Source organism: Nocardia camponoti, assembly GCF_014646135.1.
Taxonomy (GTDB): Bacteria; Actinomycetota; Actinomycetes; order Mycobacteriales; family Mycobacteriaceae; genus Nocardia; species Nocardia camponoti.
The window spans coordinates 343,486-458,205 of record NZ_BMMW01000004.1; the positions used below are offsets into that span (position 1 = coordinate 343,486).

Consider the following 114,720-nt stretch of genomic DNA (forward strand, 5'->3'; position numbering starts at 1 on the left):
CCCTTCAGTGCACGCTCACCAAATCGTCGGCGTGAATTACTGGGCGCTGCATCGACTCCGGCAAGTCCGTTGTTGACCGGCCGAGCATCGTTGTGAGGTCCGTGCTGTCGTATTCGATGACGCCGCGCGCGATCACTTCCTTGTTCGGGGCGATCAAGTCGACTACGTCGCCGCCGAAAAAGCGGCCCTCTACGCCGACGATGCCTGCGGCCAGCAGGGAACGGCGGGCCGCTACTGCGGCGACCGCGCCCGCGTCCAGCAGTACCGAGCCGCGGCTTCCTGCGGCGTGGCGTACCCAAAATTTGCGGCCGGGGAGGCGGTCGGGGCTGGCGGCGAAAGCGGTGCCGACCTCGCCCTCGCCTAAGGCCTCGGTGGCCTGTTCGGCGGAAGCCAGCAGCACCGCGATGCCCGCGTCGGCGGCCAACCGGGCGGCTGACAGTTTTGATGCCATGCCGCCGGTGCCCAACGCACCGCCGCTGCCAGCGATAACGCCGTCAAGGTCGGCGCTGCCGCGCACTTCGGGGATGAAGTTGGCCGCGCCCTTGCGCGGGTCACCGTCGTACAATCCCGCGACGTCCGACAGCAAAAACAGCGCGTCCGCGCCGACAAGGTGGGCGACGAGCGCGGCGAGGCGGTCGTTGTCGCCGAAGCGGATTTCCTCGGTCGCGACGGTGTCGTTTTCGTTCACCACCGCGATCGCGCCGAGGGAACGCAGGCGGTCGAGGGTGCGCTGGGCGTTGCGGTGATGCTCGCGACGGGTGAAGTCATCAGCCGACAGCAACACCTGCCCAACGGTGCGACCGTAACGGGCGAATGACGTGCCCCACGCGTGCGCGAGCGCCAACTGACCAACGCTCGCCGCGGCCTGCTTGGTCGCCAAATCGGTCGGCCGCTTCGACAATCCGAGCGGCGCGATCCCAGCGCCGATGGCACCCGACGACACAACAACGACGTCCGAACCAGCCCGCATTCGCGCCTCAACCGCGTCGGCGAGGCGGTCGAGTCGATCGGTGTCGAGCCCGCCTTCCAAGCTGGTTAGCGCCGACGAACCGATCTTCACGACCACCGTGCGCGCCGACTTAATCGCCGCGCGCACCTGACTGTGTTCCCGAACCATTCCACACTCCCTGGCTGCGAAACCGCTCATCTACGGCGTAAGAACCGTCTCGCAGTATCGCAACCAACCACCTGCCACGTCACTTCTATTTTTCGTCGTCGTCGAGCAAACCACGCCGCGCCCGCGACGCGTGCTTGCGCTCAGCGGCACCAACACGGTCGTTGGTTTCCAGGCGCAAGTCGGTGCCACGACCAGTCGGCTGCATGTCGATACCAGCGGCGATCTGCGGTTCCCACTCGAACGTGACATCACCAATGGTGACCGGGCAGCCCGGCTGCGCACCCTGCTTGACCAGCTCAGCTTCGACGCCAAGCCGGGCGAGCCGGTCGGCGAGGTAGCCAACAGCCTCGTCGTTGGCGAACTGCGTCTGGGCGACCCAGCGTTCCGGTCGCGTACCACGCACGATGAACCCACCGGGCTCGTTCGGGTCGGCGATGACGCTGAAACCACTCTCGTCGGTGGCGATCGGGCGAATGATCGGCCGCTTGGGTGCCGCCTTCGGATGCGCTTCGCGATACTCGCGAACCATGTCGGCGAGGGCGAACGTGAGCGGACGCAGACCCGCCCGGCTCACCGCCGAGATCTCGAATACCGGCCAGCCACGCGACTCGAACTCCGCACGAACCATCTCGGCCAGTTCAGCCGCGTCCGGCACGTCGGTCTTGTTGAGGATCACCACGCGCGGGCGGGTTGCCAGGTCGCCAAGGCCTTCGTCGCCCGTGAGCGCGGGCTTGTAGGCGGCGAGTTCGGCCTCGAGCGCGTCGACGTCGGAAATCGGGTCGCGACCAGGCTCAAGCGTCGCGCAGTCGACAACGTGCGCGAGCACCGCGCAGCGTTCGAGGTGACGCAGGAAGTCGAGCCCGAGCCCACGGCCCTCGCTCGCGCCCGGAATGAGCCCGGGAACGTCGGCGACGGTGAACGTGGTGTCGCCACTGAGCACGACGCCCAGGTTCGGCACCAGCGTGGTGAACGGGTAGTCAGCGATCTTCGGCTTGGCCGCGGAAAGCACCGAGACCAGCGACGACTTGCCCGCCGACGGGAACCCAACGAGCCCGACATCGGCGACGGACTTCAGCTCAAGAACAACCTCAAGGTCTTCACCGTCTTCGCCAAGCAGCGCGAAACCGGGAGCCTTGCGCGCCTTCGACGCGAGCGACGCGTTACCGAGACCGCCACGACCACCGCGCGCGATGATGAACTGATTGCCAGCGCCGACCAGGTCGACGACGACCTTGCCCTTCTTGTCGACGACAACAGTGCCGTCGGGCACCTGCAAGATCAGGTCTTGGCCCTGCTTGCCGTCGCGGTTGCCGCCCTCGCCCGGCTTACCGTTGCCAGCCTTGGCGTTCGGGTGGAAGTGGAAATCGAGCAGCGTGTGCACATTGGGGTCGACCTCAAGGATCACATCCCCGCCGTTGCCGCCATTTCCGCCGTCGGGACCGCCAAGCGGCTTGAACTTCTCACGATGCACCGAGGCACAACCGTGTCCACCCCTACCGGCGTGAACACTGAGTACGACGCGGTCGATGAATTTGGACATAGTTCGATCTTCCTCCTCGATGCACCAAAAAGCGGATCAGGGTTTGGAAAACCCTGATCCGCTCTGTGTGTCTGTTGGAAGCGAGTTCCAGGCGATCAGGCCTGCACCGGCTCCGCGACAACGATGTTGATGGTCTTACGGCCACGCTTGGTGCCGAATTCGACCGCGCCCGCTTCGAGGGCGAACAGCGTGTCGTCGCCACCACGGCCGACGTTCACGCCCGGGTGGAAGTGGGTTCCACGCTGGCGGACCAGGATCTCGCCCGCGCTGACCTTCTGGCCGCCGAAACGCTTGACGCCGAGGCGCTGTGCGTTCGAATCGCGGCCGTTCCGGGAGCTAGATGCGCCCTTCTTATGTGCCATTGCTTCGTCTCCTCGGGAATTCTTACTTGATGCCGGTGACCTTGATGACCGTCAGCGGCTGACGGTGACCCTGGCGCTTGTGGTAGCCGGTCTTGTTCTTGAACTTGTGGATCCGGATCTTCGGGCCCTTGGTCTGATCGATGACCTCGGCGGCCACAGAGATCTTGGCCAGCTTGTCGGCATCGGTGGTGAGATCGGCGCCATCGACGACGAGAACCGGGGTCAGGGCCACGGCAGTGCCGGGCGCGCCCTCGATCTTCTCCACCTTCACCAGGTCACCGACCGCGACCTTGTACTGCTTTCCGCCGGTCTTGACGATTGCGTACGCTGCCATCGGTCGGCTTCCTCCACTCACGTTGGTCCTGCACATGTCCACGCCGCAGCTGCGACGCATTTCGGGGCTCATTCCCGCACAGTGGCGGGGAAAGAACGTTTTGCTGCCTGATGTGGCGACGAGTCCGTCCGCGCAATACGGCATGAACTCAATCGCTGGGCAGCGACTGAACTAGGCTACCAGACCCGAAAGCGCTGACCAATTCGCGGTCAGCGCTTCGAGCCCGAGTGCGCTAGTTCGCGTCGCTCGCGGGCGCGCCAGCGGGCCGGGCGGTGGCCCGACGACGCGGTTTGCGCTCAGGAATGACGACGGGTTCGGCGGTGAAGTCGACGATCGGCGTCGCGGGTGCCTGGTCAGCAGCCGAGAGCACGAACACCGCGCCAGCGCTGTCTGCGGCCGGTGCGGCCGTAGAACGGGCGACACGACGACGTCGGGGCGCACGCTCGGCAACCTGCTCCGCAGCGGGCTCAGCCACCGGCGCCGAATCAACGACAGCGGCCTCAGCAACGACAGGTTCAGCCGCCACCGGCTCGGCGACCGGAGCTGGCTCAGCAACCGGCGCAGGCTCAGCGACATCCTCAGCAACGGCAGCTTCGCTATCCCCAGCCGAAATCACGCCGGTCAGCGGGTTATCCGTCGCCGCGGCAGCCCGGTTCGACCGACGTGAACGCGACCGAGACCGCGAACGCGAAGGCGTGTCCGACTGCGTCGGCTCATCGAGCACAACCTCGATATCGGCCGAATCGTCAACGGCGGGAACCGGTTCGCCGTGCTCATCCTCGTGATGCGCGGCCATCGCCAACGCGACGGGATGCGCCCGACGGGCACGCAGCTCTTCCTCGGTCTCGCCGACGTGCGCGCCGTTGGTCGCGGCAGCGGCGACAACAGCGACCGGCTTCTCAACCGGCTTGTCCTTGCCACCACGACGGCGACGCGAGCCGCCTTCCTTGGCCGCGCGGTTGCCGGAATCGTCGCCGTTAGCGTTGGCGTCGACCGGGTAGTTGTGCACGACGAGCCCGCGACCGTGGCAATGCTCACACGTCGTGGAAAACGCCTCAACCAGGCCCGTTCCGAGCTTCTTACGCGTCATCTGCACGAGGCCAAGCGAGGTGACTTCCGACACCTGATGCCGCGTGCGGTCGCGCCCAAGCGCTTCGGTGAGGCGACGCAGCACCAGGTCGCGGTTGGATTCGAGGACCATGTCGATGAAGTCGACGACGATCATGCCGCCGATATCGCGCAGGCGCATCTGCCGCACGATTTCCTCGGCCGCTTCCAAGTTGTTCTTGGTGACGGTCTCTTCGAGGTTCGACGAGCCCGAGCCGGTGAACTTGCCGGTGTTGACGTCGACGACGGTCATCGCCTCAGTGCGGTCGATGACCAGCGTGCCGCCCGAAGGCAGCCACACCTTGCGATCGAGCGCCTTGGCGAGCTGTTCGTCGATGCGGAACGCGTCGAACACGTCGACGCCGTTGTTTTCGTGGCGGCTGACGCGCTCAAGCAGGTCAGGCGCGACAGTGCGGACGTAGTTCTCCACGGTCGACCACGCGCGGTCACCTTCGATGACAAGGCGCGCGAAATCCTCGTTGAACAGATCGCGAATGACCTTGACCAGCATGTCGGGCTCTTCGTAAAGGGCCTTCGGCGCGTTGGTTTCCTTGGCGGCCGACTCTTCGATCGTGCGCCACGTTGCCTGCAACCGTTCCACGTCGCGTGCCAACTCGGGCTCGCTCACGCCTTCGGAGGCAGTGCGAATGATCACGCCAGCGTCGGCGGGCACGATGTCGCGCAGGATTTCCTTGAGGCGCTTGCGCTCGGTGTCGGGCAGCTTGCGGCTAATGCCGGTCGACGTGCCGCCGGGCACGTAAACAAGGAAGCGGCCAGCCAGCGAAATCTGGGTGGTGAGACGCGCGCCCTTGTGCCCAACCGGGTCTTTCGACACCTGAACGAGCACCTGATCGCCGGGCTTGAGGGCCTGCTCGATCTTGCGCTCTTTACCGCCGAGACCAGCGGCTTCCCAGTTGACCTCGCCCGCGTACAGCACGCCGTTGCGCCCACGACCGATGTCGATGAACGCGGCTTCCATGCTCGGCAGCACGTTCTGCACCTTGCCGAGGTAGACGTTGCCGACCATCGACGCCTGGCCCGAGCTGGTGACGAAATGCTCGACGAGCACGTTGTCCTCAAGCACAGCGACCTGCGTGGTGATCTGGTGACCGGGGTTGTGGTCGGCGGTGTCGAACGCCTTCTCGCGCACGACCATCACCCGGTCGACCGACTCGCGACGCGCGAGGAATTCCGACTCGGTCAGGATCGGCGGACGACGACGACCGGCATCGCGCCCGTCCCGTCGACGCTGCCGCTTGGCTTCCAGGCGCGTTGACCCCGAAATGCCCTGGACCTCGTCGGGCGACTGGGCGGCGCGCCGCTTGTTGCGCGGTTCACGCTCGTGCACGACGGTGTTCGGCGGGTCGTCGTCGGCGGTCGCGTCGACGTCGGCGGATTCGCCACCGACCTTGCGGCGACGGCGACGGCGACGACGCCGGCTCGCGCTGTCGCCCGCTTCGTCGTCGGTGTCGTTTTCCGCGGTCTCAACTTCCGTCGACGAAGCAGTTTCGTCGACGGTCGAGTCAACAGACTCTTCGGTATCTTCTGACTCAGCATCAGCATCGCCATCGGAATCGTTGTCATCGCCGTCGTTGGCCTGTTCGCCACGACCACGGCCGCGACCACGGCGCCCACGGCGCCGACGACGCGGCTGGTCGTCGGAATCGTGCTCAGCGGAATTGTCGTCGGCATCGCCTTCAGCATCGACCTCGGCGGGTGCTTCAACCTCAACCGGCTCGGCTGCTTCTTGCTCACGCTTGGCCGCGCGATCAGCGCGACGACGCTTACGCGTCTCCTCGACGGCGGCGGCATCCGGCGCGACGAACAGCGGAACGGCAACGTCGGGCGCGGTGAACCCGACGGGTTCAGCCAACGGCGCGTCGAGGTGAGTGAACACCGCGGCGCTGGCCTTGTCGTCGTATGCCGAGAACGCGGGCGCGACGGGCTCAGCGTTAGCCGCCCGTTCAGGTTTCGCGACCGGTTCAGGCTTGGCAGCAGGGGTTGATGCGGCAGGCGCGGTGGAAGCGGCGGATTCAGCGGCATCAGCGGCTGCGATGGCGTCGCGCACCGTTTCGGCGACCGCACGGTCGACGTTGGACTGGACGCTGCGCGCCTCAGTTCCTAATTCGGCCAGTTTGGCCAAGATGCGCTTGCTGGTTACTCCCAACCGCTTGGCCAGTGCATGAACTCGAATTCGCTCCGGCAATTGATCGGCATCCTGTTGTGTAGTTGTGTCGAGCGGCTCTTTTTCGGCCACGAAAGTCTCCTCGGGCCCCCGGGCGCGTCCATCCCCGGTACGGGAGTGACGCGGCCGACGCGGGGGCAATCGTCCGTGCACCTCACACCCGATGTGGTGCGAGGGTCATCTGGTCTCGCCCCGCGAAACCGGTCTCACCTTATTGATGCTCTGGCGGGCCAACCGGTTTACACGGCGCCTGTCTGTACGGCGTGGCACCGGGGGTGAAGCGCTCATCCAGCGTGCCCGGCTGGGCAGCGATGATCGGCATCGGACCGCGGTGTCATCCGGTTATGTTCATCACGGCTCTCGCGTACCTGCGCGAAAGCTGTGTCGAACACATCCAAGTTCAGTATCCCACACCGGTCGCGACAAGATCGCCATCGGCGGGTTGCAGTAGTGGGTTTTAGGTGGGTTTTGGCGCTCGAGCTCGTCGCGCCACTTTGCCGACGCGACGAGCGAGGACAGCCGTTAGAGGGAGGCGGACTCGGGGAACCAGAGCGCGATCTCGCGCTTGGCCGACTCGGGCGAGTCGGAGCCGTGGACCAGGTTGAACTGGGTTTCCAGGCCGAAATCGCCACGGATGGTGCCGGGGGTCGCCTTCTCGACGGGGTCGGTGCCACCGGCGAGCTGACGGAACGCGGCGATCGCGCGCGGGCCTTCGAGCACGGCAGCGACGACCGGGCCAGAAGTAATGAATTCGATAAGCGAAGCGAAGAACGGACGCTCCGAGTGCTCGGCGTAGTGCTCGGCGGCGAGTTCAACCGACACGTTCTTCAGTTCCAGCGCCTTGATGGTGAGGCCCTTGCGCTCAATACGCGCGAGCACCTCGCCGACGAGGCCACGGGAGACACCGTCCGGCTTGATGAGTACCAACGTCTGCTCAGTCACGATGGCCACTCTAACCGGCGGCGACAACCGCGGCCGCACTCCGGTGCGTCAGGAAGACCGTTGCATCCGTTGACTTGGCAACAAACCCGCATCCATCCGGCGACGCACGTCGGCACGCAAAACCAGAATGAACGCCCACACCGCGATGAAAACAAGCGCGGTGACGCCGATCGCGATGTGGATAAACGTGCCAGCGAGCAGCAACACCTGTAGGCCAAGGTTGTACGGAATCGCCCACGGTTTCCGCTGCAAACCCGCGCCGAGCACCATCAGAATCGCGAGCACGACAAGGTAGGTGCCCGACAACCACGTGACACCGCCGCCGACGGCAGCGACCACCGGCAACGCGAGCAGCACGACGATCGCCTCAAGAATCAACGTGCCAGCCATGACACCGCGCAAACCCTTCCACGGATCAGTCGCGGGGGCGGGTACTTCGCTCACGATGGGCCCTTTCCAAACAGCGCGCGCGCCTCACCGGCGGTGACAACAGAACCGGTGATCACGACGCCCGCGCCCGAGATCATGTCGCTGTCGTCGCTTGCCTGTTCGGCGAGCGCGATCGCCGATTCGACCGCGTCGGGCAGTGAGTCGGCGGTGAGGACGCGTTCGTCACCGAAGCGTTGAACGGCGAGATCGGCGAGCGCGTCGACGTCCATCGCGCGCGGTGAGCCGTTGCTCGTGACGACGATTTCGTCGAAAACCGGCTCAAGCGCGTCGAGGATGCCGCCCGCGTCTTTATCGCCAAGTACCGAAACAACAGCGACCAGCTTGCGGAAGTCGAATTCGTCAGTGAGTGTGGCGGCGAGCGCTTTGGCGCCGTGCGGGTTGTGTGCGGCGTCGACGAAGATCGTTGGCGCGTTGCGCACGCGTTCCAACCGGCCGGGGCTCGCGACCTCGGCGAACGCGGCGCGCACGGCTTCGACGTCGAGTTGCCGTTCCGGGCCAGCGCCGAAAAACGCTTCGACCGCGGCGAGCGCGAGCGAGGCGTTGCGCGCCTGATGTTCGCCATGCAGGGGCAGGAAGATGTCGTCGTAAACGCCACCGAGGCCCTGCAACGTAAGCAACTGCCCGCCGACGGCGACGGCCCGCTCAAGCACCCGAAACTCCGCGCCTTCGCGCGCGACGGCGGCGTCTTCTTCAACCGCGCGCCGCAACAGCACGTCCATGACTTCAGGTTCCTGCTGCGCGATCACCGCGACGGTGTCGGTAGGAATCAACGACTCCGGCGCGCGCTTGATGATGCCCGCTTTTTCCTTGGCGATCGATTCCAAATCGGGACCGAGGTAGTCGGTGTGATCGAGCCCGATCGGCGTGATCACCGCGACCTGACTGGTGACGACATTCGTCGCGTCCCAGGTGCCGCCCATGCCAGTCTCGATCACCGCGACGTCGATCGGCGCTTCGGCGAACGCCGCGTACGCCATGCCGGTAAGCACTTCGAACTTGCTCATCGCCGGACCGCCAGCGGCCTCGGATTGCGCGTCGATCATCGCGACATACGGCTCTACCTCGCGATACGTGGCGACGTAGGTAGCCGGGCTGATCGGATGATTGTCGATGCTGATGCGCTCAGTCGCGAGTTGCAGATGCGGGCTGGTGATGCGACCCGTGCGGCGATGCAACGCGGTGAGCAGCGCGTCGATCATCCGCGACACCGACGTTTTGCCGTTGGTGCCCGCGATCTGAATCGACGGGTAGCTGTCTTGCGGGTTGCCGAGCAGATCGAGCAGCGTGCTGATGCGGGTCAGCGACGGTTCGATCTTGGTTTCGGGCCAGCGTTTGTCGAGTTCGGCCTCGACCAGCGCCATTTCGGCGAGGTCGACCGGGGATGGTCCAGCGGCGATCGGAGCCGCAGCAAGATCGTCACTGGAGTCGTCGTACTGCGGCTCATCGGTCATTTCGCGCTCAACTCCACAAGTCGGGCACCGATACGCGCGACCTCAGCGGTCGCCACATCGCGGCGCGCGGTGATCTTGTCGACGACCGGCTGCGGCGCCTTGGCGAGGAACGCCTCGTTGCCGAGCTTGGCGGTCGTTGTGTCGAGATCCTTCTGCGCGGCCGCCAGGTCCTTTTCGAGCCTACGGCGTTCCGCGTCGAGGTCGATAGCGCCCGAGGTGTCGAGCTGCACGGTGACCGTCGCGTTCGACAACCGCACTTGCACTTCGGCGGTAGTCGCGAAGTCGTCGCCCGGTTCGGCGAGGCGAGCCAGGTTAGCGACCGGGCCAGCGAACGCGCCGAGACCAGCCTCGTCGAGGCCGACGAGCACGGCCTTGACCTTCTGCTTGTCAGCGAGACCCTGGTCGCCACGGAAGCGACGGATCTCGGTGATGAGCCGCTGCACATCGGCGACACGCTGCGCGGCGACCTCGTCGGTGGGCGCGTCGCTGGCCTGCGGCCACTGCGCGACGACTAGCGACTCGCCGTCGGTGAGCGCCTTCCACAGCGTTTCGGTGACGAATGGAATGACCGGGTGCAGCAGGCGCAACACCGAATCGAGGACGTTGCCAAGCACGACCCGCGTGCTCTCGGCGCGCTCCTCCGACTCGGCGAACTGCACCTTCGACAGTTCCAGATACCAGTCGCACAGTTCGTCCCACGCGAAGTGGTACAGCGCCTCGCAGCCCTTGCCGAATTCGTAGGCGTCGAACGCGGTGTCGACTTCGGCGCGGACCGCGTCGAGGCGGTCGACGATCCAGCGGTCGGTGTCGGTGAGTTCTTCGCGCGGGGGCAGTTCGCCGGTGTGCGCGCCGTTCATCAGCGCGAACTTCGTCGCGTTGAACAGCTTGGTGACGAAGCTGCGCGACGCGAGCGCGTGCGCTTCACCGACCGAAAGGTCGCCGCCAGGCTGGGCACCGCGCGCGAGAGTGAAGCGCAGCGCGTCGGCGCCATAGGCGTTGATCCAGTCGAGCGGGTCGATGCCGTTGCCACGCGACTTCGACATCTTCTTGCCGTGCTGATCGCGGATGAGCCCATGCAGGAACACGTCCTGGAACGGGACCTGCGGCTGCGCGTTGTCGCCGAGCACGGCGTCGTCGCTGACGAACATGCCGAACATCATCATGCGCGCCACCCAGAAGAACAGGATGTCGTAGCCGGTGACAAGCACGCTCGTCGGATAGAACTTCGCCAGCTCAGGCGTGGCATCCGGCCAGCCCATCGTCGAAAACGGCCACAGCCCCGACGAGAACCAGGTGTCGAGCACGTCGGGATCTTGGACGTAGCCATCGGGAGCGGTTTCGTCGGGACCGACGCACACCACTTCGCCTTCGGGACCGTAGAAGATCGGGATGCGGTGACCCCACCACAGCTGACGCGAGATGCACCAGTCGTGCATGTTGTCGACCCAGTCGAACCAGCGCGGTTCCTGGCTTGCCGGGTGAATCTTGACGTCACCGCCGCGCACCGCGTCGCCCGCCGCCTTCGCGAGCACCTCGGCCTTGACCCACCACTGCATCGACAGGCGCGGCTCGATCGGCTCGCCGGAGCGCTCCGAATGCCCAACCTGGTGCTTGTAGGGGAACTTTCGACCGACGACGCGCCCTTCCTGCTCTAGACGCAGGCGAATCTTCTCGCGCGCTTCGAAGCGGTCCATGCCGTCAAACTCGGTGCCGCTGTTGGCAATTCGACCGGCTTTGTCCATGATCGTCGGCATCGGCAGGCCGTGCCGCAGGCCAAGCTCGAAGTCGTTCGGGTCGTGGGCAGGCGTGATTTTGACTGCGCCAGAACCGAATTCGGGGTCGACGTAGTCGTCGGCGACGATGGGGATCTGCCGGCCCGTGATGGGCTGGTAAATCGTGGTGCCGACGAGGTGGGCGTAACGCTCGTCGTCGGGGTGCACGGCAACGGCGGTGTCGCCGAGCATCGTCTCGACACGGGTGGTTGCCACGATCACGTGCGGTTCGTCGTCGTTGAGCGAGCCGTAGCGCAGGCTCACGAGTTCGCCATCGACCTCTTTGTGGTCGACCTCAAGGTCGGAAATACCGGTTTGCAGCACCGGCGACCAGTTGACGAGCCGCTCGGCGCGGTAGATCAGGCCGGCGTCGTAGAGCCGCTTGAAGATGGTCTGGACGGCACGGGAGAGACCCTCGTCCATCGTGAAGCGGTCGCGACTCCAGTCGACGCCGTCGCCGAGGCGACGCATCTGACCCTGGATCTGACCGCCGGATTGACGCTTCCAGTCCCACACCTTGTCGATGAACTGCTCGCGACCGAAGTCTTCTTTGGTCTTTCCGTCGGCGGCGAGCTGCTTTTCCACGACGGTCTGGGTCGCGATGCCCGCGTGGTCCATGCCGGGCAGCCACAGCACTTCGTAGCCCTGCATCCGCTTGCGCCGGGTGAGCAGGTCCATGAGTGTGTGGTCGAGCGCGTGGCCCATGTGCAGGGTGCCGGTGACGTTGGGCGGCGGCAGCACGATGGAGTACGGCGGCTTGTCCGACGACGCGTCGGCGGTGAAGTAGCCAGCGTTTACCCAGCCCTCGTACAGGTCGGCCTCTACCGCGCTGGGATCCCAGCTCTTGGGGAGGGCGTCGGCACGATTTCGCGAGTTCTCAGGGGTTGCGCTGGTCACTGGACAATCCTAAAGGGCCCGACCGACAGGTTTTACCGTGCCCCGGTGGGCAGAGTGCCAGGAGAAACAGAGAGACGGAGCCTTCGGTGGATGAGGGACACCGGAGACTCCGTCTACGAGACTGATCCTACCGGCGCGAAAGCCCACTCCCCCATATCCATAGGCAATTCTCAGCTTGCCTGCTCGCACTCGCGTTCAGGGTAATTCCCCATAGCCGTTTTGTCCGATTTAAGCGATGCTGGGTGAGGTGACACCGCCGGTAATTCCCGCCACATTGCTCGACGCTCGCGGCACCAGCATCTCCGCGTTGCAGTTCCCACCCGAATCCGTGCTCGTTTTCGCTGGCGTGCCCGGCGCGGGGAAATCGACTGCGCTGCATCGCCTTTTCGCCGCCGACCCCACCGCAACCGCGCCAGTGCTGAGCTCGTCCGGTGCGCTCGTGCTCGATTCGCACCAGTCGCGCAACCGCCTGCGACCCCGACTCGGCCGCGTCCCGTACGGCCTGTGGCGGCCCGTCGTCCACCTCGCGCACTACCGCGCGATCAACAACGCCATGCGAACCACCCGCAGCCCGGTCGCGATTCACGATTGCGCGACGTTCGGGTGGAGTCGGGCGGTGCTGGCGAAATGGGCACGCGACCACGACAGGCAACTACACCTAGTGCTGATCGACGTGCCCGCCGACGCCGCGCGACAGGGCCAGATCGTGCGCGGTCGACGGGTCAACAGCATCGCCTTCGCAGGTCATGTCCGCAGATGGGAACGGTTGATGCACCAACTCGGCGCACGCGAAGCCCCAGCCACGCAACCAAACCTGTTGCGCGACATCACCTCTGCCACGATCGTCGACCGAGAAACCTTGGCTGGCATCGCCAGCGTCACCTTCGCCAAGGCGAACTGACGTTACGGAACGACGACCGTCAACGCGCCCGGCATCGCTTGCAGCGTGATCGGCAGCGTGCCAGCGGCCTCGCCGTCGGCCGTCGCGTACCCGCCCGCGGCGCTGATCGTGATGCGACGGGCCCGGTAGCGCTTCGTCGCTGGATGGTCGATGCGCTTGCCTGCCGACAGCGCGGGCAGCAGCCGTGCCATCGCCACCCGCGACACCGCGCCGACGACGGTCACGTCGAGGTAGCCGTCATCAGGGGTCGCCTCAGGACACACCAGCATTCCGCCGCCATACGTGCGCGTGTTGCCGACCGGAGCCATCACCGCGTCGAGCGCGAGCACGGCGTGTGCTTCGGCCGGGTTGTCGAGCGCGCCCGGCGCGAGGCCGGACAGTTCGATGCGGAACGGCAGCGTGTAACTGCCGAGCAGGGCGAGCGCTGCGGCGGCGGTGTAGCGCAAAGGCCCACGGGGATAACGCATTTCGTTGGCGCGCATGGTGACTTGCGCGTCGAATCCGGTGCCGACGACCGTCGCGAACCACGACGGCGTCGCCGATTCGGATTCGATGTGGCCGAGGTCGAGCACGCGCGTGCGGCCACGCAGCACGATCTCCGTCGCGGCGACCGGGTCGTTAGTCGGGATGCCGAGCTCGCGCGCGAAGTCGTTGCCCGTCCCAGCGGGCACGAGCCCGAGCGGAACACCGGAGTGCGCCATCGCGGCGAGCAGCACGTTCATCAGCCCATCGCCGCCGATACAGACGACAACGTCGGGCCGACGACGCGGATCGGCGAGCGCTTCGGACACCTCACGCACCGACGCCGCCGCGCTTTCCGCCTCGACCCGCACAACTTCAACGCCGCTTTGCAGCAGTTTCGTCAACACCGTCGCAGCGACTCCGCCGCCGCGACCAACACCGGAATGGGGGTTGGTGACGGCGATGACGCGCCGCACCGATAACTCGCTCACGGCAACAGTTTTCCAGGGTTAAGGATTCCTGCCGGGTCCAGCTCCCGCTTCACGGCGGCGAGGACGCGAAGGCCCAGGTCACCCACTTCCGCGCCCATCCAGGCACGGTGATCGGCGCCGACGGCGTGGTGGTGGGTGATGGTGCCGCCGGCGACGACGATCGCGTCCGACGCTGCCGACTTCGCGGCGCGCCACTGGGTGATCGGGTCGGCGAGCTGCTTGGCGACGACGGTGAAATACAGCGACGCGCCGGTCGGGTAGGTGTGCGAGATGTGGCACATGACGACGCCGGGCGTGCCCTGCGAGTTGAGCGAATCCATCAGCGCCCCAGTGACTTTCACCTTGAGGTTCGCGAGATTGCGCCAGCTTGTCGCGGTTTCGAGGGTTTCGCACAGCACGCCAACGTCGAGCAGCGCGTCACGCAGGTACGGCGCGCCGAAACGGCCGTGCTCCCACTGTTGGGCGGGTGCGGCACCGAGTGCGGTTCCGCCTGCGGCAGAAAGCAATTCGAACGCTTCAGCGCTGCGCGCGGCGACGTGTGCCGCCGACCCTTCGAAGGTTGTGATCGCGAGACAGCCCTGCACCGGCGCGCCGCCGACGTCGGCGGAACGGGCAAGGTTGAGGCCGGTTTCCGCTTCGTCGGAAAGGCGAAGGACCGTCGGTGCGGCACCCGCCTGGACCACCGCGCGCAGTGCGTCGGCACCGGTCTGGAAGTCGGGGAACGACCACGCCTCATACGCCGTCGTCTCGGGAACCTGGTGCACGCGCACGGTGACCGACGTGATCACGCCGAGCGCGCCTTCCGAACCGACGAACAGTTCGCGCAGGTCGGGGCCAGCAGCTGAGGCGGGCGCGCGACCGAGATCAAGGGTGCCCTGCGGCGTCGCGACGACAACACGCGTGACCATGTCGTCGAAGCGGCCGTAGCCAGCCGATGCCTGCCCTGACGACCGCGTCGCGGCGAACCCACCGATGGTCGCGAATTCGAAGCTCTGCGGGAAATGTCCGAGAGAAAGGCCGTGTTCGCCAAGCAGTTGTTCAGCCTGCGGGCCGGTGAGGCCAGCGCCGAGCGTCGCGGTACCGCTTACCGGGTCGACGTCGCTGACGCTGGTCAGGCGGCTCAGGTCAAGGGCGAGCACGGTCGCGAACTGGCCGCGCACCGGGTCGACCCCGCCAACAACGCTGGTGCCGCCGCCGAACGGCACGACCGCGATGCCGTTGGCGCTCGCGTAAGCAAGAACAGCGAGCACCTGGGTGTGGTCGGCTGGTCGGATGATCACGTCGGGCGCGTTTTGCGGTGCGTCGTCGCGTCGCCGGAGTAAGTCGGGGGTCGATTTGCCGCCCGCGTGGCGTAGTCGGTCGATATCATCCGTCGAAACATGTTCTGCCCCAACGGCTTCCGTGAGCCACCGGTGGTCGAGATCGGTGAGCGCGCTCGGGACAAGCGCCACCTCAGTTTCGGTGCGACGCAGGGCTGATTCGCCGGAAATGCCGAAGACCTGCGCGAGCAAGGTGCGGACCTGTTCCGACAGCGGGGCGGCGGCGTCGGCGGTGCCCCATGCGTCCCAGACCATCGGCTGTCGCTGCGTCATTGAAGCGCCAAAAGTTTCCTGCGTCACGTCGACCATGCGTTACATAATGACATATAGTGTCAAGCAGTAATCACCGATCCCACTACGGAAACCCGACAGCGGGCTAACCCTCGATACCCTTGGGCGGCCAGCTCCACTGTCGACGCCTTTCGTGGCGTCACCGAACCAACCGGCGGTGCACCCTCATGACCCAGTTCGCGACTCCAACCCTCGAACAGCTTTCCCCAACTGACATCGCGATTCTCGATGCCACTCGGGCCTGTGTCGTGGATTTTGGGGTCCGCCGGACCACGCTCACCGAGGTCGCGCGTCGCGCTGGCGTCTCCCGGCCGACGGTCTACCGCCGTTGGCCCGACACCGGCTCGCTCATCGCCGAACTCCTCGTCCGTGAGCTCAAGGGCATCGTCGCGACGACAATGCCGCAAGAGGGATTAGGTCGCGTTCGGTTAGTCCACGGAATTGTCAACGGGGCGGCGGCCATTCGCGCCAACAGCGTGTTCGCCAAAATCTTCCGCACCGACACCGATCTGATGCTCACCTATGTGTTCGGCCGACTCGGCCGCAACCAGCGCACCCTCATCGACCTCTTCGCGGCGAACATCCGCGTCGGGCAGGCCGACGGGTCGGTACGCGCGGGCAACCCAACCCATTTGGCGACGATGCTGCTGCTGATGACGCAATCGGCGGTCCAGTCGGCGGGCACGGTTGAGCCGCTGCTCGCCGGTGCGGAGTTCGACGGTGAGTTGGCGACGGCGATCGAGGGTTACTTAGCTCCCGCATCCCCGCAACCCAAGGATTGACATGTCACCGGTCTCGCCCACGCTGAATGCCGCTCGCCGCGAACGTGATTTACGCGCGCTCGGCGACACCCCCGACGTTGATGTGGTGGTGATCGGCGGCGGCGTCACCGGCGTTGGCGTCGCGCTCGACGCGGCAGCGCGCGGCCTGTCGACGGTGCTCGTTGAGCGCGCCGACTTCGCGTTTGGGACGAGCCGGTGGAGTTCGAAACTCGTGCATGGCGGGTTGCGGTACCTCGCGAGCGGGCGGGTGGGTATCGCGCACGAAAGTGCCGTTGAGCGGGGGATTCTGTTCGGCAACGCGCCGCATTTGGTGCGTGCGTTGCCGCAGGTTGTTCCGCTTGTTCCCGAGGTTAATGGTGCCCAAGCCGCGCTGATTAGGGCTGGTTTCGCGGCGGGCGACGCGTTGCGGGTCGCGGCGCGCACGTCGTCGTCGACGTTGCCGAGATCGCGTCGGATCGCCCCCGCCGAGACGCTTCGGCTCGCACCAACCGTGCGTCGGGCTGGATTGCGTGGTGGTTTGCAGGCGTGGGACGGACAGCTTGTTGACGATGCTCGGCTGGTTGTCGCGTTGGCGCGGACCGCCGCTGGCGCGGGTGCGACCGTGCTCACACGCGTGGAAGCTGTTGCGGCCGATGGCAATTCGGTCCAGTTGCGCGACACGATGACCGGCGAAACGCTCAGCGTGGCCGCGCGCGCGGTGATCAATGCGACGGGCGTATGGGCGGGCGAGGTCGACGGCAGTATCGAATTGCGACCTAGCCGCGGCACGCATCTGGTGTTCGACGCGGCCGCGTTCGGCGGGCTCAACGCCTCGCTTACCGTGCCCGTCGCGGGCAGTATCGGCCGCTTCGTTTTCGCATTCCCGGCCGCGCACGGTCGCGTTTACCTGGGCCTCACCGACGAGGATGCGCCCGGCCCGATCCCCGACGAACCAATGCCGACCGAGTCGGAAATCGACTTCCTGCTCGACACCATCAACACCGTTCTACGAGAGCCGTTGACCCGCGCCGACATTCGGGGCCGCTTCGCTGGCCTGCGCCCGCTGTTGAAAACCGCCGACGATTCCACGGCAGACATCTCCCGCGAACACGCCATCCTCCGCTCCCCGAATGGCCTGTTGACCGTGGTTGGCGGCAAACTCACGACGTACCGCCGCATGGCTGAGGACGCGGTCGACGCGGCGGTCGCGGGCGCTGGCTTGGCCGCAGGCCCGTGCCGAACCGCCGCGCTGCCCCTGGTCGGCGCGGTGGCGGGCGCGGACCGCGACGCCATCGACGCCCCCGCCGTGCTCATCGACCGGTACGGCACCGACGCACGCGAGATCGTCGAGTTGTGGTCGACGGACCCATCGTCGCGCGAAGCTGTCGCGCCCGGAATCGACGTGACCGCCGCCGAATTCACCTTCGCGGTGACGAACGAACTGGCAACGACAGTGGACGACCTACTGGACCGCCGAACCCGAATCGGCTTGGTGCGGGAAGACCGCGAGGCAGCGGTTCCGGCAGCCGAAAAGGCGATCGCACGCCAGGACTAGCCGCCTTACCGACGTACGCCCTGCGCCGCCGAGGATCGGCTTGGCCTCTGAGGACCGCGAGGTAGCGGTTCCAGCAGCCGAAAAGGCAATCGCGGTAGACCTAAATCACCGCAACACCGGCGAACGCGCCGCGCATCCGAAGAAGCGCGTTGGCCCGATGTCTGTCGACGTGCGCGCCGACTGGGCCCACACGCGCCGGCGGGTTTAGTCGAACCTCCACGCCGCAACATGTGCGCCCATGCATTCGCGCGGCCACTGGTCGAGTCCGTGCTCGACCTCGGCCGCGCGAATCGCACGCAGTTGCGGGCCAGGGTTCGGCAGCGTACGAAAGCCGATCCGCGCGTAATACGGTCCGTTCCACGCGACTTCGGTGAACGTCGTGAGCGTCATTGTCGCGAATCCCTCGCCCGCCGCCCATCGCATCGCGTGGTCAATGAGCCGCTTTCCAATCCGCCGATGAGCGAACGCCGGGTCGACCGACACCTGTTCCAAGTGCGCGTTCCCATCAACGATGCCGACGACGACATAGGCGACAACAACCCCGTCGACCTCGCACACCCACGCGCGCCCAGCGTCAATGAACTCGCGCAGGACGTCGACAGTAGGCGGCGCATCCTGGGCGACGGCACCCATCCCCACCTCATCGAACGGCTCCCCCGCCCGATCCTCAATGCCCCGCATCACCTCGATGTCACTGGCAACAGCCGAACGCAGCACCCCGGTCACTGAATCGCTCATCGACCACCCTCCCCCACCGCCGCCGCCTATGCTGAGGTCACGCCACGATAACCCTCCCGTCCGAAATGGAGGCGTTGATGCACCAGTCCACCGTTGCTATCGTGCCGGGCACCGGCATTGTCGCCCGTTTTGGCGACGTCATCGTCTATTTGGCGGGCGAAACCCCGTCGACGGACCGCCTGCTCGGTGCCATCGAAACCGCCGCCGCGTCGGTCGAGTCCGCGCCCGGCGCCGCGCTCGCTCAGCGCCTCGCCCCCGTCGTTTTCGGTGGCGCGGCGAGCCCACCACCCTTCGGCGTCCTCGCGCCCACTGCCGACGGCACGCTGCTACTCCTGCGCGGCGCGGTCCTCGCCGAGATTTCCGGTGCGGAAGGCAACCGTCGTGTCGCTGGCGACCGCGCGTTCACCTGGGTCGACGAAATCATCCGCGAACCGGTTCGCCGCATCGCGATCGCCGCCGAAGCGTCGGACCCCACCGGCGCGAACCCGCGCACCGACCTGCGCGCAGGCATCGTCAACGGCAACGGTTTCGTACTCACGCTCGGCCGCCGCACCCGCGCCCCACGCCGCGTCTCCGGTATCGAAGAGCCGCCGGTCACCCAGGCGAGCGGTTTCGCGGTTTTGCGCCCGCCAACGCGTCCGGAGCCGGTCGTTCCGGCCCCGGCGGGCACTCAGGCACCAAGCCCCGCGCAGGCCCACGCAGCGCCCGTCGAGGGCGAAACCGTGAGCACCGGCCCACGTCATACGCCCGACACCGCGCCACCGCTCGCCTGGTCGCAAGCACTTGACCTCTCGCAACAGGTGGTTGACAAGTTCGCGGCGGTGAAGGCGGCCTATGCCGAGCAACCACACCGTCCACACGGGGCGCTCGTCACGACCGACGGTCTCAGCTACCCACTCGATCGGCCCTACGTGCTCGGTCGCAACCCGTCCGGCGACGAATCGGTGCGCGCATCGGCGGCAACCGCACTGCTTATCGAACGCGACCGGCAGGTTTCGCGGGTACACGCGTTCATCGCGCCCGAAGCGGGCAAAGTTTTCGTGCGAGAGGCACCGGCAACGTCAGGCACCTTTCTCGCCGCCCCCGACAGCGACCGCTGGTCGCGCGTAGGGACCATCCCCATCGAACTACAGCCCGGTTGGCGGCTGCGGATCAACGATTTCTTGCTCACGTACTGCGTCTGAGAAGTATCTCCCGACGCCCGCGCGATCACGGGCGTCGGACGATCGCGATCGACTCAGGCTTCCAGCGCGTCAAGCAACGCCGCGCGCTGCCGGGCACCAAGACCACCGATACGGCGATCTTCCGGGATCTCAGCCTGATCCATCAGCTTGGCGGCCTTCACCGGGCCAACGCCCGGGAGAGCCTTGATCACGGCCGCGACCTTGGTCTTCTTAACAAGGTCGTCGCTATCGGCCTTCTTGAGCAGATCGGCGACGGTGACCTTGCCTTCCTTCACCTTGCCGATCAGTTCCGAGCGCGCCTTGCGCACGGCAGCCGCTTTGGCCAACGCCTCGGTGCGCTGTTCGGCGGTCATCGTAGGCAGTGCCATGTCTCCTCCGCTTCCACTCGTCACTCGAACATCTCGAACACTTGAATTCGTGCGTGCCGAGTAAACAGCAACAGTTCGGCCGCAACAGCCCGACACACCGCGAGAATACGCCGATGAGTTTTGGGCGTTGACACCGTCTTAATGGTTAACCGTCGCAAATTACGGACGAAACCGACGAAAGGATCATCATCATGGAACTCTCGCTGACCGAATTTCTGACCATTGACGGCGTCTACCAAGCGCCCGGCGGCCCCGACGAAGACCTCACCGACGGCTTCACCCATGGTGGCTGGTCAGCCACTTATGGCGACGACGAGTTCGGCGAATACATCGACGCCATCTACGCCAAGACCGACGGTTTCCTACTCGGTCGCCGCACCTACGACATCTTCGCTGGCTACTGGCCCAAGGTCACCGATCCCGACAACCCGGTCGCGACGAAACTCAACACGCTGCCCAAATATGTCGCCACTGAGACACTGACGGAAAGCGATTGGGCCGGAACCACTTTCCTTAACGGCGACGTTGTCGAAGAAGTCAAAAAGCTGAAGGCGCAGCCCGGCGGCGAACTGCAAATGCACGGCTCCGGCGACCTCGCCCATACGCTCCTCGCGGCCGGCGTTGTCGACATTTTGCACCTCGCGATTTTCCCCGTCGTCGTAGGCACCGGAAAGAAATTGTTCACCGATACGGCCATGCCAACTAAGTTCCAGCTGGCGGAATCGCGAACAACTTCCAGCGGCATCATCCTCACCACTTACCGAGCCGACGGCGCACCGATCTACGGCACCATCGAAGACTGACGAGATTTTCGTAACACCCCAGCTCCGCCGAACGAAAAACTCAGCAGAAGCACATCGAAGCGACCACGATTCAATGGCGAATCGCAGAGGATCACCGACGCTCCTCGTCAAGGCCGCACGACGCGCGACTACTAGCTTCAAGTGCCACAGGGGATTTCAGGCCGCCGCGGGCAACGGTTTCGTCGCCCGCGGATGTGCTCACCGGCCGCCGATGCGCTAAGAATGACGCGACCTGAGCTATCCCTTTTATGCCAACTTGGAGCCGCGATGCGCGAGGAAACCACACTCGACACCCCGGTCGTTTCGCTGCCCGCACGGGTCGAACGCGCCCGTCAACGGATCGCCTATCAATCGGACCCGGCGCTCACCGACGCCCTTTCCGAAGACGAGCTGCGCGCCGAACGTGAACTGGCTGAACGCATTCGCACGTATGAGCGCGACCAGCGCTGGAAGCAGATCAAGTCCGCGTCCGCCCACGCCGACCGCCTGCGCGACACCACCGCCGAGCTTGAGCGCGCCGAAATGGCCGACATCATGCTCGCGCGCAAAGCCATCGCCGCGCAGCGTCGCGAGTCCGACCCACGCGCTCGGCTCGCGTCGCTTTACCGCCACCGCACGTGGTCGTTGCGCGCGCTCGCTGGCGTCGTGATCGCGGGCATGCTGTGGTCGGCGGTGAACGTGCAGCACAACATCGCGCCCGGTGGCCCCGGCGACCCGCTGTACTGGGCCAGCTTCGGTCTGGAAGCGATGATCAGCGTGTGCCTTGTCATCATCATGATCGGTACTAGCCGCGTCGCTGAGTGGGGCGTGATGGGCAACCGCACGCAGGTGATGTCGGCGGAAATCCTGCTGCTGACGCTCACGATCGCGCTCAACACGTACCCGCATCTCAAAGCAGGCGAGCTGTACGACGCGGCAGTGCATGGCGTCGCGCCCGTGATGATCGGCGTCGCACTGCTCATCCACAACGCCGCGAGCGCGCGCTACAGCACCGCGATCGTGCGGGCATCGGCGGAGATACCGCAAGACGACGATGCTGCGACGAGCTTGTCCGTAGCACCCGCGCGGTAATCACCCCAGAACGCGAAGTGGCCCGCTCCCTCAACCGAGGGAGCGGGCCGCTTTCGTTTGAACGACCTACGCTGACTTCTCGCGACGTTCCTGCCGCACCGCCTTGCGCGGCACGATCGTCGGCAGCACGTTCTCGGTGACCGTATCGGCGTTGACGACAACCTTCGCGACGTCGTCGCGACCCGGGATGTCGTACATCACCGGAAGCAGCACTTCTTCCATAATCGCGCGCAAACCACGTGCGCCGGTGCCACGCAGAATGGCCTGATCGGCGACCGCTTCCAGCGCGTCGGTGGTGAACTCCAAGTCGACGCCGTCCATCTCGAACAGGCGAACGTACTGCTTGACCAGCGCGTTCTTAGGCTCGGCCAAAATCTTGACGAGCGACTCTTTGTCGAGGTTGGTGACCGAGGCGACGACAGGCAGACGACCGATGAACTCGGGGATGAGCCCGAACTTGATCAGGTCTTCGGGCATGACCTCGGCGAAGTGGTCGTCGGTGTCGATGCTGGCCTTGCTGCGCACCTCAGCACCAAAGCCGATGCCACGGTGACCGGTGCGATCGGAAACGATCTTCTCCAGCCCAGCGAACGCACCAGCGACGATGAACAGCACGTTGGTGGTGTCGATCTGGATGAATTCCTGATGCGGGTGCTTGCGTCCACCCTGGGGCGGAACACTCGCCTGCGTTCCTTCGAGGATTTTCAGCAGCGCCTGCTGCACGCCCTCGCCGGAAACGTCGCGGGTGATCGACGGGTTCTCGCTCTTGCGGGCGATCTTATCGACCTCGTCGATGTAGATGATGCCGGTCTCGGCGCGCTTGACGTCGTAATCGGCGGCCTGGATGAGCTTGAGCAGGATGTTCTCGACATCCTCGCCCACATAGCCAGCTTCGGTGAGCGCGGTCGCGTCGGCGATCGCGAAGGGCACATTGAGCATCTTGGCCAGCGTCTGGGCGAGGTAGGTCTTGCCACAGCCGGTAGGCCCGAGCATCAAAATGTTCGACTTCGCCAGCTCGACGGTCTCGCCGCGACTATCGCGGCCCTTATCGCCAGCCTGGATGCGCTTGTAGTGGTTGTACACCGCGACAGCGAGCGTGCGCTTGGCCGTGTCTTGGCCGATCACATAGTTGTCGAGGAAGTCGCGAATCTCCGACGGCTTAGGCAGCTCGTCGAGCTTCACCTCACTCGACTCAGCGAGTTCCTCTTCGATGATCTCGTTGCACAGGTCAATGCACTCGTCGCAGATGTACACCCCGGGGCCCGCGATGAGCTTTTTGACCTGCTTTTGGCTCTTTCCGCAGAACGAGCATTTGAGCAGATCGCCGCCGTCTCCGATGCGCGCCATCTCGTAGGTCCCTACTTCCTTGTCCGAGTGCGACCGTTGCCGTCGAACGAACTAGCCGCCAAGTGGAATCTTCGGTAGCCGTCGATCAGAGCAATGGTCCCTGAGTCGACCGTACCTGTTGTGCGCGAGACAGGTCGACAACTCGCGCGAGTTCGTGTCGACCGCCACGAATAAAACCAGGCCCGTCACCGTATTCCGGTGACGGGCCCGGGCGTTTTCACTTCTGGGTGCTGAGCTTGCGGTAGTCGAAGACCTGGTCGACGATGCCGTATTCCTTGGCATCTTCTGCCGTCAGAATCTTGTCACGGTCGGTGTCTTTGCGAATTTGCTCAGGGCTCTTGCCAGTGTGGCGCGAGAGCGTCTCCTCCATCAAGCGACGCATGCGCTCGATCTCGGCGGCGGCGATTTCCAGATCGGAAACCTGACCCTGCACCCCACCCGACGACGGCTGGTGGATGAGCACACGCGCGTTCGGCAGCGCGGCACGCTTGCCGGGCGCACCGGCGGCGAGCAGCACCGCGGCGGCCGAAGCGGCCTGACCGAGGCACACCGTGACCACGTCGGGACGCACGTACTGCATCGTGTCGTAGATCGCCATCAGCGCGGTGAACGAACCACCGGGCGAGTTGATGTACATCGTGATGTCGCGATCCGGGTCCTGCGACTCAAGCACCAGCAGCTGGGCCATGATGTCGTTGGCCGAGACATCATCGACCTGAGCGCCGAGGAAGATGATGCGCTCCTCGAACAGCTTGTTGTACGGGTCGGAGGTCTTGACGCCGAAGGTGGTCTGCTCAGTGAACTGCGGCAGGATATAGCGCGCCTGCGGGCGTGGGTCGAACGTACTTGCCATCTTTTTCTCCAAGCTTCTGTCGAGTGGTTGGTGCGGCGCCGCGCTACTTCGCCTGGTTCGCGTGCGAGACCACGTGGTCGATGAAGCCGTATTCGAGGGCTTCGTTCGCCGTGAACCAGCGGTCGCGGTCGGCGTCCTCGGTCACTTGCTCGACGGACTTGCCGGTGTGCTGCGCCTGGAGCTGGTTGAGCTCACGCTTGGTGTGCGCGAACTGCTCGGCCATGATCGCGATGTCGGCCGCCGAACCACCGATGCCAGCCGATGGCTGGTGCATCATGATGCGCGTGTGCGGCAACGCGAAGCGCTTGCCCGGGGTGCCAGCGGTCAGCAGGAACTGGCCCATCGATGCGGCGAGGCCCATCGCGACGGTCTTGATGTCGGACTCAGCGAACTGCATGGTGTCGTAAATCGCCATGCCCGCGGTGACCGAACCACCCGGGGAGTTGATGTAGAGAGAGATGTCCTTGGTCGGATCCTCGGCGTCGAGCAGCAGAATCTGCGCGCACAGCTTGTTGGCGATGTCGTCATCGACCTGCGTGCCGAGGAAGATGATGCGCTCACGCAGCAACCGCTCGTACACCGAATCACTGAGGTTGAGACCAGCAGTAGCGGCTGTCATGACCCCTGCCTGGTTGATTGTCACGGATACCTGCCTTCTCTTCTCACCGATTGCTACGGCCCTACGTTTATCTGTCTCAAACCCTAACGAAGCAGGGCGGCACCGAACTCCCGGTACCGCCCTTTATCGCTTACAGCGCAATCTAAGCACGCCTCACTGACTTATTCAGCGGCTGCTTCAGAATCGTCGGAATCGACCGGCTCACCGAACAATTCGGCGGTGTCGACGACGTTGCCGTCGGAGTCGGTGACCTTGACCTGGGTCACCACGCCCGCGAGCGCCTTGCCGCGACGCACGTCGGCGAAGACCGCGCCGAGCTGGCCAGCCTGCTGAACCTGCTGGATGAACTGCTCGGGCGACATGCCGTAGCGCTGCGCCTGGAACAGGATGCGCTCGGTGAGCTCCTGCTGGCCAACCTGGGTGCCCTCGGCCTCGGCGATCGCGTCAAGCAGCAGCTGCGTTTTGACCGACTTCTCCGCGGCTTCCTGGGTGTCCTTGTCGAACTCTTCACGCGAAGAGCCCTGTGCCTCAAGGGCTTCGGCGAGCTTGGCCTCGTCGTGGTCGAAACCGTGGACGGCGTCGTGGATCACGGCGTCGACCTCAGCCTTGACGACGGCCTCGGGCAGCGGGACCTCGATGGTCTCAAGCAGGGTGTCGAGCACCTTGTCGCGGATCTGACCGGCCTGCTCGACCTTCTTGACGCGCTCAACGCGGGTCTTGAGGTCTTCCTTGAGCTCATCGATGGTGTCGAATTCGCTTGCGAGCTGGGCGAATTCGTCGTCGGCCTCAGGCAGCTCGCGCTCCTTGACCGAACCGACGGTCACGGTGATGACCGCGTCCTTGCCCGCGTGCTCGCCGGCGACCAGGGTGGAGGTGAAGTCCTTCGACTCGCCCGCCGACAGGCCGATGATGGCCTCATCAAGGCCCTCGATGAGCTGACCCGAACCAACCTCGTGCGACAGACCGGTGGTCGATGCCTCCGGCACGTCGACGCCATCGACGGTGGCCGACAGGTCGATCGAGACGAAGTCGCCGTCGGCAACCGCGCGCTCAACACCGGTGAGGGTGCCGAAGCGCTGACGCAGCGAGGTGAGCTGCTGCTCGATGTCGGCATCTTCGATGGTGAAGGCGTCGACAGCCACCTCAAGACCCGAGTAATCGGGCAGGGTGATCTCGGGACGCACGTCGACCTCGGCGGTGAAGGCGAGTTCGCTGCCGTCTTCGAGCTTGGTGATCTCGATCTCGGGCTGGCCGATGACCTTCACTTCGGCGGTCTGCACGGCTTCGGCGTACTTGTTCGGCAGCGCGTCGTTGACGACCTGCTCAAGCACGGCACCGCGACCAACGCGGGTCTCGATGAGCTTGGCCGGAGCCTTGCCGGGACGGAAGCCGGGGATCTTGACCTGGTTGGCAAGCGCCTTGTACGCCTTGTCGAATTCGGGCTTCAGCTCATCGAAGGGCACCTCGACGTTGATCCGGACCCGGGTCGGGCTCAGCTGCTCGACGGTGCTCTTCACGGACAATCTCCTTGGTCGGTGTAGCTGGCAACGCGCCCTGGCCGGGCGCGGTCTCACGATCTCGACCAGGTTAGTAGACCCGTTCGGGCGCCGTGCAAGCGGCGTGGCGGCTAGCGACCGACTTGCACCGCATCCGTGACGAACACGAGCGTTTCGTTAGGGGCGACACCGTTTCCGCCCGCGCCGTAACCAAGGTCCGGCGGCACGATGAGCAGTCGGCGCGTTCCTTGCTGAACGCCGAGAAGTCCCTGGTCCCAGCCCTGGATGACCTGACCGGACCCGAGCGTGAGGCCGAAAGGCTTGCCACGCTTGAACGAACTGTCAAGCACCTGCTTGTCCGACCACGTGACCAGTTCGTAATTCATCGTCAGTGGCTGACCGGCGGCGGCACCGATGCCGTTGCCGGGGATGAGGTCTTTGGAGATGAGCTTCTTAGGCGCGTCGCAATTGTCGGGAATCGTGATCGTTGGCGCGTTGCCGTATGCCCCTTCGACCTTGATGTCGTCGGCGGTGCATTCGCGGCCCTTGCTCGCGGTTGTCGTCTGGGTGGCGCTGCCACCAGCTTCGGTTGTCGACGAATCCGAACCGCAAGCCGAGAGGGTGAGCGCGGCGGTTGCCGCGATGCTGATGCCGACGATTTTGGCGAGAGAGTGCATTTCAGCAGGGTAATGGACTGTCGTGACCGAAACCTGTCGGCCCACGGCGGTAGGCTCGACGAGCGCGTTTGCTTTGCCGATTTCGTCCAAGCCGAGTGCGAGGAGAGTCCGCGATGACCCGTTCCGGGCACGCAAGCGATACTGCCGCCGACAACGTCGATGGCGGTGAGGGCAAGACCGTCGCCCCCAAACCGTATCGCCTGGTTGAAACGCCGGGGCCGTTGAGTTGGCCGGAGTTAGTCGCAGTCGATACGTGGTGGCGGGCTTCGAATTATCTGGCGGTCGGGCAGATCTATTTGATGCGTAATCCGCTGCTGCACACCCCGCTCGTCCCCGAAGACATCAAGCCGCGCCTGCTCGGCCATTTCGGCACGGTGCCCGGGCTCAATCTGGTGTGGGCGCACGCCAACCGGGTCATTCGGCAACGCAATCTCAACGCCGTTTACGTCGCTGGCCCGGGCCACGGTGGCCCAGGTCCGAACGCGTGCGCGTGGCTTGAAGGTGCCTACGCGGTGCTCGACAGCGACATTCCGCGCGACATCGCTGGCATGCAACGCTTCTTCCACCAGTTCTCGTTCCCTGGCGGTGTGCCAAGCCATTGCGCACCCGAGACGCCGGGCAGCTTCCACGAGGGCGGCGAACTCGGGTACTGCCTGTTGCATTCATTCGGCGCCGCGCTCGATAACCCTGATCTCGTTGTGTTTTGCGTGATCGGCGATGGCGAAGCTGAGACCGGGCCGCTTGCTGGCAGCTGGAACTTCAATAAGTTCCTCAACGCGTCGCGCGATGGTGCCGTGATCCCGATTCTCGCGCTCAACGAGTACAAGATCGCCAATCCCACGATTTCGGCGCGTATTCCACAATCTGAGCTGGTCGAGCTCATGCACGGCTATGGGTACGAGCCCATCATCGTTTCCGGCGACGACCCTTCGCTTGTTCATCAGCAGATGGCGGCGGCGATGGATACGTGCATGGACCAGATCGCCGAATTCCAGCGCAGGGCGCGCGTCGACGGCGACATGCGCCGCCCGCGCTGGCCGATGATCGTGATGCACACGCCGAAGGGCTGGACGTGTCCACCGTGGGTCGACGGCAAACGCATCGAAGGCACTTTCCGCGCGCATCAGGTGCCGCTCGCCGAAGCACGCACCAACCCGGTGCATCGCGAATGCCTTGACCTGTGGCTCAAGTCGTATTTGCCCGAAGAACTGTTTTCCGAAGATGGCGTGCCGTCGCCGGTGATTCTGGAACAGGTTCCCACGCTGCCGATGAGCCTCAACCCGGTCGCCAACGGCGGCTTGCTCATTAAGGACCTCGACCTCCCCGACTGGCGCGAATACGCGGCCGAAGTCAAAGAGCCGGGCCAGACAACCCACGAACCAACCCGCGTGCTCGGCTCGTGGTTCCGCGACGTCACCAAGAACAACCCGCACAACTTCATCACCGTCGCACCCGACGAACTGGTAAGCAACCGGCTCGGCGACATCCTTGAGGTCACCGGGCGCGACTGGCAATGCGAGGTTGGCAAGTGGGACGTCGACTTGAGCCCGCTCGGTCGCGTGATCGAGGTGCTCTCGGAAACCATGTGCGAAGGGATTCTTGAGGGCTATCTCCTCACCGGTAGGCACGGCGTTTACACCACCTATGAGGCGTTCATCCACATCTGCGACGCCATGTTCAACCAGCACGCGAAGTGGCTCGACGCCGCGCTCACGGTGCCGTGGCGTCGACGCATCGCGAGCCTGAATTACCTTCTGACGTCGCATGTTTGGCGTCAGGACCACAATGGGTTCACCCACCAGGACCCCGGCTTCCTCGACGTTGTCGCGAACAAGAGTCCCGACATCGTCCGCATCTACCTCCCGCCGGACGCCAACACGTTGCTGTCCACCTACGACCACTGCCTGCGCTCGCGGCATTACGCGAATGTTGTTGTCGCGGGCAAGAATCCGTCGCCCGACTGGCTCGACGTCAACGAGGCCGCAGTGCATTGCGCTCGCGGCGTTGGCATTTGGGATTGGGCGTGCCACAACGACACACCGGGCCACAAACCCGACGTCGTGCTCGCCTGCGCTGGCGACATCCCCACCCTCGAAACCCTCGCCGCGGCTGCCATCATTCGCGACCGGCTGCCCAACCTGCGCGTGCGCTTCGTCAACATCGTCGACCTGTTCCGCATGCTGCCCGCCGACGAGCACCCGCACGGGTTGTCGGACGCGGCGTTCGACGCGATCTTCACCACTGACCGCCCGGTGATCATCGCCTTCCACGGCTACCCGTGGCTCGTGCATCGGCTCACCTATCGACGTGCCAATCACGCGAATCTGCACGTGCACGGCTACCGCGAAAAGGGCACGACAACAACGCCTTTCGACATGGTCATGCTCAACGATCTCGACCGATTCCGCCTGGTCACCGACGTCATCGACCGGGTGCCCGGCCTCGGCGAGCAGGCTGCCGCATTACGCCAGGACATGGAGGACGCGCGCTTTATCGCCCGTCGCTACACCCGCGAACAGGGTGCCGACATGCCCGTCATCGCCAACTGGGTCTGGCCGGACGCGGCGTTCCCCACGCTGTAGACGCGGTTGCCGGGTCATCGACTCGTGAATGAGGATGGGTCGATGACCCCGCACGCACCGAACCCGCCCGCTGATTATCGTGAACTCACGGGCCCGTTCGACGTGATCGGCGACGTGCACGGGTGCCGTTCGGAGTTGGTCACTCTGCTCGGCGAACTGGGGTATGCGGTCGACTTCGACGAACAGGGTCGCGCGGTCGGGGCGGCGCATCCCGACGGTCGAACCGTGATTTTCGTCGGTGATCTGGTTGACCGTGGGCCCGATACCCCGGGTGTGTTGCGGCTGGCGATGGGGATGGTCGCGGCGGGCACGGCGCTGTGCGTCACCGGCAATCACGAGCACAAGCTGGTGCGCGCGCTCGATGGTCGCAATGTGCGGGTGGCGCATGGGTTGGCCCAGTCGCTCGACCAGCTCGCTGCCGAAGATCCCGCGTTTCAGGCGGCAGCGCTCGAATTCTGTCGGGGACTGCCGACGCACGCGTTGTTCGACGGTGGTCGCCTTGTCGTCGCGCACGCGGGGTTGGTCGAGGAATTGCATGGCAGCGGGTCGGGGCGGGCGCGGTCGTTCGCGATGTTCGGTGCGCCGACTGGCGAGGTCGACGAGAACGGCCTACCCATCCGCTACGACTGGGCACAGGACTATCGAGGCGAAGCGATGGTCCTGTACGGCCACACCCCGGTCCCCGACCTGACCTGGGTAAACAACACGCTTTGCCTCGACACGGGTGCCGTTTTCGGTGGCAGTTTGTCGGCGGTGCGCTACCCCGAACGGACCACCGTTTCGGTGCCCGCCGAGCAGGTCTGGTACCAGCGAGTTCCATAACCGTCAGTCGCGCACGGGGATTCGCGGATGGTCATGCGACCGCAATCCCATTGTCGCGGAATCGACTTAGCCGAAAGTCGGTGCGCCCGTGCGGAAATACGCCGTCGCGGGCCTACGATCAGCGCGGACGACCCGACTCAAGGCTGAGGAGAGGTTCATGCGCCGAACGATTTTCGCTTTTGTGCTCTGTCCGTTGGCAGCGATCGCGCTGGGGTTTGGTGCCGTCGCCGCAGGTGAACCGGTTACGTCCGTTTCGCCGACGTCGCCGGTCGCGCCAAGTTCACCCGTGACGCCAACCTCACCATCGAGCCCCGACGTGCCCGCTCTGCCTGAGGCACCGGTTCCGGGAGTTTCGACGCCGGGCGCGTCGGCAAGCCCATCTGCCAGCCCCGGCGCGTCGAGCACGTCAACTCCCCCGAGCACATCGCCCTCGCCTACCCCCGGCGCATCGACACAGCCCGCCAACGGCACCCTCGCCGTTCACGCCTTCACCGGCTCGGAGCCAATGCCGGTGAACCGCGCGGACATCACCGTAACTCAGTGCGGCACAACCAAATCCGTTGCTCACCTGATCAGCGGACGCGACGGTCAGGCACGCATCACACTGCCAATCGGCTGCTACGAGGCAACGGTCGCAACGGTTCCCGGCGGCTGCTCCCTCGGCGACCCGACCCCGGCCCGCGTCACGGTGACGGAAACGACGGAAGCCCGCGCCAGCTTCCGCTTCCACTGCGCATAACCAAGATCAGCACGCTCTCCTGGCGGCGTTCCCCGAGAGGAATTCGCCACCAGAACGTGTTGATCTTGAATACCCCGCCAAGAGACCAAGATCACCAGGCTCTGAGGTAAACAAACGTCGAGTGGGAAAATCCCTGAGCGCCTGGTGATCTTGAATCTGGCCGGGCATTCAGCGGAAAGGTCGACCAAATCACGTCCGGTCGGAGCGTCCGCGTGCTTCGTAAGCGGCGGCTCCGAAACGGTCAACGGGCGCCCGACGTTCGGGGGTCCGCGCGCGTAGTTAGCGGCAACCCACCAGTCTGTCGAGGGCAACCGCCTCCGCCATGCGCGCGTATCCCGCCGCGTTCGGGTGCAAATTGTCCGGGCCCGCGTACCGCGCGGCGAGGATGTCAGGGTTGGCCGGGTCGCGCAGGGCGGCGTCGAAGTCGACGACGGTATCCGACAGCCGCTGCTCACGAATCCACGCGTTCACCCGCTGACGGACCGGCGGCGAGTACGGCAGCGTGAGCATTCCGTCGGCGATCGCATTGCTCGCGGGCAGAATCGTGCCGAGGTGCACCGCGATGCCCGCACGATGCAGCCGGTCGATCAACGTCGTGAAGCCAGCGATGATCTCGTCGGCACTCGCGCCAATGGGAATGCCAAGGTCGTTAATGCCTTCGAGCACGATCACATCGGTGACGCCCGCCTTGTCGATCACGTCTGCCTGCAACCGGGCGTTAGCTGCTGGGCCGAATTGTGGGATAAACCCGTCGCGAGTCACGCGGTTTCCTGAAATGCCCGCGTTGAGCACGCTGAACGGCGCACCAGCCGCGTCGATGCGCCGTTGGAGGAAATCGGGGTAACGCACGTCGCGGTCAACGACGCTCGGCTCCTGCGGGGTGCCGAGGATCGTCGCGGAAACGTAGCCATCGGTAATCGAATCACCAAAGGCGACAACCGAACTCACGCCGACGGCATCAACGTCGAGTCCGGCGACAAGCGGAACCGCGGTGGTGCGCAACGGGAAGGCGTCACTGGTTGTCGCGCCGGTGTGGTCGCCGGCGAAGGGCAACGTCAGGTAACTGGTCGCGTTGCCGTTGAAGTGCTCGGTTGGCAACGCCGCGAGGCCGGGAACGTAAACGCTCACCGAAACGCGACCGAACGCGGTTGTCGTGAGGTCGACCGGGTCGCTGACGATGTCGCTCCACGGCGCGATCGTCGCGCTCGTACTGCCATGGAACGTCACCGTGCGAAGCGAATCCGCTTGCACCGCACCGTTTTCCGATGCGACGGCAACGGTCACCCGCCCGATCTCCATCGGCAGGGGCCGCGTCCGATTGGTGAGATGCAGCCGCACCGTCGAACCGCCGCGATGCGGGGTAACGACAACGCGGTAGGTCTGATTCGACACCGAAAGCTGCGGCACTAGCGCGGGATCGAGCACGCTCAGCGAGTCCGACGGCGCGGCCATCCAACTACCAACCCAGCCATCGCCGCACGCGGGCGCAGCAGAGCCGGGCGGACTCGCGGCAACCAGCCCCGCACAGGTCACGACCGCCATCGCGGCAAACTTAGCTAGGTGTCGCATATCACTAATTCGGCCCCTCACCGCCGTGAGGCTAACGAAACCGCAAGGGGCCGAACGCGAAAACGGCCAGATTCGCCGTTAACTAATCTTTCGGTCCGCCAGCAACGTAGATGACCTGACCGGATACGAAGCCTGCGCCGTCGGAGGCGAGGAACGACGCCGTGTTGGCGATGTCGGCGGGCGTTCCGACACGGTTGACGGGAATCTGGCTCGCGGCAGCGGCTTTGAACGCTTCGAAGTCGACCCCAACGCGCGCCGCGGTTGCCGCCGTCATCTCAGTTTCGATGAAGCCGGGCGCGATCGCGTTCGCGGTCACGCCGAACTTGCCGAGTTCGAAGGCGAGCGTCTTGGTGAAGCCCTGCATGCCCGCCTTGGCGGCCGAGTAGTTGGCCTGGCCCCGGTTGCCCAGCGCCGACGTGCTCGACAGGTTGACGATGCGCCCGAATCCGGCGTCGACCATGTACTTCTGCACCGCGCGCGTCATGAGGAACGCGCCGCGCAGGTGCACGTTCATGACGGTGTCCCAGTCGTCGACGCTCATCTTGAAAAGGAGGTTGTCGCGCAAGACGCCCGCGTTGTTGACGAGGATGGTGGGCGGCCCAAGCTCGGTGGCGATGCGCTCAACGGCGGCGGCGACGGCGTCTTCGTCCGACACGTCGGCCCCGACAGCGAGCGCGGTGCCGCCTGCAGCCTCGATGGCGGCGACGGTGTCGGCGGCTGCGGTTTCGTCGAGGTCAAGAACGGCGACGGCATTGCCATCAGCGGCGAGTTGTTGGGCGACAGCGGCCCCAATCCCCCGTGCCGCACCGGTGACAATAGCGACGCGTTTTCCAGTTTCGTGAGACATGCGCGCCACCATACCGGCGCGATGCCCCCACTAAGTCGGGGTGACAGGATTTGAACCTGCGACCCTCCGCTCCCAAAGCGGATGCGCTACCAAGCTGCGCTACACCCCGATTTCCGCTGGTCAAAGCCAGTGGCATTCATCTTTGAGCGGGTGACGGGAATCGAACCCGCACCATCAGCTTGGAAGGCTGAGGTTCTACCATTGAACTACACCCGCAGGCATACGACATCGATGGGATCGCCACGATGTCGTGTGCGTGATGACCATACCCAATCACGTACTCAGAACGCTAATCCGCCCCCTCTGTGGCGTCGATCGCGTCGGTGCGAGCGGCGGGCGAAGAGTCCCCTATCACCCAAATAGGGCCGAATGGCCCTAGTTCCGAAACCCCATCGGGGACACCATGGTTGAGGTGCGTCGTGCGGGGGCCTGACGTCACAAGCCGGGGGAATAAATAGGAGAATTTTCCTCAAAACTCTGGCATGTGGGCGATGGGTAGGCCACCATAAGTAAGCGCGCGAGGGCTCTCTCGCACCGCGGCCCGAAGCTGGAGGACACCGATGGCTACGCAACGACCACCACCGCAAAAGGTGGCCCGCGCTGCGACTTCGGCACCTTTTGAAAATTCTTCGGGAAGTTGTGTAACACCCGGGAATGCGCAGCGATGTCATAGCCGAATCGCCATTCGCAAGAGATCGTTGCTGTAGGTAACTACACGACTTTTCGGTCTCGGGTGGCTTGCTAGGATCCTTTTTGCCGGACGGGGGTATCTGGAAAGGGGGCGGTGAGCGTGTGCCGAACTCGGCGGACCCAACCGCATAGCAGTTACGACGATCGCCGGTGATGGCCGCGATGCAGAACAAGGTCGCAATCGAGCCACCCGTCGGCGTGATGGCCCGCGCATGGGCCAAAGCGGTATGCAGCGAACCGGGGTCGTCAACTTCTCCGGCCAAGCTAGAACCAGTTCTCATTGATATTGTCGAGCGCCTGCTCCACCTAGCCCGGACCGAACCGTTTCCGGTTCCCCAAGCGCGCGCACTTGGCGCGCGGCTGGCTGAGGCGCCATTTGAACGCACCCGAATGTTGGCCCACGCGAGTCGCTGGCTGCTCGGATTCCCTTCCGGCGTACCCGGTTCCCTCGTCGCGACCCGCTGGCCGCTCGTCGCCAGCCAGGCCATCGATAGCTATGCCCAAGCGTTGCAAGAGCGCGCGCTCGCCCAGCAAGAGGAAAACCTCTCCGCGAAAGTGTCGCTGCGCGTTCAGGAAATCGCCGCGCTGCAACATCGGCTTCAGCACGAAGCAACCCACGACGCGCTCACCGACCTCGCCAATCGCACACTGCTACAAGAACGGGTGCGCGCATTCGCCGCTGATCCCACTCGCGGCGTTGGCGTGCTCGTTGTCGACCTCGACCGGTTCAAGCAGATCAACGACGGATACGGCCACGCGATCGGCGACGAAGTGCTTGTCGAGCTCGCGCATCGGCTTCGCGAAGTCTGCCCGCCCGACACGGTGATTTGCCGTTACGGCGGAGACGAATTCGTTGTCGCGGCCAATCCGCGTCGCGACACGCTCAGCGAACTCGCGAATCTCGTTGTCGCCGCGTTGCGCGATCCGGTGTGGTCGAGCGCGGGTCCGGTGCCGGTGTCAGCGAGTGTTGGCACGGCGTTCTGCCCGCCGGGCGTGCCATGCGATTTCACCGACTTGCTTCGTCGCGCCGATCGGGCGATGTATTCGGCGAAGTCGGCGGGCGGGCGTCGGTTCGCGCTTGCCGATACGGGCGAGGCTGCCGCAGGCTAGCTCGGTTGACAGGTTGGGCACCAAAACACGTTGCGACCGTCAAGGGTGCCGGTGGCAATCGGTGTCGCGCACACGCGGCAGGGTTCGCCAGCGCGACGGTAGGTGTAGGTGCGCGGTCGGTCGGTGGCATACGACGGCGCGCCTAGGTCGTGTTCGGGGCGTACCACGTGCATGCGCCCGGTTTCGACCCCGATGGGCATGAGTTCGAGTAGGTCGGCCCAGATGGCGTTCCACTCATCGACGCTCAGTTGGTTGCCTGGGCGAAATGGGGAAATGCCGTGGCGGAAAAGCACTTCCGCGCGATAGACGTTGCCGACGCCCGCCACGATGGATTGGTCCATCAACAGCGCACCAATTGCCTTGCGCGACTTGCGAATTCGCTCGCCCGCCTTGTCGGGGTCGGCATCGGCCCGCAAGGGGTCGGCTCCCAGTCGCGCCATGAGCGCGTCGACTTGGCTTGGATCGAAGATTTCGCACGCGGTCGGCCCGCGCAGATCAGTGCCGAAGTTGTTGCCGGTCAGCCGCATTCGCACTTGCCCAACGGGTTCAGGCATCGGCAGGTCGACTTCGGAGAAGGTGCCGTAAAGCCCGAGGTGCACGTGGACGGTCACCCCGGACGGATAGTGATGAAACAGGTGCTTGCCGTACGCTTCGGCACTTTCGAGCACTTGCCCATCAATGAGGTTGGCCCCGTCCGCAAACCGCCCTTGCGGACTGGCCGCCCGCACGACCTGCCCACCGAGCCGCGTTTGATGCAGATCGGCAATCCGGTGCAGGGTATGCCCTTCGGGCACGGGAACCTCCAGCCACTAAGACGACACGCGAGATCTCGGAAACCCGCGATCTATGCGTATCGCACCACCCGCGCCGAGCCCGGCCAACACGCCGAATGACATGACAGCGCACGAGACCGCCCCAACGCAACCCACCACTCCCAAATGCGAACGGTCTGCAGTGGCGAGGGCCTACTTGGCACGATCGGGGTAACTCCCCAGCCACCCCAAAATAGGCCACGGCACCCAACCGCCGCCCCGACTACCAGGCCAGGACGGCACTCACGACACGCTGAGGCGCGGAGAGGCGGAACAGCGCGGGACTACTTTCGCCCGATCGGGGTAACTCCCCCGCCACCCCAAAATGGACCACGGCACCCAACCGCCGCCCCGACTACCAGGCCAGGACGGCACTCACGACACGCTGAGGCGCGGAGAGGCGGGTGGGCTCAGTACGCGGGGACCTCGGGGGCCTCGCCCGTCTTCTCATACTCCGCCAAAATGTCAATCCGACGCTGGTGCCGCTCTTCCTCCGACCACGCCGTCGCGATGAACGCGTCAACGATCGCCAACGCCTCTTCCGGGCTGTGCATCCGCCCGCCGATGGCGATCAGCTGCGCGTTGTTGTGTTCGCGCGCGAGCACGGCCGTTTCCACACTCCACGCCAGCGCACAACGGGCGCCGGGGACCTTGTTGGCGGCGATCTGTTCGCCGTTGCCGCTGCCACCGAAGACGATGCCGAGGCTGCCGGGGTGGGCGACTACCTGCGCGGCGGCTTCGATGCAGAAGGCCGGGTAGTCGTCGAGCGGGTCGTAGACGAGGGCTCCGCAGTCGATCACGTCGACGCCCTGCTCAAGCAGGTGAGCCTTAACGATGTTCTTCAGTTCGAAGCCGGCATGGTCGGCACCCAGGTAAACGCGCATGGCTGAATTATCACAGCGTGCGATTGGCGCTTGTTGGGCGGCTACCCGGTTGCCGGGTAGCCGCCCGGTGAGCTAGTTGATCAGTCGAAAACTGGCTCTTCGGTGCGGGTGCGCTTGAGTTCGAAGAAGTGCGGGTACGACGCGAGCGCGACGACGCCGTCCCATACGCGACCGGCTTCCTCGCCGCGCGGGATGCGCGAGAGCACGGGTCCGAAGAAGGCGACGCCGTTCACGTGGATGGTCGGGGTGCCCACATCCGGGCCAACCTTGTCCATGCCAGCGTGGTGGCTTTCACGCAGCGCGTCGTCGAGGTCGGTTGTCGCGGCGGCTTCGATCAGCGCGGGGTCGAGGTCGAGTTCGGCGAGGGCGTCAACGACGATCGCTTCGAACGTTTCCGCCGAGGTTTCCTTCTCAAATTCGGCGCGACGGTTGTGGAAGCGGGTGCCGAGCGCGGTGTAAAGCGGATCGAGAATCTCGTCGCCGTATTTCTGCTGCGCGGCGATCGCGACGCGCACCGGACCCCATCCCGCCGACATCAGCTCGACGTACTTTTCGGGCAGGTCGCGGCCCTCGTTCAGGACCGACAGGCTCATGACGTGCAGGTGCACGTCGATGTCGCGAACCTTCGCCACTTCCAGAATCCAGCGGGAGGTAATCCAGCACCACGGACACAGCGGGTCGAACCAAAAGTCGACGACGTCTTTAGTGCCTGACTGCTCACTCACAGAAGTTCTTCCTCTCGGATGCACTGTCTCGCCGGTCACATGTCCGGCTCTTTCGGTGCAACCGCGCCGAGGCGCGAATCGTTCCCCCCGATCGACACTGAACGCAACTAGGCTCGATAACGGTCGAGCCCGCGTCGCGTTTTGTGAAGAGAGGGAGTCCGCTTATGACAACCAACCCGCAGCATTTCGTCATCATCGGCGGCGGACTCGCCGGCGCTAAGCTCGCCGAGGGTTTGCGCGCCCACGATTTCCCCGGTCAGATCACGATTTTGGCTGCGGAAGACGAACTGCCGTACGAGCGGCCACCACTGTCGAAGAAACATCTTGCTGGTAAGGAACCGCTTGCCGACTTCACCGTTTTCAACGCCGATTGGTACCGCGACCACCGCGTTGACCTGCGGCTGGGGACCACCGCGAAGGCGTTCGATCCGGTTGCGAAAACCGTGACGCTGCCCGACGATTCGACGCTGTCTTACGACAAACTCGCCCTTGCGACCGGCTCGCGCAGCCGGGTGCTCAACGACATCGCTGGCGGCTCGGCACCGAACGTGTACACCTTGCGCACGATCGACGATTCCGATGAGATCGCCGCGATGCTTGAGGTAACGCCGCGTCTCGCGATTATCGGCGGCGGCTGGATCGGGCTTGAGGTGGCCGCGGTCGCGCGCCAGCGTGGGCTTGAGGTGACGATTCTGGAAGCGGGACCGCAGCCGGTTTCGGGGACGATTGGTCAGCAGATGGGCGCGGTGTTCGCCGCGTTGCAGCGCAATCATGGCGTTGATGTGCGCACGAACACCGAGGTTGCCGAGATTCTTACCGACAACGGGGTGGCGACCGGGGTGTTCCTCGCCGACGGGCAGGTAATTGCCGCCGACGCGGTGCTCGTCGCGGTTGGTGCGCTGCCGAACGTGGAGGCGGCGGTCGCGGCCGGACTGGTCGTCGACAACGGCATCCACGTCAACGAATCGCTGGCCAGTTCCAACCCCGACATCGTCGCGGTCGGCGACATCGCCGCCCAATACAACCCAACGCTCGGCAGGCGCGTCCGCGTCGAACATTGGGCGAACGCCCTCAACCAGCCCGCTGTCGCCGCGAAAACCATGCTCGGCATCCCCGCCGTCTACGACCGGTTGCCGTATTTCTTCACCGACCAATACGACCTCGGGATGGAATACACCGGCTACGTCGGCCGCGACGACGACGCGCGCCTTGTCGTGCGCGGCGACACCGACAGTTTCGAATTCATCGCGTTCTGGCTCGATCCGGCCAACAAGGTCCTTGCCGGAATGAACGTGAACGTGTGGGATGTGACGGATCGGATTAAAGAGCTGATCCTGTCGGGCAAGTCGGTTGATCCAGACGACTTGGCTGATGTGAACAAACCACTGTGAGCGGAGTCCGCCCGTGAAGTTCATGCTCATCAAGTCGTATACGGCAACGTCGAATTGTGCTGTGCCGATGACGGAGTGGAAACCCGAGGAGATCGCCGCGAACATCGCGTTTCAACGCGAACTCGGCGCGCAACTGGCGGCGTCGGGTGAGTTGGTCGCCGCCGAAGGCCTCGCGGGGCCAGACCAGGCGTTGATCGTCAGTTCCGATGGTCGCAACGCGCCGGTGGTCACCGACGGGCCGTTCCCTGAGACGAAGGAATTCCTCGCGGGCTACTACCTCGTCGATGTCGACTCGCGCGAACGTGCGATCGAGATCGCGGCCCAGGCGTCGGCGTCGCCTGGGCCGGGCGGGGTTCCGATCGGCGAATACATCGAGGTGCGTCAGGTGATGGGCGCTCCCCCACTCCCGTGAACATCGACAGTCTTCTTCGCGAGTTAGCTCCCCATGTCCTTCGCGCCCTGTTCGGGCGCTTCGGTGATTTCGACATGGCAGAGGACGCGGTGCAGGAGGCGTTGCTCGCGGCGGCAACTCAGTGGCCTGTCGATGGCGTGCCGACGAATCCGCGCGCGTGGCTGATTCAGGTGGCCCAGCGCAGGATGGCCGACGCGGTGCGTGTCGAGGTCGCGCGAAGATCAAGAGAGACAGCCGTTTTCGAGCGGGAGGTCCGCCAAGAAGCGGCCGCGCGCGACGACTCACTCGACCTCTATTTCCTGTGTTGTCACCCTGAACTGCCCGCGGCGAGTGCTGTCGCGCTCACGCTGCGCGCGGTTGGTGGGCTCACCACCGCCGAAATCGCGGCCGCGTTTCTCGTGCCGGAAGCCACAATGGCGCAACGTGTTTCGCGCGCGAAGAAACGGTTGTCGCAACTGTCGCGCCCGTTCGGATCAGGTGCCGACGACACCAAACGCATGGCAGCGGTGTTGCGCGTGCTGTATGTGATCTTCACCGAAGCACACACCAGCAGTTCCAGCCCCGAACTGCGTCGCGCGGATTTGGCCGCCGAAGCGATTCGACTCACGCGCGCGCTACACGAACTCGTCCCCACCGACCCCGAGGTCACGAGCCTGCTCGCGCTGATGCTGCTCACCGATTCGCGTCGCGCGGCACGCACCGGGCCACACGGCGAGTTGATCCCGCTTCCCGCCCAAGATCGCACGTTGTGGGACCGCGCGATGACCAGCGAAGGCTTGCGGTTGGTGACCGCGACAATGTCGGCTGGTCTGTCGGGGAGTTATCAACTGCAAGCGGCGATCGCGGGCGTGCACGCGCAGGCGACAACCGCCGATGCGACCGACTGGACGACGATTCTGGCCCTGTATTCGCGCCTTGAGCAGGTGGAACCGAGCGCGATCGTCACGCTCAATCGCGCGGTCGCGTTGGCCGCGGTGGAAGGACCATCTGCTGGGTTAGCGCTTGTCGATACCATCGCCGACGAGTTGAGCGGCAACCATCGCCTCGCCGCGGTGCGTGGTCATCTCACGGAAATGTCCGGCGACACCGCCGCCGCTGTCACCCACTACCACCAAGCGGCTACGCAAACGACTAGCGCGCCCGAGCGCGACTATCTGCTCCTGCGCGCGGCGCGTTTGCGAAACCCGGAAGAGGCACCCGATGACGAAAATATTTAGCGCGGGCATTGTGGTTTTCCGACGTGGCGATGACGGGCTCGAAGTTCTGCTCGGGCACATGGGCGGGCCATTTTGGGCGCGCAAAGACGAAGCGGCGTGGTCGATTCCGAAGGGCGAGTATCTGCCCGACGAGGAGCAACCGCAGGCAGCGGCGGCACGCGAATTCGTCGAGGAGCTTGGTCTTGCGGTCCCCGAAGGTGAGTGGCTCGCGTTAGGCGACGTGGTCTACGGCCGAGGCAAAACCCTCACCGCGTGGGCCGTCGAAGGCGACCCTGACCCGTCGACAATCGTCCCCGGGACGTTCGAAATGGAGTGGCCTCCGCGCTCCGGCCGAGTTGCCGTTTTCCCCGAAATCGACAGGGCGGCCTTCTTCGATATCGCAACCGCGACCGAGAAACTCGTGAAAGGTCAACGGCCTCTTCTCGCGCGGCTCGCCGAAGAACTCAACTGACCAGTCGCGATGCGCGGGTAGGTTCGAAAGTATGCCTTCAGATACGCAGCTCAAAATCATGAATGCCGTCCATCGAGGCTTGCTCAAGCTCTCCGGTGGTCGCATCGGGAACACGGCTTTCGGAATGCCGTCGCTGGAACTGACGACTATCGGCCGCAAGTCGGGCAGCCCGCGCAAAACGATGCTCACCGCGCCCATCGTCGACGGCGACACCATCGTCATCGTCGCCTCGCGCGGCGGCGACGACACCCACCCCGCCTGGTTTCTGAACCTGCGCGACAACCCGAATGTTGAAGTGTCGCTTCAACAAGGACCGACCAAGCCCTACACCGCCCACATCGCGACCCCGGAGGAACGCACGAAACTGTGGCCGCGCGTAGTCGCCGCGTACAAGGGCTACAGCGACTACCAGAAGAAGACCAGCCGCGAAATCCCGCTGGTCATCCTCACGCCCCGCGCCTAATTCAGAGTCCGATCAGCGCGCGGCGCAACGCACCATAGAGCGGCGTCGGGTTACCTGACTCGACGGCCGCTTTCTCGATGAGATCGAGTGCGCCCGCAGTGAATTCGTCGCTCTGCTCTTGCACGTAATCGGCGGGACTGTCGATGCCGGGCGCGTATGTCGCCAAATGCCGCGCCATCGCTTGCAGAAATGGTGTCATCATCGACGCCAATCGGGCTGCCGAACCGCCAGCGGTCGTGACCATCGCACCACCCTGCCGGAAGCCAGCGAACATCGCGTACATCGCGCCGAGGATTGACACGTCATACAGGGCTGCGGCGCCCAAATCCTCGCCGACGTATTCCGCGCCACCGAACAGCTCGAACACCGACTCGTACCGCGCGAACGCGTCACCGTCGCCGCTGTAGATCACGAAGGCGCCCGGTCCACCGATCATCGACGGGATCGCCATGATGCCGCCATCGAGAACGGCGACGTTGGCGGATTCGGTCCACTCGCCGATCGCGCGAGCCTGCTCGGGGGTCGTTGTGGTGAGGTTGACCAGGGTGCGGCCGTTCAGGTCGTTGAGTACCGGCGCGAGGCTGGCGCGCACGGTCTCGTCGTCGAGCAATGCGAGGATTACCAATTCCGCCGCGGCGACCGCATCGCCTGGTGTCGAAGCCACGTGAGCGCCCGCAATGGATTCGGCCTTCGCGCGAGTGCGATTCCACACCGTTACCCGATGCCCTGCGGCAACTAACGCCTCAGCGAGCGCGGCACCCATCGCGCCAGTTCCCATGATCGAAATAGTGAGCGGCACTGTCGAATTCATCTTGCGACTCCTGATTAGTTCGGCTGCGGTTGATCGGCTGATCTCGCTGACTACCAGGATCGTCGGCTACCATAGAATAGACAAGTACCGACTCCAAAGTGTGGTACCCACCAAAAAGTAAGTATGAGGCACATGAAGGCACGTGAACGGCCCTATTCGTGCGGGATTGACGCGGCGCTCGATGTGGTTGGCGGCAAATGGAAAGCCCTGATCCTCTGGGCACTTTCCACCGGCACACAGCGGTTCGGTGAGGTCAAACGCCTCGTTCCCGGGGTTACCGAGAAAATGCTGATTCAGCAGTTACGCGAGCTTGAGCACGACGGCATCGTGCATCGCGAGGTGTATCCCGAAGTGCCGCCGAAGGTGGAGTACTCACTCACCGAACTGGGCGTTTCGCTCAACTCGGCCTTGGTTGCGCTCGGCGAATGGGGTGCGGCGAACATGGACCACATTTGCGAGGTGAAAGGGGTGCTCGCGCCCATACATTGAGCGCGAGCACGTCGTTAAACGCCGGGCCAGGTGCGGCCGGTGATGCGTTCGTAGGCTTCCTCGTACTTGCGGCGGGTGCCTTCGACTACGTCGGCCGGGATTTCTGGGCCCGGGTATTCCTTGTTCCAGCCGGTCGAGGTTGACCAGTCGCGCACGAACTGCTTGTCGAAGGAGGCCTGGGGGCGGCCCGGCTCCCATTCGTCGGCGGGCCAGAAGCGCGACGAGTCCGACGTCAGCACTTCGTCGCCGAGCGTGAGAACGTCGCCGTCCCAACCGAATTCGACCTTCGTGTCGGCGACGATCACGCCCGCCTTGGCCGCGTGCTCGGCGCCGCGCGTGTAAATGTCGAGCGTGCGGTCGCGCACCTGTTCGGCGACGTCGCGACCAAGCAGGTCAACAACCTGGTCGAAGCTGATGGCCTCATCGTGGCCCTCGGCCGCCTTGGTCGACGGGGTGAAGATCGGCTCGGGCAACCGGTCGCCGTCGCGCAGCCCGGGCGGCAACTTGATCCCCGAAACCGTTCCGGTCTTTTCGTATTCCTTGAGCCCGCCGCCGGTGAGGTACCCGCGCGCGATGGCTTCGACCGGCAGCATCTTCAGCGGCTTCACCCGAATCCCGCGACCAGCGAATTCCGCAGGCACGTCGGTGGCCGAAACCACGTGGTTGGGGATGTCGCTGAAGTATTCGAACCACCAGTTCGACAGCTGGGTCAGCAGCGCGCCCTTGCCCGGAATCGGCGTGGGCAACACCACGTCATAGACCGAAACCCGGTCGGAGGCGACGAGCAGCAGGGTGTCGCCATCCTCGTAAAGGTCGCGAACTTTCCCGGCATGCACATGCTTCACCGTGGGCCTCCGAATCCTGGGGTCAAGAAAATGTCAGACCCTCACGATACCGTCGTTGCACACCTCGACCAGCAGCGCGTCATGGGCTGGAGTGGCATTCTTAGACGCGAGAACTACGTGCCATGTTCGTCGACGACGAAGGAGATCCAGCTGTGTCTGCCCCGAATCTCACCCGCGATCAAGCGGAGGAGCGCGCCGCCATCGTCAGCGTCGCGAACTATCGGATCGAACTAGACCTCACCGCTCCGCCTTCCGACGGCGATGGCACCTTCGGGTCGAAGACCACCGTCACCTTCGAATCCCTGCCTGGCGCAAACACTTACATCGATCTGGTTGCCAAACGGGTGAAGTCTGCGACGCTGAACGGGCAGCCCATCGATATCAGCGGGTATGACGAGTCGACCGGAATTCTGTTGACCGACTTGGCAATTGAGAACACGCTCGTTGTCGAAGCCGACTGCGAATACTCGCACACCGGCGAGGGACTGCACCGGTTCGTGGATCCAACCGACAACAAGGTGTACCTCTACTCGCAGTTCGAAACCGCCGATGCCAAGCGCATGTTCGCGTGCTTCGACCAGCCCGACCTTAAAGCCACCTTCGACGTGTCGGCCATCGCGCCCGCCGACTGGGAGGTCATCTCAAACGGTGCCGAGATCGAGCGCAAGGAGCTTGGTCCCGACGTCGCCGAGCATGTTTTCGCGACTACGCCGCGCATGAGCACCTACCTCGTCGCGATGATCGCAGGCCCCTACGCGAAATGGACCGACACGTTCACCGACGCCAACGGCGACATCCCGCTCGGCCTGTACTGCCGCGCTTCGCTCGCTGAACACATGGACGCCGAGCGTCTGTTTACCGAGACCAAACAGGGTTTCGAGTTCTACCACAACAACTTTGGTGTGCCGTACGCGTTCGGCAAGTACGACCAGCTTTTCGTGCCCGAGTTCAACGCGGGCGCGATGGAGAACGCGGGCGCGGTCACCTTCCTTGAGGACTACGTGTTCCGGTCCAAGGTCACGCGCGCGGCGTATGAGCGTCGTGCCGAGACTGTGCTCCACGAGATGGCGCACATGTGGTTCGGCGACCTTGTCACCATGAAGTGGTGGGACGACCTGTGGTTGAACGAGTCGTTCGCGACGTTCGCGTCGGTGCTGTGCCAGGCCGAGGCAACCGAATACGAAAGCGCGTGGACCACTTTCGCGAATGTCGAGAAGTCGTGGGCCTACCGCCAAGATCAGCTGCCTTCCACGCACCCGATCGCCGCCGATATCCCCGACCTGCACGCCGTTGAGGTGAACTTCGACGGCATCACCTATGCCAAGGGCGCTTCGGTGCTCAAGCAGCTCGTCGCCTACGTCGGTTTGCAGCCGTTCCTCGCTGGCCTGCGCGACTACTTCGCCGAACATGCTTACGGCAACGCCACTTTCGACGATCTGCTTGCCGCGTTGGAGAAGGCGTCGGGCCGCGACCTGTCCGGTTGGGGCGAGCAGTGGCTCAAGACGACGGGCCTGAACATCCTGCGCCCCGATTTCCTCGTGAGCCCCGACGGCACGTTCACCAGCTTCGCTGTCGTCCAGGAAGGCGCGCTGCCCGGCGCGGGCGAACACCGCGTGCATCGCATCGCGATCGGTATCTACGACGACGACCCCGAGACCGGCAAGCTCGTCCGCACCAACCGCGTTGAACTCGACCTCGATGCAACCGGACGCACGGAAGTGCCTGAGCTGACCGGGATTTCGCGCGGCAAGCTCGTTTTGGTCAACGACGACGACCTCACCTATTGCTCGCTGCGGCTCGATCCCGATTCGCTTGAGGTGGTTGTCGACCGCATTGGCGATATCGCCGACTCGCTGCCCCGCACGCTTGCCTGGTCGGCGGCATGGGAGATGACGCGTCAGGCCGAGCTCAAGGCTCGCGATTTCATTGCGCTTGTGCAACGCGGTATCGGCTCCGAGACCGAAATCGGTGTCGTGCAGCGACTTTTGATGCAGGCCGCAACCGCACTGTCGAGCTACGCCGACCCCGCATGGGCCGACGCCGAAGGCTGGCCCGCGTTCGCCGATCGTCTGCTCGAATTGGCGCGCGCGGCCGACGCCGGTTCCGACCACCAGCTCGCTTTCGTCAACGCGCTTACCGGAACGAAGCTGGGTTCGGCGCAGATCGAGGTGCTCGCGCAGTTGCTCGATGCCGATCCGGCGACAGTCGGGTTGGCGGGGTTGACCGTCGACACCGACCTGCGCTGGCGCATCATCACCGCCCTCGCGGCGGCCGGACAGATCGATGCCGACGGCCTCGACTCCCCGCGCATCGATGCCGAACTGCAGCGCGACCCCACCGCGGCGGGCAAGCGCCAAGCCGAGCAGGCGTCGACGGCGCGCCCGATTCGCGAGGTGAAGGAACGCGCGTGGGACACGGTGATGAACAACGACACGGTTCCCAACATCACCGCGCGCGCGATCGTCGGCGGGTTCGCGCCGGTCGGGCAAAGCGAGTTGCTCGCGCCGTTCGTTGACCGGTACTTCGCCGATGTGCCCGCGGTGTGGGATCGGCGCTCAAGCGAGGTGGCCCAGACCGTGGTCGTCGGGCTCTACCCGCACTGGGCGATCAGCGAGGAAGCCGTCGCGAAGGCAGACGAATTCCTCGCGGGCGACCTGCCGCCCGCGCTGTATCGACTGGTTTCGGAAGGTAAGGCTGGCATCGAGCGCTCGCTGCGTGCGCGCGAGTTCGACGCGAAGTAGGTACCGAACACAGATAGGTCCTGATCGCTGCTGCGATCAGGACCTATCGGATGGGCGTCGTTGGCGGACGGCGCCCACAACCACCACCACGCGCAAAAAGGGCGGCGGGCGTTACTGGACCTCGTGCAGGTCGACGATCGGGGAGATCGGCGCGTTGCGGCGAATGGACTCGATGCCGTTTTTCGCGCCTTCCAGCTCCTCATACGCCTGGCTCTGGGCGATGATTTCGCCATTTGCCGCCTTGAGACGGAAACGGTATTTGCCCTGAGTGTCGGTGAAGATTTCAAATTTTCCAGCAGCCATGATTGCCTCACTTTTTGCTCGCAGGGAGGAAATGCTGCCTTCACCATACCTTGCTGAATCCGGCGCGAAAGATATCTTTCTGCGACAAGAAGATGCCGGATTTATCAAATAACTCAGCCAGGTATTGACATCGCACCCGAGTGTTTGTTTGTCACTGTTTTTCGATTCGATCCAGGTACACGCGGCGCACTTCGTCGTCGACACCGTTGATCGCGGCGTCGTCGTGTGTCGCTTTGCGAATGGCACGCATGAGCTTTTCTGGCACGAAACCGGCCGCATTAGCGGCGAATCCGACGTAGCCGGGCACCGCTGTTTCGGCCGACCGTGTTTTGACCGACCGGACAACGGCTGCCGCAATGTCTTCCGGGTCGACGGCAGGCAAAATACCGTAATCGATGCCGGAACTGAGTTCGGTGCGCACCGCTGACGGAAGTACCGCGCTCACACTCACGCCGGTGCCGTCCATTTCGAGCCGTGTTGCCGCGGTGAGACCGACGACGGCATATTTGCTCGCGTTGTACACCGCAAGCCCCTTGAGCGGGAATTTGCCTGCGAGAGAAGCGACATTCACGACGTGGCCGCGACCGCGTTCAACCATGCCGGGCAGCGCGAGGCGCATGCCGTTGATGACGCCGTAGACGTTGACGTTGATCGTGAGTTCATCGATGTGGTCGGACTGTTCGAGGAACGGGCCGTTCGGCATCACGCCCGCATTGTTGACCAGCACGTCAAGCGGCTGACCGGCCCAATCCTCGGCGGCGGCAAGGAAATTCGCGTACGACGCCTTGTCGGTGACGTCGAGCGCGTGCCCGCTTGCCCGGTCGCCAAGTTCGGCGGCGGCTTCAATGGCAAGCGCCTCGTCGAGGTCGCCGAGCGCCACCTTCGCACCTGCCGCGTGGAAGGCTTTCGCGGTCGCGAGGCCAATGCCGCGCGCGCCGCCGGTGATGGCGACGAACGCGCTGGTCAGGTCGATTTGGGGATAGCTGCTCATGCTGGGGTGACCTCCGGTGCGGTGACGGTGAAATCGGCGGCGTCGAAAACAGAGACGCGACGGGTCAGCGCGCCGGTTGACCACGGCCAGTTGAAGCTGTTGCGACCGTTGACGTCGAGGTAGTAGCTCTGGCAGCCGCCCGAGTTGTACACCGTCGTGCCAAGCGCGGCTTGAACCTCGTCGACGTAGGCACCCTGCACCTCTGGGCGCACGTCGATGCTGGTCCAATCACGTTGGCGCGCGGTCTTAATCGCCGAAACGATGAATTCGACCTGGGCTTCCAGAATGGCGAAAGCCGATGAATGGCCGGTGCCAAGGCTCGGGCCGAGAACGGAGAACGCATTTGGGAACCCGGCGACGACGGTGCCCAAATAGGCTTCGGGCGAGCCCTTCCAGTGGTCGGCCATTGTCGCGCCGTCAGCGCCTTGAATGAGGTCGGCGATTGGACTGTCGAGAATGTGGAAGCCGGTGCCGAGAATAATGGCGTCGACTTCGGCGGTGCCGCCGTCGGCACCAATGACCGTATTTCCTTTTACTTCAACAACACCGGTCGCATGTACGTCGACATTGGGTTTAGTAAGAGCCTGCAAGTAATTGTTGGAGAACAGAATTCGGCGGCAACCAAGTAGGTATTTCGGCGTGAGTTTCTCACGCAATTCGCGATCGCGGACCACCGCGCGCAAATACGCCGAACCGACCGCCTGCACACCCCGCATGAGCGGGCGTGGGCGCCGGAATGCGACACCAAGCCCTTCCATCAGCGTGTACTCGATCGACTTCAATGCCTTGATGGCGAACGGAATTCGGCGCATGAGCGCCTTTTCGACTTCGGGAACGCGATGGTCGAGTTTAGGCAGCACCCATTGGGCGGTGCGCTGGAACAGGTGTAGCCGTTCCACGTCCGGGACGATCGCGGGCACGAACTGCACCGCCGACGCACCAGTGCCAAGCACCGCGACGCGCTTGCCGCGCAGGTCGTAGTCGTGATTCCAGCGGGCAGAATGGAAAACCTCGCCGGGGAAATCTTCCAGCCCAGGCACGTCAGGGAAGCGCGGTTCGTTCCACGGGCCAGCGGCGGTCACGAGGAAACGCGCGGTGATCTCGTCGGTGTTGGTTTCGATGCGCCAGTGGTTGGCCTTCGAATCCCAGCGTGCGCCAAGCATTTCCATGCCGAAGCGGGTGCGCGCGGGCAGGCCGTTGTCGTGCGCGACGCGGTTCACGTAGTCGAGGATCTCGGGCTGGCCAGCGAACAGGCGCGACCATTCGCTGTTGGGCGCGAAGGAGAACGAGTACAGGCCAGACGGGACGTCGCACGCGCAACCCGGGTAGGTGTTGGCGCGCCAGGTACCGCCGTAGGTGTCGGCCTTTTCGATGATCAGCACGTCGTCGACGCCTGCTTCGCGCAACTTAATCGCGGCGCAGACGCCGGAAATGCCAGCACCGATCACCACTACGTCGTGGTCGGTCATCCGATTACTCCTTCGGTTCGCGAGATCGCATGAGCGACCAGGTCGGGCAACGCGGCGCGCGCTGCGGAAAGTGTTGCGGCGCGGCGTTTTACGTCCATAAAGTTCGGGCCCATTGTCGCGAGCTCGGTGGGGCCGGGTTCGATTCTGATGACGCGGGTGCCTGCCGCGCGCAACGCGGCGATTTCGCGGTCGAGCACGCGGGTCATTTGAGCGCGTAGCAGTCGCTCGACGCGGTCCATGCCGCGTGCGGGGGCGCCGCCTTCCGATGCCATCGGCGCGATCACGATCACCTCGTCGAGTTCGAGCGGGATGAGCAGGTCGACCGACGCGGTCGACACCGATCCCCCGTCGACGTAGTCGCGCCCGTGCGCCGAAACGGGCGGGAACCAGCCGGGAATGCCCCACGATGCGGCGATCGCGGTGCCTAGGTCGACCTTCGGCGCTCCCTCCGCACCAAAGGCGACCCGCGCACCGGTCGCCGCGTCGGCGGCGACAAGCCAGGTGGCGGGATGGTCGACCCAACCGTTCGGGGCTAGCGCTTCGCCGAATTCGCGCAACCAGGTTGCGTCGCCGCGCCCGCGTGGAAGGAGGCCAGCGAGGGCTTGGTAGGTCGAGCCCGCCTTGATGCCAGCGCCGACGAGGCCGAGTGCGGGCCAGCCGAGCGCGGGGATTGGGGGGAAGCGGCCGGGGTCGATGGCGAGGTGCTTGGCGAGGACAGGGTCTACGGCGCGCTGATCGGTTGTCGGCTCGCTGCGCGCGGCGGCAGACGCTTGAGCTGCACGCGATGGGGCTGCCGCTTCGCTGCGCGCGGCATCGGCGGACGCTCGGGCCGTTCGCGCTCGGGCTGGCGGCTCGCTCCGGGCAGCCTCGGCTGTGGCGACGTGGGGCGGAACGGAAATGTGGGCAGCATCGGTGCTGTTGGCGCGCGCCGAGCTGGGGGAAACCGCGTCGAGGGCGGCGAGGATGTCGGCTGGCGTGCGGCCCGAGCCAAGTGCGGCGACCAGTTCCGCGCCCGCTGAGGTGCCGATCAGCACGTCAGCACTACGAAGGTCGAAGTCGAGGGCTCGTTGAACCGCCTCCAGTGCGACGGCCGTCCAGGCGAAACCCAGAGTGCCGCCGCAGCCGATGGCTACACCGCGTCGTGAAGTCATAATTTGAGATACTAGCGGTATTCAGATTCCAGCGGTAGCCCTTGTTAGACTTCGGCCATGGCCCGAATGACGCGGAAGGAATCGCACGCGCAGACGCGTGAACGCTTGGTGGAAACTGCCAAGCGACTCTTTCTGGCCGACGGGTACAACGTGACGTCATTGGAGAAGGTCGCCACCGAGGCGGGGTTTTCCAAGGGCGCGGTGTACTCCAACTTCGCGACAAAGCACGAGCTTGGGCTGGCGGTGCTGGACGTGGTGCATGTCGAGCGGGCGGAGTCGCTTGCTAAGGCGCTGCTGAACGGGACGGCGATGGCCGACCGGGTCGACGCGTTCGCGCGCTGGGCCGACGACAACATCGGCGACGTCGGTTGGACTGCGTTGGAAGTCGAATTCGCGACGAGCACGCGGCACATGCCGGAGGTGCGAACGCAGCTCGCGGAACGTCGAACGACAATGACGGCGATGCTGAGCGCCCTGATTCAGGTGCAGGCCGACGAGATCGGCTTCACCCTGCCGGTCCCGGCGGAAGATGCTGCGCTGCAACTGCTTTCGATCGGCATAGGATTGGGCGTGCAGCGCGCGGTCGACCCGAACCTTCCCGTCACCGCCTTGGTAGACCTGGTACGCGGCCTACTTGCGACAGCGCAGCCCGCTACCTAGTGCCTTTCCCGCAGTGGCCAGCCCACGTGAACGCGCGACTAGACCGCGCGTGCTAACCGCCGCCTAACACCTTTTCCACCGAGGGCGGTCCATACAAACTCGCGACTGGCGACGCGTGCGCGCAACGCCCCGGGTTGGCGCGATCCGCCCGAAAGATTCGACAAGGGCCGCAGGTGGTTGGTCCTACCGTGCAATCCCGAAACGGGTGTCCGTCCATGACAATGCGTCGGCGAAAGTCGCGGATAGAACCTCGCTGTGGTCTACCCCGTCGAACTTGCGGTAGTCCACTTTCTGGCCGCGCACCTGTAGTTCGGCGACCATCGCGTCCGTCGACTTCAGCGACACTGTCATGTCGTCGCGGCCCTGCAAGATCAGGGTCGGGACCGTTAGGCGCACGCCGCTCGGGTCGTTGTCGTCGAGGACACGCAGGAACGCGGACAGGTCGCCGCCGGGGGTGAACACATCACGGACCGACTTCCCTCCCCACGAATCCTTCAGTGCGCCAACGCATCCCGTGTCGGCGCGCGATAGCAGCGCAACAGCCTTGTCGGTGAGGAACTTCGACGGGTCGACGTCGGCGACGGTCTGCGCGCCACGGACCAACAGTGGAACGAAAAGCGCGATGTTGCCCGTTCCCACCTTGCCAATCGGGTTGTTGACCGTGAGCTTCGCCAAGCGCACCTGCTCGCCCAAATGCGAAACCGGCGCGAGCGCCACCGCACCAAGCAACTGGGTGCCCGCCGCCCATTCTTCGCCACTTTGGGCGGCGAACATCGCGGCGTGCCCGCCCTGGGAGTGCCCCATCGCGACCCAGCGTTTGCCGACGGACGGGTCGACCGCACTTGCTGCGACAGCCAAGTCGGCCATCGCTCGCGCTTCCGTGCCGCCGATCAAGTACCCGTGCGGTCCGGGCGTGCCGAGGCCCTGGTAGTCGGTGCGCGCGACCGCGTAGCCCTTGGCGATCCAGCGTGCCTGGTCATCGCGACTGGGCGACGCCCCATTGGACCGCGACGCCGCGCACTCGTCGGCAACCCCGCTTGTGCCGGGCGCGAAGACGATAAGCGGCCAACCCCCAACGGGCGCTCGCCCTTCCGGCACCGCGAGCGTCCCCGACGCCGCGACCGCCGCGCCCTTCGCATCAACAGACCGGTACAGCGTGAGGAAGGTGCGCGCACCGGGGATCGCACGCTCGCCCGTGACGGGCTGCGTCGCGATCACCGTCCCATGGGCACCGGGAATGGATTCGCTTGCGGGACTGTAGAAGTCGCGTGGCGCACCGGCGGCAAGCTGCGCTTCCTGCGCGGGCAGGTCGCTCCCACACCCCGAAACCGCAGCCGCGACAAGACATCCAACGATCAGCGCCGCACCACTTCGCATCGCCACTCCCCCGGTTCGCTCGGACCACAACCAGCGGCCAGATTACCGACCAGCCCAACGCGGTTACCAACCTGCCAACACCAAACTCGCCAAAGTTTTTTTCCCAAGATCGGGAATGATCGACGCCCTTCTAACCTTTAAACAAGCATTAGACGGTTAGAGCAATCCAAGGAGTCGTCGTGACCGGGCATTACGCACACGTTGCCTTCACCCCACTCGTCCGCGAACACCAACGCGCGCACGGGAGCGAGCGCAGCTACGACCGCATGGCGCAGGTTCCCGATGTCGCCGACTCGATCGGCCCCGACGAAGCCGCGTTCATCACCGAACGCGACAGCTTCTACCTCGCGACCGTCTCGGAAACCGGCTGGCCTTACATCCAGCACCGCGGCGGCGCGCCTGGATTTCTGCGCGTCATCGACGAGCACACGCTCGGTTTCGCGGATTTTCGCGGCAACAAGCAATACATCAGTCGAGGCAACCTTGAGCACGACTCGCGCGTCGCACTGTTTCTGATGGACTACGCCACCCAGTCGCGCATGAAGATCTTCGGCCGCGCCCGGGTGATCGAGGACGACCCCGACCTGGTCAGGGCGCTGGAAGTCGACGGCTACCGCGCCCAGTCCGAGCGCGCGGTGCTGATCGACGTCGAAGCGTTCGACTGGAACTGCCGCCAACACATTCCACCGCTATATCCGCGCGCTGCCGTCGCCGAGGCCATGAGCAGCATGCGGGATCGAATTTCCGAACTTGAGGGTGAAATCGCCCGGTTGAAAGGGGAAGTGACCGCATGAAACGCGAGCATCTCGCATGGGCAGGGCTAGCGGCGATGACCGTGTCGTTCGGGCTCAACTTCACGATGGGCGTGTTTTTCGCGCCGACAGCGGCGAGCTACGGCGTCTCGGCAACGGCACTGGCTATCGCGGCCGCGCTCGGCACCACGGTGACCGGCCTCGCCCAGCACAGCATCGGCCGACTACTCGACCTGGTCGGTGCGAAAGCTGTTCTCCTCGGCGGACTTACGCTGATTTCCGCCAGCTACGTTGTGTTGTCGCAGGTTACGCAAACGTGGCAGTTCGTCGCCGCGTACATGGTGCTTGGTGGGCTCGGCTTCGCGTCTTCGTCGACGCTGACGGTCACCACGTTGCTCGGCAGGGCGATGGGGCCGCAGGTCGGGCCGGCGATGGCACGCGCGGCGATCGGCATCAACCTCGGTCAACTGATCACGCCGTGGGCCGCGACCGCGCTGTTCGAACCCATCGGCGTGCGTGCGACGTTCGCCCTGCTCGGCGCGATCGGTCTCGCTGCCACCGCCGTCTTGGCCGTGATCTTGCCCGCCGACAAACGCGCGGGCACGCGAACCCCGGGTGCCGGCGAGTCACTGGCCGATCGATGGAAGTTGTTGGTTTCCTTCGGTTTACACGCGGCAACGCTGTACGTGTTCGTGCTGATGTTGCCCAAGCACGCCATCGAAACCGGCTGGACGGTGACCGGTGCTGGTCGACTCGTCGCCCTCGCCGCGTTGAGCGCGGGCATCACCTCAGCGGTGTTGGTTTGCCTGTTGAAGACCTACCCACCCGAACCACTGTTGCGCGTGCTGTACGCGATCCGCTTCGTCGCGCTAGTGCTCGCGGTTTTCGTGCCCGGACCTGACGTGCTCGTCCTCGTCGCCGCGCTGTTCGGCATCGCCTCCTTCCCGGTGATTCCGCTGACGATGGCGATCCTGTCGCGCGGACTCGACCCCGCACGCATGGGCCGAACCTTGGCTCCCGCGTGGATCATTCACCAACTTGCGGCCGCGGCCGGCCTCGGCATCGCGACGCTCATCCACGCGACAACCGACAGCTACCGCGGCTATTTCCTGCTCGGCGTCGCGTTCACCGTCGTCGCCGCCGCACTGATCACCCCGGCCCGCACCCGCGTGTCGGCAACCGCCTAATCCAAGGAAGAGACCAATGACAACGCACAATTACGTTGAGATCCAAGGCCATTCGTTGTTCTACCGCGAAGCGGGCGACCCAGCGAACCCGACTGTTGTTCTGCTACACGGGTTCCCAACGAGCTCTGCGATGTTCGCCAAGCTGATCCCCGAACTGGCCGCCGACTACCACGTGATCGCCCCCGACCATCTCGGCTTCGGTCAGTCGGCGATGCCGTCGGTCGACGAGTTCGACTACACCTTTGACGCGCTCACCGACCTGACGGTCGAGTTGCTCGACACGCTCGGCGTCGACACCTTCGCCCTCTACATCCAGGACTACGGCGCGCCGATCGGGTTGCGCATCGCGTCGCGGTTCCCTGAGCGCGTCACCGCGCTGATCACCCAAAGCGGCAACGCCTACCTCGACGGGTTCACCCCGTTCTGGGAGCCGCTGTTCGCCCACGCGACCGACCGGGTGGCCCACGAACCCGAGGTGCGCAAACTGCTCGAACTCGACGCGACGAAATGGCAGTACACCCACGGTGTCCCCGCCGACCGAATCGCGCTCGTGAGCCCAGACCGCTGGACACTCGACCAGGCGTACTTGGATCGCCCCGGCAACAACGAAATTCAGCTGCAACTGTTCTTCGACTACAAAAACAACCTCGACGGCTACCCGACGTTCCAGAAGTACTTCGCCGAGTACCAGCCGCCGACGCTGATCACCTGGGGCGAGCACGACGAGATTTTCGCCGCCGACGGCGCGCGCGCCTACCTGCGTGACCTGCCCGACGCCGAACTGCACCTGCTCGACGCAGGTCACTTCGCCTTAGAAACCCACGGCGACGAAATCGCGACACTGATCCGCGACTTCCTCCAGCGCGTCAACGCGAAAGCTTGACCTGACAGCAAAACGGCCCGGCTACCTGGTAGCCGGGCCGTTTGGCATGCGAAAAACTAGCGGCCGATCGATGCGGCCATCACGCGCACTGCCGAAATCAGGCCGTCGATCAGGTTGCCCTGACGGAACGACGCGAGCGCGGCGGTGACGCCGAGCTGGCAGATGCGGTCGTTGGCGCGATCGGCGATGTCTTTGCCCGAACGCACCTCGATGACACCCTGGTTCGGCGAAACGGCGATGAGCACCGAGTCGGCGGCGTCGGGGGTCTTGGCGAGCACGTCGTCGGCACCCTTGGCCGGGTCGCTGCCGAGATCGCCGAGGTAGATGTTGAAGCGCACCTTGGTGGCGCGGGTCGCGTCGGTGAGCGCGTTGTCGAGGGCGATGCGCTCACGATCGGTGAAGGGCACCTCGTCGAACACGGTTCCGGGCTCGTGCACGCCGGAAACGCGGCCACTCGACGTGAGTGCGAAACCGTGGGGCAGGTCGGCCTCAACCACGGCGGGCCAATTAGAACTTGCCACTTGCCCGGCCTCCGATCAGTTCCGCAGCAGCGGGTTCGAGAGCCGCATGATGCCCATGCGACTCGGCGGTGTGGTGACCGGGCGCAGCGGTCACTTCATCGGTAGCGCTCCACAGCACCGGCGAGTGGGTCCACTTCTGCCCAAGCGCGAAGTGGGCCGGCTTTTCACCGGTGAGTGGCTTACCGAGATAGGACAAGCCCGCGATCGCGAAATAGATCGCTGCCGGGATGCCGACGAAGATCAGCACTGTCTCGAGAATGCTCACAGCCCAACGGTAGACGATGCTCTGTAGTAGTTCATCCTCCGGGCGCGTGTGTCAGACCAACCAGGCCGCCGCGTCGGCGGGAAGGCGGTCGTCAACCAGGGGTGCGCTGGCTAGCAGGAGGTTGCCCGGCGGCAGGTGAATCGGCTCGTCAGCGGTGTTCAGCACGCAAATCAGGCCCCCGGGCCGTCGAAACGCCAGCGCGCCAGTGGGACTGCCGTACCACTCGATGTGGTCTCCGGAGAACTCATGCCGACGCGCGCGCAGGTCGATCGCGAGCCGATACAGCGACAGCGTCGAGTGCAGTGTTTCCAGTTGCGCTTCGACCGTGCGGTCGGCCCATTCGGCGGGGATCGGCAACCACGGCTCGCCCGTCGTGAACCCAAACGGCGGCGTTTTGCCCTCCCACGGCAGCGGAACGCGGCACCCGTCGCGGCCACGTTCGGTGTGGCCTGACCGCTCCCACACCGGGTCGCGCAACGCCGATTCGGGCAGATCGTCGACGTTCGGTAGCCCAAGTTCGGCGCCGTTGTAGATGAAGACCGCGCCCGGCAGCGCGAGTTCGACCATCATCATCGCCCGCGCTCGCGCCACCCCGACCTTGCCGCCGCCGTAGCGCGTGACCTCGCGTTCGATGTCGTGATTCGACAGCGTCCAGGTAGGCGGGGCTCCGACGTTCGCGACGGCGTCCAGGGAGTTGTCGATCGCCGAACGCACCGCTTCGGCTTCGAACGGCGTTTCCGCGAGTCGGAAATTGAACGCGAGATGTAGTTCGTCGGGGCGCACGTATTCGCCGAAGCGCGCGTTGTCGTCGACCCAAACCTCCCCGATCGACACCGCGTGCGGGTAGTCGTCGAAAACGCGGCGCAGTTTGCGGTGAATCTCGTGGACGCCAGGGTTGTTGAAGCGTGGGTCATCGTCGTCGTGGACGAGCATTTTCGTTTCGACGCTGGCCATGTCGGGCAGGCCGTCGGGTTTGGCCATCCCGTGCGCGACGTCGATGCGGAAGCCGTCGATGCCGCGGTCGAGCCAAAACCGCAGCGTCTTCTCGAAATCGGCGCCGACCTCGGGATTGGTCCAATTCAAATCCGGTTGCTCTGGCGCGAAGATGTGTAGATACCACTGGCCCGGCGTGCCGTCGGCTTCGGTGACACGTGTCCACGCTGGCCCGCCGAAGATGGACGGCCAATTGTTCGGTGGCTCAACACCATTGGCCCCGCGACCGTCGCGGAAGTAGTAGCGCGCACGTTCGGGACTGCCCGGCGCCGCGTTGAGCGCGGCGACAAACCACGGGTGCTCGACGCTGGTGTGGTTGGGAACAAGGTCCATCGTGACCTTGATATCGCGCTCATGCGCCTCAGCAACCAAGGCATCCATTGCGGCGAGACCACCGAAAAGCGCGTCGATATCGCGCGGATCGGCAACGTCGTAACCACCGTCGGCCTGGGGCGAGCGCATCACCGGACACAGCCACAACGCGTCGACACCAAGCAGTTCCAGGTACCCCATTTTGTCGCGTACGCCGCCCAAATCGCCGATCCCGTCGGCGTCAGAATCGGCGAACGAACGCGGGTAGATCTGATAGAACACGGCGGATTGCCACCACGGAGGCGTCTGTGTCACCTTCGTAATATTGCCAAATTCGGGCCGCGATATGCGCGCGTGCACCGGGAATTTTCAGTTCGAGCAAACCGACAGCGTGTCGCCACGCCGACCGGAAACCTCCGGGTAAATCAGGCCATCGATCCGAAACGTTGCCGCCATCGCGGCGACATCAGCAAATCGCGCTCAGCCGTTCACGATTAGCCGTTCGCGTTCTGCAGGGAATCGGCCGCCATCACGAAGTAATCCATGAGCGCTTTGCGATGCTCATCATCGAGGATCGACGGCTCGATCTCACCGACCGCGATGGTCATGCAGCGCACCCACGCGTCGCGTTCGATGGGCCCGATCACGAACGGGTGATGGCGCATGCGCAACCGAGGGTGACCACGCTCCTCCGAGTACGTGCGCGGGCCGCCCCAATACTGCTCAAGAAACATCCGCAACCGACGCTCAGCAGGGCCGAGATCGGCCTCGGGGTACATTGGCCGAAGGATCTCATCAGCAGCGACCTCGCGGTAAAACACCGAAACGATGCGACGGAACGTTTCCGCGCCGCCCACCGCGTCATAGAACGAGGTCGTTGTCTGTTCGCCAGAAGTCACGACCCCCATTGTGCCCCGATGCGCATTGGCCGTCGGTGGCGGTCACGAACGCGCGGCCCTTCAACCACAGTTCACCGCGAAGTTTGAAAATTAACCGTGCAATAAGTGCGAAAGCATGGTCAACTGGGGGCAGTATCGGCCCCAGATACCACATGATCCTGCCAATCATGAAATTGAGGTCAAGATGAAGCAGCGACCCGGCGCTCGATCACCTGAGCGCACGCATCGACAACTCCAGCCCGCCGACGTCCACAACCGTGGCTCGGGGGCCATTCCGCTGCACATCCTGTCCAATCATGAGCCGCTTGCACCCGCGCCAACGCATCTTGCCGGGGACCGCGACGCCGCCGCATGGCGCAAACGCCGAGTTCTCCTCCTCAACGCCACCTATGAGCCGCTCACCGCGCTTTCCGCGCGTCGCGCAGTCGTTCTGCTGATTTGCGCCAAAGCCGACGCGGTTCACGACGATCCCGAAGGGCCCGTCCTGCATTCGGCAGGCGCCGAGGTCGCGATTCCGTCGGTTATCCGACTTCGCACCTACGTACGAGTGCCCTACCGCGCCCGCGTGCCAATGACGCGCGCCGCCCTCATGCACCGCGACCACTACCGCTGCGGCTATTGCGGAGCCAAAGCCGAAACCATCGACCACGTCATTCCCCGCAGTCGCGGCGGCGAACACTCGTGGGAAAACTGCGTTGCGAGTTGCGCGCCATGCAACCATCGCAAGGCCGACAAAATGCTCGCTGACCTGGGGTGGACACTGCGCCACCAGCTTGTATCGCCGAAAGGTCCCCATTGGCGATTGCTGTCGACAACCGCTGACCTCGACCCGGTGTGGTTGCAGTATTTGGGTGAGGGCGAAGTCGCCTAGGTGAGCCCGGTCGCTTAGCTTAGCCCGGCTAAGCGCAGTAGCGCGGTGGTTGCGGCTGCCGCGAAAACCGCGAGGAGCAGGGGTGCTCGTCGCCAGGCGAGTACGCCGCCAACCGCGACACCTGCTGGGAGCGCGATGCCGACGTGGCCTGATGCCGTCGGCAACGTTGTTGTCGCGACCAGTGCCGCGAGCAGCACGAGTGCGCCGGTGTCGATGAGCGTCACGACGCGCGGGGTGAGGCGTAGGCGGGAGCGCAGGGCCGGGCCCGCCCAGCGGATGGCGTAGGTGCCGACGGCGAGTGCGAATAGCGCGGGGAGGACGGTGCTCATGCGGGTTCCGGAGGAATGGTGCGGCCCGGGCCGAAAGCGAAGAGCAGGCTGGCGAGCGCGATGAGGATCGGCAGTCCTGCCGGGACGAACGGGGCGACGACCACCGCGACGGCCGCGCCGATCAACACCGGACGCAGGGTCGCGCGATCGCCGAGCGCGGGCAGGATCAGGGCGAGCAAGATCACCGGGAACACCGCGTCGAGGCCCAATACCGTGGGATCGGGGACCAGCGAACCGACGCCCGCGCCCAGCGCGGCGCCGAGCGGCCAGGACAGCGCGATACCGAGCCCGCACGTCCAGTACGCGGCGCGTTTGCGCGCGGGGTCGGGCGTTGTTGTCGCGATGGCGACGGATTCGTCGTTCATCACGTGAATGCCAACGAGCCGTCGCCAGCCGGTGCCGAACACGTCAGGCGACGACAGTCCATACGGTAAGTGGCGCGCGTTGAGCACGAGACCCGCGACGACGGCGGCGAGCGGCGATCCACCCGCCGCGACGATCCCAAAGAACAGCAGCTCCGAACCGCCGGCGAGCACGGTTGTCGCGGCGACAATCGGCAACCAGGCCGGAAACCCAGCGGCTGCCGTCGACGCGCCATAGGACACCCCAAACAGGCCGACAGCTCCACAAGCCGCGGCCACAGCGGCTGCCGTTCGCCGGTCAACCGTTCGCCATATCGAACGCATGTTTTCCATAGTGAACGCTCGCGGTGGGTAAAGTCAACGCGACCGCACGCAATCAGGAGGCGACGATGGACCGGCAAGACCCGGTAATTGGGCCGCCCCAGGCCGTGATCGCGGAATCGCTACGCCGCGAACGCGCGCGGGCGGGACTGTCGTTGACCGAAGTTGCGAGCCGGGCCGGAATCGCGAAATCGACGCTGTCCCAACTGGAATCGGGCACGGGCAACCCCAGCCTCGAAACGCTGTGGGCGTTGTGTGTCGCGCTGGAAATGCCGTTCTCACGACTGCTCGAACCGCCTCGCCCGGCCGTGCAGGTGATTCGCGCCGACGAAGGGTCGGCGGTGCCGTCGGCGGACGCGGACTATCGCGTCACGCTGCTCGCAGCCGGTCAGGCGCAGGCACGATGCGACATCTATCGGATCGTCGCTGAGCCTGGGCACGCGCGCGTGTCCGAGCCGCACACGCCGGGCGTCGTTGAGCATGTGGTGCTGGAGGCGGGCCGGGCGCTAGCTGGGCCCGCCGACGAACCGGTTGAAATGAACCCTGGCGACTACATCCGCTATCGCGGCGATGAGCCGCACATTTTCGAAGCGCTTGAGCCGGGAACGTGGGCGACGATGGTGATCGAGAGCCCGTGACCCCGCGAATTTAGCTGGGCGACAGCGGAATTGAGCCGCCGATGCGTCGCGCGACCGAGCCGTAGCGCGCGTCGAGACGCAACCACGTTCGCGTCGCGCGCACCCGCACAACCTCGGTTGCCTGAATTCGGTTGGCCTGCGCCTTTTCTCCGGCATGCGGAATGAAATCCATTGCGGTGAGCGCGAAGACAACGCGCATTGGCACCTCAACGACGCGACCGTCCGCGCCCGTGACCGTGACCACCGGCTGATCAAGCAGCGATGCGGGCGGCCCGTGGCTCGTTCCGTGCTCGCGCGCCACTTCGGCGCCGCGCTCAGCCAAGTCGACGAGGGCGCGCGCGGGCACGTCCTCGATGTGAGCGAAACCGTCGGCGGGCGGCAGCGCGCCACGCCATGCGGAGTCGAGCGAGTAGCCAAGGTCAACCGGGTGCCCGGTGCGTAAACCCGTGAGCACGGTGTCGGCGCCGACGGTCACGTCGTCGACGCCGAGTTCCGCCGTGACCGTTCGTACGGCGAGGGTTTCGAATCCCGTTGTTACCCAAGCAGATACGAGGCTTGAACCGCGTTTGCGCAGCCGCACTACCGCCGCCTCGTCCAACCGCAACGCGTGCGTGAGAAACGTGGCGAGGTTTTCCCGCTCGGCCGGGTCAGGCGTATGCAGAATCCGTTGTTGCACGCTCACCCGCTTACGCCTGCCATTGCGCCAGGTACTCGCGCTCGGTGTCGGTGAGTCGGCGCAGTCGCTGCGTTTCGATGTCGAACGCGGCGAGCTGCGTGGTCGCGGTGACAGCGGGCGGCGAATCGGGATCCGCGCCATTGGCTCGGACCTCGTAGCCGATCGTGAAATCCACCGCGCGCAACTGCTTGACCCACATCGCGATGTCGAGCGGGGTGTCTTCGTGGCGCAACTGGCCTCGGTACTTCACGTGCAGATCAACGAGAACGCAACCCTGGCGACCCATCGACGCCGTTGGCTTGCCCTCGTCGAACAGCCACGGAATGCGCGCCTCCTCAAGCAAAGTCACCATGCGGGCATGGTTGACGTGCTGAAACACGTCCATGTCCGACCAACGGATTTCGACTTTCGCGTGGAAACGCGACGCGGCTGTCACCGGGGTACCTCCGATTGGGCGCCCACCCCACTCACCATGCTTCGGACCTGCCGCGCTGCGACAGACAAGGTGGCGAGGTCGTGGGTGCCTGATTCAAACAACTCCGACAACGCCGCGCGAGCGCGACCAAGCCGGGACTGATTCTTGGACTCCCAGTATGCAATCTTCTCGTCGGCGCTTTCCTCCGGGTCGCCCCCCGACAGGACGTCTAGCGTCAACGACCGCAGTGAGCCGTACATGTCGTCGCGCAGGGCAAGCCGCGCGAGCGCGTGCCAGCGATCGCCGCGTTCGAGGTCGCTGACCGCTTCGAGCAGCCAGTCGATCTTGAGGTGCTCGTTGAGCGCGTAGTAAAGCGCGCCGACCTCGACGCCGTCGCGATCGGCGATTTCGGCGACATCGATGATGTCGAGCAGCGGGTACAGCCCGAGCAGCGAGAACACCTCGGTGGCCAATTCGGCGGGCGCACCACGGGCGATCAGCGCGGCGGCACCTTCGGTGAGCGAGGCGACGTGGTGCTCGCGCAACCAGCCGGGCACATAGGGCGCGAGCCGCTTGACCTCGGCCTTGTACCGATTGATCTCCGCGCCAACGGCAATCGGTTGCGGCCGATTGCTGAGCAACCAGCGCGACGCACGGTCGAGCGTGCGTTTGGATTCGAGTTCGAGCAGATCGGCAACGTCGGCGGGAGCGTCGGAACTGCGAATGCGCGACCAAATGTCATGCAGCTCAAAGACTTCCGTCGCCGCCGCGAAGGCGCGGACCGAGTCGGACGCGGTCGCGCCCACTTCCTCGTTCAGGCGGTGGGCATAGGTGATGCCCGCGTAGTCGACGACCTCATTCACGACCATCGTCGTGACAATCTCGCGGCGCAGGCGATGACGCTTGATCGCCGCGGCGAACCGATCACGCAGCGGCGTCGGGAAATACAGCGGCAGGCGGTTCGCGAAGTACGCCATGTCGGGCAGGTCGGTGTCGAGCAAATCGGCTTTGAGGCCCAACTTCACATGCGCGAGCAAATTCGCCAGTTCGGGCGAGGTGAGGCCCTGTTTCGCATCGACGCGTCGACGAATCTCGGCTTTCGACGGCAACGCTTCGAGCGCGCGGTCGACGCCACGACGCTGCTCAAGATCCTCGATCACGCGACCATGCACGGTGAGCATGCGCGGCGCGTCCGTGCGCGCGGTGCCGAGCAACCAGTTCTGATCGACGTTGTCGCGCAACACCATTGCCGCGACTTCATCGGTCATCGAGGCAAGCAGGGGGTTGCGGTCGGCAGCGGCAAGTTCACCCGCGCTGACCGCGTTGTCGAGCAACACCTTGATGTTGACCTCGTGGTCGGAGCAGTCGACGCCAGCCGAGTTGTCGAGCGCGTCTGTGTTGATTTTGCCGCCGCGCCGGGCGAATTCGATGCGGCCAAGGGCGGTGGCACCCAGGTTGCCGCCTTCGCCGACCACCTGCACGCGCATTTCCGCGCCGTCGACCCGGACCGCGTCGTTGGATTTGTCGCCAGCGTCGGCGTTGGACTCGGTGCTCGCCTTCACATAGGTGCCGATACCGCCGTTCCACAGCAGTTGAACCGGGGCGAGCAGGATCGCGCGCACGAGTTCAGGTGGGCTCAGCGTGGTGACCGCGTCCGGCAGGCCGAGCACCGCACGGACCTGCGGCGAGATGGGCACCGACTTCACCGTGCGTTCGAAAACGCCACCACCAGCGCTGATGCGGCTGCGATCGTAGTCGGCCCACGAGGAACGCGGCAGGTCGAACAAGCGCTGCCGTTCCGCGAAGGACACCGCGGCGTCGGGATCGGGGTCAAGGAAGATATGCCGGTGGTCGAAGGCCGCGACGAGCCGGATGTGCGGCGAGCACAGCATGCCGTTGCCGAAGACGTCGCCGCTCATGTCGCCAATGCCGACGACGGTGAAATCTTGGGTTTGGGTGTCGACGCCAAGCTCGCGGAAGTGGCGTTTGACCGCTTCCCACGCGCCGCGAGCGGTGATGCCCATCGCCTTGTGGTCGTAGCCTGCCGAGCCGCCTGACGCGAAGGCGTCGCCGAGCCAGAACCCGTAGCGCTTGGCGACGTCATTGGCGATGTCGGAGAAGGTAGCTGTGCCCTTATCCGCCGCGACAACGAGGTAGGTGTCGTCGGCGTCGCGGCGCACGACCCGTGCGGGCGGAATGATCGCGCCGCTAGCCAGGTCGACGTTGTCGGTGACATCGAGCAGGCCCGAGATAAACGTGCGGTAGCAGTCGATGCCCTCGGCAATACTCGCCTGCCGGTCGGCCGCCGCGTCGCCGGTGGGGACCGGTGGCCGCTTCACCACGAACCCGCCCTTGGCACCGACGGGCACGATGACCGCGTTCTTCACGGCCTGCGCCTTCACCAGACCAAGGATCTCGGTGCGGAAGTCTTCGAGTCGGTCCGACCAGCGCAATCCGCCGCGCGAGACGGTGCCGAAGCGCAAGTGCACACCCTCAACGCGCGGCGAGTAGACGAAAATCTCGAATTGTGGTCTGGGCTTTGGTAATTCAGCGATTTCGTTTGGCTGCACCTTGAACGACAGGTAATCGCGCAGCTTGCCTTCGGCGTCGACGACGTAGTAATTGGTGCGCAAGGTGGCCTTGATGAGCCCGAGGATCGCGCGCAGAATGCGGTCGGCATCCATACTGACCACCTCGTCGATGCCCGCGCGCACCCGCTGCTCCAGCTCGACAGCGGTGTCGACCGACACCGTATCAGGGTCGAACCGGGCGGCGAAGAGGCCGACGAAGTCGCGTGCCACCTCCGGGTGCCCGAGCAAGACGCGGGCGATATTGGCCTGACTGTACGGAAAACCCGCCTGCTGCAAGTACTTCGAGTACGCGCGAAGAATCGAGATGGACCGCCACGGCAAATCGGCGCGCAACACGAGTTCGTTGAGTCGGTCGGCTTCGGCACGGCGGTACCAGACTGCGGCGAAGGCGTCAGTGAACCGCGTGTGCACGTCGATGCCGCGCGCGGTGTGTTCAGTGAGTTCGTGGTCGAGGTCGCCGCCGAGCGCCTCGCGCAGCAAATCCGGCTTGGCCTGCAAGCCGAAATCGTAGATCCACCGCTCCGCGCCGCCGTCGAGTTGAAGCTGGTACGGCCGCTCGTCGATGACCTCAACGCCGAGGCTCTGCAGCACCGGCAGGACCTGGCTCAGCGAAACGCCCTTACCCGCGATGTAGAGACTGAAGCGCCACGAGCCCGGCGCCGCATCGGGTTTGCGGTACAGCGACTGGTCGATGCCGCCCTCGTTGAGCTGCTCCAAGCGGGCGATGTCGGCCAGTGCGCGGGTGGAGTCGAAATCTTCCTTGTAGCTCTCGGGGAAGGCCGCCGCGTACAGCTTCACGACGCTCGGGTCGAGCACCGTCGACGTTGCCACATTCTCGGCGATACGGTCGTCAAAGGTGTGGCTGGCGGCATTGAGCAGGCTTTGCAAGCGCAGCCGGTTGTCCTCAGACGTGTCGGGCGCGGCTTCGCCTTTCGCCTTTGGCGGCAGCATGATCGTGAAATACACACTGGCGAGCTCACTTTCGCTCACCCGCGCCGAGTAGTCGATGTCGACGCCACCCAGTTCGCGCACCAGAATGCGCTGCATTTCCAAGCGGACAGCGGTGGTGTAGCGGTCGCGTGGGAGGTACACCATCGCCGCGACAAAGCGCCCGTAGACGTCGCTACGCAGGAAAAGGCGAACCTGCCTGCGCAATCCAATCCCGAGCACGGCCACGGCGGTGCGACGCAGGGAATCGGTATCGGCAGAGAACAATTCGGTGCGCGGGAAGGATTCGATCACCTCAAGCATTGCCTGCCCGGAGAACGAACTCTTGTCGAACCCAGCCGCCTCAATAGCTGTGCGCACGCGACGATTGATGACCGGAATGTCGAGCACGTTCTCATGCACCGCGCTGACGGTGAACACGCCAATGAACAGGTGAACGCCCACAACCGTTCCGGCAGCATCGAATTCGGCGACGCCGACGAAGTACGGGTACACCGACCGGTGCACGGTCGCGCGAACAAGGCCCTGCGTGAGCATCAGCAGCGGACGGTCGCCGCCGTTGATCGGCACCTGAAAATCGGTACCGGTGTCGGCGCGCAAGACGCCAAGACTGTCGCCCGGCAGCGGAGTCGACACCGTCTTCCCGTCGACCACCGTGCGCTGGTACCGGGCATACCCAAGCAGGGTGAAATTGCCATTTGCCAACCAGCGCAACAACTTTGCGCACTCGGCAAGCTCGACCGACGAGAACGGCGCGGCGCCGGCGCGAGCCGCCTGATCGAGTTCGTCGGCAAGGCGGCTTTGCACCTGGACCATCGCGGCGGTGTCGTCGATGACCTGGCGAACGTCGGCGATGACCTCGGGCAACGTGCGCTGAATATGGTCGAGTTGCGCACGACTGGTCGACGGGTGCAACTGCAGGTGCATCCACGATTCGGATCGACCGGTATGCCCGGCGGAATCGACCTCGTGCGGGGCGGCGCCGATGAGCGTGCCGTCCTTGTCGCGGACCGTTTCGAAAATGGGGTGAATGATCTCGGTGACGCTGACCTGCATGCGACCAAGCGCCGCGGTAACCGACTCGACGAGCAGCGGCATGTCAGCGGTGACGAGCTGCACCGCCGCACCCATCTCCGACGAATCTTCGGGGTGGTAGACCCGCACGCGGGCTTTGCCTTCGGGGCGCACGGCCGCTAATTCGAGGTGCCTACGGAAGATTTGCGTGATGCTCGTGATCGGGAAGTCGGCGTCACCCGCATCGACGTGACGGAAGTACGCTTCCTCCAACGTCGCGAGATCACCGCGAAGACTCTTCGGCCAACCCGCTTCCCAAGCTGCGCTCGACAATTCCGACGACACCGTCATCTTTCGCCCACTCCCAATGGATTTGGTTCGCTTCGATTCCGCAACACTCGTGACGCAAATTCGAGACTAGCCCTGGGAAAGCAGACACGCAGAAGCTTTATCAGCTTGCCGCGCCGGTAACTTCGCCAACATTGGGCAAACTCCCGACATCGCCCGCGCGACAGCATAATTCGCACTATGGCGGGCTAAACAGCAAGGGCGGAGCAACGCTATCCGCTACTCCGCCCTCACCAGCAAATCGACGCTGCTTAGTCGCGCGTCAGCTTGCGATGGGTGACCCGATGCGGACGGGCCGCTTCGGCACCAAGACGCTCAACCTTGTTGGCCTCGTACGCTTCAAAGTTGCCTTCGAACCAGAACCACTTGGCGTCGTTGTCGTTGTCGCCTTCCCACGCGAGGATGTGGGTGCAGGTCCGGTCAAGGAACCAGCGATCGTGCGAGATCACGACGGCACAGCCGGGGAACTGCTCAAGCGCGTTTTCCAGCGAGCCAAGGGTTTCGACGTCGAGGTCGTTAGTCGGCTCGTCGAGCAGAATCAGGTTGCCGCCCTGCTTGAGGGTGAGCGCGAGGTTGAGGCGGTTGCGCTCACCACCGGAGAGCACACCGGCGGGCTTCTGCTGGTCGGGGCCCTTGAAGCCGAACGCGCTCACGTACGCGCGCGACGGCATTTCCTGGTTGCCAACCTGAATGAAGTCGAGACCCTCGGAAACGACTTGCCACACGTTCTTCGCCGGGTCAATGCCCGCGCGGTTCTGGTCGACGTAGCTGAGCTTGACCGTCTCGCCGACCTTCACCTCGCCGCTATCGGGCGACTCAAGGCCAACGATGGTCTTGAACAGCGTGGACTTACCAACACCGTTGGGGCCGATCACGCCGACAATGCCGTTGCGCGGCAAGGTAAACGACAGATCCTTGATGAGCTGACGATCGCCGAAGCCCTTGTCCAGGTGACCAACCTCGACGACGACACTGCCCAACCGCGGGCCAGCCGGAATCTGGATTTCCTCGAAATCCAACTTCCTGTGCTTATCGGCCTCAGCAGCCATTTCCTCGTAGCGACCGAGGCGCGCCTTGTTCTTGGCCTGACGTGCCTTGGCACCCGAACGGACCCACGCGAGTTCGTCCTTGAGGCGCTTCTGCAGCTTCTGGTCCTTCTTGCCCTGGACCTCGAGGCGCTGAGCCTTCTTCTCCAGGTAGGTGGAGTAGTTGCCCTCGTACGGGTACGCGCGACCACGGTCGAGTTCGAGAATCCACTCGGCAACGTTGTCGAGGAAGTACCGGTCGTGAGTCACGGCAAGCACGGCGCCGGGGTAATCGGCGAGGTGCTTTTCCAGCCACAGCACGCTCTCGGCGTCGAGGTGGTTGGTCGGTTCGTCGAGGAGCAGCAGGTCGGGCTTGCTCAGCAGCAGCTTGCACAGCGCGACACGACGACGCTCACCACCGGAAAGGTTGGTAACGGGCTCGTCGGCGGGCGGGCAGCGCAGCGCGTCCATGGCCTGCTCAAGCTGCGAGTCGACGTCCCACGCGTCGGCGTGATCGAGGTACTCCTGCAGCTTGCCCATCTCGTCCATGAGCTCGTCGGAGTACTCGGTTGCCATGAGTTCGGCGATTTCGTTGAAGCGGTCGAGCTTCACCTTGACCTCGCCGAGGCCCTCTTCCACGTTGCCGCGAACGGTTTTCTCTTCGTTCAGTGGCGGCTCCTGCTGCAGGATGCCGACCGTGGCGCCCGGGGCGAGGAACGCCTCGCCGTTGTTGGCCTTGTCGAGGCCAGCCATGATCTTGAGCACGCTGGACTTACCAGCACCGTTCGGGCCGACGACACCGATCTTGGCGCCGGGAAGGAAGTTCAGCGTCACGTCGTCGAGGACGACCTTGTCGCCGTGCGCCTTACGTACCTTCTTCATCTGGTAAATGAACTCAGCCATATACGGAAGCCTATCGGTGCGGGTTACGGGGGTGAAATGCGGAGCGGACCGGGTGCGACGGACTCGGGGTTACGCGTCGACCGGCGATCGCGCTGCTACGGAGTCGGTGGCGGAAATAAAGGCTACGGCAGAGCCGTCGCCAGCCTCAGCGCCGCCCTCGACGGCCGTCTGCTCGACTCGCGAATCAGCGCTGGCACGGCCCGAGATATTCCGCAGACCGTGCGCCGACGGACTGTGCCCGTTGCGCGCGACATCGGAATTGCGGGTGATTTCGGCGGTGCATCGGGTGAGGTCGGGCCCGACAGCGACCGCGCGCATCTCCAAATCGCGCCGATCACCGCCGTCTTTGCCGCGATATTCGATGGTGCGCAATTGCCCACACACCAGTACCGGGTCGCCGCGATGCAGCGAGAGACCAACCCCGTCGACCAGCCTTCGCCAGCAGAAAACCGTGAGATAGAGGGAGCCGTTGTCGACCCAGGCGCCCGCGTTGGCGTCGAATCTTCGCGCGTTGCTCGCCATGCGAAACGACAGCACTTGCTCGCCGGTGGATAGCTGCCTGCGATTGGGCTCGGTGACGATAGTGCCGATGACGGTTGCGTGTGCCTCGTACATTCTCTAGCTCCCCCTAGTCGGTTCGCGACCTGCGCTGACTCTTCGAGAATGCCCCACGTCACCCACGGCCGCTACGGCGAAATCGAGAATGTGGATAACTTCTTCAGTTGTGGATATCTCGCGATTCAGAAAGGGTTCCGCAAGCGGTCGCGTTCACAACACCGGTAGTTCGGTATTCGCGCCACACAGCACAACAATGGGACGAACGCCCTGGTCAGGAACGTAAACACCGCTCTGAACGGCCGCTAATGCCGCCGCGCCCTCCAACTCAACGACAACACGAAACTCGCGCCACAGGTATTCGCGCGCGGCAGCGACGGCGTCATCGGTGACCGACAGTGCGGGAATCTGCTGACGGGTCGCGATCTCAAAGGCGATCTGCCCGATTTCCGTCGCGGACAATAATTCAGCTTTTCCGCCGCCAGCGCCCACGTCAACGGGTCGTCCCGCCGCGAGCGCCGCCGAGAGTACCGGCGTGTGATCAGCTTCGATACCGACCACTTCGCGTCGTCGGCCAAGTGCCGCGCCAAGGCCAGCGATCAGCCCGCCCCCGCCGACCGACGCCAGCACCGGCGGCCGTCCTCGCACCTGTTCTTCGAGCTCAAGCGCGATAGTGCCCGCACCCGCGACGACAGCGGGCATGTCGTAGGCGTGCAGATGCTCAGCGTTGCGTTCGACCGCGAGTTCACTGGCCCTGAGCTGGGCTTCCGCGTAACTGTCGCCGTGCCACAGCACCTCAGCGCCATGCGACCACATCGCGGCGACCTTGGTATGCGGCGCGGACTCAGGGACGATCACCGTGCACGCCATGTTCAACCTGGCCGCCGCAAGCGCGACGGCGATCCCCGCGTTGCCACCGGACGCGACAACAACATGGTCGGTGCCCTTGGGCGCGGCGAGCAGCGCGTTCACCGCGCCACGCAGTTTGAAGGTGCCGCCATGCTGGAGAAACTCCAGTTTCAACGAGACCGGAACGGGTCCGTTCGGCCCGTCAACCGTCGTATGGAAAACCGGCGTTTTGCGCACCTGACCAGCCAATCGACGACGCGCCGCGCGCACGTCGGTCCGCAGCACGCGCGGCGGTCGGGACTCGCTGGTCGACTCGCTCACCGGCACCCCAGCGGGGTTCACCGGCGCACCTCGCCATCGCGCCGAGCTAGTTCGGCATACATCGCGTTGTAGGCGGTGAGGTCGGCGTCATGGTCGCGGTCAGCCGCGCGATCGGTGCGCTTGGCAAGGCGCGCGTCGCTGCGCGACCACTGAATGAGGAGTGCGAGCATCACGACAACGAGCGGAACCTCGCCACTCGCCCACGCGAAACTGCCGCCATTGCGCTGGTCATCGAGCAGATCGATGTGCCAGCCGAGCCCGAGCGTGCGGTAATACCAACCGCCGAGGACCGTCGCCATGCTCATCAACGCGACACCGAAGAAGGCGTGGAACGGCAGCGTGCCGAAGACCATCGCCAGCTTGGTGAGCGGTGCGACTTCGCGTGGTTTGGGGTCGATGCCGATCACGACCCAGTAGAACAGGTATCCGCTGATCAGGAAGTGTGCGTTCATCATCAGATGCGCGGCGTGCGAGTCGACGTAGGTGTCGAAAATTCCGCCCAAATACAGCGCGTAAAAGCCTGCGACGAACAATGTCGCCGCGACAACCGGCTGGGTCAGGAACCGCGAAACCGGATTATGGACGGCAAGCAGGATCCATTCGCGCGGGCCGGGAACACCGTCGCGACCGGCGGGCGGCAGCGCACGCAGCGCCAGCGTGACGGCACCGCCGAGCGCGAGCAGGATCGGTGCCAGCATCGACAACGCCATATGCGCGCCCATGTGCACGCTGAACATCGCGGGCGCGTACCTGCCAACGCCCGACGACGTGGCGACCAGCAGCACAACACAGCCGCTGAACCACGCGACCGTCCTGCCGACCGGCCACGCGTCGCCGCGCTTCCGCAGGCGGTAGACGCCGAGCAGGTAGACGACGGCAGCGACGATCGCGAGCGTGCCGAAAATGAGGTCGAAACGCCAGTCGAAGAGCAGCCTGCCGATGGTCGGCGGACCGGCCAGGTTGTAGCCGAGTTCGGCTTCGGTCACGGACGGGATTGCCGTCGGCGGGGGCGGCGGCGTGCGACCGAGACCGACCGCGAGCCCGATCGTCGCCGCGAAAATCAGCATTTCGACGCCTGCGAAGCGGATGAGCGCACGGCGGTCGGTGGGGTCGGCGGCGAGTGCGGGCAGCGACGCCCGACGCTGCATCGCGCCGATTACCCCGAGCAAGATCAGCGCCGCGACCTTGGCGAGCACGAGGCGGCCGTAGGTGGTGGTGAACAGGTCTGCCGCGGGCATGCGCACCCAGGCGTTGAGGACGCCGCTGATGCCGATGACGACGAAGCAAATCGTGGCGACGAACGAGAACCGGCGCGCGGCCAAGGCCGTGTGTAGGCCGTCGCGCAATGCGTAGGCGAGCACCGCGACGAGTCCGCCGACCCAGAACGCCGCCGACACCATGTGCAGGATGAGCGAGTTGGTCGCGATGTCGTGGTCGCCGCCCGCCGATGAATGTCCGGTGAGCGCGAGCGGCAACATCGTGGCTATTGAGAATGCGAGTAGGACTGGCGTCCAACCCCAGCGCAGCGCGCAGCGGCACGCGATGGCGAGGAGGAGCGCGAGGATCGCGGTGGTGCGCCACGCGCCAGCGACCTCAACCTGCGCCAACACCGGCCACAGCTTTTCCGGCCGCCACAGGTCGCCGACGGGTTGGCCAGTCGTGTCCGACACCGTCAAGGGGACTAACAGTGCGGCGCACCCGGCCCACGCGAGCGCGGCCGTCGACGCCCTGCGCAGCGCGCGGTACCCACCGACGCTGAGCAGGCCGTCGCGATTGGGCGGAATGAAGAACGCCGCGAACAACAGCGACCCAACCGCGACCGCGGCCGACAGGTCCGCAGCCGCACGCAACGCGGGCAGGCCGTAGGTGGTGAGCGGGCCGGGGTCGGGGATGCCGAGCAACTGCAACGCGTGCGCGGCCGACAACGCGACAACCATCGCCGCGATAACACCGGCGATCGCGTAGGCGATCACCCAGAGCAGGTCGAACGACGCGCCCGCCTCTCGCGACGGCACCGGGCCCACTTCCGCCGCTGGTCCGCCGTCGACGGCGGGTCCAGCAGAAGGGTCCAGCGGTAACGACATGACAACGAGGGTAGTTCTCCCTGGCCAACCGCGCGCCGATGGGGCAGCCGTTACGCCCGTTATACTTCCCACTGGACACCACGACTGGCGTGAGCCAAGGTGGAACCCACTGCCTCCATAGCTCAGTTGGATAGAGCAAGGGCCTTCTAATCCCTAGGTCGCAGGTTCGATTCCTGCTGGGGGCACATCGGTGGTCCTCTAGCCCGTGCAATTCCCGGGCTGGAGGATCGCCAAACCTCGCATTACGCGATTGCTGTCGCCGCGGACAGTTGCGCAGCCACTTTTACCGCCCGACTCGCCTGGTAGCGCGCGGCATCGAGGGCGAAGTCGGTGGGCGGCGTCCCGTGCCCAGCCACGTGACTCGCGCCGTGCGGGCTGCCGAACCGAAGCTGGTCGACCGCCGACGCCTGCGACGTGAAGCCGGGCGGCACGATGATTCCGCCCCAGTGACTGAAGATCGTCGTGAAGTTCGTCAGCGTCGTTTCCTGGCCCCCGTGGGTACTCGCGCTCGACACGAACGCCCCGTACACCTTGTCGGCCAGTCGACCCGCCCGCCAGAGTTCGCCGGTGCCGTCAATGAAGGTTTTGAGGCCGGCGGCGATCGTGCCGTAGTGGCTCGGGGTGCCGAAGAGCACCACGTGCGCCCACTCCATGTCCGCGTTGGTCGCGACGTCGGAGGGGAGCAGTCGCACGTTCGCGCCCTCTTCGGTCGCGCCTTGGGCGGCGGCGGTGGCGAGACTTTTCACGCCCCGCTCTCCCGGGCGATCCAAAAACTTGAACGTCGACTCGGTGTCGTCCTTCTTGACCGCGATTCACGCACGGTCGCCTTGACTAACGCGGGATCAGTTCTGCTGCGCGAAGCGCGTGCCGCTCTTGAGTCGATCGAGGCAGCGGAACGCCGTACCCGTCGCGCCGCGTCCACTCGCCCGGAGCTGGTACTCGCGACCAAAGCGGGCGCGTCCAACGAGGTGGTCGTCCTGCCCGCAAGCCACCCGGCAGCGAGCCAGCCGCAGTTGTCACTAGACGAGATCACCGCCCTTTCGGACCTACCGCTCCCCCGCTGGCCCGAACCCGACGGTACCTACCTCGCGGGCCTAGGCCCCGAAGTGCGTAACTACAGCCAACTTTCGCAATTGATCGCTTTGGGCCGCGCGTGCGCGCTGGTCCCCGAGTCGGTGAGCACCGGCTTGCCCGCCACCTGCGCGACAGTCCCCGTCCCCGACGCCCCACCCGTAACGACGGTAATCGCGTGGCCACCACACAGCAGGTCGCGCCCAGTAGCCGCCCTGGTCCGCATCGCAATGTGTGAGTAGCGTTAGTCCCAATCCCGGTGCCCGCTACGGCTTCGGCAGTTGACGTACCGCCTTCACCATCAGTGATTCCACCGTCCGACAGACAGTGTTGCCGTCAACGTGTGGGCCAGCGATCGTGATTTCTATGGCCTCATACTTCTTTTCGTCAACCGTGCGGTGTCGATAAATCCGGGAGCAGCCAAGTCTTGGTCCCGTTGGTTCGGTGCCGGTAAGCAGGCTAATTCCGTCGACCGTCACCGAGCCGGTTGTCATGAAGTCGGTGCGGATCATTGTCACGCTTACCTCGGCACTCCCGTACCACGTGCACCCATTTCGCGCTTCCGGATACGTCGGCGCCTCGGTCAGCCTCGGGACCGCAGCGATCACTTCCGCACGATCCAACAGCGCACACGGGTCGATCGACGAAAGCGAGATCGCCGCGTCCTGCTTCTGCGGTGCCGAACGCAGGGTGCGGGCCAGTCCGGCGACGACGTCGTCGGCTACCGCACACCCCTGTTTCTCTGCCAACGTCGTATCGAACTTGAGCAGCACGCCGAGCCTGCCACCGTCGTCGCTGGCCGGGATAGCCCGTTCACAGGACTTAGGGTTCCCTACATACACCAGCACGCCGTCGATGAGCTTGCGGTTGTGCGGCACTTCGCGAAGGTCGACGCCAAGCTTCAGCGTTATCCGGTCGTCGTATACCCGCTCGTCCGCGTCCGCGTCGCAGTGCCACGACTTGTCCACTTTGAATCGCCACTTGTCCGTTCGGCTCGGCCCCTCTCGCCAGTTCACACTGTCGCCCATTGCCGAACGCAACCAAGCGCACGAGTCGACAAGGCGCAGCTCGGCGACAGAAATAGTTGGCGGTTTCGCAGCGACTGCTTCGTGGTCCACCGGCAGCCAGAGGGCACCCGAGGCAACTAACGCAACAATGGCAGCCAGCGCGAGCGCGGCGCGAGTTCGAGCCGGGCTTCGCTTGACCCAGCGTCCCGACGCCGCCAGTCGGCTTCGGCCGAACCGAATCGTCTTGGCGAACGCCGATGCGCCCGGCGCGACATCAACAAGCGGAACCGGTGGTGCGGCGGCGAGCAACGCCGACACCGCACGCTCCGCGCCCTCGATCTTCGCCTGAATCTCCGTCGGCCAGGCAGCGTGCTCGGTGCCAACGTAAGCGATGATCTGCGCAGGTGACGGGCGGTCGGCCGGATCGCGGCGCAAACAGGCCGCGATCAATTCACGGAGTGGTTCCGGCACCGCCGACAAATCCGGATCCCGATGCGTGATGGCGAAAAGGGTTTTGGCCACCGATGGTTCGGCAAACGGCGGTTTCCCACTGGCGGCGAAGGCAAGCACGGACCCCAGTGCGAAAACATCCGACGAGGCAGCCAACGCGCCATGAGCGGATTGTTCCGGCGAAAGATAGTCCGGCGGCACCTGCACGTCACTCGCACCCGCGAGGACGTCGATGCCAGCAACCTCGACTCCGTCCGAGGTCATGGCGATCGTGTCGGGGCGAAGCCGTTGATGCACCAAGCCCGCCGCATGCACCCCCTGTAGGGCGCGCGCGAGCGCCGCTGCCAGCGCACGCACCGCATCGACCGGTAACGGTCCGTACTCCGCAACAGCGCGGTCGAGTCGCACAGATGGCACGAATGACCGTGCGAGCCAGGGCAATTCGTTATCCGCGTCGACGTCCAGCACTGTCGCGTTGCCCGGTCCGCTGACTCGCATGGCCGCTACCGCACCGTGGCGAAAGCGTGGCCGCAGCTCGGGTGACTCAAGTAGGCGCGGCAACGACTGTTCAACAACGCGAATCGATCCGTCGGGCGCGGCCGCTAACAGCAAGCGAAAGTTGGCCTGCGGGTCAGTCGATCCGATGATCCGGTAGCGCCCAAGCTGGGTGGGGTCCGACGGCGACGAGCTGATCAGGGTCATGATTGCGGCAGCTTCGCGAGTACAGGGCTAAGGACGGTACGAAGCCGGTCACAGCCATCGGTGATCGCGGTGTCGTACGGGATAAATCTGGCTACGGCCTGCTCGGCCAATTCGTCGTGCGTCGGCAGGATTGTTAGCGTGTATTCGCAAAACCCGCCCCGGTCATCAATAAGACCATGCCTGCCGCCGAAGACGGTCGGCTTGTCGTAGTTGCCGGTCGGCTTTTTGTTGTCGTTACGGGTCCGCACCCCGAACCCGAGATGGAATTCCCCGTTTATGCCAGTTACCCAGCACTCGTGCGCGCCGATCGGGTTCTTCGCCGCCGGGTCACCAAGAACACGCAGGTTCATCTCTCGATCCATGATCGCGCAGGGGTTCAGCAACTGGGTGGAATTAGCGGCGACCTTGCGCAACGGCGGATTGACCTGCAGCCTGCGAACGATGGCGGCAAGGACGCGCTCAGCCATCGGGCAGCTGTCCGTCAGGCCAGATGCGTCCACGTTGATCGGGATTCGCAGGCCGGTCTGAAGCTGAACGAACCGGTCGCACGTCCTGCCCTCTTTTCGGTTGCCTTGCACCGGTAACCACGCGAGCACGCTGCCCATCGAGATCGCGTCGTCATAGGCCCATCCGAAGTCGGTAGACACTTTGAAACTGACCCGCTTTCCAGTTGGATCGTCGACCGCAACTGAGCAACTGGTCACGTCCGAGGGCTGTGGTGCCGACGCAAAGGTGCCGAATTCGCCAACGACGTCCGGTTCCAACAGCGCGCACATGTCGAGCAGTTGCGCTTCGCGGTCAGTCAGCGTTAGCGGCGGGTCGGCCATCGCCACCGCATTCCCCTTCACGCCAATTCCGACCAGAAGTGAACCGAGCAACGCGAGAACGGACACGATCACGACAGCGCCCAGTGCCCGAACCCGCGAAAACTCCCGACGTGGTCGCGAAGGCTGTTGCTCCTCGGTCAACGGCGCCGCTTCGCCCGTTGACCACGCGAGCGCGTCCCGTTCGTATTCGGCGACGCGTCGACGCACCCGCACTGGCCACACCGGGGCACCATCGAGTTGTGTTGCAGCATCAAGTAATTCGCTCGGGGAAGGTCGTTTTCCCGGGTCTTTGTTCAGACACCAGTCGACCATCGCGCGCATCGGCTCGGGGATACCGCTCGTATCCGGTTGCACGTACAGCACGTTGTAGAGCGTCTGTGGCGTCGAGACCGCAGCGAACGGACTGACCCCCGTCGCGGCCATCGCGAGCACCGCGCCTGCAGAGAAGACATCCGATGCTGGGGTAAGGGTTTGGCATTCAGCCTGTTCGGGCGACATGTAGGCGGGCGACCCGATCACCGCGCCGGTTGCGGTCAGACTGACATCGCCCTCAAGCGCACGCGCGATGCCGAAGTCGATGACGCGTGGTCCCTCATTGGTGAGCAGCACGTTGCCTGGTTTGAGGTCGCGGTGCACCAACCCCGCGCGATGAATTTCCAGCAACGCCATCGCGAGGCCGATCGCGAGCAACTTTAGCCCGCTCGGATTGAGTCGGCCGAAGTCGTTGACGGCTTCGTGCAGTGACGGCCCCGCGACGTATTCCGAAGCGAGCCATGGGTTTTCCGCGTCAACTTCGTATCCGACGATGCCCGCCGTGTACGCGCCGGTGACCTTGCCTGACGCATGAATCTCACGTTCGAACCTTGCGCGGAACTCGGAGTCGTTGGTGAGCTCCGCATGAATCTGCTTCACCGCGACGAGCCGCCCGTCCGGGCCTTGACCAAGCAGCACGCGGCCCATCCCGCCGCTGCCGATCACACCGACGATGCGGTACCGACCGAGTGCCTCAGGGTCTTTTCGATCACGTTGTCGCATAAGCGGTTACCTGTCCTGGCCGAGGAGTGCGTACTGGGCGGCGGCGAGCTGCCGGGCATCCGCTGCTAGATAACTGAGCACAGTCACCACGTCGGGACCGCGATGGACGATGCAGCGGAGGCGGCTTGGCTGAGCATTGCGCCCCTCGGGTATTTTCCGCTGGCCACACGACACCGTCGGCAGCCCTGACACCCCTGCCATCGCGAGGTAATCGCCTTCGGTGGCGATGACCAGACGAGCCGCCTCGGCTTCGGCCGCTTGCGAGCTAGCCGTATGCCACAGGTACTTGTTGTGCGCCACCGCGACTTGCGACACCGACGCCGCGCGTAACTTTGCGAGGAAGGCCGATGGATGAGGCGAGAGAAGGGAGAAGGCACGCGGACCGTAAACCGCGAAGGTGGAGGGTCCGGTGTCGCCACTGAGTTGGGGCTCCTCGGTCCGCACCATCCGGGTGAGCAACCTGTCCGGATCGATCCGCAAGCTAGCGAGTTCGGACTGGGCAGTCGGAACGAACCCGTCCAGATCAGCGAGTTGGGCTCGGTAGGTTTTGGTCAAGATGTCGGCGAGGAGTTCGGGGCGCGGCTCAAGCACCTTGGCGTACACCCGAATAACCAGGTTTTTCCAGGTCAGCCAGCTGCCAACCGTGGGCACCGATGGTCGGTAATGGCTCAGTGCGCCCGGATGTTCCGGCAGCGGAAGCGACACATTGTCGCCTCCTTGCTCGAAGTCAGCGCGGGCCATATCCGCGGTTGCTGTCCTCGCGACGTCCTCGCTGTCGAAGGCGAGCAGCGCGATCGAGAGGAACTTCTCCTCTCGATCGTTGGATCGACCATTGTTGGCGATAGTCCCAAAGGACCCGCGAACGCCGAGCTTGCTTGCCACGTTGCTCTGGACACCCGACAGAAGGTTCATTCCGGGGACGAGATTCCGGTGATCACCGAGAACGCCGCCGCCGCCTGTGGTTGTGAGGTCAGGATCGATTTGGTCGGCGAAGCTGATCCGCTCACCGAGGCGTAGGGACTCAACCAGGATCCCTCGCGCTCTACTTTGCCCGGCGTCGTAATCCGGCTCGGCCCGCTCGATCGAGTAGCCACCGTAATCCGGTGTGACGGGCGCACCGCCGCACCCAACGAGTAACCCAACAATGATGGGTGCCAGCACCGCGACGCGACGCAGCCGAGACCGCACGATCATTCCCCCTCGGACCAGCAGTCAAACCGACTGGTCATGTCAATCCTGTTGCGTAAATTAGCATTTCGCGCACATAGCCGCTACCGCTGAGGAAGGCGCGGAACCAGCGCCGCGACGATGGTTTCACCCGTTGGGCAGCGCTTTTCCCTTGGCGCGGCGCCGTGGAGATCCACGGCTACTGATTCGTGCGTGCCAGTATCGATGGCGCGAAAGCGGTACACCGTTGAACATCCAGCATCGGAACCCGCGCCCGGAAGGCTCGCGTTGTAAACCAGCAGTCCAGAACCAATGTCGACCGCGTTACCGTTATAGAGCGTGCCGGCGTCCGCGTCGGTTCTCCTGTTCAGGTCGACCCGGAGCCGCCCATCACCGCCCCACGAACAGGTATGTGCGGTCGGCGCGGCCGGTCCCGATGAGTTGGCGACCTTGAGCTCGTCGCCGCTAATCAGCGCGCAAGGATCAACCGACGCCAACGACGTCCCGGCGGCAGGGTCGATGACGAGGCTTCCCAGCGCGGCAACGAGCCGCTCGATTACATGTTCGGCCAGCGCGCAGTCAGCCGCTACCCCGGTGTCGACGCTGATCCCCCACGTGGTGCCAACCGCGAACGCACAGTCGCGACCACGCCTAAGCAGGTCGAGGCCCGCGACCGTACGTTGCGTCGACGCGAAACCGGTTAGCGCGCTGCCCAATTCGACAGTAATTCGGCCCGACCCGGCGCTGCCGTCGCAGCCCCACGACGACGTTGTTTTCCACGACCACTCCGCTGTGTTTCGTCGCACACCGGTCGCGGCGCCGTCGGGCAGCGTCGGCCCGAGTGCCTGCTGCAACCAGCCGCACGAGTCGACTTCGCGCAGTTGCGCGAGCGTGGGCAGCGTCGCTACCGCCGCAGGTGCGGCTGCGGGAGACTCACCGCGCGACGAAACTGCCCATGCTGATGCGGCGACAACCGCCACTACTGCGGCGCATGCCGTACCGATGAGCAGCCAACGTCGGCGTTTTGGACGTTCTACGGGCACGGTCGGGGCTGGCGTCGTCAGCACGATCTGGGTGCGTTCGGGATCGTCGGTCAGCTCCCGCAGACTCGCGCCCTGTGCGGCGATGTCGCGGTGGATTGGCTCGGGCCACGGGCTTGCCATCGGGAGGACACCCAGGTAATCCAGGATTTGCGAAGCGGTCGGCCGGTCGCGAGCGTTCTTGCGGAGACAGCCCGCGATGAGTTCGCGCAGCGGCGGTGGCACTTTGGCGAAGTCGGGTTCGCTGTGCACGATGTTGAACAGAGTCACCGGCGCGGAAGTCGCGGCGAAGGCATTCACCCCGGTCGCGGCCATATACAGCAACGAACCAAGGGCGAAAATATCGCTCGCCGCCGTGACCGTGTCGGCCCCCGCCTGCTCGGGCGACATGTACGCCGGCGAACCGAGCACGCTGCCAACCTCGGTGAGGACTTCCTCCGATTCGTTCGCGCGCGCGATGCCGAAGTCGATCACGCGGGGACCGTCGCTTGCCAGAATCACGTTGGCGGGCTTGAGGTCTCGGTGTATTAGGCCGGTTTGGTGGATCGAATGCAGTGCTGATGCGAGCCCGGACGCGAGGGTTCGCACACTGCTTACCGGCAGCGGGCCGTACTGTTCGATCGCTCGGTCTAGGCCGACACCCGCGATGAATACTGAAGCGAGCCAAGGGGTTTCGGCGTTCGTGTCGAAGTCAACGACGGCGGCGGTGAAGGCGCCGGATACGCGCGTCGAGATGGCGACCTCGCGATGGAAGCGCGCGCGATAGTCTCTTTCATCGAGCAGCCGCGCGTGGATCTGTTTGATCGCGACGAACCGCCCGTCGGGGGCGACGCCGAGCAGCACCCGACCCATACCGCCAGCGCCGAGTAAGCCGAGAATTCGGTAGTGCGACACCATCTTTGGCTCGCCACCCGATAGCGCCTTGATCACCGATCCCCCGCTTGCTCAACGCGACACCGGTCCGCCCTGGCGCGCGTGAAAAACCTACACGAGCACCAGGGCGACCGCCCGGTTCAGCGCCGTCCCCTACCCCGCAACCGCCGCATCACGCGGAAGTCCAAGCATCCGCTCGCCGATCACGTTCAACTGCACCTCAGTCGTGCCACCGTAAATCGTGGTCGCGCGACCAGCGATCAACTGTTCAATCGCATGATCACTGTTCTCGCCCGGCACCGAAACCACGCCAGCGACACCTAGTTCGGCGACGACGAACTCCGAAACCGCCTGGCCCAACGCCATTCCAAGCAACTTGCCAACGCTCGACGTTGTCGAAACGTCAATTCCCGACAGCTGCTTGAGCACAACGCGCGACCCGATCACGTCGACCGCGCGGCTCTCCGCGATCAGCTCACCAACCCGGTACCGCGCAACCGGCGACAGCTCGCGGCCGATCGCGAAGCGCAGCAGGTCAGCGTCGGTGGCGTAGGCCTCCATCTTCTGACTGAGCGCGACCCGCTCACCGGCGAGCGTCGTGCGCGCGACGTGCCAGCCGTCGTCAACCGCGCCAACAACGTTCTCGTCGGGGATGAAAACGTCGTCGAGGAAAACCTCGTTGAACAGCGCCGAGCCGGTCATCTCGCGCAGCGGTCGCACGGTAATCCCCGGGCTCGACATGTCGAGCGCGAAGTACGTGATGCCCTCGTGCTTCGGCTTGTCGGGGCTGGTCCGCGCGATGAGCATGGCCCATTCCGCGAACTGGGCGACCGTCGTCCAAATCTTTTGGCCGGTCACGCGCCAACCACCGTCGACCTTCACGGCTTTGGTAGTCAAGCTCGCGAGGTCCGAACCCGCGCCCGGCTCGCTAAAGAGCTGGCACCACACCACTTCACCGCGCAGCGTCGGGACGACAAGTTCGCGCTTCTGTCGCTCGTCACCGTGCGGCACGATCGCGCCGACGGCCCACGTGCCCATCAGCAACTGCGGCATCGGAATGCCCGACGCCTTGATTTCCTGCGCGATCACCACCTGCTCAAGCGGCGACGCCGACCGGCCGTACGGGCGCGGCAGGTGCGGCAGGTTCCAGCCGCCGTCGCCGAGGGCGACGAGCTGGTCGTCCTCGTCGTCGATGGCCGCGATTTCGGCGAGTTCCGCCCTAATGCCAGCGCGAATTTCCTCCGCTTCGGCAGGCAGTTCCAGTTCGCTCGACAGCACGAGGCCCGAAAGGGCATAAGCGGCAACAGCTTCCGCACGCTGATCACGCGTACCAAGCTGACCACGCAACGCGAGCGCGCGCCGGTAGTACAGGTGCGCGTCGTGCTCCCACGTGAAGCCGATGCCGCCGTGGACCTGAATGCAGTCCTGCGCCACCGAAACCGCAGCGTCGGGAATGATCAGCGCCGCGATCGCCGCCGCGTAGTCGGCGTTTTCGTCGTCACGATCGAGCGCGTACGCCGCGTCCCACAGGACAGCACGCGCCTTCTCCAACGCGATGCCCATCTGTGCGCACTTGTGCTTAACGCCCTGGAACTGCCCGATTGGCCGCCCGAACTGCACGCGCGTCTTGGCGTATTCACTCGCCGTCGACACCGCCCACGACATCACGCCAACCGCTTCAGCACCCAACACCACCGCGGCAACCGAACGCACCCGCTCGGCCGAAACCGCGAGCACCCGTTCAGCAGGCACCTCGACAGCATCGGCCCGCACGCGACCAACTCCGCGCAGCACGTCGATGTTGTCCTGCGCGCTGACCGTGAGTTCCACGTTTTCAAACGCGACCCAAACAGCAGAACCGTCAACAGCAACCGGCGCGATCACCACATCGGCCGACACCGCCCCGACCACGCCATCGGCAAACCCGTCAACAACGAGCACCCCGTCGCGGTAGGTACCGTTGAGCTGCGAAGTCAACGCGACAGCGCCCGTGCGCGACCCGTCAACCAATCCGGGCAACTGAGCGTCAGCCCAAGCCCCGCCCGCTTGCGCCAACACCCCACTCGCCAACGCCGTCGGCACAAACGGACCCGTATGCAATCCGCGCCCGAGCGGCTCAAGCGCGACAGCCAACGTCAGCAGCCCCGCGCCCTGTCCGCCAAGCGATTCCGGCACATGCAGGCTCAGCAGTTCCTGCGCGACGAGCGCGTCCCAGTACGGCAGCGCTTTCGCCTGATCATTCGACTCGACCGCCGCGCGCACCGCTTCGGCCGTGATCGTGCGTTCGACAAATCCCGCGACCGCGTCGGCGAGCGCGATGTGGTCCTCGCTAACGCCTACGCCAAGTTCATAACTGTTGCGCGCCATGTCAGTTCGTGCCCTCGATCAGCTCGGCGAACTTCGCCATCGACGCCTTGAGGTCGGCGGCGGCGTTCTTGGCAACGGCCTTGCCGATCGGGCCGACGATCATCGCACCCTTGAACGACGCGTCGAAGGCCGCGCTCGTCCCGGTCTCCGTTGCCGTGACCTTCAGTGCGAATTCGACTGTGACACCGGCCATTCCGTTGCCCGTGATGCGCAGGTAGCTGTTGGGTTCCACCTCAACGACGGTCCACTCGACCTTGTTGGCCATGTTCATCACCGAAACAACTTCGGTGAAGCGCGCGCCTGCGGTGAGTTCGGCGGGCAGGTCGCTGCGCCAGCCTTCGTGGATGGTGAGCCATTCGTCCCACTTGGCTAGGTCGCTCAGCCGCGCCCACGCGGCTTCGGGGGACACCGGCAGTTCGGTGGAAACGGAGACAGATGCCATGAGATGGCTCCTAGATATGTGAGACGGGGTGTATCAGAAAGTTAGATGAGGCGCGGTGCGCACGTCAATAGCCCGCGCGACCGCGCCCAAACCAGCGGCGATAGGGCCCTTAGCTGAGCAAGCCCTTTGCCACGTGCGTCACCTGAATCTCGTTGCTACCCGCGTAGATCATCAGAGACTTGGCGTCGCGAGCGAGCTGCTCGACCCGGTACTCAGCCATGTACCCGTTGCCGCCGAAGAGCTGAACAGCTTCCATCGCAACGTCGGTCGCCGCCCGCGTCGAGTACAACTTCATCGCCGAAGCCTGCGCGAGCGTCGGCATCTTGCCCGCCGCGAACGCCTCCAACGCGTTGAACACCATGTTCTCCACGTTGAGCCGCGCGACTTCCATCTCGGCCAGCTTGAGCTGAACCAACTGGAATCGGCCGATCTCCTGGCCCCACAGCTTGCGTGACTTCGCGTAATCCACGCACAGCCGGTGACATTCGTTGATGATGCCCATCGACAGAATCGCGCACCCAACGCGTTCGACGATGAAGCTCGACCGCGCGCTCTCGCGACCGTCGCCACCCTTGTGATCCTCGGTTTCGCCGAGCAGGCGATCCTTGGAAAGGCGAACGTTGTCGAAGAACAGCTCGCCGGTGGGCGACGAGTGCATGCCCATCTTCTTGAACGGCTTGCCCTGGGTGAAGCCTTCCATGCCCTTGTCGAGCACGAAGGTGAGCACCTTGCGTTCGCGCTTGTCGCCGCCGTCGCCTTCGTCGAGCTTGGCGTAAACGATGACGGTGTCGGCGAACGGACCGTTGGTGATGAAGGTCTTCTGGCCGTTGAGGATGTAGTCATCCCCGTCGCGGCGCACGTAGGTCTTCATGCCACCGAAGGCGTCCGAGCCCGAGTCGGGTTCGGTGATGGCCCAGGCAGCGACCTTGTCCAAGGTCACGATGTCTTTGAGCCACCGCTGCTTCTGCGCGAGGGTGCCGCGCGCGGCGATGGTCGCCGCGCCCAAGCCCAAGCTCACGCCGACGGCGGCGACGCTACCGAGGGTGACCCCGGTGAGCTCGCTGATCACGACCGCGGCCATCGAGCCCTGGGCGGCGAGCGGGTTCCCGCCACCCTTGGAATCCGACTTCTTCTTCTCCGGTGCGGGCTCGCCCGCCGCGATGCGGTCGGCCTTTGCCTGCTCCTTGGCGAGCATCTTGTCGACCGCTTCGCCCGCCATCACATCAATGCCGAAGTCGGCGAACAGCTTTCGCATGATGTCGTACGGCGGGAGGTCACCGTGCTCAAGTTCGTCGATGTGGGGACGAACTTCTTTGTCGATGAAGGCGCGAACGGATTCGCGGATCATCTCGTCGGTCTCAGACCACTCAAACATGGTGTGTCACTCCATTATTGGCGTGCTACGGGAGGCGCGAGGAGATGTCGTCGATCGTCCACGCTTCCTCGGTCTCGATGGTCTTCACGTCGTGCCAGCCGGCCAGCTCGCTGATCGCACCGCCCTGAACCGCGAACACCTTGCCGGTGATCGGGCACTTCTCGGTCGCGAGGTAGGCGACGAGCGGCGAGATGTTGGCGGGGCTGAACGAGTCGAACGAGCCCTCGGCCTCGGCGTCGGCGGCTTCGGCGGCCATCAACGCGCCCATGCCGGGGGTGGCGAGGGTGAGGCGGGTGCGCGCGATCGGCGCGATCGCGTTGGCGCGCACGCCGTAGCGCTGGAGTTCGTCAGCGGCGACCAGCGTGAGCGCGGCAATGCCAGCCTTGGCCGCGCCATAGTTGGCCTGACCGGCGTTCGGCACGGTGACACCCGACGCCGACGCGGTGTTGATAATCGCCGCGTTCGGCTGGCGACCCGCCTTCGACTCGGCCTTCCAGTACGCCGACGCGTGCTGAATCACCGCGAAGTGACCCTTGAGATGGACCGCGACAACCGCGTCCCAATCCGCCTCCGACAGTGCGGGAATGAACCCATCACGCAGGATGCCCGCGTTGTTGACGACGATGTCGAGCTTGCCGAATTCGGCGATCGCCTGGGCGACAAGCGCCTCAGCGCCCGCCCACGTCGCGATGTTGTCGGTGTTAGCGACCGCGCGCCCACCAGCGGCGACGATCTCGTTCACCACTTCCTGCGCGGGCCCAACGTCGGCACCGTCGCCGCTGTTGCTGCCGCCGAGGTCGTTGACGACAACCGCAGCGCCCTCGCGAGCGAAAAGCAGCGCGTGCTCACGACCAATACCGCGTCCAGCGCCGGTGATGACGGCGACGCGTCCTTCCAACGCACCCATTTATGACTCCTTGATTTCTGCGATCCCGTTGCTCAGGACCACATCGGTCCCGCGCACGGTCTCGAACGCGTAGGTGGTGACGCCGTCGGCGGTGCCGACGTTCCAAATTCGGGTTTCGAGGTCGTCGCCGGGGAAGACGAACTTCGAGAAGCGAACCGCGAAGCGCCGCACGCGGGCGACGTCGGAATTGGCGACCTCGGTGAGCACGCCCCAGCTGGCCATCGCCATCGTGCACAGTCCGTGCGCGATGATGCCCGGCAAGCCCGCGTCCTTGGCCACGTCCTCGTCGAGGTGCAGTGGGACCGGGTCGCCCGAAGCTGGTGCGTAGCGGAACGTTTGGTCGTCATCGACGTGGTGGCTCGCCTTGGCGAACGGCGACGTCGTCTTGATGTCGGTGTAGTCCGCGACCACCGGCATCGCGTCACCGACCTTCTCGCCCGCGTCAACGCCACGGAAGAAGGCCGAAAGATACTGCTCATTGACGATGTCGCCACTCACCTCGTCTTCGCAGGTGAGGTGGATGTAGATCAGCGCGCCGCTCGACTTGGTCTCCCAGCCGATTACGCGCCCCTTCGACACAAGCACGTCGCCCGGCTTGATCGGGCGGTGGAAGTGAAAGTCCTGCTCGCCGTGGGTAATTCGACCGAAGATGTCCATCGGAACAACTTCGACAGCGGGCATCATGAGCGCTTCGAAGGCGGGAACGATCGCGAAGACGGGCGACGCGACGTCGCCGGCGAGGTGCGCGGCGATCGGGTCGTTGGTCGCCGCCGCGTACTCCGCGATCCGCTCACGCATGACCTCGAAACGCTCCGGATCCGACCAGACGCCTAAGCCGTCGCGGTCGAATTCGAATACGTCAGACATGGTTACGCTCCGGCAGCCAGTGCGGCGAGCTTGTCGAGCGAAGCCTGCAGCTGCTTCGAGCCGTCCTTCTCCACCGCCTTGCCGAGTGCGCCCTTGATCAGCGCGCCTTCGAAGTCGCCCGAAACCTGGACCTCGGTCTCGTCGCCAACCGGGGTCAGGGCGAAAGTGAAATCGGCCTTCACGCCAGCCATGCCGGTGCCCGCGAGCGAAAGCTTGGTGTCGGTGACCTCTTTGACGACCCATTCCATCTTGTTCGCCATGCCGAGCATGAAGATCTTGGCGGTCAGCGCGGCACCGGGCGCGAGCTTGACCGGCGGCTCGACCATCCAGCGCTCGTGGATGGTGAACCATTCGCCCCAGGTCGCCGGGTCGGTGATGACCGCGATCAGCTTTTCGGCGGGAGCGGCGAGGGTGGCGGTCTTCTCAATGTGGCCCATGATTGTTCTCCTCAGTAATGGTTGTGCTGGTCAGCGGTTGGCGCGCTGGTATGCGGTAACGACCGCGGCACCGCCGAGGCCGATGTTGTGCTGAAGGGCGGCGGTCACGTTGTCGACCTGACGCTTGTCGGCGGTGCCGCGCAGCTGCCAGGTGAGTTCGGAGCACTGGGCGAGCCCGGTCGCGCCGAGCGGGTGACCCTTGGAAATCAGGCCGCCAGACGGGTTGACGACCCACTTGCCGCCGTAGGTTGTCTGGTTTTCGTCGATCAGCCGGGCAGCCTCGCCGGGTGCGCAAAGACCAAGGGCCTCATACAGCAACAGTTCGTTGGCCGAGAAGCAGTCGTGCAGCTCGATGACCTGGAAGTCGTCGGCGCCGAGCCCGGCCTGGTCGTAGACCTTGCGCGCGGCGATGACGTTCATGTCGTAGCCGATGATGTTCTTCGCCGTGCCGTCGAAGGTCGACTTGAAGTCGGTCGTCATCGCCTGACCGACGATTTCCACCGCCTGATCAGCGAGATCGTGCTTGTTGACGAAGTCTTCGCTCGCGAGAATCGCGGCACCCGAACCGTCGGAGGTCGGCGAGCACTGCAGCTTGGTGAGCGGGTCGTAAATCGTCCGCGAGCTGAGGATTTCGTCGAGGGTGTATTCGTCGCGGAACTGCGAGAACGGGTTGTTCACCGAGTGCTTGTGGTTTTTGAACCCGATCTTGGCGAAGTGTTCGGCGGTGGTGCCGTACTCCTTCATGTGCTCGCGACCGGCGGCACCGAACATCCACGGTGCGGGCGGGAAAAGCACTTCCGAGATTTCCGCGAGCGCCATCAGGTGGTTAGCCATCGGCTGTTCGCGGTCGTCGTAGGTGCTGCCGAGCGAACCCGGCTGCATCTTTTCGAAGCCGAGCGCGAGTGTGCAGTCGGCGAGACCGCCCCGAATCGCTTGCGCGGCAAGGTAAAGCGCGGTTGACCCGGTTGAACAGTTGTTGTTCACGTTCACGACCGGGATACCGGTCATGCCAAGCTCGTAGACCGCGCGCTGGCCCGACGTCGACTCGCCGTAGACATAACCGACGTACGCCTGCTCGACTTCCTCGTAGGAAATCCCCGCGTCAGCGAGCGCTTTCGTGCCCGATTCCCGCGCCATATCCGGGTAGTCCCATACGCTGCCGTCGTCATTGAGGCGACGGCCCGGCTTCTCAAATTTCGTCATGCCGACACCGACGACGAATACCCGCTGTGTCACAGGATATTTCCTTTCCCCTGATCCGCTTTCCCTTACGAAGCTAGTGGCCTGGGTCACTGCCAACGAGGACGTCAACGGGCCACTTAGGGGACCGAAACGAGCATGGCGAGTATGGTGCGAGCCGGTCACCTTCGAAGGAGCCTCGTGGCGCACACCATTCCGATGCGGTTTTTCCGAGCGACGATCGAGTCGCTACTCAAGCGTGGAGTCGACCTGGAAGGCGCGCTGCACGGCGCTGGTCTCGACTGGCGGCTCTACGCCGAAGACCGCGCGCGCATGACGCCCGAGCAGGTCACCGGGGTGATGCGGGCGTTGTGGGAGCAGACCGACGACGAATTGTTGGGTCTCGGCCCGCGACCGCTCCCGCGCGGAACACTCCGACTGGCTGGCCTGACGCTGGTCCACACCCGTGACTTGCGTTCGGCATTGGTGCGCATGATCGAACTTGGCGGCGTGAGCACCGGCATCCGCTGGGCGTTGACGATCGACGACGACGCGGCGACCATCACCGCCGACGCACGTCTCGATCCCGTTGTCGCGTTCGCGATGGCGAGTGGGGTACAGCGCTTCGCCGAATGGCTGATTGGCAGCTCAATCCCGTTGCGCTCCTTGGAGTTTCCGTTTAACGCCGAGTCGCTTGCCGACGAGTACGCGGTGATTTTCGGCATCCGGCCCACGTTCAACGCACCGCGACCCGCGATGTCACTCGACGCGAAACTGCTCACCAAACCAGTAGTGCGCAGCGAAGCCGAGTTGAAGGAGTTTCTGCGTGACGCACCGGGGGTGTTGCTGTACACGAAGCGTCAAGGCGCGACGACGACCGCACGCGTGCGCAGGGTTTTGGAACGCGACCCGAACGGCCCGTGGCTGAGCGCCGACGATCTCGCGCGTCACTTGACGATGAGCGCGCCCCACATGCGTCGCCTGCTGCGCACGGAAGGGACGAGTCAGCGGCGCATTCAGGAAGAGATCTTGCGCGACCGTGCCGTCGCCGCGCTCGTGCATGGCAACGAGACGATCGCGGACCTTGCTGTGCGACTTGGATTTTCGGAGGCGAGCGCGTTCCGTCGCGCGTTTCATCGGTGGACGGGAAGTGCGCCGAGCGATTACCGTTCGGCGCGCTCATCGGAGGTTCGCGCGCCCGAGGTCGAGTAGTCGCGGCTGCCGCAATCGGCCTTTCCCAGCGTGACCCGCATCTCATTTGGCTAGCTAGAAACGATCGACAGGTTCGTACTTTCTGTCTATCTTTCGGGGTTGAGCGTCAACGCCGACGCCACTTGAGGAGAGCACAAGCATGAATGCGCCCGTCGACTTCGACGTCGTGATCGTCGGTTCCGGCTTCGGTGGCAGCGTCACCGCGCTGCGCCTTGTCGAGAAGGGCTACCGGGTCGCCGTCGTCGAAGCCGGGCGCCGGTTCGCCGACGCCGAACTGCCCAAAAACAACTGGCACGTGCGCGATTACCTGTGGGCACCCAAGCTCGGTTGCTACGGCATTCAGCGCATCCACCTGCTGCGTGATGTGCTCATCGCGGGCGGTGCTGGCGTCGGCGGCGGCTCGCTGAACTACGCGAACACGCTGTACGTTCCGCCGCGCCGGTTTTTCCAAGACCCGCAGTGGCGCGACATCACCGACTGGGAAACCGAACTCGCCCCCTATTACGACCGCGCGAAGAAGATGCTCGGCGTCGTGCAAAACCCGCACATGACGCCCGCCGACGAGATCTTCAAATCCGTCGCCGACGAGATGGGTTTCGGCGACACCTTCGTCGCGACGCCAGTTGGCGTGTACTTCGGTGAGCCAGGCAAGACCGTCGCCGACCCGTATTTCGGTGGTGCCGGTCCTGAGCGCACCGGGTGCGTTGAGTGTGGCGACTGCATGGTCGGGTGCAAGTTCGGGGCGAAGAACACGCTGGTCAAGAATTATCTGTATCTCGCGGAAAAGGCTGGGGTACAGATCATTCCGATGACGACGGTGTCGGCGTTGCGTCCGCGTGCTGACGGCAGTTGGGACGTCGAAACCGAGCGAACGGGCGCGTGGGTGCGCAAGTCCGCGCCGACGATTTCGGCATCGAACGTGGTGCTCGCCGCAGGCACCCTCGGCACCCAACGCCTGTTGCACAAGATGCGCGACGAAGCGATTCTGCCGGAGCTTTCCGATCGACTCGGCTCGCTCACGCGCACCAATTCCGAGTCGATCGTCGGCGCGGTCGGCAAGAAGGTTTCCGCCGATCGCGACCTCACGCGCGGCGTCGCGATCACCTCGTCGGTGCACCCAACCGACGACACGCACCTGGAACCCGTTCGCTACGGCAAGGGGTCGAACTTCCTGACCTTGTTGCAGACGTTGATGGTCGACGGCGGTGGTCGCCTGCCGCGCTGGGTCGGCTTCCTGCTCGCGGTGCTGCGGCACCCCGCCGCGATGCTGCGGGTGTTCGACATGCGCCGTGCGAGTGAGCGCAGCATCATCACCCTCGTCATGCAGCAGCTCGACAATTCGATCACCGTCTATACCAAACGCGGCCTCTTCGGTCGAAAGTTGACGACGAAACAGGGCCACGGCGAACCGAATCCGAGCTGGATCCCGATCGGCAACGCCTTCACCCGTCGCGTTGCCGACAAACTCGACGGCGACGCGCGCGGCAGCTGGGGCGAGTTGGCCAACATCCCCGCGACCGCCCACTTCCTCGGCGGCGCGGTGATCGGTAGCGACCGCGACAAGGGCGTGATCGACGCCTACCACCGCGTATACGGCTACCCGACGTTGAGTGTGGTCGACGGCGCGGCAGTGTCGGCGAATCTTGGCGTGAACCCGTCCTTGACGATCGCGGCCCAGGCCGAACGCGCATCCGCATTGTGGCCGAACAAGGGCGAATCCGACGCCCGCCCACCCCAAGACCAGCCATACCGCGTGTTGACCCCGACATCCCCCACGAACCCGACCGTCCCGGCAGGCTCCCCAGCAGCGTTGGTCCCGCTCCCCCTACCGAAGCTCCGGGGCACACGCACTTCGCAGCAGTAGCACTCACCCCGCATCGTGCCCCCTGTCTATTGCCCCTGATCAGGGATTTCGCTACGCTGGCAGTAACGACATGCCGGATACCGGTCATGTTGTCCGCCTATGGCCCCCGGTAACTCGGGGGCCGTAGAGCTATCTAAGGGCGCCACTTCCGGCACGAGTCGAGATTCGGTTTGGCCGCATTAAACAGCTAACGGGCGGCTTTCTGCGCTTTCGGGTGCGCCGTCTTTTCCTCTAAGTGTCTGCGCAGCACGTAGGTCACCACGTCGGCAGCCTGCACGCCCAGCGAAGAAGACGAATCTACATAGGTCAGCGGCTGTTCGATCATCGCCAGCCGCGTTGGCCGGTAGCCAGGTGTCGGGCGCCGGACATAGCCAGCGATCGCCGCGGTCGCCTCGCCATGCTCGTCCAAAATGTCTGCGGTGACCTTGGTCGTCATTCCAGCGGTCTCGCAGTGCTCGTTCACTCGCTCAAGCAGATGCCGAAGGCTCACGCGGTACGGGGTGTCGGGATACCGGTACAGCGCGTTTAGGCGAGCGACATCAACGCCCTGCAGGTGGATACGCCCGCCCGCGTTGACCACCGCATGAATAATCGACCGACATATCCAGACTCCCTCGTGGGGACGACCCAGCAATGGCTTCCACTCGTTTTGCCCCTGCATGATCCGATGCGCGTGAAATTCCAAGCTATCTACGTCGCCAAGTTCTGGAAACTTGAGGGCCGCCGCCTTCTTCAAGTCCATTAGCGAATTCTCAAGTGTCCGAACCTGATCAGCGGTAAAAACGATGCCGCCAACGTAGTAGTGATCCTTGCCGTACGACTCATCAATGAACGTGTGCAGCAACTCGACATCTTCCTGAGGCGGAGAACGATCGCAGACAGCAAGCTTATGCGCTGCTGTCAGCGAACTCCGAATCAGACTGATGCCGATCAGCTATGCACCCATCGGCCGATTAGTTCCCATCTCCCGCACCATTATTCGGGTTCGTGCAGATCGTGCCCTCGCACGGGACCTGACTGCCGTCGCCATTCGGGTTCGGCATCATCGACGGTGGCGTCGACGGGCCCGCCCCGTGGTTCGGGTTCGTGCAAATCGTGCCCTCACACGGGACCTGACTGCCGTCGCCGTTCGGGTTCGGCATCATCGACGGGGGCGTTGACGGGCCTGCCCCGTGGTTCGGGTTGGTACAGATCGTGCCCTCACACGGCACCCATGTTCCGTCGCCGTTCGGGTTTTGGATCGCGTTCGGGCCAACGTAGGAGCCAGCTGGGCAGCCTGGGTCCTGGTTCTTCGCGCAGTACTCGGGCGAAAGGTTGTTGCCTGTCGAACCGTCGGCACCCGTCGGACCGCCGCCGGGAGCGGAGGTGTGGTGGCCACCGTGTGCCGTCGTTGTCACCGCCGAAGACGTTGTTGACGTTGCGGATGTCGTTGAGGTCGTCGGACTCTTCGACGAGTCATCCGAACATCCACCAAGAACAAGAATCGCAGCCGCGAAAACCGCGGGAATCAGCATTGAACGCTTCAACGTAGCCCATCCTTCGAACGAAGTTACCGACCACTCACCCACCGACCCTAACGCCGCGACAGGGCAATCCTCGGTAACCGCAGCAGGCAAAACCCGCCTTGATGGGCCCCTCGGACTGATCGGTCGCAGCAACCGGTAATCTGTCCAACCATGTGGACAATCCTTGCCGTTTCCGTGGTCAGCTCCGTGATCATTGCGATCCTGTTCGCCACCGGTTTCCCCAAGGACTAACCAGGACTTACACGGCCTTATCAAGCACACCGCAAGTCGGCGTGTCGAGAGCGACGCACCCAACTTAGGTGCCGTTTTCGCCCGAATCGCCGAAGCGTTTCGGTGTCGGTGACTAGAGTTGGCTGATTGTGCGCGGCAATGCGGAGGGGGACGGACGGCTTGCCGTCGCGCGATGCCCCGCGCCACATCGCCGAGCTAAACGCAGCCACCTCTGGGTCTATTGGCAACTCGCCCGCGCCGGGTTCAAACGGCAAGCTCAGTACAAGCTGGCCATGTTCGCTGGCCTGTTCACCAATTGCGTTTTCGGGTTCGTTCGTGCCGCGGTGATGGTCGCCGCGGTGCGCAGCGCGGGCGGCAATTTCGGTGGCTACGACGAAGGCACCATCGGCGCCTACGTCTGGTTGTCCCAAGGATTGCTTGGCGCTACCCAGTTCATGGGCCCACCGATCGACCTGGTCGACCGCATCAAATCCGGCGACGTCGCGATCGACTTCCTGCGCCCGGTGGACGTGCAACTCGGTTACCTAGCCTCCGACATGGGCCGCGCGGCGTGCGCGTTTCTGCCACGTGGTATCCCCAGCGTGTTAGTTGGCGCGGCCACCTTCGGGCTCGCGATGCCAACGTCACCGTTGTCGTACGTGCTCGGCCTGATCAGTGTGCTGCTCGCGGTCGCGCTGTCGTTCCTGTGCCTGTTCGCCGTTGCGCTGCTTGGCTTTTGGGTCGTCGAGATCCGTGGGTTCCGCGTGCTTTACCAAATCGTTGGAACTTTCCTCGCCGGTCTGTTCGTCCCCGTGCACATGTTCCCGAACTGGCTCGCGACCATCGCGCACGCGACTCCGTTCCCCTCGATTCTTCAAGCGCCGATCGATACGCTTTCTGGGCGCATCTCCGGCGGCGAAGCGGTGACAACCGTTGCGGCGCAAGCTTTTTGGGTCATCGCGATTGCGTTGCTCGGCCGCGTTATGCTGCGGGCCGGACGTCGCAGGTTGGAGATACAGGGTGGTTGAACCAGACTCCGGAGGACGCATCCTCGCCGGGACCTGGTTCACCCCCTACTCCGCAGTATTGCGTTCGCGTGTGAAAGCCCAACAGGTCTACCGACTTTCCTTCGCGACCGAGGTGTTCAGCGCTTTCCTCATCGGGCTAGTCGAGTTCGCCGAGGTGTGGGTGATCTTCCACAACGTCAAAACGCTTGGCGGACTGAACACCAACGGCGCGCTGCTGCTTTTCGGCCTGTCGAACACCTCGTTCGCGCTCGCGCAAGTGATTGTTGGTCACCTCGATTCGCTGCCGGGCATGATCCGCATGGGCACCCTCGACGCGTATCACCTACGCCCACAACCACTTCTGTTGCAACTCGTCACTTCGGATATCTCACTGCGCAGACTCGCACGCGCCGCGGTAGCGGTGATCGTGCTGGTAGTTGGGTTGTGTCGCAACCCCATCGACTGGGGCATCGCGCCAGTTATCCTGATCGTGATCACCTTGGTGAGTGGAATCGCCCTGTTCTGTGGCCTTTTCGTGTGTGCGGCAGGCCTACAGTTCTTCTTAATCGACGGCGCCGAGCTCACCAACAGTTTCACCTATGGCGGCTCGTTTGCCGCGATGCAGCCCGCGTCGGTGTTCCCGACCCCGCTGAAGCTGCTTTTCGGGTTCGCGATCCCGGTCGCGTTCACCGCCTACGTGCCAACGATCGCGCTGCTCGGCCTGCCGGGTCCACCACTGTTGCCCGCGTGGTCGGCCTGGTTGACGCCGGTCGCCGCCGCATGGGTGTGGCTGCTCGCTGCCGCCGCATGGCGCGTCGGAACACGGCATTATCAGGGAGGAGGGGGCTAGTGATCAACAACGAGCACACCACACCGGCGGTCGACATCGTCGATCTGACCCGCGCGTTCACGGTCTATCGCAAGAACGGGAGTCGGTGGCGCAGGCATCGCGACTCCATCACCGCGGTCGATCGGATGAGTTTTCGGATTGAACGCGGTGCGGCGGTTGGCTATATCGGCGCGAACGGCGCTGGCAAGTCGACGACGATCAAAATGCTCACCGGCATCCTTGTCCCCACCTCGGGCAGCGTCCGCACGTGCGGGCTCGAACCGGTGCGACAGCGCCGCGAGTTGGCGTCGCGCATCGGCGTTGTCTTCGGCCAGCGTTCGCAACTGTGGTGGGATCTGCCCTTGCGCGAATCGTTTTCGATCCTCGCGGCAATTCATCGACTCGACCCCGACGTCGCCGATAAACGCACACACGAGCTGGTCGAACAGTTGGAAATGGCCGACACCCTCGACACCCCGGTTCGCCAGCTTTCCCTCGGCCAGCGGATGCGCGCGGAAGTCGCCGCGGCCCTGCTGCATTCGCCTGAGCTGGTGATTCTCGATGAACCAACCATCGGGCTCGACGTGCTATCCAAACAGCGACTACGCGAATTTCTCCGTGCCGAACGCATCGATCGTGGCACCACGTTGCTGCTCACCACCCATGACATGGGCGACATCGAACGACTATGTGAGCGCGTACTTGTCGTCGATCACGGCACCCTCGTCTACGACGGCTCGCTCACCGGTCTCGGCGCGACCGTCGGCGCACGCCGCGTACTCGTCGTCGATCTGGCCGCCCCAACGCCGGACCTCAACGATCTTGGCGACGCGCAACTGCTGTCCAGCGAGGCTGGCGGCATGCGGCAGCGCCTAGCTTTCGACGCCGAAAAGACAACGGCGGCAGAACTTTTGGCGATGGTGAGCGACCGCGCGAAGGTGCGCGACCTGTCGATCGAAGAACCGGGCATCGAAGACGTCGTGCGGCGCATCTACGAATCAGCGCGCTAGCTCAGTCGTGATTGCCCGCGTACATGCTCACATCGCCGTTCTCGCCGAGGAACGCGCTGACCAACAGGATGCCTTTAGCGCGTAGCTCCGCCTCGTCGGGAGCCGCGGTGGTGATCGAAATCTGGGGAATGGCAGCCCAATTCACGACGTAGCGCTGCGGCGGACCGTCGTCGTCGGAAAGCCGTGCGAGGCGAAACACCGAAACCGCTTTGCGTTCCATGAGCGTGCGCACCACATCGGCGATCCGCTCGGGATCCTCAAGCGCGAAAAGGAATCCGAACGTCAACTCAGGTGACGACACGTAAGCGGGCATGGTGGCAGGTTAGCCGAGAGTGATGCTTGGGTGACCCATCCGTAATCGCGGCATAACGATTTCCCTCCGACCAGCGGATTTATACACCTTACTATTGCTCGCTCGGCAGTAACGCGCTTACCTGGAACTACCCGGTGCGCAAAACCCGGGTCGTCTTCTCCCGCAACGTCGCGGCTTTTCGTCAAGGGGCAAAGCATGTCGATTGAGCACGAGCATTACACGACCACAGTGCAACTGCCCCCGCCCGCGGATTTACTACGCGCGTTCGTCGGGCAAGAGCACGCCGACTCGTGGCCGCACGCGGTGTTGACCGCCGCCGCCCATCTCGCCGACGCGCACCGTCGACGCGAACTCGCCACCGCAACGCAGCGAGCCGAGATCGACGCCGAACGCGACACATACATCGCGAGGATCAACGCCTGGGTCGCCGCGCACGTCGCGCACCGCACCGGCGCTTCGCTGCACACCGAATCCCTCGGCGCGGTAATCGACCGACTCGCCGCGAAATGGGTTGCCGCACAAGGCGCTTTGCGCACCGAGCAAAACGAAACGGCACCACGGCAGTGGGCTGATCGAACCCATCTGCTGTGGTGCCGTTTGGCCGAGCTGACTGACGGTTACCGCGATTTAGTCACTGATGTGACCGAGCATCGGCGGCGGCTGCCAGTCTGGTGAATCACTTAATCTGGTCCGGCTTTTCGGCAACGATCACGTCGTCGACGGTGAGGACGTCTTCGTCTGCCTTAGCCGTTTCGGCGACGTCGATGTCGCCTTCGGGATCGTCGTCGACGAATTCCGAATACTGAACCGATGAGCGTTCCTGCTCGGCGGCATCGCGCCGAGCGGCGACCGCCGCCTCCCGCATCTCGATGACATCGGTGACGAATTCACCGATTTCGCGCGTGACATCGGCGACAACCTGGGTGATCAGCGTGGCGATAGCACCGACACGCTTCGCACCCGAGGTCGTCAATTCCTGAACCAGATCTTTGTTGCTTTCGAATTTGCCGACCATTTACACGCTCACTTCGGTTGCCTTCCGATTACGCATGACGATAACACCGGGCTTCGGTGCCCTCTTGACGAAACGATCCGGCACCGAGAGCACGAAGATCTTCGCCCAGACCGAACCGATCTGCTTGGAGAAACGACCGGTGTTGTACGGCAGGCCGTACTTGTCGGCAAGTGCCTTGACCTGCGGGGCGATCTCCGGGTAGCGGTTGGCCGGAATATCGGGGAACAGGTGGTGTTCGATCTGGTGCGACAGGTTGCCCGACATGATGTGGAACAGCTTGCTGCCCTTGATGTTTGCCGAACCCAGCATCTGGCGCACATACCACTCACCGCGCGTCTCGACCTCGCACTCTTCGGCGGTGAACGTCTGTACACCAGCGGGGAAGTGCCCGCAGAAGATGATCGAGTAGGTCCAGATGTTGCGGACCAGGTTGGCAGCGGCGTTGCCAGCGAGGGTGTGGAAGAACAGCGGACCGGTGAGCAGCGGGTAGGCCACGTAATCCTTGACGACCTGCTTGCCCGCCTTGCGCGCCTGGCCCTTGAGCAGCGGCTTCAGGTCGGCCCACTTGCGCTTGCCCTTGACGATGTTGTCGGCTTCGAGGTCGTGGACCATGACGCCCCACTCGAAGAACACCATCAGCAGGAACGCGTAGAGCGGGTTGCCCAGGTAGTACGGGTGCCACTTCTGGCCCTCGTCGATACGCAGGATGCCGTAGCCGATGTCGCGGTCCATGTCGTGGACGTTGGTGTAGGTGTGGTGCATGAAGTTGTGGCTGTGCTTCCACTGGTCGGCCGGGCACACGGTGTCCCAGTCGAATTCGCGGGAGTTCACGCCGCGCTCACGCATCCAGTCGTACTGGCCGTGCATGACGTTGTGGCCGATTTCCATGTTGTCGAGGATCTTCGAAACCCCAAGCGCGCCAACGGCAGCCAGCCAGAACGGGGGAAGGAAGCCGAGGTACATGAGGCCACGGCCAGCGACCTCGAAGCCACGCTGGGCCTTGATGACCTTGTAGATGTAGTCGCGGTCGCGCTCGCCGAGGTCTTCGACAACGCTGGCGCGGATGGCGTCGAGCTCGCGGCCGAGCTCTTCGACCTGCTCGGGCGTGAGGATGACCGGGCCGTCTTTGCCTTCAGTCAGGATCGTCATAATTTTCTCCCCTTGTGTGTTTGAGCGAAAGTTGGTTGAGGACTTAGGAATTAGGGTCAGATCGCGATGTCGACATCGCCGACCGGCGCGTTGACGCAGATCTGGATCTGCTTGTCGGGCTCGGCGTCGAGCTCACCAGTGCGCACGTTACGCGTGCACCCTGACAACTTTGTCGCGGTGCAGGAGAAGCAAATCCCCATCCGGCAGCCGTATTCGGGGGTCAGGCCAGCGGCTTCGGCCTGCTCGAGGATGGTCGCGCCAGTGTTGTCGGCGGTGACGCCACTGCCCGAGTAGGTGACCTCGCCGGTCGCTTCGCTGGGATCGGTTGGCACCGTGGTGAGGGTGAACTCTTCGGAGTGCACTCGGTCGCCGTGGCCTTCGGCTTCGAAGATGGCCTTGACCGCGCGCATCATCGGGCCCGGGCCACACACGAAGGTCTGTGCGTCGGCGAACCAGGGTGCGACCTGGTCGAGTTCGGCGCGATCGAAGAAGCCACTGCCCTTGGACGGCTCACCGTTGACGATGGTGCCCGGCTCGACCGGGTAGCGGTATTCGACCCGGAAGTTGGGGCGGCGGTTGGCGATCGCGGTGAGCTCGGCGCGATGCGGGACGGCGGCGAAGTCGCGAGCGTAGTGCAAGAACGTGACGTCGCCTGCGAAACCCTCAGCGTCGAGGGTGCGCAACATCGACAGTACCGGAGTGATGCCGCTGCCGCCGCTGATCAACAGCACGCGGGCCGGACGCGGGGACGGCAGCTCGAAAACGCCTGCGGCAGGAGCCAAGTCGACGACCAGGCCCGGCTTCGCGTTGTCGTGCAGGTAGTTCGAGACCAGGCCGCCCGGGTGCGCCTTGACGGTGAGCTGCAAGAAGCGGTCGCCCTTGGTCTCCGGGTCGATCGGCGAGTAGCAGCGCGTGTGGCGCACACCGTTGATCGAGACACCGATCTGCACGTACTGGCCAGCGCGATGTCCGCGCCACTGCCGCGACGCGCGAAGCGTGAGGGTGACCGAGCCGGGCGTCGCATGCGAGACGTGGGTGACCTCGGCACGCAACTCACGCGCGGTGAGCGCGGGGTTGACGAGCTCGAGGTACCGGTCCAACGGGTGCGGCGTCGTCAGCGTCTGCACCAAGTCGAGCAGTCCCACCATGTCTGTTACCCCTAGTCATTGTCGGCGTGCGAACTTTCAGTGCACGTCTGTACACTCACCAGTGTGCCGGATGCACCCACTACCCTGTCAACCGGCAAAAATGTGAGGCGGACTACATGACTAGAGCTGAAGCTATGGTGGACGGATGTATGCTCAGCGTTGTGACTGAGCAGGGCGGACAGACGGCTTCGCGCAACGAACGCAAAGCTCAGACGCGTGCCGCATTGTTAGATGGCACATTGACCCTCGCGAGCGAGCGCGGTTTCGCGGCCCTGAGTTTGCGGGAAATCGCCAGGTCAGCGGGGATTGTGCCAACCGCGTTCTATCGCCACTTCGCCTCTATCGAGGACCTTGGCGCAACCCTGGTTGACGAGGGCGTCACCGCGTTGCGTCTCGCCTTGCGTGGTGTTCGCCGCAAGCCCGACGCCACCGTCGACGACACCGTCCGGTTCGTCTTTGACCAGGTCAGGGGCAAACGGGCCATCTTCGGCTTCCTCATTCGCGAACGCAATGGCGGCAGCGCGGCACTGCGCACCGCGATCGCGAGCGAGATGCAGCTCATCGTGCGCGAGATCGTCGCCGACCTTTCGCGCATCCCCGCGCTCGACTCATGGAGTCCGCAGCAGCTCGAAGTGGCCGCTGACCTGCTCGTGAGCACCGTCACCGAGGGTATAGGCACCTTCGTCGACGCGAGTCCGCGTGAAGAAAGCGCCGTCATCGCCCGCACGGTGATGCAGATGCGGTTGATCGCGCTTGGCATCGGCGTCTGGTCGCCCGACCACCGCTAAACCGCCTCTTACGCTGGCCTTTTCAGATCAGCGAACAGGTGTACACACAAATGATCTTGCCAATCGACTGTGAGCCATCACACGTGTGCACTCATTCCACGGGGTCTTTCGGCGCACGAACCGGCAGCAGCGCGGCGAGGCCAAGGGCAAGCACGATAACGAGTCCGGCGATGCCAGCGCGGTCACTGTGGAACGCCCAGACGAACAGGCCGAACATCGCTGGTGCGAGGAACGACACAGCGCGACCGGTCGTCGTATAGAGCCCGAACAGCTGGCCTTCGCGTCCCGGCGGTGCCATGCGCGCCACATACGAGCGCGCCGACGCCTGGGCAGGCCCGACGAACACCGTGAGCGCGAGGCCGAAAATCCAGAACATCAGCGTGCCGGAGAGGAACAGCAACACAATCCCGCACGCGATCATGCCGACGAGCGAGCCGACGATGACCCGTTTGGGGCCGAGGCGGTCGTCGTAGCGACCGGCGAGGATCGCGGCGATGCCAGCGACGACGTTGGCCGCGATGCCGAACAGCAGCACGTCGGCGTCGGCGAAGCCGAACACCTGCACCGCGAGCACCGCGCCGAAGGTGAAAACGCCAGCGAGCCCGTCGCGGAAGACCGCGCTCGCGAGCAAAAACCACACAACGTGCCGGTCGGCCGCCCACAATTCGCGCACATCGCCCCACAGGACGCGATAGGAGCTGAGCAAACTCACCCGCGCCTTGGCCTTGACCGGCGGCATTTCCGGCACGACGAACAGCACGGGCAGCGCGAATACCGTGAACCACACCGCGGCGAGCACGACGACGAGGCGCACGTTGAGGCCCTGGTCGGTTGGCATCTGGAGTAGGCCGCGCGTGTCGCCGTCGCCAGCGAGGAACCCGACGTAGCAGATGAGCAGCAGCACGATGCCACCGAAATAGCCCATCGCCCAACCGAATCCGGAGACTCGGCCCACCGTTGCTGGCGTGGAAACCTGCCGCAGCATCGCGTTATAGGGGACGCCAGCGAGTTCGAACGTCGCCGAGGCGAACGCGAGGAGCACGAGGCCCAACCACAGGTCGTGGTAGTCGTCGTGGACGAAGAACATCAACGCCATCGCGCCGACGGTGAGGCCGGTAAGCGTCGCGAGTGCGCGCTTGCGTGAGCCGACCGCGTCGAAATACTGGCCCGACACCGGCGCTGTAAGCGCGACGACGACACCTGCCGCCGCGAGCGCCCAGCCAAGCCACGCGCTCGCCGAAATCCCGCCGGGCAGGTCTTTGCCGACCTTGTCAGTGAGATAGACCGAGAAGACAAACGTGAGCGTGACGGCTTGAAATGCCGACGAACCCCAGTCCCACAGTCCCCATGCCACTACCGGGCCGCGCCCAGCCGCCTCGCCGACGGTGTCGGACGCGTTCACCACGCTCATGGGCGAAGCGTAATCGCGCTAGCACGGTCCGGCAGTCCACACCGGCGTTTCGGCACGCCGTCAAGCCATATGAACCTGGTTGCATAGTACCGGCCGTTGCGGATACTCTGACGAGCATGGCACTTGAGCACGCGCTCCTCGTTTCGCTCAGCGAACGCGCCGGCACGGGCTACGAGCTGGCCCGCCGGTTCGACAAGTCGATCGGCTACTTCTGGAGCGCGACGCATCAGCAGATCTATCGGGTACTCAAGCGTATGGAGGATTGCGGCTGGGTGACCGTGGAATCGGTCGATCAGCAGGGCAAACCCGACAAGAAGGTGTACTCGGTCGCCACTGGTGGCGAGGCCGAATTGCGCAGGTGGATCGCCGAACCGTCGGTGTCAACGCCCCTGCGCGATGAACTCAGCGTCAAGATTCGCGGTGCCGCCTTTGGCGATGTCGACGCGCTGTGCGCCGAGATCGCCCGTCATCGCGACCAGCATGCCGCTCGCCTCGACGAGTATCGCGCGAGCGAAAAGAAATTCTTTCCCGCGCCGGATCAGCTCTCCGGCACCGCCCTGCATCAATATCTGGTTTTGCGCGGCGGAATTCGCACCGAAGCCAGTTATCTCGATTGGTGCGACGAAGTACTAGCAACACTGCGACCGAGAAAAGGTGATGTGTCATCATGACCGCCTATCCCCACTTATCCTCACCACTCGACCTCGGTCGCACCACCCTGCGCAATCGCGTGGTGATGGGATCAATGCACACCGGTCTCGAAGACCGCGCGTGGGACACCAACAAACTCGCCGCCTATTTCGCCGAACGGGCGCGCGGCGGCGTTGGCCTCATCATTACCGGCGGTTACGCGCCGAGTCGCACGGGATGGCTCGCGCCGTTCGGCGGCAAACTCACCACCAAAACCGAGGCATATCGGCACCGGGTGATCACCAAGGCCGTGCATGCCGAAGGCGGCAAGATCGCCATTCAGATCCTGCACGCTGGCCGGTATTCGTACACACCGTTTAGCGTATCGGCGTCGGCGGTGAAGTCGGCGATCAACCCGTTCAAGCCAAAGGCGTTGTCGGGCAAGGGTGTTGAGCGCACCATCGACGACTACGTCAACACCGCCAAGCTCGCCGAGTTCGCAGGCTACGACGGCTGCGAGATCATGGCCGGTGAAGGGTATTTCCTCAACCAGTTCCTCGCGCCGCGCGTGAACAAGCGCACCGATGAATGGGGTGGCACCCCGGCGAATCGTCGTCGCCTGCCGGTGGAAATCGTGCGTCGCATTCGCGCGGCGGTTGGCCCGGAATTCGTGATCGTCTTCCGGTTGTCGATGGCCGAATTGGTCGAAAAGGGCCAGACGTTCGAAGAAATCATCGCGCTGGCAAAGGAATTGGAGGAAGTCGGCGTCGATATCATCAACACCGATATCGGCTGGCATGAGGCGCGTGTGCCGACGATTGTCACGTCGGTGCCGCGCGCGGCGTTCGTCGAATTCACCGCGAAAATCGCGCGTGCGGTTGACGTGCCGGTGTGCGCGTCGAACCGCATCAATATGCCCGAGGTTGCCGAGGAAATCCTCACGCGCGGCGACGCGGCGCTTGTCTCGCTCGCGCGTCCGCTGCTCGCCGATCCCGAGTGGGCCAACAAGGCTTTCGAGAATCGCGCCGACGAAATCAACACCTGCATCGCGTGTAACCAGGCTTGCCTCGACCACGCGTTCGGCAACAAGAAGGTGTCGTGCCTGGTCAACCCGCGTGCGGGTAGCGAGACCACGTTGCGGTTGCTGCCGACGCGTCGAGCCAAGCGCGTCGCCGTCGTCGGGGCCGGCCCGGCTGGGCTGTCGGCTGCGGTGAATCTCGCCGAGCGCGGCCACACCGTCGACCTTTTCGAAGCCGACGACCGCATTGGCGGCCAGTTCGACATCGCCCGTCGCATTCCCGGCAAAGAAGAATTCGACGAGTCGATCCGCTACTTCCAGCGCAAGATCGAATTGACCGGCGTGAACCTTGAATTGGGTCGCCGCGTCACCGCGACGGAACTGCTTGACGGCGGCTACGACTCGGTCATCCTCGCGACCGGCGTTCGGCCCCGCATCCCCAACATCCCCGGCATCGACCACCCGATGGTGCTGTCGTATGCCGAACTGGTGAAGCAGTCCAGGCCGGTTGGTAAGAAGGTCGCGGTGATCGGCGCTGGCGGCATTGGGTACGACGTCAGCGAGTACCTCGTCACCGAGGGCCACCCCACCTTGAAGCTCGACGAGTGGAAAGAGGAGTGGGGCGTCGACGCCGACGACGAGCAGGTCCAGGGCCAGCTCAAGCGCCCGAACCCGGCGCCCGCCGCGCGCGATGTTGTTCTGCTGCAACGGAAGTCGACGCCGTTCGGCAAGGATCTTGGCAAGACTTCCGGTTGGGTCCATCGCGCCGCGCTGAAGGCGAAGGGTGTTGAACAGGTCGGCGGCGTCAACTACGAGCGCATCGACGACGCTGGTCTGCACATCAGCTTCGGCGAAAACCGCGAAAACCCGCGCGTGCTTGAAGTCGACAACGTGATCGTGTGCGCCGGTCAGGAGAGCGTGCGCGAGTTGGAAGAGCCGTTGCGCGCGGCCGGAATCGACCTGCACCTCATTGGCGGCGCGGACGTCGCGGCCGAACTCGACGCCAAGCGCGCGATCGACCAGGGCACGCGCCTAGCTGCCCGCCTGTAAGACCCGGTCGCCCGCCGCGATGGGCGACCGCCGCCGCCCCGCCGACCCTCGTTTCGCATCCGGGGATCGTCGGGGCGGCACTTCCTTGCGCGCCGAGCGGCATTTCCTTGCGCACCGAGCAGCATTCGCTTGCGCGCCGGGCAGCACTTCCTCGCGTGCCGGGCAGCACTTCCTTGCGCGCGCCGGGCGGCACTTCTTTGCGCCCCGAATGGGCTGCGCCACCCGCGATGACCGGTGAGGATCCGGGTGAGCCCGGTGGAGTCGCGCCGTTAAGTCCCCAGCGCCCTGCGAACCCGCGCGACAAACGCCGCGCCCTCCCCGCTCGCCCACCAGCGCAAATGGCCGCCGAGCCAGTCGTGGTACGCCTCTTCGGCGCGCTCGTCGTCGGCGACGCTGAGGAAGTAGTCGATTTCCGACAGTTCGTACCCGACATGCACGAGCGGCAGTAGTTCGACCACCAGGCGCTTGTCCGTTGCCGACAACGCGCGCACCGATTGGTAGCCATCGAGCAGCGCGGTTAGCTGGTCGGTTCGCGCGTTCGCCGGGCCCCCGTCGCGCAGCGCGACCCAGTCGATCATCGTTCGCTCAATGGCGGTCGCGATATCGAACGCGGCGGTTGTGCGGTCGGCCAGCCCGAAGTCGAGCACCCCCGTCACCTCGTGCCCGGTCCAGAGCAGATTCGTCGGATGCCAGTCGCCATGCGTCCAAAGTGGTTGCGCGCCATCAAGGTTCGCCGTTGCTTGCGGGATCTCCGCGCGCCAGTCGCGACCGACGAGCATCCGCGCGACCGCGGGCCGCTCCGCGATCGCCGCCTCAACGGCCGCGTGCACGTCGGACCACATGCTCGCGATGAGGGGGCGCGGCTGTCGCGTTGGCGCATCGAATCCCTGTGCGGCGCGATGCAACCGAGCGAGCGCGACCCCGGAGCCTTGCGCGTCGTCGACGTCGCGATAGGGCGACCAGGAGAAGTCGGCCCGATACCGATCCTGGCCTTCCCCAACCCGCTGAACTTCGTACGCGTACGCGCCGTGTACGCGCCCACGTTCGAGGGCCGTCTCGCCAGGGTCGTCGCAGCTCACGGGCTCAGCCACTGCTCCAAAGTCGTCGCTTCGCACAGCACTGTCACGCTGCGCAGCACCGTCACCTCGCACAGCGCTGTCGCGTTGCAAAGCACTGTCACGCCGCGCCAGGCCGTCTGAATCCGAGCGTCCGCGCGGGACATCGCCAAACGCGGTCGCACGCATCTCCGGCACTAGAACACCCTGAGCGCGAAGGTGATTCGCGAATCGGTGCTCTTCCCCCAATGCAGCCAGGTCACGCACCCGCGCTGGCAACCGCTTCACGATCAGCGGCCCCACATCCGAACTGACCTGCACCGTCGTGGAAAGCGGTCGCGCACTTCGCCATTCGATCGCATCGACCTTCCCACCCCACGTCTCAGCAACCGCTCGTGACGCCTCATCCAGCGTCAACGCATCGCCCAACCCCGGGCTACTCACACCGAACCCCGCGCCGTGAGCATGTGCCCCAGCTCAGCGCCGCCGCGTCCAGCGGGCCAACCGTGCGCCCGCTCCCGCCGCCCGACGTGTCCACCTGCGCCGGGCGATAACCGCATGCAACGCACCGGTGCGCCAAGCGACCGCGGCTGTCGTCTCCGAGCCGTGAGCACGTGACCCACCTCAGCGCCGCATCCAGGGCCGCCGGCGGACCAGCCGCGCCCGCTCACGCCACCGCCCGACGTGTCCATCCGCGCCGGGCGACAACCGCATGCAGCGCACCGGTCCGCCAAGCGCCTGCGGCTGTCGCCTCCGACGGCGCGTACCACCTCAACTCCGCCGGTCAATAACCACAATCACGCCCGTCGCCAACCCAGCTACCACAAACGAAAGCAGCGACGCCGACGTCCACCAGCTCGGGTGGAAACCGATGCGGTCCTGCACCGAAACCCACCAGTTCGCCCACCACGTCACCGAACCCGGGTTGCACAGCTGGTAAACGATGAACCCAATTGCCCACGGCAACAACATGATTGGGCGCGCGGGGGACGACGGCGACAGGTCCCACTTCCGTCGACCACGCCCGAAGAAGAAGTCAACAACCAGCACCGCCGTCAACGGAATGAACACTGACCCAATCAAATACAGGAAATTCGCATACCAACTGAAGTCCGTGACATTGATCGCGAATACGGTCGCGATCACGCCAACGATCCCCGCGAGCACGCGTCGATCAACACGCGGGAACAGGTTTTGAATCGACATCGCCGTGGAATACACATTGGCGAAGGACTGGTCCGTTTCCCGCAGCACAAGTACCGCGAAGAACACCCACCCTGCCGCAATGCCGAGGAAGGTGTCGAAGAGCCGGTCAGGATCGCCACCCACATGCAGCAGGGCGATGATGCCGAGCAGGTAGCACCACGTTTGCGCCACCGAATACCCAACGAGCATGCCGCTAGTCGCCGCGCGCGTCGATCGCGAATGACGCGTGTAGTCGGCAGCCAGCGGCACGAACGACACCGCGACCGCCAACGCGGTGTCAACGGCGGGGAAGAATCCGGCCCATGACGTGTCAGCTACCTCGGGCAGCGGTTGGCGCACCAGCTGAATAGTGAAGTAAGTCATCGCGATAAACACCGCGACGGTCACGTATTTGCGCAAAATCCCAACAACGTGGATCGGCCAAATCGCCATCACCGTGCTCACCACGCCCGCCGCGATCACCACGATCGCGTGCGGAATCCGGTCGTGGGTCAGCGCGGCGACACCGGCCGCTATCACTGTCAGCTCGAAAACGCCCCACCCGACGCACTGCACAATGTTGGCCACGGTCGGCAACGTCGACAGTTTCGTGCCGAACAGTCCACGGAAGTTCGCCATCGCGGGAGCGCCAGTTCGCGCGCCAACCGCGCCCGCCGCCGCGACCATCGAGGTACCGATCACCGTGCCAACCACGGTCGCGATAATTGCGGCGACCAGCGGCAATTGCGCGTAGCCAGCCGGTTTCAGCACGTAAATCGCGCCGGTGAACCCGATGAGACTGATGCCGAGGTTGGTCCAGAAGGCGGCCTGATCAGCGAAGCCAAAGGTGCGCGCGGGCTCAGTCGACAGCCGAAGCGGTGCTTCGGGCTCGGTCTTGCGGCGCGGGGATTCTGTAGTCATAGCGGCTCTTATGCTATTGCCGAAACCGGCATTCGGGGCGTCACCTAAGCTCACCGCGTGAGCTTGCCCTCCCCCACCGCAGATAATCGTGCCGTCGTCACTGGCGCTTCCTCCGGCATCGGCATGGCCTTGGCCGCCGAACTCGCCGGGCGTGGCTATTCGCTGATCCTCGTCGCGCGACGTGGTGAAGTGCTCGCCGAACTCGCCCAGCGCCTCACGCTGGCCCACGGCATCACCGCCGAAGTCCGCGCGGTCGACCTCGCCGACCGCGAACAGCGCGCCAGCCTCGTCGACGAACTCGCCGTCCGCGACATCGCGATCCTGTGCAACAACGCGGGCATCGCGACGTTCGGCCCGGTCGCCGAACTCGACTTCGCCTACGAACGCATGCAGATGGAACTCAACGCCACCGCCGTCCACGACCTCACCCTGGCCGTGCTGCCCGGCATGCTTGAGCGCAAAGCGGGCGGCATCCTGATCAGCGGTTCGGCCGCGGGCAACATGCCGATTCCGAACAACGCCACCTACGCCGCGTCGAAAGCGTTCGCCAACACCTTCAGTGAGTCGCTGCGCGGCGAGCTCAAGGGGTCAGGCGTGAACGTCACGCTGCTCGCGCCCGGCCCGGTTCGCACCGAGATTCCAGCACCCGAAGAGGAGTCGATCGTCGACAAGATGGTTCCCGACTTCCTGTGGGTTTCGTCGGAATACACCGCGAAGGTGTCCATCGACGCGCTCGCCCGCAACAAGATGCGCATCGTCCCCGGCCTGATCAGCAAGGGCATGAGCGTTGCTGGCAACTACGGGCCGCGTTCGTTCACCGCGCCGATCGCCGGTGCGTTTTACAAGAAGTTGGGCGGCTGAGTTTAGGGTGACTCAAATGTCGGACAACCAACTTCTGGTCTGGATGGACTGCGAGATGACGGGGCTGCGGCTCGACAGCGACAAGCTGATCGAGGTCGCCGCGCTCGTCACCGACTCCGACCTCAACATCCTCGGCGACGGCGTCGACATCGTGATCCACGCCGACGACGCCGCGCTGGCCTGCATGCCGCCCGTTGTCGCGGAGATGCACGCGAAGTCGGGGCTCACCGAGGAAGTGCGCAACTCGACGGTCACGCTCGAAGAGGCGCAGCAGCAGGTGCTCGACTACATCCGTGAGTACGCGCCGAACGCCCGCACCACGCCGCTGTGTGGCAACTCCATCGCAACCGACCGTGGGTTCATCGCCCGCGACATGCCTGAGCTCGACGCGCACCTGCACTACCGGATGGTCGACGTTTCCTCGATCAAGGAACTGTCGCGGCGCTGGTTCCCGCGCATCTATTTCGGTCAGCCGGAGAAGGGCCTCGCCCACCGCGCGCTCGCCGACATCAAGGAATCCATCCGCGAACTTGAGTACTACCGTCGCACCCTTTTCGTGCCGCCACCCGGCCCGTCGAGCGCCGACATCGCGTCCGTCGCCGACGCCGTTATCGAAGCGGTTGATGTGTCAGGATCAGCCCCGCGACCAGCGGATTAGGGTCTCACGGCGAAAGACGATAGTATTTAGCGCGCCGGTGCGAACCGGCAATGGTGACTGTAGTTCAGTTGGTAGAGCACCAGGTTGTGATCCTGGCTGTCGCGGGTTCGAGTCCCGTCAGTCACCCCGAAGCGAAAGCCCGGTCCATCTCGGACCGGGCTTTCGTCGTTTTCCCCTCTTGGTCGAATGACCATGACAGCCCCACCGCGTGCGACTACACTCCCCCGGTGCGCCCTACTGTGGCGTAGCTCTCTTACCAGTTACCGAAAGTTCGCCTTGATGAAGCGCTGTTCCCTCGCCGCCGCGGCGTTCGCTGCCGCTGTTGTCCTCGCCCCCGCCGCAACGGCCGCTACCCCCGAGTCACCGGTGTCTCCGGCGACACCCAGCAGTGGGTCCGGCAATGTCGGGTCGACCAGCGGTCTGGAAACTACTGGCTCGTCGACCACCGACGTCTCCGCGTTCGCCCGGCTCGGTGTGCTGCTCTTCGGCGGGCCGACCACCTGCACGGCGGTCGGCAGCGCCTTGGCGATCATGGGCGACGCGATGATGGACTGCAAGTAGCCCTAGCTCTGGTCGGCGTTGCCAGCCTTCCACTCCGCCCACGGAACGTTCCAGTCACCGAGCCCGTCGACGCCGGACAACGTGCCGCCAACCGTGTTCTTGATGATGGTGATGTCGCCGCGCTTGGCGTTCTCATACACCCACTGCGCGTTAGCGGGGCTCAGGTTCAAGCAGCCGTGGCTGGCATTCGAATAGCCCTGCTGGCCAATCGACCAGGGCGCGGAGTGGAAGAAAATGCCGCTGTAGGAGATGCGCGTCGCGAAATCGACCGGCGTGCGGTAACCATCCGACGAGCCAACCGGCACACCGTAGGTCGACGAGTCCATGATGATGTGCTCGAACCGGTCGCTGACGATGTAGATGCCGTTGTCGGTTGGCGTGGAATCCTTGCCCATCGACGTCGGCATCGTCTTGATCACCTGCCCGTTGCGCTCGACAACAACCTCGTGCGTGTTGTCATCGGCGGTGAAGACAACCGCGTCGCCGATGACGAAGTTGGATGCGATGTTGTCCTGGCCAAACAGGCCGCGCCCCAAGTCTTTTCCGTAGACGTTCACATCCACGGTGACCTTGGTGCCCGGGTTCCAGAACTTCTCCGGCCGCCACCGCACCTCGCGATTGTTGACCCAGTAGAACGCGCCTTCGACGGCAGGCTCAGTCTTGATCGTGATCGCTTCTTGCGCGGCCTTGCGGTCGGGGATGTTCTCGTCGAACTGAATCGCGACCGGCTGACCGATACCAACGACCTCACCCTCAGCGGGCAGCAGGTACGGCTTGGTCTGCGAATGCGGCGAGCTGGTTGTGAAGCTGAGCATGGTGGTATTCGAGCCGCCAAGACCCATCGCGGTGGCGGCGAGGCGATAGGTTTTGCCGTAACCGAGCACCTCGGTGGTGGCCCATGATGAGCCATCCGGGGCAAGCTGACCCGCGACGGGCGCGCCTTCAGGGCTCAGCAACGAAACCTGCGTGAACTTGCCGTCCTCGACACCAAACGACATCGGCATCGCGGGCGAAACCCCAAGCTGCCCATCCTTAATACCGGAAACCAGCTTGGGCTTGATGAGCTCGGTGACGGGGTTGCGGTCGATCGCCGCCTCCACCCCCGGGCTCTCCGCCGACGTGCACGCCGTCGCGCCAATCGCGAACGCCGCGAGCAGCGCCATCGGCCCGATCATTGCCTTCAGCGACCGCGGTCGCCCACCATTGCCACGCATGTCAACCCCACTTTCTTGCCGACGCGAATTACCCGGGTTCCCCCCACGAACAGGGCGGTCAAGGTTCGTCGTCGGGCCAATTCTGCCAGCAGCCACCGACACTGACTTGACGAAGCGCGCCCGTTGACTGGGTCAATTCACAATCGTTAGATACCTGCCGAACCCGTCGGCGTTAACATCTCACACGCGCTTGCGTCTGCGCAGGTCAGGCCCCGATTTCACTTTTGCCAAACCCACCTGCTAATGTTTATCCCGCACCGCAGCCCTGCGGCATGCGCCATTAGCTCAATTGGCAGAGCAGCTGACTCTTAATCAGCGGGTTCGGGGTTCAAGTCCCTGATGGCGCACAACAAGAAGGCTCCTGACCAGGTTATTCCGGTCAGGAGCCTTCTTCGTTTTAGTGGGACTACGCGTCGGTACTCCCATCATCGTCGCTGCGCTCGCGGTGGCGAGGCCATGACTTGGGCGCGGCCAGGATGCCGATTACGAGCGACCGCGGGCGTCGGCTCTGACCGGGTCGCGACGGCGGCTGCGGTGCTCAACCAAATCGGTAGTGCGACAAACGATCTCGGAAGATCGAGCGCATTCCGTGCCCCTGTGCCACGCCCGACCATCGCCACACGCCTTATCAATCCCCCGGTTATCAATCCCCCGGTTAACAGCGCGGGCGATAGCCACGATGTATTGGTCAGTCGGGATATCGCTTCGTCCCTAGGGGTTGGTCATGCGCAAGATTCGATACGTTGGCGTTGCCGCAGTGCTCTGTGCGCTAGTCGCGGGGTGTGATGGGGAAACGTCGAGCGGCGGCGTGACCGCGTTGCCTCCCACCACCTCGCAGACTGCCGCGCCAGGAGTCTCGGTCGTCACCGAACCGCCGGGGACAACGGCCAACCCGGGAGGTCCAGCCAACCCCGAAACCTCGGGCACCGTCGCGCCGAGTACCGCACCGAAGCCGCCCGAGCCGTCGACGACAACCACGTCGCCCGTGGTTGTCCCGCCCGGTCCCGCGACCAACGTGGTTTCGCTTGTCGCCGTTGACAATTCAGGTAAAGCGATCAACGGTTTCTCGATCGTTCAGCCCGACCCCATTGGCGATATCGACTGCAAATATGTGGCAGGAAGTCGCTCGGCAACCACTGCGGGTGTCGTTGAATGCGGCGCGTCGGCGCAAGCGGCGAACGTCTGCTGGATCGCCCCCGACAAGGCGTCGCTCCTCTGCGCCGACGATCCCTGGCAGCGCGGCGTCCGGCGGTGGACGGTCCAAGCCCCGCCCGTGGCGGCGGCCGCGCAGTCGGCGAATCCCGAACCGTGGGCGCTTGAACTCGCCGACGGTCGGCACTGCCGCATTCGCGTTGGCGGCGCATGGGGTGGTCGCAGCGACGGACTCGTCGGCGCGTACTCCTGCGACGGGCACGATGTCGTGTTGCAGATGCCCGATGCGGCGACCGCGATGAACAAGTCGAACCCGGCGTGGACCGTCCAGGTTGGCGAGCTCGGCGCGGGCGCACCCGACCTGCCCGCCCCGAAAACAATCCAGGTGCGGACCGCTTATTTCGCCGCCGCGAGCTGACGGTCTAACGCGATGGGCGTGTCGCAGTCGAGACCGTTGGCATAATCGTGCACGTTCGCGGCCAAAGTCCCGGAAAGCGGCTACTGCGGCGCGAACGCGCACGAAAATGCCAACGACACGCCCGGACCATTCACGTCGAGGATGGGCGAAAACGCGAAATCGCCTGTCACAGTGACGAATCGGGAGATAGTGATCGGCTATCTCGCCTGTTGAAGCCGGTGTGGTGGACATGAGCAACCGCGCCGAAGTCAGCGCCCCGGCACCGTGAGATAACGCGTCCCGCGCTGACGGTATCGTCTTTCAATGCCCATTACCTCGCTCAACGGCATCCAGCTCAACTACGACGTCACCGGCTCGGGACCGCTCGTCCTCATGGTGATGGGCAGTGGCAGCCCCGGGCGCGTTTGGCGCACATATCAGGTGCCCGCGCTGGTCAAAGCCGGATTCCAGGTCGCGACGTTCGACAATCGCGGGATCGCGCCGTCGTCGGAGTCGGCGCACGGGATCACGACGGCCGACCTTGTCGCCGACACCGCCGCGCTTATCACCCACCTCGGCGCGCCCGCGCATGTGGTCGGCACGTCGATGGGGTCGCGCGTCGTCGCCGAGCTCGCGCTCGCGCGGCCCGAGCTGGTTCGCAAAGCGGTGATGTTCGCGGCGACTGCGCAACCCCACCCCGTCGGCTCCACGCTGAGCAAGGGCGAACAAGCGTTGTACGACAAGGGAATTCAGCTCCCGCCTGAGTACTCGGCGGCGATTAAAGCGATGCTGAACCTGTCGCCGCACACGCTCGCCGACCCGGCCAAAGCGCAGGAATGGCTCGACATTTTCGAGTTCACCGGCGGCAAAGGCACGCCAGGCACGCGCGCGCAAATGGCGATGGATCGGTCGCAGGACCGTCGCGACGCCTACCGGGGCATTCGCGTCCCGTCGCTCGTCGTCGGATTCGGCGACGACCAGATGGTGCCGCCGCGCTTCGGCCGCGAAGTCGCCGATGTCATTCCCGGCGCGAAGTACACCGAGATCGAGCACTGCGGCCACTACGGCTACCTCGAACGGCCCGACGAGGTCAACCGCGTCCTGATCGACTTCCTCTCCTGAAAGGCATTGCGACCGTGAGTGATTCGCTTCCACCCTGTCCCGCTTGCGCATGTGAGTACACCTACGAACTGGGCGCGCTGCTCGTGTGCCCGGAGTGCGCGCACGAGTGGGAGCCGAAAACCGCCGACGCTGGCGACGACGTGATCCGCGACTCGGTCGGCAACGTGCTCGCCGACGGCGACACCGTGACCGTCATCAAGACGCTCAAGGTCAAGGGCAGCCCCACCGGCATCAAAGCGGGGACGAAGGTGCGCAACATCCGCCTGGTGCAGGGTGTTGGCGACCACGACATCGACTGCAAGGTCGACGGGATCGGCCCGATGCAGCTCAAGTCGAGCGTGGTCAAAAAGGTGTAATCGGCGGTTTGATCCAGAGGATCTTTTCGTCAAGCGAAGGGCGCGTGGCCGCCGGATGCGTCGGATTGCGTTCGGCCCACGCGTCTTTTTCGTCTAACAACCCCGCGACAACCTGCCAGGTTTCGCCGGTGCTCGGCGGGTTAGTTTTCGCTGCTCGCGCGAGTTTGCGCAGGGTGGCGTCGGGCAGGCCGCGCAGTTCGGCTGCGGTAATCCCGCGCGCCCAGATGTAGGCGGCGAGCTGGCGCGCCTTGACGAGCCGGTGGGCCGTCGCGGCGCTGGAATGGGCGTGATCAGGTGCCTGATCAGGAGAGTCTGGCACTCGACCAGCTTAACGGCCCACAAAACGCACAACGCCCACACTCAGTCGCCATTGACTGGGTGCGGGCGTATCGGTCGCCATTGACCGTGCTTGCGGACGCCTAGCGACGTCGATGCATCAGTACGCGCTGTTGACGTTGTCCATCGAGCCGTAGCGGTGCGCGGCGTAGTTGCAGGCCGCGACGATGTTGGAAACCGGGTTCCACACGTCGAACGCGGTGCCCTCAACGTGGTACGCGGCGAAGGTCGGGTCGATCACCTGAAGCAGGCCCTTCGAAGGGATGCCGT

Annotated in this window: 105 protein-coding genes, 5 tRNA genes and 2 pseudogenes (1 of these 112 only partly in view); 43 read left to right on the top strand and 69 right to left on the bottom strand. The window is 64.6% G+C overall.

Annotated features, from left to right (window positions below; genetic code table 11):
• Positions 1–4: 4 nt before the first annotated feature.
• From proB to rplU, 4 genes are all read right to left on the bottom strand, one after another.
• Complete coding sequence (gene proB, locus IEX78_RS20145) at positions 5–1,117, bottom strand: glutamate 5-kinase (protein WP_188830581.1); 1,113 nt, start codon at positions 1,115–1,117, stop codon at positions 5–7.
• An 85-nt stretch (positions 1,118–1,202) separates the two neighbouring features.
• Complete coding sequence (gene obgE / locus IEX78_RS20150; protein WP_188830582.1) at positions 1,203–2,657, bottom strand: GTPase ObgE; 1,455 nt, start codon at positions 2,655–2,657, stop codon at positions 1,203–1,205.
• A 95-nt stretch (positions 2,658–2,752) separates the two neighbouring features.
• The gene (rpmA, locus tag IEX78_RS20155; protein ID WP_188830583.1) at positions 2,753–3,019 is read right to left on the bottom strand and encodes a 50S ribosomal protein L27; all 267 of its coding nucleotides are present in this window, start codon (positions 3,017–3,019) and stop codon (positions 2,753–2,755) included.
• A gap of 22 nt (positions 3,020–3,041) precedes the next feature.
• Complete coding sequence (gene rplU, locus IEX78_RS20160) at positions 3,042–3,353, bottom strand: 50S ribosomal protein L21 (protein ID WP_188830584.1); 312 nt, start codon at positions 3,351–3,353, stop codon at positions 3,042–3,044.
• A gap of 34 nt (positions 3,354–3,387) precedes the next feature.
• Between rplU and IEX78_RS20165 the strand changes: the two genes are divergently transcribed.
• Positions 3,388–3,528 (top strand): hypothetical protein, encoded by a 141-nt coding sequence (locus IEX78_RS20165; protein WP_188830585.1) that lies wholly within the window; start codon positions 3,388–3,390, stop codon positions 3,526–3,528.
• A gap of 57 nt (positions 3,529–3,585) precedes the next feature.
• Here the strand turns inward: IEX78_RS20165 and IEX78_RS20170 are convergent, their stop codons facing one another.
• The 5 genes from IEX78_RS20170 to IEX78_RS20190 all read right to left on the bottom strand — a co-directional run bounded on the left by IEX78_RS20170 (position 3,586) and on the right by IEX78_RS20190 (position 12,157).
• A complete protein-coding gene (locus IEX78_RS20170) occupies positions 3,586–6,717 on the bottom strand; it encodes a translation initiation factor IF-2 N-terminal domain-containing protein (RefSeq protein WP_188830586.1) in 3,132 nt (1,043 codons plus the stop codon).
• Positions 6,718–7,167: 450 nt separating this feature from the next.
• Positions 7,168–7,587, bottom strand: a complete 420-nt coding sequence (ndk, locus tag IEX78_RS20175) for a nucleoside-diphosphate kinase (protein WP_188830587.1) — start codon at positions 7,585–7,587, stop codon at positions 7,168–7,170.
• Positions 7,588–7,635: 48 nt separating this feature from the next.
• Positions 7,636–7,977: a DUF4233 domain-containing protein gene (locus IEX78_RS20180; protein ID WP_188830761.1), complete on the bottom strand. Its 342-nt coding sequence runs from the start codon at positions 7,975–7,977 to the stop codon at positions 7,636–7,638.
• Between the two features lie 50 nt (positions 7,978–8,027).
• Positions 8,028–9,488 carry a bifunctional tetrahydrofolate synthase/dihydrofolate synthase gene (folC, locus tag IEX78_RS20185; protein ID WP_188830588.1) on the bottom strand — a complete coding sequence of 487 codons (1,461 nt, stop codon included), beginning with the start codon at positions 9,486–9,488 and terminating at the stop codon, positions 8,028–8,030.
• A complete protein-coding gene (locus IEX78_RS20190; RefSeq protein ID WP_188830589.1) occupies positions 9,485–12,157 on the bottom strand; it encodes a valine--tRNA ligase in 2,673 nt (890 codons plus the stop codon). Before IEX78_RS20190 ends, folC begins: the two co-directional genes overlap by 4 nt.
• A gap of 247 nt (positions 12,158–12,404) precedes the next feature.
• Here IEX78_RS20190 and IEX78_RS20195 point away from each other — a divergent pair, with 247 nt between their 5' ends.
• The gene (locus IEX78_RS20195; RefSeq protein WP_229684129.1) at positions 12,405–13,058 is read left to right on the top strand and encodes an AAA family ATPase; all 654 of its coding nucleotides are present in this window, start codon (positions 12,405–12,407) and stop codon (positions 13,056–13,058) included.
• A 2-nt stretch (positions 13,059–13,060) separates the two neighbouring features.
• On the opposite strand, the gene IEX78_RS20200 is transcribed toward IEX78_RS20195, so the two are convergent.
• Positions 13,061–14,011, bottom strand: coding sequence for a YegS/Rv2252/BmrU family lipid kinase (locus IEX78_RS20200; protein ID WP_188830591.1), 951 nt, complete (start codon positions 14,009–14,011; stop codon positions 13,061–13,063).
• On the bottom strand, positions 14,008–15,603 hold the full coding sequence (locus tag IEX78_RS20205) for an FAD-binding oxidoreductase (RefSeq protein WP_229684130.1): 1,596 nt from the start codon (positions 15,601–15,603) through the stop codon (positions 14,008–14,010). Before IEX78_RS20205 ends, IEX78_RS20200 begins: the two co-directional genes overlap by 4 nt.
• Before the next feature lie 185 nt (positions 15,604–15,788).
• On the opposite strand from IEX78_RS20205, the gene IEX78_RS20210 reads away from it, so the two are divergent.
• Entirely contained in the window at positions 15,789–16,403 is a 615-nt protein-coding gene (locus IEX78_RS20210; RefSeq protein WP_188830592.1) for a TetR/AcrR family transcriptional regulator, read from the top strand.
• Between the two features lies 1 nt (position 16,404).
• Positions 16,405–17,937, top strand: a complete 1,533-nt coding sequence (locus IEX78_RS20215) for a glycerol-3-phosphate dehydrogenase/oxidase (RefSeq protein WP_188830593.1) — start codon at positions 16,405–16,407, stop codon at positions 17,935–17,937.
• 204 nt (positions 17,938–18,141) lie between these two features.
• Here the strand turns inward: IEX78_RS20215 and IEX78_RS20220 are convergent, their stop codons facing one another.
• Positions 18,142–18,675 (bottom strand): GNAT family N-acetyltransferase, encoded by a 534-nt coding sequence (locus IEX78_RS20220; protein WP_229684131.1) that lies wholly within the window; start codon positions 18,673–18,675, stop codon positions 18,142–18,144.
• A gap of 77 nt (positions 18,676–18,752) precedes the next feature.
• Between IEX78_RS20220 and IEX78_RS20225 the strand changes: the two genes are divergently transcribed.
• Positions 18,753–19,859 (top strand): FHA domain-containing protein, encoded by a 1,107-nt coding sequence (locus IEX78_RS20225; protein WP_188830594.1) that lies wholly within the window; start codon positions 18,753–18,755, stop codon positions 19,857–19,859.
• 53 nt (positions 19,860–19,912) lie between these two features.
• On the opposite strand, the gene mihF is transcribed toward IEX78_RS20225, so the two are convergent.
• On the bottom strand, positions 19,913–20,227 hold the full coding sequence (gene mihF / locus IEX78_RS20230) for an integration host factor, actinobacterial type (protein ID WP_019045768.1): 315 nt from the start codon (positions 20,225–20,227) through the stop codon (positions 19,913–19,915).
• Between the two features lie 191 nt (positions 20,228–20,418).
• On the opposite strand from mihF, the gene IEX78_RS20235 reads away from it, so the two are divergent.
• Together IEX78_RS20235 and IEX78_RS20240 are read left to right on the top strand one after the other, a co-directional pair.
• Positions 20,419–21,030 (top strand): dihydrofolate reductase family protein, encoded by a 612-nt coding sequence (locus IEX78_RS20235; protein WP_229684132.1) that lies wholly within the window; start codon positions 20,419–20,421, stop codon positions 21,028–21,030.
• Positions 21,031–21,297: 267 nt separating this feature from the next.
• Positions 21,298–22,101, top strand: coding sequence for a hypothetical protein (locus IEX78_RS20240; RefSeq protein ID WP_188830595.1), 804 nt, complete (start codon positions 21,298–21,300; stop codon positions 22,099–22,101).
• Between the two features lie 66 nt (positions 22,102–22,167).
• Here the strand turns inward: IEX78_RS20240 and clpX are convergent, their stop codons facing one another.
• From clpX to IEX78_RS20265, 5 genes are all read right to left on the bottom strand, one after another.
• Positions 22,168–23,448 carry an ATP-dependent Clp protease ATP-binding subunit ClpX gene (clpX, locus tag IEX78_RS20245; protein WP_188830596.1) on the bottom strand — a complete coding sequence of 427 codons (1,281 nt, stop codon included), beginning with the start codon at positions 23,446–23,448 and terminating at the stop codon, positions 22,168–22,170.
• Between the two features lie 217 nt (positions 23,449–23,665).
• Entirely contained in the window at positions 23,666–24,301 is a 636-nt protein-coding gene (locus tag IEX78_RS20250; RefSeq protein WP_188830597.1) for an ATP-dependent Clp protease proteolytic subunit, read from the bottom strand.
• A gap of 43 nt (positions 24,302–24,344) precedes the next feature.
• Complete coding sequence (locus IEX78_RS20255) at positions 24,345–24,920, bottom strand: ATP-dependent Clp protease proteolytic subunit (RefSeq protein WP_229684133.1); 576 nt, start codon at positions 24,918–24,920, stop codon at positions 24,345–24,347.
• A 161-nt stretch (positions 24,921–25,081) separates the two neighbouring features.
• Positions 25,082–26,437: a trigger factor gene (tig, locus tag IEX78_RS20260; RefSeq protein WP_188830598.1), complete on the bottom strand. Its 1,356-nt coding sequence runs from the start codon at positions 26,435–26,437 to the stop codon at positions 25,082–25,084.
• Positions 26,438–26,547: 110 nt separating this feature from the next.
• Positions 26,548–27,093 carry an FKBP-type peptidyl-prolyl cis-trans isomerase gene (locus IEX78_RS20265; protein ID WP_188830599.1) on the bottom strand — a complete coding sequence of 182 codons (546 nt, stop codon included), beginning with the start codon at positions 27,091–27,093 and terminating at the stop codon, positions 26,548–26,550.
• 113 nt (positions 27,094–27,206) lie between these two features.
• Here IEX78_RS20265 and IEX78_RS20270 point away from each other — a divergent pair, with 113 nt between their 5' ends.
• From IEX78_RS20270 to IEX78_RS20280, 3 genes and pseudogenes are all read left to right on the top strand, one after another.
• Positions 27,207–29,675 carry a phosphoketolase family protein gene (locus IEX78_RS20270; protein ID WP_188830600.1) on the top strand — a complete coding sequence of 823 codons (2,469 nt, stop codon included), beginning with the start codon at positions 27,207–27,209 and terminating at the stop codon, positions 29,673–29,675.
• A 72-nt stretch (positions 29,676–29,747) separates the two neighbouring features.
• Positions 29,748–30,491 (top strand): annotated as a pseudogene (locus tag IEX78_RS20275) (metallophosphoesterase); the annotation flags it as partial.
• Positions 30,492–30,654: 163 nt separating this feature from the next.
• Positions 30,655–31,236 (top strand): hypothetical protein, encoded by a 582-nt coding sequence (locus tag IEX78_RS20280; protein ID WP_188830602.1) that lies wholly within the window; start codon positions 30,655–30,657, stop codon positions 31,234–31,236.
• Positions 31,237–31,515: 279 nt separating this feature from the next.
• Here IEX78_RS20280 and IEX78_RS20285 read toward each other — a convergent pair whose 3' ends face one another.
• The 4 genes from IEX78_RS20285 to IEX78_RS20300 form a co-directional block, all read right to left on the bottom strand.
• Positions 31,516–32,778, bottom strand: a complete 1,263-nt coding sequence (locus IEX78_RS20285) for a GDSL-type esterase/lipase family protein (protein WP_229684134.1) — start codon at positions 32,776–32,778, stop codon at positions 31,516–31,518.
• Positions 32,779–32,887: 109 nt separating this feature from the next.
• On the bottom strand, positions 32,888–33,652 hold the full coding sequence (gene fabG / locus IEX78_RS20290) for a 3-oxoacyl-ACP reductase FabG (RefSeq protein ID WP_188830603.1): 765 nt from the start codon (positions 33,650–33,652) through the stop codon (positions 32,888–32,890).
• A gap of 35 nt (positions 33,653–33,687) precedes the next feature.
• Positions 33,688–33,761, bottom strand: a tRNA-Pro gene (locus IEX78_RS20295).
• A gap of 36 nt (positions 33,762–33,797) precedes the next feature.
• Positions 33,798–33,868, bottom strand: a tRNA-Gly gene (locus tag IEX78_RS20300).
• Between the two features lie 627 nt (positions 33,869–34,495).
• On the opposite strand from IEX78_RS20300, the gene IEX78_RS20305 reads away from it, so the two are divergent.
• Entirely contained in the window at positions 34,496–35,452 is a 957-nt protein-coding gene (locus tag IEX78_RS20305) for a GGDEF domain-containing protein (protein WP_229684136.1), read from the top strand.
• Here the strand turns inward: IEX78_RS20305 and IEX78_RS20310 are convergent.
• The 3 genes from IEX78_RS20310 to IEX78_RS20320 all read right to left on the bottom strand — a co-directional run bounded on the left by IEX78_RS20310 (position 35,449) and on the right by IEX78_RS20320 (position 37,873).
• Entirely contained in the window at positions 35,449–36,246 is a 798-nt protein-coding gene (locus IEX78_RS20310) for an Fpg/Nei family DNA glycosylase (protein WP_188830604.1), read from the bottom strand. The two genes, IEX78_RS20305 and IEX78_RS20310, sit on opposite strands and share 4 nt — an antisense overlap.
• A gap of 428 nt (positions 36,247–36,674) precedes the next feature.
• Complete coding sequence (locus tag IEX78_RS20315; protein WP_188830605.1) at positions 36,675–37,148, bottom strand: ribose-5-phosphate isomerase; 474 nt, start codon at positions 37,146–37,148, stop codon at positions 36,675–36,677.
• 80 nt (positions 37,149–37,228) lie between these two features.
• On the bottom strand, positions 37,229–37,873 hold the full coding sequence (locus IEX78_RS20320; RefSeq protein WP_188830606.1) for a mycothiol-dependent nitroreductase Rv2466c family protein: 645 nt from the start codon (positions 37,871–37,873) through the stop codon (positions 37,229–37,231).
• A 164-nt stretch (positions 37,874–38,037) separates the two neighbouring features.
• Here IEX78_RS20320 and IEX78_RS20325 point away from each other — a divergent pair, with 164 nt between their 5' ends.
• From IEX78_RS20325 to IEX78_RS20345, 5 genes are read left to right on the top strand one after another with little or no spacing between them, the layout of a single operon-like run.
• On the top strand, positions 38,038–39,264 hold the full coding sequence (locus IEX78_RS20325; RefSeq protein ID WP_188830607.1) for an NAD(P)/FAD-dependent oxidoreductase: 1,227 nt from the start codon (positions 38,038–38,040) through the stop codon (positions 39,262–39,264).
• Positions 39,265–39,277: 13 nt separating this feature from the next.
• Entirely contained in the window at positions 39,278–39,676 is a 399-nt protein-coding gene (locus tag IEX78_RS20330) for a YciI family protein (protein ID WP_188830608.1), read from the top strand.
• Positions 39,673–40,893 (top strand): RNA polymerase sigma factor, encoded by a 1,221-nt coding sequence (locus IEX78_RS20335; RefSeq protein WP_188830609.1) that lies wholly within the window; start codon positions 39,673–39,675, stop codon positions 40,891–40,893. The genes IEX78_RS20330 and IEX78_RS20335 overlap by 4 nt, the downstream gene beginning before the upstream one ends.
• Entirely contained in the window at positions 40,877–41,344 is a 468-nt protein-coding gene (locus tag IEX78_RS20340) for an NUDIX hydrolase (RefSeq protein WP_188830610.1), read from the top strand. Before IEX78_RS20335 ends, IEX78_RS20340 begins: the two co-directional genes overlap by 17 nt.
• Before the next feature lie 31 nt (positions 41,345–41,375).
• Entirely contained in the window at positions 41,376–41,807 is a 432-nt protein-coding gene (locus tag IEX78_RS20345; RefSeq protein WP_188830611.1) for a nitroreductase family deazaflavin-dependent oxidoreductase, read from the top strand.
• 1 nt (position 41,808) lies between these two features.
• On the opposite strand, the gene IEX78_RS20350 is transcribed toward IEX78_RS20345, so the two are convergent.
• Complete coding sequence (locus tag IEX78_RS20350; RefSeq protein ID WP_188830612.1) at positions 41,809–42,618, bottom strand: NAD(P)-dependent oxidoreductase; 810 nt, start codon at positions 42,616–42,618, stop codon at positions 41,809–41,811.
• A gap of 132 nt (positions 42,619–42,750) precedes the next feature.
• On the opposite strand from IEX78_RS20350, the gene IEX78_RS20355 reads away from it, so the two are divergent.
• A complete protein-coding gene (locus IEX78_RS20355) occupies positions 42,751–43,107 on the top strand; it encodes a winged helix-turn-helix transcriptional regulator (protein WP_188830613.1) in 357 nt (118 codons plus the stop codon).
• 14 nt (positions 43,108–43,121) lie between these two features.
• Here the strand turns inward: IEX78_RS20355 and IEX78_RS20360 are convergent, their stop codons facing one another.
• Positions 43,122–43,952, bottom strand: a complete 831-nt coding sequence (locus IEX78_RS20360; protein WP_188830614.1) for a phosphoribosylaminoimidazolesuccinocarboxamide synthase — start codon at positions 43,950–43,952, stop codon at positions 43,122–43,124.
• A 152-nt stretch (positions 43,953–44,104) separates the two neighbouring features.
• On the opposite strand from IEX78_RS20360, the gene pepN reads away from it, so the two are divergent.
• Entirely contained in the window at positions 44,105–46,693 is a 2,589-nt protein-coding gene (pepN, locus tag IEX78_RS20365; protein ID WP_188830615.1) for an aminopeptidase N, read from the top strand.
• Positions 46,694–46,804: 111 nt separating this feature from the next.
• On the opposite strand, the gene IEX78_RS20370 is transcribed toward pepN, so the two are convergent.
• From IEX78_RS20370 to IEX78_RS20385, 4 genes are all read right to left on the bottom strand, one after another.
• Positions 46,805–46,996 carry a YegP family protein gene (locus IEX78_RS20370; RefSeq protein ID WP_188830616.1) on the bottom strand — a complete coding sequence of 64 codons (192 nt, stop codon included), beginning with the start codon at positions 46,994–46,996 and terminating at the stop codon, positions 46,805–46,807.
• A 151-nt stretch (positions 46,997–47,147) separates the two neighbouring features.
• Positions 47,148–47,987, bottom strand: a complete 840-nt coding sequence (locus IEX78_RS20375) for an SDR family oxidoreductase (protein WP_188830617.1) — start codon at positions 47,985–47,987, stop codon at positions 47,148–47,150.
• Positions 47,984–49,456 (bottom strand): flavin-containing monooxygenase, encoded by a 1,473-nt coding sequence (locus IEX78_RS20380; RefSeq protein ID WP_188830618.1) that lies wholly within the window; start codon positions 49,454–49,456, stop codon positions 47,984–47,986. Before IEX78_RS20380 ends, IEX78_RS20375 begins: the two co-directional genes overlap by 4 nt.
• Complete coding sequence (locus IEX78_RS20385; RefSeq protein ID WP_188830619.1) at positions 49,453–50,607, bottom strand: patatin-like phospholipase family protein; 1,155 nt, start codon at positions 50,605–50,607, stop codon at positions 49,453–49,455. The genes IEX78_RS20380 and IEX78_RS20385 overlap by 4 nt, the downstream gene beginning before the upstream one ends.
• Before the next feature lie 57 nt (positions 50,608–50,664).
• Here IEX78_RS20385 and IEX78_RS20390 point away from each other — a divergent pair, with 57 nt between their 5' ends.
• A complete protein-coding gene (locus IEX78_RS20390) occupies positions 50,665–51,267 on the top strand; it encodes a TetR/AcrR family transcriptional regulator (RefSeq protein ID WP_188830620.1) in 603 nt (200 codons plus the stop codon).
• Positions 51,268–51,450: 183 nt separating this feature from the next.
• On the opposite strand, the gene IEX78_RS20395 is transcribed toward IEX78_RS20390, so the two are convergent.
• Positions 51,451–52,644, bottom strand: a complete 1,194-nt coding sequence (locus IEX78_RS20395; protein WP_188830621.1) for an alpha/beta hydrolase family protein — start codon at positions 52,642–52,644, stop codon at positions 51,451–51,453.
• 179 nt (positions 52,645–52,823) lie between these two features.
• Here IEX78_RS20395 and IEX78_RS20400 point away from each other — a divergent pair, with 179 nt between their 5' ends.
• From IEX78_RS20400 to IEX78_RS20410, 3 genes are read left to right on the top strand one after another with little or no spacing between them, the layout of a single operon-like run.
• Positions 52,824–53,438, top strand: a complete 615-nt coding sequence (locus tag IEX78_RS20400; RefSeq protein WP_188830622.1) for a pyridoxamine 5'-phosphate oxidase family protein — start codon at positions 52,824–52,826, stop codon at positions 53,436–53,438.
• Complete coding sequence (locus IEX78_RS20405; RefSeq protein WP_188830623.1) at positions 53,435–54,583, top strand: MFS transporter; 1,149 nt, start codon at positions 53,435–53,437, stop codon at positions 54,581–54,583. Before IEX78_RS20400 ends, IEX78_RS20405 begins: the two co-directional genes overlap by 4 nt.
• Before the next feature lie 16 nt (positions 54,584–54,599).
• Positions 54,600–55,466, top strand: coding sequence for an alpha/beta fold hydrolase (locus IEX78_RS20410; protein ID WP_188830624.1), 867 nt, complete (start codon positions 54,600–54,602; stop codon positions 55,464–55,466).
• Between the two features lie 56 nt (positions 55,467–55,522).
• Here IEX78_RS20410 and IEX78_RS20415 read toward each other — a convergent pair whose 3' ends face one another.
• The 4 genes from IEX78_RS20415 to IEX78_RS20430 all read right to left on the bottom strand — a co-directional run bounded on the left by IEX78_RS20415 (position 55,523) and on the right by IEX78_RS20430 (position 58,465).
• On the bottom strand, positions 55,523–55,987 hold the full coding sequence (locus tag IEX78_RS20415) for a DUF5130 domain-containing protein (protein WP_229684137.1): 465 nt from the start codon (positions 55,985–55,987) through the stop codon (positions 55,523–55,525).
• Positions 55,974–56,252 carry an aa3-type cytochrome oxidase subunit CtaJ gene (gene ctaJ / locus IEX78_RS20420; protein ID WP_188830625.1) on the bottom strand — a complete coding sequence of 93 codons (279 nt, stop codon included), beginning with the start codon at positions 56,250–56,252 and terminating at the stop codon, positions 55,974–55,976. Before ctaJ ends, IEX78_RS20415 begins: the two co-directional genes overlap by 14 nt.
• A gap of 51 nt (positions 56,253–56,303) precedes the next feature.
• Positions 56,304–57,872, bottom strand: coding sequence for a glycoside hydrolase family 13 protein (locus IEX78_RS20425; protein ID WP_229684138.1), 1,569 nt, complete (start codon positions 57,870–57,872; stop codon positions 56,304–56,306).
• Between the two features lie 179 nt (positions 57,873–58,051).
• Positions 58,052–58,465 carry a globin gene (locus tag IEX78_RS20430; RefSeq protein ID WP_188830626.1) on the bottom strand — a complete coding sequence of 138 codons (414 nt, stop codon included), beginning with the start codon at positions 58,463–58,465 and terminating at the stop codon, positions 58,052–58,054.
• Positions 58,466–58,640: 175 nt separating this feature from the next.
• Here IEX78_RS20430 and IEX78_RS20435 point away from each other — a divergent pair, with 175 nt between their 5' ends.
• Positions 58,641–59,327, top strand: a complete 687-nt coding sequence (locus IEX78_RS20435; protein ID WP_188830627.1) for an HNH endonuclease — start codon at positions 58,641–58,643, stop codon at positions 59,325–59,327.
• 14 nt (positions 59,328–59,341) lie between these two features.
• Here the strand turns inward: IEX78_RS20435 and IEX78_RS20440 are convergent, their stop codons facing one another.
• Together IEX78_RS20440 and IEX78_RS20445 are read right to left on the bottom strand one after the other, a co-directional pair.
• Positions 59,342–59,656: an AzlD domain-containing protein gene (locus tag IEX78_RS20440; protein ID WP_188830628.1), complete on the bottom strand. Its 315-nt coding sequence runs from the start codon at positions 59,654–59,656 to the stop codon at positions 59,342–59,344.
• A complete protein-coding gene (locus tag IEX78_RS20445; RefSeq protein WP_188830629.1) occupies positions 59,653–60,342 on the bottom strand; it encodes an AzlC family ABC transporter permease in 690 nt (229 codons plus the stop codon). Before IEX78_RS20445 ends, IEX78_RS20440 begins: the two co-directional genes overlap by 4 nt.
• Before the next feature lie 65 nt (positions 60,343–60,407).
• On the opposite strand from IEX78_RS20445, the gene IEX78_RS20450 reads away from it, so the two are divergent.
• Positions 60,408–60,977 carry a helix-turn-helix domain-containing protein gene (locus IEX78_RS20450; protein WP_188830770.1) on the top strand — a complete coding sequence of 190 codons (570 nt, stop codon included), beginning with the start codon at positions 60,408–60,410 and terminating at the stop codon, positions 60,975–60,977.
• A gap of 10 nt (positions 60,978–60,987) precedes the next feature.
• Here IEX78_RS20450 and IEX78_RS20455 read toward each other — a convergent pair whose 3' ends face one another.
• The 7 genes from IEX78_RS20455 to IEX78_RS20485 all read right to left on the bottom strand — a co-directional run bounded on the left by IEX78_RS20455 (position 60,988) and on the right by IEX78_RS20485 (position 72,706).
• Entirely contained in the window at positions 60,988–61,653 is a 666-nt protein-coding gene (locus tag IEX78_RS20455) for a DUF8185 domain-containing protein (RefSeq protein ID WP_188830771.1), read from the bottom strand.
• Positions 61,654–61,663: 10 nt separating this feature from the next.
• Positions 61,664–62,089: an acyl-CoA thioesterase gene (locus IEX78_RS20460; protein ID WP_373291633.1), complete on the bottom strand. Its 426-nt coding sequence runs from the start codon at positions 62,087–62,089 to the stop codon at positions 61,664–61,666.
• Positions 62,086–66,972 carry an NAD-glutamate dehydrogenase gene (locus IEX78_RS20465; RefSeq protein ID WP_188830630.1) on the bottom strand — a complete coding sequence of 1,629 codons (4,887 nt, stop codon included), beginning with the start codon at positions 66,970–66,972 and terminating at the stop codon, positions 62,086–62,088. The genes IEX78_RS20460 and IEX78_RS20465 overlap by 4 nt, the downstream gene beginning before the upstream one ends.
• Before the next feature lie 248 nt (positions 66,973–67,220).
• Positions 67,221–68,897 (bottom strand): energy-dependent translational throttle protein EttA, encoded by a 1,677-nt coding sequence (gene ettA, locus IEX78_RS20470; RefSeq protein WP_188830631.1) that lies wholly within the window; start codon positions 68,895–68,897, stop codon positions 67,221–67,223.
• A gap of 69 nt (positions 68,898–68,966) precedes the next feature.
• Positions 68,967–69,512: a single-stranded DNA-binding protein gene (locus IEX78_RS20475; RefSeq protein WP_188830632.1), complete on the bottom strand. Its 546-nt coding sequence runs from the start codon at positions 69,510–69,512 to the stop codon at positions 68,967–68,969.
• Between the two features lie 153 nt (positions 69,513–69,665).
• Entirely contained in the window at positions 69,666–70,643 is a 978-nt protein-coding gene (locus IEX78_RS20480; RefSeq protein WP_229684140.1) for a serine/threonine dehydratase, read from the bottom strand.
• Positions 70,640–72,706, bottom strand: a complete 2,067-nt coding sequence (locus IEX78_RS20485) for a bifunctional copper resistance protein CopD/cytochrome c oxidase assembly protein (RefSeq protein WP_188830633.1) — start codon at positions 72,704–72,706, stop codon at positions 70,640–70,642. The genes IEX78_RS20480 and IEX78_RS20485 overlap by 4 nt, the downstream gene beginning before the upstream one ends.
• A 111-nt stretch (positions 72,707–72,817) precedes the next feature.
• On the opposite strand from IEX78_RS20485, the gene IEX78_RS20490 reads away from it, so the two are divergent.
• Positions 72,818–72,891, top strand: a tRNA-Arg gene (locus tag IEX78_RS20490).
• Between the two features lie 57 nt (positions 72,892–72,948).
• Here IEX78_RS20490 and IEX78_RS20495 read toward each other — a convergent pair.
• Positions 72,949–73,452, bottom strand: coding sequence for an NAD(P)H-dependent oxidoreductase (locus IEX78_RS20495; protein ID WP_229684142.1), 504 nt, complete (start codon positions 73,450–73,452; stop codon positions 72,949–72,951).
• Here IEX78_RS20495 and IEX78_RS20500 point away from each other — a divergent pair.
• Complete coding sequence (locus IEX78_RS20500; protein ID WP_268240919.1) at positions 73,345–74,019, top strand: LysR family transcriptional regulator; 675 nt, start codon at positions 73,345–73,347, stop codon at positions 74,017–74,019. The two genes, IEX78_RS20495 and IEX78_RS20500, sit on opposite strands and share 108 nt — an antisense overlap.
• A 24-nt stretch (positions 74,020–74,043) precedes the next feature.
• Here IEX78_RS20500 and IEX78_RS20505 read toward each other — a convergent pair whose 3' ends face one another.
• The 11 genes from IEX78_RS20505 to IEX78_RS20555 form a co-directional block, all read right to left on the bottom strand.
• A complete protein-coding gene (locus IEX78_RS20505; protein WP_188830635.1) occupies positions 74,044–75,936 on the bottom strand; it encodes a protein kinase domain-containing protein in 1,893 nt (630 codons plus the stop codon).
• Positions 75,933–77,798 (bottom strand): serine/threonine-protein kinase, encoded by a 1,866-nt coding sequence (locus IEX78_RS20510; protein ID WP_188830636.1) that lies wholly within the window; start codon positions 77,796–77,798, stop codon positions 75,933–75,935. Before IEX78_RS20510 ends, IEX78_RS20505 begins: the two co-directional genes overlap by 4 nt.
• A gap of 6 nt (positions 77,799–77,804) precedes the next feature.
• Complete coding sequence (locus IEX78_RS20515) at positions 77,805–78,986, bottom strand: DUF7373 family lipoprotein (RefSeq protein ID WP_188830637.1); 1,182 nt, start codon at positions 78,984–78,986, stop codon at positions 77,805–77,807.
• Between the two features lie 83 nt (positions 78,987–79,069).
• Complete coding sequence (locus IEX78_RS20520; protein ID WP_188830638.1) at positions 79,070–80,935, bottom strand: serine/threonine-protein kinase; 1,866 nt, start codon at positions 80,933–80,935, stop codon at positions 79,070–79,072.
• A 96-nt stretch (positions 80,936–81,031) separates the two neighbouring features.
• A complete protein-coding gene (locus tag IEX78_RS20525; RefSeq protein WP_188830639.1) occupies positions 81,032–83,245 on the bottom strand; it encodes an acyl-CoA dehydrogenase family protein in 2,214 nt (737 codons plus the stop codon).
• Between the two features lies 1 nt (position 83,246).
• The gene (locus tag IEX78_RS20530; protein ID WP_188830640.1) at positions 83,247–83,687 is read right to left on the bottom strand and encodes a type II toxin-antitoxin system Rv0910 family toxin; all 441 of its coding nucleotides are present in this window, start codon (positions 83,685–83,687) and stop codon (positions 83,247–83,249) included.
• A gap of 109 nt (positions 83,688–83,796) precedes the next feature.
• On the bottom strand, positions 83,797–85,062 hold the full coding sequence (locus tag IEX78_RS20535) for an acyl-CoA dehydrogenase family protein (protein ID WP_188830641.1): 1,266 nt from the start codon (positions 85,060–85,062) through the stop codon (positions 83,797–83,799).
• 25 nt (positions 85,063–85,087) lie between these two features.
• On the bottom strand, positions 85,088–85,969 hold the full coding sequence (locus IEX78_RS20540) for an SDR family oxidoreductase (RefSeq protein ID WP_188830642.1): 882 nt from the start codon (positions 85,967–85,969) through the stop codon (positions 85,088–85,090).
• Positions 85,970–86,836, bottom strand: coding sequence for a MaoC/PaaZ C-terminal domain-containing protein (locus tag IEX78_RS20545; protein WP_188830643.1), 867 nt, complete (start codon positions 86,834–86,836; stop codon positions 85,970–85,972).
• 2 nt (positions 86,837–86,838) lie between these two features.
• The gene (locus tag IEX78_RS20550; protein WP_188830644.1) at positions 86,839–87,273 is read right to left on the bottom strand and encodes a type II toxin-antitoxin system Rv0910 family toxin; all 435 of its coding nucleotides are present in this window, start codon (positions 87,271–87,273) and stop codon (positions 86,839–86,841) included.
• 30 nt (positions 87,274–87,303) lie between these two features.
• Positions 87,304–88,509 (bottom strand): lipid-transfer protein, encoded by a 1,206-nt coding sequence (locus tag IEX78_RS20555; RefSeq protein ID WP_229684147.1) that lies wholly within the window; start codon positions 88,507–88,509, stop codon positions 87,304–87,306.
• Between the two features lie 144 nt (positions 88,510–88,653).
• On the opposite strand from IEX78_RS20555, the gene IEX78_RS20560 reads away from it, so the two are divergent.
• Together IEX78_RS20560 and IEX78_RS20565 are read left to right on the top strand one after the other, a co-directional pair.
• On the top strand, positions 88,654–89,664 hold the full coding sequence (locus tag IEX78_RS20560; protein WP_188830646.1) for an AraC family transcriptional regulator: 1,011 nt from the start codon (positions 88,654–88,656) through the stop codon (positions 89,662–89,664).
• A gap of 139 nt (positions 89,665–89,803) precedes the next feature.
• A complete protein-coding gene (locus IEX78_RS20565; protein ID WP_188830647.1) occupies positions 89,804–91,528 on the top strand; it encodes a GMC oxidoreductase in 1,725 nt (574 codons plus the stop codon).
• A gap of 187 nt (positions 91,529–91,715) precedes the next feature.
• On the opposite strand, the gene IEX78_RS20570 is transcribed toward IEX78_RS20565, so the two are convergent.
• Positions 91,716–92,372: a DUF3800 domain-containing protein gene (locus tag IEX78_RS20570; protein ID WP_188830648.1), complete on the bottom strand. Its 657-nt coding sequence runs from the start codon at positions 92,370–92,372 to the stop codon at positions 91,716–91,718.
• A gap of 109 nt (positions 92,373–92,481) precedes the next feature.
• Positions 92,482–92,880: pseudogene (locus IEX78_RS24410) on the bottom strand (hypothetical protein); the annotation flags it as partial.
• Positions 92,881–93,557: 677 nt separating this feature from the next.
• Here IEX78_RS24410 and IEX78_RS20580 point away from each other — a divergent pair.
• Genes IEX78_RS20580 through IEX78_RS20590 form a run of 3 tightly spaced genes read left to right on the top strand, consistent with a single transcriptional unit; the run spans position 93,558 to position 96,110 of the window.
• Complete coding sequence (locus tag IEX78_RS20580) at positions 93,558–94,292, top strand: ABC transporter permease (RefSeq protein ID WP_188830649.1); 735 nt, start codon at positions 93,558–93,560, stop codon at positions 94,290–94,292.
• Positions 94,285–95,121, top strand: coding sequence for an ABC transporter permease (locus tag IEX78_RS20585; RefSeq protein ID WP_188830650.1), 837 nt, complete (start codon positions 94,285–94,287; stop codon positions 95,119–95,121). Before IEX78_RS20580 ends, IEX78_RS20585 begins: the two co-directional genes overlap by 8 nt.
• Positions 95,121–96,110 (top strand): ABC transporter ATP-binding protein, encoded by a 990-nt coding sequence (locus IEX78_RS20590; RefSeq protein ID WP_229684151.1) that lies wholly within the window; start codon positions 95,121–95,123, stop codon positions 96,108–96,110. The genes IEX78_RS20585 and IEX78_RS20590 overlap by 1 nt, the downstream gene beginning before the upstream one ends.
• A gap of 1 nt (position 96,111) precedes the next feature.
• On the opposite strand, the gene IEX78_RS20595 is transcribed toward IEX78_RS20590, so the two are convergent.
• Positions 96,112–96,423, bottom strand: coding sequence for a hypothetical protein (locus IEX78_RS20595; protein WP_188830651.1), 312 nt, complete (start codon positions 96,421–96,423; stop codon positions 96,112–96,114).
• Positions 96,424–96,618: 195 nt separating this feature from the next.
• Between IEX78_RS20595 and IEX78_RS20600 the strand changes: the two genes are divergently transcribed.
• Positions 96,619–97,098: a DUF4254 domain-containing protein gene (locus IEX78_RS20600; RefSeq protein WP_188830652.1), complete on the top strand. Its 480-nt coding sequence runs from the start codon at positions 96,619–96,621 to the stop codon at positions 97,096–97,098.
• Between the two features lies 1 nt (position 97,099).
• Here IEX78_RS20600 and IEX78_RS24415 read toward each other — a convergent pair whose 3' ends face one another.
• From IEX78_RS24415 to IEX78_RS20615, 3 genes are read right to left on the bottom strand one after another with little or no spacing between them, the layout of a single operon-like run.
• Positions 97,100–97,438 carry a hypothetical protein gene (locus tag IEX78_RS24415; RefSeq protein ID WP_229684155.1) on the bottom strand — a complete coding sequence of 113 codons (339 nt, stop codon included), beginning with the start codon at positions 97,436–97,438 and terminating at the stop codon, positions 97,100–97,102.
• Positions 97,439–98,587 carry a fatty acid desaturase family protein gene (locus IEX78_RS20610; protein ID WP_188830653.1) on the bottom strand — a complete coding sequence of 383 codons (1,149 nt, stop codon included), beginning with the start codon at positions 98,585–98,587 and terminating at the stop codon, positions 97,439–97,441. It lies immediately after the preceding gene.
• Positions 98,588–98,643: 56 nt separating this feature from the next.
• On the bottom strand, positions 98,644–99,735 hold the full coding sequence (locus IEX78_RS20615; protein WP_188830654.1) for a ferredoxin reductase: 1,092 nt from the start codon (positions 99,733–99,735) through the stop codon (positions 98,644–98,646).
• 134 nt (positions 99,736–99,869) lie between these two features.
• On the opposite strand from IEX78_RS20615, the gene IEX78_RS20620 reads away from it, so the two are divergent.
• On the top strand, positions 99,870–100,523 hold the full coding sequence (locus tag IEX78_RS20620) for a TetR family transcriptional regulator (protein ID WP_188830655.1): 654 nt from the start codon (positions 99,870–99,872) through the stop codon (positions 100,521–100,523).
• A gap of 91 nt (positions 100,524–100,614) precedes the next feature.
• On the opposite strand, the gene IEX78_RS20625 is transcribed toward IEX78_RS20620, so the two are convergent.
• Positions 100,615–101,934 carry an MFS transporter gene (locus tag IEX78_RS20625; RefSeq protein ID WP_188830656.1) on the bottom strand — a complete coding sequence of 440 codons (1,320 nt, stop codon included), beginning with the start codon at positions 101,932–101,934 and terminating at the stop codon, positions 100,615–100,617.
• A gap of 116 nt (positions 101,935–102,050) precedes the next feature.
• Here IEX78_RS20625 and IEX78_RS20630 point away from each other — a divergent pair, with 116 nt between their 5' ends.
• A complete protein-coding gene (locus tag IEX78_RS20630) occupies positions 102,051–102,605 on the top strand; it encodes a PadR family transcriptional regulator (protein ID WP_188830657.1) in 555 nt (184 codons plus the stop codon).
• Positions 102,602–104,632 (top strand): NADPH-dependent 2,4-dienoyl-CoA reductase, encoded by a 2,031-nt coding sequence (locus IEX78_RS20635; RefSeq protein ID WP_188830658.1) that lies wholly within the window; start codon positions 102,602–102,604, stop codon positions 104,630–104,632. Before IEX78_RS20630 ends, IEX78_RS20635 begins: the two co-directional genes overlap by 4 nt.
• A 269-nt stretch (positions 104,633–104,901) precedes the next feature.
• Here the strand turns inward: IEX78_RS20635 and IEX78_RS20640 are convergent, their stop codons facing one another.
• A complete protein-coding gene (locus IEX78_RS20640) occupies positions 104,902–105,723 on the bottom strand; it encodes a phosphotransferase (RefSeq protein ID WP_188830659.1) in 822 nt (273 codons plus the stop codon).
• Positions 105,724–106,458: 735 nt separating this feature from the next.
• Positions 106,459–107,793, bottom strand: coding sequence for a purine-cytosine permease family protein (locus tag IEX78_RS20645; protein WP_188830660.1), 1,335 nt, complete (start codon positions 107,791–107,793; stop codon positions 106,459–106,461).
• A gap of 57 nt (positions 107,794–107,850) precedes the next feature.
• On the opposite strand from IEX78_RS20645, the gene cmrA reads away from it, so the two are divergent.
• From cmrA to IEX78_RS20665, 4 genes are all read left to right on the top strand, one after another.
• Positions 107,851–108,654, top strand: coding sequence for a mycolate reductase (cmrA, locus tag IEX78_RS20650; RefSeq protein WP_188830661.1), 804 nt, complete (start codon positions 107,851–107,853; stop codon positions 108,652–108,654).
• 16 nt (positions 108,655–108,670) lie between these two features.
• On the top strand, positions 108,671–109,312 hold the full coding sequence (orn, locus tag IEX78_RS20655) for an oligoribonuclease (RefSeq protein WP_188830662.1): 642 nt from the start codon (positions 108,671–108,673) through the stop codon (positions 109,310–109,312).
• Between the two features lie 53 nt (positions 109,313–109,365).
• Positions 109,366–109,438, top strand: a tRNA-His gene (locus tag IEX78_RS20660).
• A gap of 153 nt (positions 109,439–109,591) precedes the next feature.
• A complete protein-coding gene (locus IEX78_RS20665; RefSeq protein WP_188830663.1) occupies positions 109,592–109,873 on the top strand; it encodes a hypothetical protein in 282 nt (93 codons plus the stop codon).
• A 2-nt stretch (positions 109,874–109,875) separates the two neighbouring features.
• Here the strand turns inward: IEX78_RS20665 and IEX78_RS20670 are convergent, their stop codons facing one another.
• Complete coding sequence (locus IEX78_RS20670) at positions 109,876–111,087, bottom strand: L,D-transpeptidase (protein WP_188830664.1); 1,212 nt, start codon at positions 111,085–111,087, stop codon at positions 109,876–109,878.
• 274 nt (positions 111,088–111,361) lie between these two features.
• On the opposite strand from IEX78_RS20670, the gene IEX78_RS20675 reads away from it, so the two are divergent.
• The 4 genes from IEX78_RS20675 to IEX78_RS20690 all read left to right on the top strand — a co-directional run bounded on the left by IEX78_RS20675 (position 111,362) and on the right by IEX78_RS20690 (position 114,114).
• Positions 111,362–111,434 (top strand) — tRNA-Lys (locus IEX78_RS20675).
• Positions 111,435–111,811: 377 nt separating this feature from the next.
• On the top strand, positions 111,812–112,657 hold the full coding sequence (locus tag IEX78_RS20680) for a hypothetical protein (RefSeq protein ID WP_188830665.1): 846 nt from the start codon (positions 111,812–111,814) through the stop codon (positions 112,655–112,657).
• A gap of 303 nt (positions 112,658–112,960) precedes the next feature.
• On the top strand, positions 112,961–113,758 hold the full coding sequence (locus IEX78_RS20685) for an alpha/beta fold hydrolase (protein ID WP_188830666.1): 798 nt from the start codon (positions 112,961–112,963) through the stop codon (positions 113,756–113,758).
• Between the two features lie 14 nt (positions 113,759–113,772).
• Positions 113,773–114,114 (top strand): zinc ribbon domain-containing protein YjdM, encoded by a 342-nt coding sequence (locus IEX78_RS20690; protein WP_188830667.1) that lies wholly within the window; start codon positions 113,773–113,775, stop codon positions 114,112–114,114.
• On the opposite strand, the gene IEX78_RS20695 is transcribed toward IEX78_RS20690, so the two are convergent.
• Positions 114,101–114,433, bottom strand: a complete 333-nt coding sequence (locus IEX78_RS20695) for a hypothetical protein (RefSeq protein ID WP_188830668.1) — start codon at positions 114,431–114,433, stop codon at positions 114,101–114,103. The genes IEX78_RS20690 and IEX78_RS20695 overlap by 14 nt on opposite strands.
• A gap of 117 nt (positions 114,434–114,550) precedes the next feature.
• On the bottom strand, positions 114,551–114,720 hold the 3' portion of the coding sequence (locus IEX78_RS20700) for a transglycosylase SLT domain-containing protein (protein WP_188830669.1). Its footprint extends 436 nt past the window's final position; 170 of the gene's 606 nt are visible here — the last part of the coding sequence; its start codon lies beyond the right edge, outside the window; its stop codon occupies positions 114,551–114,553.

Excerpts from the sequence above, each read along its gene's own strand:
- proB (WP_188830581.1), bottom strand. The coding sequence starts at position 1,117 with ATGGTTCGGGAACACAGTCAGGTGCGCGCGGCGATTAAGTCGGCGCGC.
- obgE (WP_188830582.1), bottom strand. The coding sequence starts at position 2,657 with ATGTCCAAATTCATCGACCGCGTCGTACTCAGTGTTCACGCCGGTAGG.
- rpmA (WP_188830583.1), bottom strand. The coding sequence starts at position 3,019 with ATGGCACATAAGAAGGGCGCATCTAGCTCCCGGAACGGCCGCGATTCG.
- rplU (WP_188830584.1), bottom strand. The coding sequence starts at position 3,353 with ATGGCAGCGTACGCAATCGTCAAGACCGGCGGAAAGCAGTACAAGGTC.
- IEX78_RS20165 (WP_188830585.1), top strand. The coding sequence starts at position 3,388 with ATGTCCACGCCGCAGCTGCGACGCATTTCGGGGCTCATTCCCGCACAG.
- IEX78_RS20180 (WP_188830761.1), bottom strand. The coding sequence starts at position 7,977 with ATGGCTGGCACGTTGATTCTTGAGGCGATCGTCGTGCTGCTCGCGTTG.
- folC (WP_188830588.1), bottom strand. The coding sequence starts at position 9,488 with ATGACCGATGAGCCGCAGTACGACGACTCCAGTGACGATCTTGCTGCG.
- IEX78_RS20205 (WP_229684130.1), bottom strand. The coding sequence starts at position 15,603 with ATGACGCAGCGACAGCCGATGGTCTGGGACGCATGGGGCACCGCCGAC.
- IEX78_RS20210 (WP_188830592.1), top strand. The coding sequence starts at position 15,789 with ATGACCCAGTTCGCGACTCCAACCCTCGAACAGCTTTCCCCAACTGAC.
- IEX78_RS20215 (WP_188830593.1), top strand. The coding sequence starts at position 16,405 with ATGTCACCGGTCTCGCCCACGCTGAATGCCGCTCGCCGCGAACGTGAT.
- IEX78_RS20220 (WP_229684131.1), bottom strand. The coding sequence starts at position 18,675 with ATGAGCGATTCAGTGACCGGGGTGCTGCGTTCGGCTGTTGCCAGTGAC.
- IEX78_RS20225 (WP_188830594.1), top strand. The coding sequence starts at position 18,753 with ATGCACCAGTCCACCGTTGCTATCGTGCCGGGCACCGGCATTGTCGCC.
- mihF (WP_019045768.1), bottom strand. The coding sequence starts at position 20,227 with ATGGCACTGCCTACGATGACCGCCGAACAGCGCACCGAGGCGTTGGCC.
- IEX78_RS20235 (WP_229684132.1), top strand. The coding sequence starts at position 20,419 with ATGGAACTCTCGCTGACCGAATTTCTGACCATTGACGGCGTCTACCAA.
- IEX78_RS20240 (WP_188830595.1), top strand. The coding sequence starts at position 21,298 with ATGCGCGAGGAAACCACACTCGACACCCCGGTCGTTTCGCTGCCCGCA.
- clpX (WP_188830596.1), bottom strand. The coding sequence starts at position 23,448 with ATGGCGCGCATCGGAGACGGCGGCGATCTGCTCAAATGCTCGTTCTGC.
- IEX78_RS20250 (WP_188830597.1), bottom strand. The coding sequence starts at position 24,301 with ATGGCAAGTACGTTCGACCCACGCCCGCAGGCGCGCTATATCCTGCCG.
- IEX78_RS20255 (WP_229684133.1), bottom strand. The coding sequence starts at position 24,920 with ATGACAGCCGCTACTGCTGGTCTCAACCTCAGTGATTCGGTGTACGAG.
- IEX78_RS20265 (WP_188830599.1), bottom strand. The coding sequence starts at position 27,093 with ATGCACTCTCTCGCCAAAATCGTCGGCATCAGCATCGCGGCAACCGCC.
- IEX78_RS20270 (WP_188830600.1), top strand. The coding sequence starts at position 27,207 with ATGACCCGTTCCGGGCACGCAAGCGATACTGCCGCCGACAACGTCGAT.
- IEX78_RS20280 (WP_188830602.1), top strand. The coding sequence starts at position 30,655 with ATGCGCCGAACGATTTTCGCTTTTGTGCTCTGTCCGTTGGCAGCGATC.
- IEX78_RS20285 (WP_229684134.1), bottom strand. The coding sequence starts at position 32,778 with ATGGCGGTCGTGACCTGTGCGGGGCTGGTTGCCGCGAGTCCGCCCGGC.
- fabG (WP_188830603.1), bottom strand. The coding sequence starts at position 33,652 with ATGTCTCACGAAACTGGAAAACGCGTCGCTATTGTCACCGGTGCGGCA.
- IEX78_RS20305 (WP_229684136.1), top strand. The coding sequence starts at position 34,496 with ATGGCCGCGATGCAGAACAAGGTCGCAATCGAGCCACCCGTCGGCGTG.
- IEX78_RS20315 (WP_188830605.1), bottom strand. The coding sequence starts at position 37,148 with ATGCGCGTTTACCTGGGTGCCGACCATGCCGGCTTCGAACTGAAGAAC.
- IEX78_RS20325 (WP_188830607.1), top strand. The coding sequence starts at position 38,038 with ATGACAACCAACCCGCAGCATTTCGTCATCATCGGCGGCGGACTCGCC.
- IEX78_RS20340 (WP_188830610.1), top strand. The coding sequence starts at position 40,877 with ATGACGAAAATATTTAGCGCGGGCATTGTGGTTTTCCGACGTGGCGAT.
- IEX78_RS20345 (WP_188830611.1), top strand. The coding sequence starts at position 41,376 with ATGCCTTCAGATACGCAGCTCAAAATCATGAATGCCGTCCATCGAGGC.
- IEX78_RS20350 (WP_188830612.1), bottom strand. The coding sequence starts at position 42,618 with ATGAATTCGACAGTGCCGCTCACTATTTCGATCATGGGAACTGGCGCG.
- IEX78_RS20355 (WP_188830613.1), top strand. The coding sequence starts at position 42,751 with ATGAAGGCACGTGAACGGCCCTATTCGTGCGGGATTGACGCGGCGCTC.
- IEX78_RS20370 (WP_188830616.1), bottom strand. The coding sequence starts at position 46,996 with ATGGCTGCTGGAAAATTTGAAATCTTCACCGACACTCAGGGCAAATAC.
- IEX78_RS20375 (WP_188830617.1), bottom strand. The coding sequence starts at position 47,987 with ATGAGCAGCTATCCCCAAATCGACCTGACCAGCGCGTTCGTCGCCATC.
- IEX78_RS20380 (WP_188830618.1), bottom strand. The coding sequence starts at position 49,456 with ATGACCGACCACGACGTAGTGGTGATCGGTGCTGGCATTTCCGGCGTC.
- IEX78_RS20385 (WP_188830619.1), bottom strand. The coding sequence starts at position 50,607 with ATGACTTCACGACGCGGTGTAGCCATCGGCTGCGGCGGCACTCTGGGT.
- IEX78_RS20390 (WP_188830620.1), top strand. The coding sequence starts at position 50,665 with ATGGCCCGAATGACGCGGAAGGAATCGCACGCGCAGACGCGTGAACGC.
- IEX78_RS20395 (WP_188830621.1), bottom strand. The coding sequence starts at position 52,644 with ATGCGAAGTGGTGCGGCGCTGATCGTTGGATGTCTTGTCGCGGCTGCG.
- IEX78_RS20405 (WP_188830623.1), top strand. The coding sequence starts at position 53,435 with ATGAAACGCGAGCATCTCGCATGGGCAGGGCTAGCGGCGATGACCGTG.
- IEX78_RS20410 (WP_188830624.1), top strand. The coding sequence starts at position 54,600 with ATGACAACGCACAATTACGTTGAGATCCAAGGCCATTCGTTGTTCTAC.
- IEX78_RS20430 (WP_188830626.1), bottom strand. The coding sequence starts at position 58,465 with ATGGGGGTCGTGACTTCTGGCGAACAGACAACGACCTCGTTCTATGAC.
- IEX78_RS20435 (WP_188830627.1), top strand. The coding sequence starts at position 58,641 with ATGAAGCAGCGACCCGGCGCTCGATCACCTGAGCGCACGCATCGACAA.
- IEX78_RS20440 (WP_188830628.1), bottom strand. The coding sequence starts at position 59,656 with ATGAGCACCGTCCTCCCCGCGCTATTCGCACTCGCCGTCGGCACCTAC.
- IEX78_RS20445 (WP_188830629.1), bottom strand. The coding sequence starts at position 60,342 with ATGCGTTCGATATGGCGAACGGTTGACCGGCGAACGGCAGCCGCTGTG.
- IEX78_RS20450 (WP_188830770.1), top strand. The coding sequence starts at position 60,408 with ATGGACCGGCAAGACCCGGTAATTGGGCCGCCCCAGGCCGTGATCGCG.
- IEX78_RS20465 (WP_188830630.1), bottom strand. The coding sequence starts at position 66,972 with ATGACGGTGTCGTCGGAATTGTCGAGCGCAGCTTGGGAAGCGGGTTGG.
- ettA (WP_188830631.1), bottom strand. The coding sequence starts at position 68,897 with ATGGCTGAGTTCATTTACCAGATGAAGAAGGTACGTAAGGCGCACGGC.
- IEX78_RS20475 (WP_188830632.1), bottom strand. The coding sequence starts at position 69,512 with ATGTACGAGGCACACGCAACCGTCATCGGCACTATCGTCACCGAGCCC.
- IEX78_RS20485 (WP_188830633.1), bottom strand. The coding sequence starts at position 72,706 with ATGTCGTTACCGCTGGACCCTTCTGCTGGACCCGCCGTCGACGGCGGA.
- IEX78_RS20505 (WP_188830635.1), bottom strand. The coding sequence starts at position 75,936 with ATGACCCTGATCAGCTCGTCGCCGTCGGACCCCACCCAGCTTGGGCGC.
- IEX78_RS20510 (WP_188830636.1), bottom strand. The coding sequence starts at position 77,798 with ATGCGACAACGTGATCGAAAAGACCCTGAGGCACTCGGTCGGTACCGC.
- IEX78_RS20525 (WP_188830639.1), bottom strand. The coding sequence starts at position 83,245 with ATGGCGCGCAACAGTTATGAACTTGGCGTAGGCGTTAGCGAGGACCAC.
- IEX78_RS20530 (WP_188830640.1), bottom strand. The coding sequence starts at position 83,687 with ATGGCATCTGTCTCCGTTTCCACCGAACTGCCGGTGTCCCCCGAAGCC.
- IEX78_RS20535 (WP_188830641.1), bottom strand. The coding sequence starts at position 85,062 with ATGTTTGAGTGGTCTGAGACCGACGAGATGATCCGCGAATCCGTTCGC.
- IEX78_RS20540 (WP_188830642.1), bottom strand. The coding sequence starts at position 85,969 with ATGGGTGCGTTGGAAGGACGCGTCGCCGTCATCACCGGCGCTGGACGC.
- IEX78_RS20545 (WP_188830643.1), bottom strand. The coding sequence starts at position 86,836 with ATGTCTGACGTATTCGAATTCGACCGCGACGGCTTAGGCGTCTGGTCG.
- IEX78_RS20550 (WP_188830644.1), bottom strand. The coding sequence starts at position 87,273 with ATGGGCCACATTGAGAAGACCGCCACCCTCGCCGCTCCCGCCGAAAAG.
- IEX78_RS20565 (WP_188830647.1), top strand. The coding sequence starts at position 89,804 with ATGAATGCGCCCGTCGACTTCGACGTCGTGATCGTCGGTTCCGGCTTC.
- IEX78_RS20580 (WP_188830649.1), top strand. The coding sequence starts at position 93,558 with ATGTTCGCTGGCCTGTTCACCAATTGCGTTTTCGGGTTCGTTCGTGCC.
- IEX78_RS20595 (WP_188830651.1), bottom strand. The coding sequence starts at position 96,423 with ATGCCCGCTTACGTGTCGTCACCTGAGTTGACGTTCGGATTCCTTTTC.
- IEX78_RS20600 (WP_188830652.1), top strand. The coding sequence starts at position 96,619 with ATGTCGATTGAGCACGAGCATTACACGACCACAGTGCAACTGCCCCCG.
- IEX78_RS24415 (WP_229684155.1), bottom strand. The coding sequence starts at position 97,438 with ATGGTCGGCAAATTCGAAAGCAACAAAGATCTGGTTCAGGAATTGACG.
- IEX78_RS20610 (WP_188830653.1), bottom strand. The coding sequence starts at position 98,587 with ATGACGATCCTGACTGAAGGCAAAGACGGCCCGGTCATCCTCACGCCC.
- IEX78_RS20615 (WP_188830654.1), bottom strand. The coding sequence starts at position 99,735 with ATGGTGGGACTGCTCGACTTGGTGCAGACGCTGACGACGCCGCACCCG.
- IEX78_RS20620 (WP_188830655.1), top strand. The coding sequence starts at position 99,870 with ATGGTGGACGGATGTATGCTCAGCGTTGTGACTGAGCAGGGCGGACAG.
- IEX78_RS20625 (WP_188830656.1), bottom strand. The coding sequence starts at position 101,934 with ATGAGCGTGGTGAACGCGTCCGACACCGTCGGCGAGGCGGCTGGGCGC.
- IEX78_RS20630 (WP_188830657.1), top strand. The coding sequence starts at position 102,051 with ATGGCACTTGAGCACGCGCTCCTCGTTTCGCTCAGCGAACGCGCCGGC.
- IEX78_RS20635 (WP_188830658.1), top strand. The coding sequence starts at position 102,602 with ATGACCGCCTATCCCCACTTATCCTCACCACTCGACCTCGGTCGCACC.
- IEX78_RS20645 (WP_188830660.1), bottom strand. The coding sequence starts at position 107,793 with ATGACTACAGAATCCCCGCGCCGCAAGACCGAGCCCGAAGCACCGCTT.
- orn (WP_188830662.1), top strand. The coding sequence starts at position 108,671 with ATGTCGGACAACCAACTTCTGGTCTGGATGGACTGCGAGATGACGGGG.
- IEX78_RS20665 (WP_188830663.1), top strand. The coding sequence starts at position 109,592 with ATGAAGCGCTGTTCCCTCGCCGCCGCGGCGTTCGCTGCCGCTGTTGTC.
- IEX78_RS20670 (WP_188830664.1), bottom strand. The coding sequence starts at position 111,087 with ATGCGTGGCAATGGTGGGCGACCGCGGTCGCTGAAGGCAATGATCGGG.
- IEX78_RS20680 (WP_188830665.1), top strand. The coding sequence starts at position 111,812 with ATGCGCAAGATTCGATACGTTGGCGTTGCCGCAGTGCTCTGTGCGCTA.
- IEX78_RS20685 (WP_188830666.1), top strand. The coding sequence starts at position 112,961 with ATGCCCATTACCTCGCTCAACGGCATCCAGCTCAACTACGACGTCACC.